The sequence below is a fragment of the Streptomyces sp. NPDC026062 genome (genome assembly GCF_055568375.1).
The window spans coordinates 1-115343 of the sequence record NZ_JBVHOQ010000016.1 but is presented as its reverse complement, the minus strand read 5'-3'; the positions used below and the strand labels follow the sequence as shown (position 1 = coordinate 115343).

The following is a 115343-nucleotide window of genomic DNA, read 5'->3' as shown; positions in this document are numbered from 1 at the left end:
ATGATGCTGCCGCTGCAGAGCGGCGGGCGGCTCATCGGCACCCTCGCGCTGCCCCGGCGGCGCGGCGCCCGTCCGTACACCGACATGGACCGGCTGCTGGCCGCCCAGTTCGCCTCGCAGGCCGCGCTGGCCCTGGTCCTGGCGGACTCCCAGCACGACCGCGAGCAGCTCGCGGTGTACGAGGACCGGGACCGGATCGCCCGCGATCTGCACGATCTCGTCGTCCAGCGGCTCTTCGCCACCGAGATGATGCTGGAATCGACCCGCCGACGGGCCGGCGCCGAGGACACGGACGGACTGCTCGGCCGGGCCGTCGACGAGCTGGACTCCACGATCCAGGAGGTGCGGACGACCATCTTCGCCCTTCAGCAACCGCCCGCCGAGGCCCCCACCACCTTCCGCGGCCGGGTACTGAAGGAGACCAGCGGCGCCGCCGCGGTGCTCGGGTTCCAGCCATCGGTGCACTTCACCGGCGCCGTCGACACGCTCGTGCGGGAACCGGTCGACGGTCAGCTGCTGGCCGCGCTGCGCGGTGCGCTGGCCGCCGCACACCGCAGGCCCGGCGTCTCGGCGATCGAGGTGGAGGTGGACGCGACCGCCGCGCTGCCCGACGGCCGGTCCGCGGTCCGCCTCGCGGTCGCCGACGACGGGCGCGAACCCGACGGTTCGCGGGCGCCGACCGTCATCTGGCAGGCGCCGCTCTGAGGGCGATCCTGGTGCTGGAGTGGGCGACTCCGGCCTCGTGCTTGAGTCTGCGCAGCAGTCCGTCCAGGGCCGCGGTGTCGGCGGCCGTGGCCCGTACCAGGTAGTCGTGCGGGCCCGTCACATGCACCACCTCGGTGATGCCCGGCAGGGTCAGCACCGCGCGCTCGAACACCTCGTTGGTGGTGTCCGTCCGCAGGGTCACGTCGATGAAGACGACGAGTCCGGTCCTGGTGTCGGCGGCGGGGTCGATGATCACGGTGAAGCCCCGGATGACGCCGTCCCGGCGCAGCCGGCGCACCCGGTCGGCCGCCGCGTTGGCGCTGAGCCCGACCCGTGCGCCCAGATCGCGGTACGAGATCCGCGCGTCCTCCTGGAGGACTCCGAGGATTTCCCTGTCCAGACGGTCCATACCGCGATTGTCCCAGCTTCGGGCGGATCGCGACCGCCGAGACGTCGGCCGCCCGTGGCAGGCCGCTGTCGCGGCCCCGTTCGGCGTAGCCCGACGGGCTGACGGCCCGCCCGCGCACTTGACTGACTGCGTGGACACAGCAGCGAAGCAGTCACCGGCCCCGGCCTCCGCCCAGAAGCCCTCCGGCGCGGCCTACCGCAACCTCGTCATGGCCACCATCGGCTTCGGTCTCACCTTCTGGGCCTGGAACCTGATCGCGCCCATGTCCGCGGACTACAAGGACCGGCTGGGGCTGAGCTCGTTCCAGCAGTCCCTGCTGGTCGCCGTGCCGGTGCTCGTCGGCTCGCTGGGCCGTATCCCGGTGGGCGCGCTCACCGACAAGTACGGCGCCCGGCTGATGTTCCCGCTGATCTCGGCGCTCACCATCCTGCCGGTGCTGCTGCTGATCCCGGCGCGGAACTCCTACGGCGCGATGCTGGTCGTGGGCTTCCTGCTGGGGCTGGGCGGTACGACGTTCGCGATCGGCATCCCCCTGGTCAACTCATGGTTCCCGCCGTCCGACCGAGGCCTCGCGCTCGGCGTGTTCGGCATGGGCATGGGCGGCGTCGCGCTGTCCGGGTACTTCACCCCCCGCATCGCCAAGCACGGCGACAACCTGCCGTTCCTCGTGGTCGCCGGCGCGCTCGTGGTGTACGCGGCGCTGGCGGCGGTCCTGGTCAGCGACCGTCCGGACCGTCGGGTGCCGACCGACTCACTGGCCCACCGGCTGGGTTCCGCGGGCCGGCTGCGGGTCACCTGGGAGCTGTCCGCGCTGTACGCGATCGGCTTCGGCGGCATCGTCGCGTTCGGCGTCTACCTGCCGACGTACCTGAAGACCTGGTACGAGCTCTCGCCGACCGACGCCGGCACGAAGGCCGCCGGATTCGCCCTGGTCACGGTCATCTTCCGGCCGATCGGCGGCTGGCTCTCGGACCGCATCCACCCGGCGGTCGTCACCGCCTTCGCACTCGGTCTCGCCGCGCTGACGGCGATCGTCCAGGCCTTCGACCCGGAACTGACGCCCGGCGGCACCATCGCCCTGCTCTGCATGGCGGCCGGTCTCGGCACCGCGAGCGGCAGTGTCTTCGCCCTGGTCTCGCAGGTGACACCGCAGGCGAAGGTGGGCAGTGTCACCGGCATCGTCGGCGCGATGGGCGGGCTCGGCGGCTTCGTACCGCCGCTGGTGATGGGGGCGATCTACAGCTCGAAGGGCTCGTACTCGATCGGCTTCATGCTGCTGTCCGACCTGGCGCTGGCGGGCTGCGTGTACGCGTACGGGCGGATGCGCACCATCCAGCGGGACGCCTGAGGCGGGACCGGACCGGCTTGGTGATCCCGGTCCCGTCCGGGCCGGACCCGAATCCCCGCCCGGTCCCGGTCCCGCCCGGGCCGGGCCGGAATCGCTTCATGGCCCGGATCCCGCCCCCGCCGGACCCGAATCGCCTCGTGATCCCGGTCCCGGTCCCGTCCGGGCCGGGACCTGGAGCGGTTCGGCGTTCTAGGGTTCGCAGGGTGATGCCACTTCTGCCCGTACTCCAGGACGCGGCCGCCCCGGCAGCCGCCCGTGAAGCCGTCCGTTTCGACGAAGTCTCTCTTTCCTACGCACAGTTGGCTGCCGCGGCGGACGCGCTCGCGGCCCGGATCGCCGACGCCGGCCGCGTCGCGGTGTGGGCCACGCCCACCGCGCAGACCGTGGTCGCCGTGGTGGCCGCGCTGCGGGCGGGGGTCCCCGCCGTGCCCCTGAACCCGAAGACGGGTGAACGGGAGCTGGCGCACATCGTGGCCGACAGCGCACCGACGACGGTGCTCGCCTCCGCCTCCGACGTGCTGCCGCCCGCGCTGGCGGCCCTGGAACGGCTCGACGTGACCACGGACGCGGGCTCCGCTCCCACCGGTGCGGCAGCCCCCGAACCGTCCCCCGAGTCCCCCGCCCTGGTCGTGTACACCTCCGGCACCACCGGACCGCCCAAGGGGGCCGTCCTGCCGCGCCGGGCGATCGCCGCCTCGCTGGACGCGCTGGAGGAAGCCTGGCAGTGGACCGGGGACGACGTCCTCGTCCACGCCCTGCCGCTGTTCCACGTGCACGGTCTGATCCTCGGTGTCCTCGGGCCGCTGCGCCGGGGAGGATCGGTGCGCCATCTCGGCCGGTTCTCCAGCGAGGGCGTGGCCCGGGAGCTGGGTTCCGGCGGCACGATGCTGTTCGGTGTGCCGACGATGTACCACCGGCTGGCGGACGTGCTGTCGGCCCCCTCGGCGCCGGACGGTCTCGCGAAGGCGCTCGCGGACGCCCGGCTGCTGGTCTCCGGGTCGGCCGCGCTGCCGGTCCACGACCACGAGCGGATCGCCGCCGCGACCGGCCGTCGGGTCATCGAGCGGTACGGCATGACGGAGACGCTGATGAACACGGGCGTACGGGCCGACGGCGAACCGCGTCCCGGCACGGTCGGCACACCGCTGCCCGGCGTCGAACTCCGTCTGGTGGAGGAGGACGGCACCCCGCTCGCGGACCCCGCGTCCATCGGCGAGATCCAGGTGCGCGGCCCGAATCTGTTCAGCGGGTATCTCAACCGCCCCGACGCCACGGCCGCGGCGCTCACCGCCGACGGCTGGTTCCGAACCGGTGACATGGCCACGCTCGACCCCGACGGGTACGTACGGATCGTCGGCCGCAAGGCCACCGATCTGATCAAGAGCGGCGGTTACAAGATCGGCGCCGGCGAGATCGAGAACGCGCTCCTGGACCACCCGGGCGTCCGCGAGGCCGCCGTCACCGGCGAACCGGACCCGGACCTGGGCGAGCGGATCGTCGCCTGGGTGGTGCCCGCCGACCCCGCCGCCCCGCCCTCGGCCGCGGAGCTCGCGGACCATGTCGCCGCCCAGCTCTCCCCGCACAAGCGCCCGCGCACGGTCCGCTACCTGGACGCGCTGCCGCGCAACGACCTGGGCAAGATCATGAAACGGTCCCTCCATGGCTGACCGGATGGGCGCACGGGCCGCGATCGCGGCCCTCACCACGGAGTTCGAGGAGCTCACCCCCGGCAACAGCGCTCCGCGGGACACCGGGGACGGGCCGCTCGCCTGGGCCGGGTACGCGGACTCCCGGGCCCGTGCCGCCACCCGTACCGGCGAGCAGGAGTCCGTCGTCCACGGCCTCGCCTCGCTCGGCGGCCGGACCTGCGTCCTGGTCTCGTTCGAGTTCGGCTTCCTGGGCGGTTCGCTGGGGCAGCGCACCGGGGACCGGCTGGTGGCCGCCTACGAGGCCGCCCGGACCCGGGGGCTGCCGCTGGTCTCACTGATCGCGACGGGCGGCAGCCGGATGCAGGAGGGCATGGTCGCTCTCACCCAGCTCCAGCGGGTGGCCGGCGCCTCGGCGCGGCTGCGGGCGGCGGGCCCGGCCCAGATCGCGGTCCTGCGCGACCCGACGACGGGCGGCGGCTGGGCCACGCTGGGGGCGGGCGCCGATGTGATCCTGGCGCTGCCGGGCGCCCAGGTCGGGTTCGCCGGTTCCCGGGTCCGGCCCCCGGACGCGGACCCGCGTGCCTACACCGCCGAGGGCCAGCTGGCCGCGGGCCAGGTCGACGCGGTCGTCCCGGTCGCCTCGCTGCCGGACACGGTGGGCCACTGGCTCCGGCTGCTCGCCCGCCGCGACACCCCGCCGGCCCCCGCCCCGGTCCCGGTCGCGTTCGGCACGGCGGGGCTCCCCCGGACCGGCTGGGACGCCGTGCTCCGGGCCCGGTCCTCGGCCAGGCCGCACGCCGAGGCGTATCTGAACGCCTACTTCGGCCTCCGGCTCCCCTTGAGCGGGGACCGCTGCGGCGGCACGGATCCGGGGCTGCTGTGCGGCTTCGGGCTGCACGAGGGAGAGCCGGTCGCGTACGTGGCACAGTGCGGCACGGCGACCCGCCCGGCCGGATACCGCACCGCGGCCCGGGTGATCCGACTGGCCGACCGGCTCGGGGTCCCGGTCCTGACCCTGGTCGACACCCCGGGCGCGGCCAATGACGCCGAGGCGGAGCGGGCCGGTGCGGGCGCGGCCATCGCCGACGCCTTCGCGGCGGTGGCGGCGGCCGGGGTCCCCGTCACGACCCTGGTGATCGGCGAGGGCGGCTCGGGCGGGGCGCTCGCGCTGGCGGCGCCGGGCAACACCCACGTCACCGAGGACAGCTACTTCTCCGTCATCGCCCCCGAGCTCGCCGCGGCGATCCTGAAGCGCGCACCGGACCAGGTGCGCGCCACGGCCGACCAGCTGAGGCTGCGCCCGCAGGATCTGGTGGACCTCGGCGTCGCCCGCTCGGTGGTCCGTTCCGACGTCCGCTCCGACGTCCGTCCCGACAACCGTCCCGACAACCGTCCCGACAACCGTCCCGACGACCGTCCCGACGTCCGTCCCGACGACCGTTCCGACGTCCGTTCCGACGACCGGACGGACCCGCCGGGGCTGTGACACATGTCCGACGCGCAGGAGGGACGAGAGGTGGTTAGCGTGTCAGAGGGGCCATTCACGTCCGAGGAGATGACCGGTCATGGCCGCAGAGCCGAAAGGCACACCTTGCTGGGCCGACGCGACGTTCGGGGACCTCGAAGGGGCGAAGCGCTTCTACGGTGAAGTGCTGGGCTGGACGTACGGCGACTCGCTGTCCGAGTACGGCAACTACACGCAGGCCTACGTGGACGGCAAGGCGGTCGCCGCCCTGATGCCGCCCATGCCCGGCCAGGACGTACCCGCCGCCTGGTGTCTGTACCTCGCGTCGCCGGACGCGGCAGCCACGGTCGCCTCGGTCCGGGAGCACGGCGGCACGGTCCTGGTGGAGCCGATGCAGGTCGGTGAGTTCGGCACGATGGCGCTGGCCGCGGACCCGGGCGGAGCGTCCTTCGGGGTGTGGCAGGCGGGCACCCACAAGGGCTTCGAGGCGCGGACCGTGCCCGGTGCCTACAGCTGGGCGGAGATCTTCACCCGGGAGCCGGAGAAGGCCGACTCCTTCTTCCCGGCGGTCTTCGGGTACGGGGTGCAGCGCATGGTCGACGACGCGGTCGACTTCACGCTGTACGACCTGGGCGCGGACCCCGTCCTCGGCCGGATGAAGATGACGGACGAGTTCCCGCCCGAGGTACCGCCGCATCTGAACGTGTACTTCACCGTCGCGGACTGCGACGCCGCGGTGGAGAAGGCGAAGTCGCTCGGGGCGGTGCTCAGCTTCGGCCCGATGACGATGCCCTTCGGCCGGTTCGCCGCGCTGACCGACCCGCAGGGCGCCGCGTTCTCGCTGATCGACGGCACGACGACCGGGGGCGACATGCCGACGCTCGAGAAGGTGTCCTGACCGGTCGCCCGGACCCGTCCGATCAGGCCTCGGGCCTCGGGCCTCGGGCCGGAAGCCGGACACGGCATCGGGGCAGCCTCGGGTCAGGCCTCGGGGCGGCGCGCGTCGTAGCGCGCGAACCCGGGCCACCGCAGCGCCAGCAGAGCCACCGCGACCACACACGCGATCCCGCCACCGGTCACGGCGAGCCCCGGGGAGGCGAGGTCGGCGACGGAACCGGCCAGGAAGTCGCCGAGCCTCGGTCCTCCCGCCACCACCACGATGAACACGCCCTGGAGCCGGCCCCGCATCCCGTCGGGCACGGCCGCCTGGAGCATGGTGTTGCGGAAGACCATCGACGTGGTGTCGGCGGCGCCCGCGAGGGCCAGGAAGATCAGCCCGAGCCAGAGCTGCCTGGTCAGCCCGAAGACGGCGACGGCGGTGCCCCAGCCGGCAACGGCGAACAGCACCGTGAGCCCCTGCCGCCGGATCCGCCCCAGCCAGCCGGAGAACACTCCGCCCAGCAGCGCGCCCAGCGCCGGGGCGGCGACCAGCAGTCCGGTGGTCTTCGCGTCACCTCCGTACCAGAGCCCGGCGACGACGGGGAACAGCGCGCGCGGCTGTGCGAGCACCATGGCGCACATGTCGGTGAAGAAGGTCATCCGCAGATTGGGCCGGCTCCGCAGGAACCGCAGCCCGTCCATGACGGAGGCCCGCTTCGCCTCCCCGGCCGTCGCCCCGTCCCGTTCCGGCAGCATCGAGGGCAGCCGCCACATCGCGTACAGCGAGGCCGTGAAGGTGACGGCGTCGACACCGTACGCGGCGCGGTACCCCCACCAGCCGACGATGAGCCCGCCGAGCATCGGTCCGACGAGGGCGCCGGTGGTGCTGGTCATCGAGGACAGCGCGTTCGCCGCGGGCAGCTGCTCGGCCGGCAGCAGCCGGGCGATCATCGAGCTGCGGGCGGGTGAGTTGAGCGCGAAGCAGACGGCCTGGAGGGCGACGATCCCGTACAGCGGCGCGACCCGTTCCACCCCGGCCACGGTGACCGCCACCAGTCCCACCGACAGCAGGAACGACCCGAAGGCGCTGACCAGACCGAGCTTGCGCCGGTCCACTCTGTCGGCGACGGCCCCGCCGTACAGTCCGAAGACGGCCAGCGGCACGAGCGAGCAGAATCCGATGAGCCCGACGGAGAAGGCGGAGCCGGTGAGGTCGTACACCTGGAGCGAGACGGCGAGCGACGTCATGCCCTGGCCGATCCAGGAGACCGTGTTCCCGAACCAGAGCCGCCGGTAGTCGGGGGAGCTCCGCAGCGGGGTCAGGTCGGCGAATATCCGGGACCGGGGAGCGGGCTCACCGGCCGCGTCCGCCGGTTCGGTCAGGGATTCGGTCACGGGGAATGGTAGCGACCGGCCCCGAGGAGCGGACCGGGCCGGGTCCCGAAGAGCGGCGGCGGGCCCGTCGACGATTCTCCCGAAGAGCAGCGCCCGGGCCGTCGACGAATCTTCCGAAGACCTGCGTCCGGGCCCGTCGACGAATCTTCCGAAGACCTGCGTCCGGCCGTTGACGGCAAGGTGAAGGGTCCTTAAGGTAATCGCTGACCCCAACGTTTACCCCCTGTCGAGCCGCACAGCTCGGGTAAACGTTTACCTACGCTTACCCATGGCGTCGGACGCGCCATGTGAGGTAAACGTTTACCTGACAAGGTCCATAGTGCGAAGGGAACATGATGCGAGCTGCCGGACGCGTCACACTCAAGACGATCGCCGACTCGTTGGGGGTCTCCGCGAAAACCGTGTCGCGGGCCCTGGCGGGCAAGGACTCGGTCGGTGAGGAGCTGAGAGCGCGGATCCGCTCGGAGGCCGACCGGCTCGGTTACGTACCGAACTCCATGGCCAGGTCACTGGTCTCCGGCGCCGCGATGACTCTCGGCATGGTCATCACCCATCCGGCGAACCCCTTCTACGCGCTCCTGATCAGCGCTGTCGAGGAACGCTGCCGTGCGAACGGCTACTCCTTGCTGCTCATGGTGACCGAGGAGGACCCGGCGACGGAACGGGAAGCGGCCGAGGCGCTCATGCGGTGGGGCGTGGACGGGGCCGTGGTGATCCCCGTCCAGGAGGGTGCGGACCACTGGCGACGCCTTCAGGACTCGGGCGTGCCGATCGTCCTCGTCAACCGTGGACTGGACGGCTTCGCCTGCGACTTCGTCGGTGTCGACCACGAGCGAGGGGCCTACGAAGCCGCCTCCCATCTGCTCGGCACCGGCGCCTCCACCCTGCACCTGATGGAGGAGGACGTGCCGTACTCCTCGGCGGCCGACCGGCGCGCCGGCTTCCACCGCGCACTCACCGAACGGGGCCTGCCCGTACAGGACGACACCGTCACGCTGGTGCCGCCACCGGCACCGGGGCGGCGGGCGACCCCGTGGGAACCGGGCGCCGCCTACCGGCACGCCCAGCAGCTGGCGAGCCGGCTCGAACCGGGTTCGGCTGTGGTGACCGGGAGCGACTACTTCGCGCTCGGCCTCTACCGCGCGCTGGCCGAGAAGGGCATCACCGTACCCGCGCAGGTCGCGGTGATCGGCCATGGCGACCTGCCGTTCGCCGCGTACCTCCAGCCCGCGCTGGCCAGTGTCCGCCCACCGGCGGCCGAGATCGGCGCACGCGCCGCCGACCTGCTGTTCGAGCGTATCCAGGGCTCCACCGGCCCTGTCACCACTCTCTGTCTGCCGCCGCAGCTGAAGGTCCGCACCTCGGCCGGCGGCGACGAACGACAAGAAACGAACTGAAAGGAACATGGCGATGCCGAAAACAGGAACGCCCCTGCGGACCGTCCACGAACAGGCCCAGGAGGTCCCCGTCGCGGCCGATGTCGACGTCCTGGTCGTCGGCGGCGGACCGGCCGGCGTGTGTGCCGCGGTCGCCGCGGCACGGGCGGGTGCGCGGACGTTCCTCGTCGAGCGGCACGGTTTCCTCGGCGGGATGTGGACGGCGGGAATGGTCCTCACGCTCGCCGGTTACAACTCCTGGCTGCGGCCCTACCAGCGTTGTGTGGAGGGCGTTCCCGCGGAGTGGCTCGCCCGCGCCGCGAAGCAGGGCGGTGCCGTCGACGGCGACGGCTGGGTGCTGAACTCCGACCCGGAGGTCATGAAGCGCGTCGCCGACGAGATGCTCGAAGCCGAAGGGGTCGGGCTGCTGCTGCACACCTGGGGCACACGCCCGATCGTCGAGGACGGCGCCGTGCGGGGCGTCTTCGTCGAGAACGTCGACGGCCGTCGCGCCGTCCTCGCCAAGGTCACCGTGGACTGCACGGGCAACGGCGACGTCATGGCCCGTGCCGGGGCCGACTGGGTGAAGGGCGACACCCTCCAGCCGATGACCATGCCGTTCCGGGTGGGCGGCGTGACGCCGGATCCGGACCGCGAGCACGCCGTACCGGTGAGGATCCCCATCGGCCCGGAGGCGACGCTGCTGGAGGAGCCGCTGCTGGGGCAGGTCGCCTCCACCCGCAAGGACATCGACCTGGACGTCGACGCCATGCGCGCCGCGCGGGTCCGGGGCGAACTGCCGCCCTTCGGCGGGCCCTGGTTCGGCGGCATGGAGAAGGACATCGCCTGGGTCAACACCACGCGGGTGGTCGGCGACGCCTCCGACGCCGACGAGCTCACACGTGCGGAGCTCCGGGGCCGCAAGGACTCCGTCGTACTCCTCGACTACCTGCGCGAGCACAGCCCGGCGTTCGCGGACGGCCGGCTGCTGCAGACGAGCACCCAGATCGGCGTACGCGAGACCCGGCGCCTCGTCGGGGCGTACACGCTCACCGGCGACGACGTCCGGGCCGGCGCACGGTTCGACGACGGCATCGCGGTCGGCTGCTGGCCGATCGACGTCCACCCGGCCGAGGGCGAGGTCGGTGTGCACGCCATGTTCGTGCCCCTCCCCTACGAGATTCCGTACCGCAGCCTGCTGCCGCGGGAGACGGACAGCCTGCTCGTGGCCGGACGGTGCATCTCGGTGGACCGCGAGGCTCTCGGATCGGCTCGGGTCGGCGCCACATGCGCGGCGACCGGTCAGGCCGCCGGTGTCGCCGCCGCGCTCGCCGCGAACAGCGGCCAGCAGCCGCGAGAGCTCGACAGCGAGGAACTCCGGCGCACCATCCGGGCGCAGGGCGGTCTCGTCACGTCGCCGGCGTCGTGACACCCCAGGACCACAGACCGTGACATCTCAGGAGCACAGAGTGCGCAGCAACGCAGAGGCGGAAAGCCAGAAGATATCCCCGGAGGCCCGAAAGGTTCTCGTAGCCGCGGGCATCGGTCACTTCATCGAGTGGTACGACGTCGGCACCTACGGGCTGCTGGCCACCTTTCTCGCCGCCAATTTCTTCGTCTCCGGCGATCCGACGGCCGCCCTGCTGGCCACGTTCGCCGTCTCTGCCATCGGATTCGTCCTACGGCCGCTCGGCGGCCTCTTCTTCGGGCCGCTCGGAGACCGCATCGGCCGGCAGCGGACGCTGGTCATCGTCGTCCTGCTCACCTCGGGTGCGACCTTCGCGATGGGCGTGCTGCCCACCTACGACAGCGTGGGCGTGCTCGCCCCCGTCCTGCTGGTGATCGCCAGGATGGTGCAGGGCTTCGGCGCCGGCGGCGAGACGTCCAACGCGGTGGCGCTGCTGTTCGAGCACGCGCCGCGTACCCGCCGCGGGTTCATGACGAGCTGGATGGACGCGATCGGGTTCGTCGCCTCCGTGGCCGGTTCCGGGCTCGTCCTCGTACTGATCAACGTGCTCGGCAACGACGAGATGATGGAGTGGGGCTGGCGCATCCCCTTCCTCATCGCGCTCCCGCTCGGTCTCGTCGGCCTCTACGTCCGGATGAGGCTGGAGGACTCCCCGGCGTTCCGCGAACTGGAGGACTCCGGCGCCGTGTCGGAATCGCCGACGAAGGAGGCGTTCCGCACCGGTTACAAGGCCATGCTGGTCCTGTGCGGTGTCCTGGTCCTCAAGGCGATCGGGCACTGGGCGCTGGTGGCGTTCCTGCCGAGCTACCTCACCAGCGAGCTCGGGTTCAGCACCATGGAGGGCTTCACCGCGACGACCGTCGCCATCGGGGTCACCGCGATCGCCGTGCCGTTCATGGGCGCGCTCTCCGACCGCGTCGGCCGCAAGCCGATGCTCATCGCGGGCAGCGCCGGCTTCGTCGTGCTCACCTGGCCGGCGTTCTACCTGATGTCGCGGGGCAGTGTCGCGGCGGCGATCACCGGCATGCTGATCCTCGGCCTCCTGATCGCCGCCTTCGACGGTGCGTTGAGTGCGGCGATGGCCGAGCAGTTCCCCGCGCGGATCAGGAGCGGGGCGATGGCCATCCCGTACAACCTGGCGGTCTCGGCGTTCGGCGGAACGGTTCCGTACGTCGCCACCTGGCTGATCACCTCCACCGGCAACGAACTCGCGCCTTCCTTCTACGTGATGTTCCTCGCCGCCGTCACTCTGGCCGTCGCGATCACATCGATCAGGGAAACCGCCGTCCGGCGGGTTCGGGACGCGTCGGAGGAGACGGCCGGTCCGGACGCCGGGCAGCGGAGTGCCGAGATGACGCGGCAGCAGTAGGCCGCGGTCAGCGGACCGCTGCTGCCGGGCAACTGGCCGCTGGTGCACGGCAGTTGAATGCCGCGCAACGGGCCGCTGGTGCACGGCAGTTGCATGCCTGGGCGACTGGCCACTGATGCACGGCACCTGACTGCCGGTTACGGCCGATCTGCCGGTGTGACCGGTCGGCTCTCCGTCGTCGTCGGCACCGTTCAGCGCTCGCCGCTCTCCCCGCCACGCCGTGCCTCCTCCCCATGGGCATGGCGTGGCGGGGCCACCGTGCGGCCGATCAGGTGCCCACCTCTCCGCCGCACACCGCGACCGCGACCACGGCCACGGCCACCCGAGAACATCAGAACACCCCAACGAACACCCGAAAGCTTCAACGCCCCACCGAAAGGAACTCCCTGATCATGCCTCAGCTCAATCGCCGCGTGCTCGTCCGGTCCATCGACGACATCAGCATCGAAGAGGTGCCCGCGCCCCGGCCCGGCGCCGACGAACTCCTCGTGCGCAGCACCGTCGTCGGCATCTGCGGATCCGACACCCACGCCGCCCTCGGCCACCACCCCTTCATCGACCTGCCCTACCGGCCCGGTCACGAGGTGGTCGGCGTGGTCGCCGCCGCCGGCGAGGGAGCCGGGGACTTCGCCCCGGGCACGAGGGTGATCGTCGAACCCAACCTCTCCTGCGGCACGTGCCCCCAGTGCCTCTCGGGCCGCTACAACATCTGTCTGCGGTTGCGGGTGTTCGGCTGTCAGACTCCCGGCGGCATGGCCGATCTCTTCACGATCCCCGCCGACCGCGTCCACCGGGTTCCGGAGACGATGTCCGACCGCCAGGCCGCACTCGTCGAACCGCTCGCCACCCCGGTCCACGCGGTCGCCAAGGCAGGTGACCTCACCGGCCGCACCGTCGCGATCCTCGGCGCCGGGCCCATCGGGCTGCTCGTCCTGGCCGTGGCCCGGCGCTCCGGCGCGGCCCGGATCGTGGTCACCGACCTACTGGACACGAAGCGGGAGCGCGCCGAGCGGCTCGGCGCGGACGGCGCGCTCGCGGCCGACGCCACCGGCCTGGTCACCGAGGCACATGCCGTCCTGGGCGGGCCGGCCGACGTGGTCTTCGACTGCGTCGCCCGCGAACAGTCCATGGCGCAGGCCGTCGAACTCGTCGCCAAGGGCGGCCGGATCATCGTCGTCGGTGTCGGGGCCCCCGGCCCCACCCCGATCCGGCTGGACCTCGTCCAGGACCGCGAGATCCGCATCGAGGGCACCCTCATGTACACCGCCGACGACTACCGCACCGCTCTCGGCCTGATCGCCTCGGGCGCCGTCGACACCGATGCGGTCATCACCGCCACCTTCCCGCTGGAGGACGCGGGCAAGGCCTTCGCCGCCGCCCTCGCACCGGAGCACGTCAAGGTGCTGATCACCACGGCCGCGCCGTGACAGGACTCGGGCGCTGACGGCCGCCGGCCCCTCGGCCCTCGGCCCTGCCGCCCACGGTGGCCCTCGGCCCTGCCGCCCTCGGTGGCCGTCCCGCTCTCGTCGCCTTCTCCTCTCTCGGAACCCTTGGCCCTCCGTCCTCGGCGCCTTCCCCCTCTCGGCGCCCTCCGTGGATTCGAGCACCCGAGGACCCGCCGGGACACCGTCCCCCTCCGCAACCCGTGCCCCCTCCTTCCGAAAGGACCCCGCCGTGATCGTCGTCGCCGGTGAGGCACTGATCGACCTGGTGCCCGAGGCCGCCGGAAACGCCTCGGCCCCGCTGTTGCCCGCCCGCGGCGGCGGGCCCTACAACACGGCCATCGCGCTGGCCCGCCTCGGCTCCCCGGTCACCTTCTGCTCACGGATCTCGACGGACGCCTTCGGCACGTCGCTGACCGACCGTCTGCGTGAGGAGAGGGTGTCCCTCGGCCTGGTGCAGCGGGGTCCGGAGCCGACGACGCTGGCCGTCGCCGCCATCGACGCGGGCGGCTCGGCGGCGTACTCCTTCTACTGCCGGGGCACCGCCGACCGTCTCTTCACCCTGCCGGACGCGCTGCCCGCCAAGACCCGGGCGGTGTCGTTCGGCACCTGCTCCCTGGTACTCGAACCGGGGGCGAGCGCCTACGAGGCGCTGATGCACCGGGAGGGGCGGCGCGGGCGCTTCATCGCACTGGACCCCAACATCCGCGCCGGCCTCATCGACGACCCGGACGCCTACCGGGCCCGGTTCCGCCGCTTGCTGCCGGCCGTGTCCATCCTCAAGCTCAGCGAGGAGGACGCGCAATGGCTCGGCCACGACATCGACGGCTGGCTGGCAGCAGGCCCGGCCGCTGTCGTGGTCACCCGGGGCGAGGCGGGCCTGACGGTCCGCACGCGCGGCGGCAGTACGTACTCGGTACCCGGCGAGCCGGTCCGGGTCGTCGACACCATCGGCGCCGGCGACACCGTCAACGCGGCGATTCTGCACTCCCTGTCCGAACGCGGCCTGCTGTCCGCCGACGCCCTCGCCGGGCTGTCCGGGGACGGCTGGCACCAGGTGCTCCGCTTCGCCGCCCGCGCGGCCGCGGCCACCTGCGCACGGGCAGGGGCCGAGCCGCCCTTCGCGTACGAACTCCTGACCCGTCGCCCCCGCGGCACGCGGGCCCCGGCCCGTCCCACGAGCCGGGAGCCCTGATCCGGCCGGGCCCCCACCGGGAGCCTGATCGGCCGGGCCCTCAGCCGATGATCGCGACCGGGGCGTCCCATGCGTCACGGTCGACGGTGATGGTGTAACCGCCGCGGGTCTCCTTGCTGTTGACCATGTACTGGTGGCCCCGGCTGTGGTTGGTGAACTGGGTCGGCTTCCACGGCCAGTCCGTGGTCGTCGTGTTCTTCTTGTCCCACAGCGCGTACCAGAGGTTGCCCGGCAGGTCCGTCTTGTTCGTGGCGGTGGCGATGGCCTTGGCGCTGGAACTGCTGAAGCCGTAGAAGCCGGCGCGGTAGGTGGCGTTGCGCAGAGTCCGGGTGAAGGAGCGCACATACGTCAGGACGGCGTCGTTGCACGCCTTGTCGGTGATGCTGTACGGCTCCATGTCCAGGTAAATGGGGCTGCCGGCCTTCATCCCGAGTGCGGATGCCTTGGCGATCGCGTCCTTGGCGTTGCTCGCGCCGAGGGAGGAGGCCGTGGCGGAGGTGAACCTCTCGCGGTTCGCGCTCTTCTGGCAGGGCGGCTGCGCGCCGACGTAGAGCGGGATGAGCTTCCATCCGGTGGCGCTGACCGACTTCACCCAGGACTTGGTCAGGTTGGGCTGGGCACAGCCGCGGTTCTTTCCGCCGATGTAGACGGCTGCCGCTCCGTAGTACCCCGTGTGCCAGGCCTTCATCGCGCTGAGCGACGGCGCGGTGCAGGCGTCGAACGCCCGGCCGGTGTAGGTCTTCTGCGCCGGCCAGGCGGTGGCCGCCATGGACGTCTGTGCCGCGATCCCCCCGCCCGCGACGACGACAGCCCCCGCTGCCGCCCATGCAACGTAACGGCTCTTTCTGGACAGCCGATGTCTGGACATTCCCCACCCCATTCAGTGCGGCCCCCACGGCCGCATACGACGCAACCACCGACGGCGGCCGACAGGGACCTGTGACAGGGCCCCGTCGCGATCCTCGATCGTGTCGCAGCGCACAGGCACACAGGCGCCGCGGATCAATCGAACCGTGGTGTGGAACTGAAATATAAGTCCGGATTCACCGAACACCCGCCAGATCCGTCTCCCTTCGTTCGTTCACCGGCGAGGTGGCCCGCGCTCACGAGGCTCGGGCGGGTGTACCGGTCACAGGTCGGCCCTGTCGGTTCCTGACACTCACGCGGCCCAGGACCCAAGACCCGCCGCCCGCGACCCACGACACACGGCCTGCGACCAGCGACCAGCGACCAGCGACCAGCGACAGGATTCCCACCAACGGAACAGCTATGTCATCATGCGAAGACATCACATGATGACAAGCATTCCGGCGACAGGAGACCGACCCCGTGCATCCGACAGGCTCCCCCGCTCCCCCACCCTGGCGACAGCGGGCGCTTGTCCCGGTGCTGGTCTCTCTCTGCATGCTGGTCGCGATCATCAGCAGCCTCGGGGCCCCGCTGGTCCCGACGATCGCGGCCGTCGATCACGTGTCGGTCGCCGACGCGCAGTGGTCCCTGACCGTCACCATGCTGGTCGGAGCCGTGGCAACCCCGACGATGGGACGCCTGGGCGACGGCCCCCACCGCAAGAGGGTGATCCTGACCGGCCTCGGCGTGGTGCTCGCGGGGAGTCTGCTGGCGGCGCTTCCCCTGGGGTTCGTCTGGCTCATCACCGGCCGGGCGCTCCAGGGTGTGGGCATGGGCCTGGTGCCGCTGGCGATCGCCACCGCACGCGACTCGGTCCCGCCGCAGCGCGCCCGGTCGGCGCTGTCGACGCTGTCGCTCACCACCGCGGCCGGCGTCGGCATCGGCTACCCGGTCACCGGCATGCTCGCCGAGACCCTCGGCATGTACGCGGGCTTCTGGTTCGCCGTGATCGCGACCTCCCTGGCACTCGTCGCCGCCGTCTTCGTACTCCCGAAGACCCCGCCGCGCCCGGCCCGCCCGATGGACATCCCGGGGGCGCTGCTTCTGGCGTCCGGCATGAGCGGGCTGCTGTTCGCCCTCACGCAGGGGGAGCACTGGGGCTGGGGGTCGCTCCGGCTTCTGGTGCTCGGCGGCGCCTCCGTACTGCTGCTGCTCGGCTGGGTGCTGCACGGACTGCGTACCGAGCACCCGCTGGTGGATCTGCGGCTGGTCCGGGACCGTACGGTTTTCGCCGCGCACCTGACCACCATGATGGGCGGCATAGGCATGTACCTGCTCATCTCGCTCGTGACCCGGTATGTGCAGACGCCGTCGAGCGCCGGATACGGGCTGGGTGCCTCCGTGGTCGTCACCGGGCTGATCCTCATACCGTTCTCGGCGGGAAGCCTGGCGGCCGGCCGGGTCGTACGGATCCTGGTCCGCACCCAGCCGCCCGTCCGCATGCTGCCGGTGAGCTGCCTGCTGTCCCTGGCCGCCCTTCTGATGTTCGCGTTCGCCCATGACGGCCTGTGGGAGATATGCGTGACGATGGCACTGGCCGGGCTCGGCGTGGGGGTGAACTTCGCCGTCACACCCGGGCTCGTTGTGGCGAGTGTCCCCGCGCACGAAACGGGGAGCGCCATGAGTTTCAATCAGGTCGTGAAATACATCGGCTACTCGGCAGGCAGCGCTCTGAGCGCCGTGATCCTCCAGGCCGCCACCACCTCCGGACAGGGTCTTCCCCCCGAGAGCGGCTACCGCACGGGCGCGTTGACGGGCTGTGCGGTCTGGGCCGTCACGGCACTGGTGGCCTACGCACTGGTCCGTACGAGCAGAAGTGGCGCCTCGGCGCGGGTACGGAACGGGCGTCCGGCGGTGGCCGGCGCGGACGCGACCGGCGCGGACCTCGGTCCGGGGACCGGGGTGCAGCGGTGAGCAGCGCAACTCCCGCCCGCCGGCGCGACGCCGTCCGCACCCGCGAGCTTCTGCTGACAGCGGCGAGCGAACTGTTCGGGGAGCGGGGGTTCGACCGCACCACCATCCGGGACATCGGCCGGCGGGCGGGCGTGGACCCGACACTGATCGCCCGCTACTTCGGCAGCAAGACCCTGCTCTACATCGCCGCGCTCCAGGCGGAGGCGGGCGAGGTGGCGTTTGCCGACCTCTTCGAGGACGAACGGCTGCGCGAGGTCATCGACCGCTCCGACCGGCGGGGCCCCGTCCCGGTGCTCCAGGTCGCCGTGCAGCCGCTGAGCGACCCGGCGGCACAGCAGGCCACCCGCGCCGCTCTGCACACCCGGCTCGTCGAGCCCCTCCACGGACGCTTCGTGCGGGAGAACGCGGACCGGCCGAAACTGCGCGCCGAACTGGTGGCGGCCGCGATGACCGGGGTCCTGCTGGGCCGGCACTCCGGAGCCTTCGACGAACTCGCCGCCGCCGACCCCGCCGACCTGATCGAGCTGCTCCGGGACACCCTGCTGAACGAGGAGTAGCACCGCACGGCGCGATGCCCGCACCGGTATCGGCACGGTCACGGGGGCGCCCGCACCGCCACGGTCGCGAGGCCGCACACCTCCACGCGGCCTTCCGTCGCACGCAGAACGCACTCGGGTGCGCGGGGCCGGCGCGATCTGGCGCACCCACAGGTTCGATTGAGACGATCTCGACCGCGGTGGCGTGGCCGGACCGTGCGCATTCCGGCAAGCCCGGGCGCCACACGGGCAGCATCCGTCTCTCGGCCGCCGGCGATCCCGGGACACAACGGCCCCATTGCCTGCGTATGCACGGAGCGGTGCCGCCTCACAACGGCGATAACGCACCGCTCCGCGCCGTTCCACGCTGTCCGGATGCCACCGGACACGGCAGAGCGGACGGTGCGGGAAGAGCTGCGCGGGTAGCCATGCACCTGACGCCGGACTCAGGGCCGGCTCATCGCGCCGAAGCCGCCGCCTGGCGGGCCACCCCTGTTGTCCTGCGCGTCTCCCGGTGCTGTCCCGCGTATCTCCCCCGGCTCCCCTTGCCCGAAGCGGCCGGCCCCCGCCCGTCTGCCACCGGGCGCGCCTTCCGCACCGACGGCCCGCCCGCAACGGCACCACCGCCACGACGACCGGACCGCACCCGCTCGAAGGCACCCGTTCCGTCCACGAACCGCCGAAGTGAGGCCTCATGCGGATCGCCTATCTGCACCAGTGCGAAATTCCCTCGGTTTACGCCAACGGAGTTCACGTGATGCGCATGTGCGACGCCTTCGCGGATGCCGGGCACGACATCACCCTCTACGCCGGAACGGGAGACACGTCCATCGAGGACATCCACGCGTACTACGGCACCCGCAACCGCTTCCCGGTGCGCACCTTCGCCTACCCCCGGCTCCCGGTGGCAGGCCGTTGGCTCCGGGCCTGGCGGGTCCGCCGGGCTGTGCACCGATCCGGGGCCGTCGATCTGGTCTACGGCCGGGACCTGTACGCACTGGTCGCCTCGGCGGGCCTGGCACCGCTCGTCTACGAAACCCACCTCCTCCGGCCCGGCAGGGACCAGCGCCTCGTGGAACGGCTGCTGTTCCGGCTACCGGGCCTGCGCCGCGTGGTCACCGTCACCCGGGCGCTCGCCGAGGACTACCGCCGTACCGTCCCCCGTCTGCGAAGGCCCGGCGGGCCCGAGGTGGTGACCGCATCCGACTGCGCGGATCCACCGTCGGACAGCGGGCCCAGGGCGACGCTGCCGGGCCGGGTGAACGCCCTGAAGGTGGGGTATGTCGGACACCTCTACCCGGGCCGGGGCATCGACGTCATTCTCGCGGTGGCCGCCGCCCTGCCCGATGCCGACTTCCACCTGGTCGGCGGAACGGACGAGGACCTGGCCCACTGGCGGAGCCTGTCCCTCCCGCCCCATGTGTACTTCCACGGTCATCTGCCGCCCGCCCGGCTGCAGCCCTACTACCGCGCGTTCGACATCGTTCTCGCCCCGTACCAGCGGCGCGTCTCCACCGCCGGCGGCAGCGGCGACATCGGCCGCTGGGTCTCACCGATGAAGCTCTTCGAGTACATGTCGCACGAGAAGGCGATCATCGCCTCCGACCTTCCGGTGCTCAGGGAGGTCCTGACGGACGGCGTCAACTGCGTGCTCTGCCCGCCCGACGACGTCGCGGCCTGGGCGGCAGCCGTCAGACGTCTGGCCGACGACCCCGGGCGGCGCGTGTCCTTGGGCCAGGAGGCGGAACGGCAGGCGCGCACCACGTACACCTGGCGTGCCCGCGTGGACCGCGTCCTGCCCGGCCCGGACCGCGGACCCGTTCGCGGAAGCCGTTGATGCGGGCGGCCGTGACCGGTGCGGCCGGCTTCATCGGCTCCCACCTGTGCGCCCATCTGCTCGCCGCCGGAGACACCGTCGTCGGTGTCGACGCGCTCACCGACTACTACGACCCGATGCTCAAGTGGCGCAATCTGTCCGAGGCGCGCCGCTCCCCGGCCTTCTCCTTCCACCCCGTCGATGTGCTGGACCCTCGGCTCGACCCGCTGCTTCGCGACGTGGACGTCGTCTACCACCTGGCCGGGCAACCCGGCGTACGCCCCTCCTGGGGACGGGAATTCGAGCTCTACGTCCGCCGCAACGTGCAGGCCACGCAGCGTCTGCTGGAGGCCGTTCGTGACCGTCCGCTCCGCAAGTTCGTCCACGCGTCCAGTTCGTCGGTCTACGGTGACGCCCACCGCTGCCCGACCCCGGAGACCGCCCTCCCGCGACCGGTGTCACCGTACGGCGTCACCAAACTCGCCGCCGAGCATCTGTGTGAGCTGTACCGCACGACGTACGGCGTGCCCACGGCGTCCTTGCGGCTGTTCACCGTCTACGGTCCGCGCCAGCGCCCCGACATGGCCTTCGCCCGTCTGATCGCCGCCGCATCCGGTGGTCCCCCCTTCCCCCTCTACGGTGACGGTGGGCAGACCCGCGACTTCACCTACGTACAGGATGTCGTCGTGGCCATGCGGAACGCCGCCTGTTCCGGCTTCACCGGGATAGCCAACCTCGGCGGCGGCCGGCCGGTGTCCATGCGACAGGCGATCACCACCGTCGAGCGGGTCGCCGGACCGGTCGCTCTCGACCGGCGCCCCGCCCTGCCCGGCGACGCCCGGCACACCGGCGCCGACATCACCGTCGCCGCGCGCGGGTTCGGGTTCCGGCCCCGTACCCGGCTGGAGGACGGACTGGCGGCGATGGCCGCACTCGCGAGGCCGGGGGCGGTGGGGCCGGGGGACGCGAGTCGGGAGGGTGCGCTGGGCACCGACGCCGGGAAGCCGAGTGTCTGAAGCCGGCCCGCGATCCCTGGCGGGAGCGTTCTCGGCTCGGGAGGACGACGGGGTGAACACGAACGAACCGCCGCCGATGCGGCGGCACGATGACGTCCATATCGCCGAAGAAGGGGCAATGCCTTGTTGATCTGCGGAATCAAGGTGTCACACGACGGCGGCATCGCGGTGATCGACGGAAACCGTCTGCTCTTCAGCGTCGAGTCGGAGAAGATCGGCAACAGCCCGCGCTACAGCCCGCTGGGAGATCTCCGTCGGGTGTCGGACATCCTCGGTTCCGAGGGCCTGGACCCCGAGGACATCGACCGCTTCGTCGTGGACGGATGGAGGACGTCGGTCGCGAATCCCTGGGCCGTGTCCACGCTCAAGGACGGAGTGGCGACCGTCCTGCCCGTGGCGCCCTACGTGGACGGCTCGCTGTCGGACGACCCCGTGCACCGTTACGCGTTCACCGCGCACGACTTCAGCGTCAGGTCTCCGGGATACGTCAGCTACCACCACGTGACGAACCATGTGCTCGGCGCCTACTGTTCCAGCCCCTTCGCCGCGCAGGACCACGACGCCCTCGCGCTCGTGTGGGACGGTGGCACCACGGCCAGGCTGTACGAGGTCGCGCCGAGGCAGGGAGCCGTCAGGCCGGTGTCCGAGCTGCTGCCGTTCCGTGGAAGGCTGTTCGCTCTGTTCGCCGCCGGTCTCGGGCCGTTTCGGGCCGACCCCGAGGAGTCCGGCCCCGACGCCGACTGGCGCTACCGCTCCGTCCCGGGAAAGGCGATGGCCTACGCGGCACTGGGCCGGATCGAGCCGGACGCGCTTCCGGCCATGGACGCGCTCCTCGGCGGCATGAACGAGGCGGCCAGGGAGAGCAGCGCCGCTCTGGGCCGCGAGCTGGCCGGCCGGCGCGCGCGGTTCTTCCCGGGTCTGTCCGACGCCGATCTCATCGCGACCTTCCAGGAGTATCTCGGTCGCGCGCTCGTCTCCGCCCTCACGGCCGTGGTGCGTGACAGGTACCAGGACCGGTCTCCGCGCCTGGTCATGGCCGGCGGCTGCGCACTCAACATCAAATGGAACTCGGCTGTCCGGGCCACCGGGCTCTTCGAGGAGATCTGGATCCCGCCGTTCCCCAATGACTCCGGTGCCGCCATCGGCACCGCCTGCTGCGAGATGGTGAGCAGCACGGAACACCGTTCCCTCGACTGGGACGTCCACAGCGGTCCGCGTGTCGCCCTGGGCAAGGCACTGCCGGAGGGGTGGCGAGTGCAGGACTGCGACGAACGCCGGCTGGCCGAACTGCTGCACACCGACGGGTCCCCCGTCGTTGTCGTCTCGGGCCGGGCCGAGCTCGGCCCGAGGGCACTGGGGAACCGCAGCATCATCGCTCCCGCCACCGACGCCGGCACCAAGGGCCTGCTCAACGCGATGAAGGAGCGGGAGGCGTACCGCCCCGTCGCGCCGGTCTGTCTCGCGCACCGGGCGGGCGAGGTGTTCGACCCGGGCTGCGAGGACCCGTTCATGCTCTTCGAGCACCGTGTGCGGCCTCAGTGGGTGAAGCGCGTCCCGGCGATCATTCACCTCGACGGCACCGCGCGACTGCAGACGGTCAGTCCCACGTCGGACAGCGCCATCGCGCGCATCCTGACCGCTTACGAGGAACTGACCGGCATCCCCGTTCTGTGCAACACCAGCGCCAACCACAACGGGCGCGGCTTCTTCCCGGACGTCGCGTCGGCCGCCGCATGGGGCCGCGCCCGGTACATCTGGTCGGAGGGCCGCCTCTTCACCCGACCGGAGCGGGCTGAGCAGGCGTAGCCGTCCCGGTCACCGACCGGAGCGGGCTGAGCGAGCGCAGCCGTCCCGGTCACCCGCGCTCGGGCACACACGCGTTCACGCGAGGTCCGAGCACGGGGCCGAGCGCCGGACCGGCCGCCACGCCTATGCCGGAGTCGGGCCCGTGCTCTCGTTCCCTCCGGCTCCGGCGAAGGCTTTGAGCGGTTCGCCTCGCACGGATTCGGACACGAAGCCGTCCGGGCCGGCCGGGCGGTCGCCCAGGACCAGGACCCGGTACATCCTGCGCCGGTAGTCGGTGTAGTGGAGATCGGCGGGCTGGAGGTGGGCCACCGCCCGGTTGTCCCAGGCGACGACATCGCCGGGCTGCCAGCGATGCCGCACGGTGTATTCGGGGCGGCTGATGTGGGTGAAGAGCAGGCCGAGGACACTGTCGCTCTCCCAGGGGAGCAGGCCGACGAGGTGGGAGACGGACGCCGGCGGCAGGAACAGCGCCTTCTGCTTCGTCTCCGGGTGCACCCGGACCACCGGGTGCACGGTCAGCAGCGTGTCCTCGACCCGTTTCCGAATGATCTGAAGATCTTCGTCGTCGGAGAACAGCAACCGCACCCCCGCGTGCAGAGCATGCTCGGCCCTCAGGTGGTCGGCCAGTTGCCGCAGGGGCTGGGAAAGGCCCTCGTAGGCGGCGACGAGGTCGGTCCACTGGGTGTCGCCACCCCACTCCGTCGCCACTTCACATCTGAGCACGGAAATAGCCGGCGGATTCACGACTGCCGCGATGTCCACGTGCCAACCGGAGTCCTGGCGTTCCGACTTGCGGGCGAGCCGCTCCTCGAACCTGAGGCCCTGCCGGTCCCCTTTCGCGTCCGGGTCGACGACAAGGATCTCCGGGAATCCTTCCGGGTGTGTGCCGTGCTGCGGGCCGGGGAGGCGGGTCACCTCGCCGAAGCGACGCGCGAAAGCCACATGCTCGGCGTGGTCAAGGTCCTGACCACGAAAGAAGATCACCTTGTGGCGCAGCAGGGCCGCCCGGATCTCCTCCATGGCGCCCGCATCGAGCTCGGCCTCAGCCTTCAGATCCACCCCCCGAATGTCCGCACCGATTCTTCCCGCGACGCGACGTACATCAATTCTGGAAGCCTCTTCGGTCACGGTGCACCCTCCTCGGATTACACTCATGCTTCCCGCCGCCGGTTGCGATTCATCCCTGCGGAGCAAACGAATTCCGGACAGCTTCCCATGCGCTCATGCCGGGCATGATTCCCATAACAGCAAAAAGCATCCCATGCAGGGGCATTACTTGAGGGCTACTTGTCGAAAACGCCCCTCTTGAACGGGCGTCAGGCATCTGTACACTCAAAAATTATGCGCTATCTCTCGATGGGCACTTCGGGATTACAGGTCTCCGCGGTCGGCTTGGGATGCAACGAAATCGGGCGGTCCGTCGGGCTGGACCGGGCACGTCCGATGGTGCGCGCCGCATTGGACGCCGGGATCACCCTGTTCGACACGGCTGATGTCTACGGAAACTCCGAGTCCGTGCTCGGTGAATGCCTTCAGGGGCAACGGGAGCGCGTTGTCCTGGCGACGAAGTTCGGGCATCAGAAAATGGAGATGGGGTACGGACCCGCAGTCGGCGCCAAGGGTGGCCGCACTTACATTCGGCACGCTGTCGAGTCATCCCTCCGGCGCCTCCGTACGGACTACATCGACCTCTACCAGATTCATACACCGGACCCGCACACGCCCATCGAGGAGACACTCGCCGCTCTGACCGAACTGGTCCGGGAAGGCAAGATCCGGCATATCGGAAACTCCAATTTCACGGCCCGCCAGATCACTGAAGCCGCGGAAGCCGCCCGTTCGGGAGGATTCGAGCCTTTCATATCGGCACAGAACCACTGGTCGCTGCTCGACCGCGATATCGAGATCGAAGTCGTCCCGGCCGCACGTCGTTTCGGACTCGGAGTGCTTCCGTACTTCCCGCTGGCGAACGGCTTGCTGACGGGCAAGGTGCGGCGTGGCAGGGCCCTCCCGGAAGGGACCCGCATCGCGGAGAGCGCGTACCAGGTGACCGAGGAGCGACTCGACGTCGTAGAGGCGCTGACCGCCTGGGGCATGAGCCACGGTCGCAGCCTCTTGGAGATCGCGGTCGGCGGCCTCGCCGCGCTCCCGGGCTGCGGTTCGGTGATCGCGGGAGCCACGACGCCGGCACAAGTGAGCGCCAACGCGGCCACCGCGGAGTGGATTCCCTCCGCCCAGGAACTGAGGGAGATCCTGGAGCTGCTGTAGAACCCTGGGCTGCTGAGCCGGTGGGCGCCCCAGGGTTCCACAGCACCCTGGGGCCGCTGAGCCGGTGGGTGCCCAGGGTGCCTTCAGCCGTCGAGGGCTGCGGTGAGGCGGCCGAGGACGTGCCGGATGCCGGGCTGCCTGCCGGCCCCCGAGCGGTGGAGGGCATGGAAGCTCCGGAAAACCGGCACGCGCAACGTATGGATACTCAGGTCCGGTCCGGGGGTCGGCAACGCCATGCGGGGAATGAGGGCGACTCCCGCACTCTCACCCGCCTCAGCCCCAAGGGGCTCTCCGACGTCGAGATCCGGAAGGACGAACGCGCGGGAAGGACGAACGCGCGAAAAGTGCTCAGCGCCACGCGACGTCCGGGCGACGTGGAAGCACACCATGGTCGCGCCGCCCAGGATCGGACATCCCCAAGTGCGGGCGTCTCACCATGCAAGCGGATCATCCGTGGGGCGCACACCACGCACCCCACGGGGGAATGACCGAAACACCAGGTCACAGCCCCACGAAAGCTCACGAACAATCAGAACGCCGCACATCCGCTGCGCCGATTCGAGATGCCGGAGGACGCAAAGACCAAGTTTCCGCAGGTCAGAACGTTTCCGCAGGGTAAGACTGGTGGGGCGGGTGGGACTCGAACCCACGGCCGACGGATTATGAGTCCGCTGCTCTAACCGGCTGAGCTACCGCCCCGTTTCGGCGTGGCGCGTACATGTGTACGCGCCGTCTGCCGCAGCATAGCCGGTCATACGATCTCTCGCTGCGGGTGCCCGGCTACTCGTGACCATGAAGACCGCGCTGCTCGCTGCCCGGTTCCGGTTGGCGCGAAGTTGACGCGAAAGAGTCCCGCGAGCCTCACCCGCACCACGGGTACGGGGCCCCGACCGCCGCCCCACAGGAGGGGCGAAGCGCACGGAACGGGACGGATCCGGACATACGAAAAAGGACCCCGCAGGGTCCTCTTCCGTTCCGCTCCCCCGACTGGACTCGAACCAGTAACCCTCCGGTTAACAGCCGAATGCTCTGCCAATTGAGCTACAGGGGATCGCGCTCCCCCGACTGGACTCGAACCAGTAACCTGCCGGTTAACAGCCGGCTGCTCTGCCAATTGAGCTACAGGGGATTGCTGCGTTTTGCCTCGAACGCACCTCCCTGGCTACTGCCGGGCGGCGCGCGTTCGCTGCGACACATACATTAGCGCAAGCAGGGGGGTGCTTTGCCAATCGGTATCGCCCGGGGTGATCTCGGGCGCCCGCGGGTAGGCGAGCAGCACACGTCGCACGGAGCGAAGGAAGGGTGGCAGCCATGCGGTACCGGCTCACGTTCATCGCCGGAGTGGCCCTCGGTTACGTGCTCGGCACGCGTGCCGGGCGCGAGCGTTACGAGCAGCTGAAGAAGTCCGCACGCCAGTTCGCCCAGAACCCGGCCGTGCGCAACACCTGCGAGACGGCGGCCCAGAGCGGTCGCCAGTTCGCCGGGAAGGCGTACCACGCGGTCGAGGAGAAGGTCGGCGAGAAGGTGCCGGCGTCGGTGGCGGACCGGATGCGCTCGCTGCGCGGGCGCGGGGCGAACGGCGAGGACGACTGGGGGACGACCAACACCTGAGTCCCCGTCTCCACGTCTGCCGCACCGCCGGTCGGGAAACCTCCGGGGGTGCGGCAGAATCTGTGTATGGGCATAGTCGCCGGCTTGGACAGTTCTTCCGCCTTCACGCACATCGTGGTCTGCGATACGGACACGGGTGCCGTACTGCGCCAGGGATACGCCGCACATCCTGTCGACGCGAAGGCCACCGAGGTCGACCCTCAGGCGTGGCTGCTCTCCCTCGGGGAGGCCGCCGGCGGCGGGCTCCTCGAAGGGGTGCAGGCCATCGGTGTGTCGGCGCAGCAGCACGGGCTCGTGCCGCTGGACCGCCAGGGCAATCTCGTGCGCCCCGCGCTGCTCGGCAACGACCGGCGGGCGCAGGTCGCCGCCGCCGATCTGATCGACGGGCTCGGCGGACGGCAGACATGGGCGGAGGCGGTGGGGTCGGTGCCGCAGGCCGCACAGCCCGTGTCGAAGCTGCGCTGGCTGGCGCGGACCGAGCCGGACATGGCGGAGCGGGTCGCCGCCGTGCTCCAGCCGCACGACTGGCTGGTGTGGCAGCTGCTGGGCCGGCCCGCCCGGCGGACCACCGACCGGGGGGCCGCCTCCGGGACGGGTTACTGGTCGGCGGGCAGCGAGTCGTACCGGCCGGATCTGGTGGAGCTCGCGCTGGGGCACCAGGCCGCGCTGCCGGAGGTGCTCGGCCCGTCCGACGCGGCCGGCACGACGCCCGAGGGGCTGCTGATCTCCGCGGGTACGGGCGAGACGATGGCGGCGGCGTTCGGGCTGGGGGTCGCGGTCGGCGACGCGGTGGTTTCGCTGGGGGCCTCGGGTTCGGTGATGGCGGTGCACCACGAGGCGCTGGCCGACCCCACGGGGATGATCACCTCCTTCGCCGACGCCACCGGGATGCACCTGCCGGTGGTCCACACGTCGAACGCGGTACGCGCGCTGCGCGGCACCGCCGAGATGCTGGGGGTGGACGGGCTGGAGGAGCTGTCCGCGCTGGCGCTGAAGTCGACGCCCGGTTCCTCGGGGCTGGTGCTGCTGCCGTATCTGGAGGGCGAGCGCACCCCGCATCTGCCGCACAGCGCCGGGACGCTGAGCGGGCTGCGGCGCGAGTCGATGAAGCCGGAGCACCTGGCGCGGGCCGCGTTCGAGGGGATGCTCTGCTCGCTGGCCGACGCGCTGGACGTACTGCGCGGCCGCGGGGTGGAGGTGCGGCGGGTGTTCCTGCTGGGCGCCGCCGCCGAGCTGCCCGCCGTGCAGGGGCTCGCGCCCGCGCTGCTGGGCACCCAGGTGGTCGTACCGCAGCCGGCGCAGTACGCGGCGCTCGGTGCGGCCCGGCAGGCGGCCTGGGCGCTGGGGGTCTCCCAGGGATCGCTGGACGCCCGCACTCCCCCGCCGTGGCAGGGCGCCTCGGCGCAGGTGCTGGAGCCCGGCGACGAGCTGCCGGTCGGCCAGGCCGTGCGCCAGCAGTACGTGGCGACGCGGGACCAGATCCACCCGGGGGCGTTCGACTCCGCCGCGCGCTGAGGCGATAGCCGTCGGTGACGGGGCCGGGCCCTTCGGAGGTCAGGCCCCGGGCAAATGTGGACCCGGTCTGTTTTTTGACCTGGACTTGAAGAAAAACGTTAGCGGTCCCGGTGAGCGGTGTCCGAAAATAGGTCGACTCCCGACCTCGCCGACTCCGAGAGACACGCGTGCTCATAAAACTCCTGCGGGCCTATCTCGGTCCCTACAAGAAACCGATCGCGCTGCTGGTCGTCTTCCAGCTGCTGCAGACGTGCGCCACTCTCTATCTGCCCACCCTGAACGCGGACATCATTGACAACGGTGTCGTCCAGGGGGACACCGGCTACATCGTCCAGTACGGCGGCGTGATGATCGTCGTCAGCATCGCCCAGGTGGTCTGCAACATCGGGGCCGTGTACATCGGCGCCCGCACCGCTTCCGCGCTCGGCCGCGACGTCCGGGCCTCGGTCTTCGACCGGGTGCAGTCGTTCTCCTCGCGTGAGGTCGGCCGGTTCGGCGCACCCTCGCTGATCACCCGTACGACCAATGACGTGCAGCAGGTCCAGATGCTGGCCCTGATGACGTTCACGCTGATGGTGTCGGCGCCGATCATGTGCGTCGGCGGCATCATCATGGCACTCGGCCAGGACGTCCCGCTGTCCGCGGTGCTGCTCGCGGTGGTCCCGGTCCTCGGTATCGCGGTGAGCTTCATCGTGCGGAAGATGCGCCCGCTGTTCCGGACGATGCAGGAACGGCTCGACACGGTGAACCGGGTGCTGCGCGAGCAGATCACCGGCAACCGCGTCATCCGCGCCTTCGTACGCGACGGCTACGAGGAGAAGCGCTTCCGGGGCGCCAACACCGAGCTGACGGACGTGGCACTGTCCACGGGCCGGCTGATGGCGCTGATGTTCCCGATCGTGATGACGATCGTGAACGTGTCGTCGATCGCCGTCGTCTGGTTCGGCGCGCACCGGATCGAGAGCGGCGGGATGGAGATCGGCGCGCTGACGGCGTTCCTCTCCTATCTGATGCAGATCGTCATGTCGGTGATGATGGCCACCTTCATGTTCATGATGGTGCCGCGTGCGGAGGTCTGCGCCGAGCGCGTCCAGGAGGTCCTGGAGACCGAGTCCAGTGTGGTGCCGCCGGTGGACCCGGTGCGGGAGCTCACCGCCCGGGGGCATCTGGAGGTACGCGGTGCGGACTTCCGCTACCCCGGCGCCGAGGAGCCTGTGCTGCGCTCGGTGGACCTGGTGGCGCGGGCCGGTGAGACGACCGCGATCATCGGGTCGACGGGCAGCGGGAAGTCGACCCTGCTCGGTCTCGTACCCCGGCTGTTCGATGTGACGGACGGCCAGGTGCTGGTCGACGGGACGGACGTACGGACGCTGGATCCGGTGCTGCTGGCGAAGACCGTGAGCCTGGTCCCGCAGAAGCCGTATCTCTTCTCCGGGACGGTCGCGACGAACCTGCGGTACGGGAACCCGGACGCGACGGACGAGGAGCTGTGGCACGCGCTGGAGACCGCGCAGGCCAAGGAGTTCGTCGAGGGGCTGGAACAGGGGCTCGACGCACCGATCGCGCAGGGCGGGACCAATGTCTCCGGCGGGCAGCGGCAGCGCCTTTCGATCGCCCGGACGCTGGTGCAGCGGCCGGAGATCTATCTCTTCGACGACTCCTTCTCGGCCCTGGACTACGCCACGGACGCGGCGCTGCGCACGGCGCTGCTGCGGGAGACGTCCGGCGCGACCGTGGTGATCGTCGCGCAGCGGGTGTCCACCATCCGCGACGCCGACCGGATCCTGGTGCTGGACGAGGGCCGCGTCGTCGGTTCCGGCAGCCATCACGAGCTGATGGAAGGCAATGAGACATACCGGGAGATCGTTCTCTCCCAGCTGACGGAAGCGGAGGCCGCGTAATGGCCGGGCCTGGCGGACGCATGATGGCGGGCAGGGCCCCGACCGAGCGGTCCATGGACTTCAAGGGCTCGTCGAAGCGGCTGCTGAAGCGCTTCGCGGCGGAGAAGGCCACCCTGTACGTGATGCTGGTGGCCGTCGCGCTGAGCGTGGCGCTCTCGGTGGTCGGCCCGAAGATCCTCGGCAAGGCGACCGACCTGGTGTTCGCCGGTGTCGTCGGCCGGGGGATGGAGGCGGGGACGACGAAGGAGCAGGCCGTCGACCGCCTGCGCGGAAGCAACAGCTCGCTGGCCGACATGCTCTCCAAGGTGGACTTCACCCCGGGGCAGGGCATGGACTTCGACGCGATCGGCCGGGTGCTGCTCGTGGCGCTGGCCGTGTACGTCGGCGCCGGGCTGCTGATGCTGGTGTCGACGCGGCTGTCGATCCGGGTGATCAACCGGGTCGTCTTCCGGATGCGCGAGGACATCCAGACGAAGCTGTCGCGGCTGCCGCTGTCGTACTTCGACCAGCAGAAGCGCGGCGAGGTGCTGAGCCGGGCGACGAACGACATCGACAACATCTCGCAGACGATGCAGCAGACCATGGGCCAGCTCATCAACTCCCTGCTGACGATCGTCGGCGTGCTCGTGATGATGTTCTGGATCTCGCCGCTGCTGGCGCTGGTCGCGCTGCTGACGGTCCCGCTGTCGGTGATCGTGGCGACCAAGGTCGGCAAGCGCTCCCAGCCGGAGTTCGTCCAGCAGTGGAAGGTGACGGGCAAGCTCAACGCCCACATCGAGGAGATGTACACCGGGCACACCCTGGTGAAGGTCTTCGGGCGGCAGAACGAGTCGGCGCGGGACTTCGCCGAGCAGAACGACGCGCTGTACGAGGCCGGGTTCAAGGCGCAGTTCAACAGCGGGATCATGCAGCCGCTGATGATGTTCGTGTCGAACCTGAACTATGTGCTGATCGCTGTCGTCGGCGGGCTGCGGGTCGCCTCGGGTGCGCTGTCGATCGGTGGTGTACAGGCCTTCATCCAGTACTCGCGGCAGTTCTCCATGCCACTGACCCAGGTCGCCTCGATGGCGAACCTGGTGCAGTCCGGGGTGGCCTCGGCCGAGCGGATCTTCGAACTGCTGGACGCCGATGAGCAGGGCGCCGACCCGGCGAAGGACGAGGCGGAGTTCCCCGGGGAGCTGCGCGGCAGCGTGTCCCTGGAGAACGTGTCGTTCCGCTACGACCCGGAGAAGCCGCTCATCGAGAACCTGTCGCTGAACGTCGAGCCGGGCCACACGGTCGCGATCGTCGGCCCGACCGGCGCGGGCAAGACGACGCTGGTCAATCTGCTGATGCGGTTCTACGAGGTGACCGGGGGCCGGATCGCGCTCGACGGGGTCGACATCGCGAAGATGTCGCGCGACGACCTGCGCTCGGGGATCGGCATGGTCCTCCAGGACACCTGGCTGTTCGGCGGGACCATCGCGGAGAACATCGCCTACGGCGCCTCGGGCGACGTCACCCGTGAGCAGATCGAGGAGGCGGCGCGGGCGGCCCACGCCGACCGCTTCATCCGCACCCTGCCCGACGGCTACGACACGGTGATCGACGACGAGGGCTCCGGGGTCAGCACCGGCGAGAAGCAGCTGATCACCATCGCGCGGGCGTTCCTGTCCGACCCGGTGATACTCGTGCTCGACGAGGCGACCAGCTCGGTGGACACCCGTACCGAGGTGCTGATCCAGAAGGCGATGGCCGGTCTCGCACACGGCCGTACGAGCTTCGTGATCGCGCACCGGCTCTCCACCATCCGGGACGCCGACGTCATCCTGGTGATGGAGAACGGATCGATCGTCGAGCAGGGCACGCACGACGAGCTGCTGGCGGCCGAGGGGGCGTACGCCCGGCTGTACGCGGCCCAGTTCGCGCAGGCGGTCGCCGAGGTCGACTGAAGCGTGTTTCGAGGTTGCCGGGACCGCGCGTCGGTCCGGGCAGCCTCGGAGCCGGCCGGCGGGCGCGTCAGTCCAGGTAGCCGCGGAGCTGGTCGGCGAAGGCGTGGTCCCGCAGTTTGTTGAGGGTCTTGGACTCGATCTGCCGGATGCGTTCGCGGGTCACGCCGAAGATCCGCCCTATCTCCTCCAGTGTGCGCGGCCGCCCGTCGGCCAGCCCGTAACGCAGCTGCACCACCTTGCGCTCACGCTCGCCGAGGGTCGAGAGCACCGCTTCCAGGTGTTCGCGCAGCAGCAGGAAGGCGGCGGACTCCACGGGCGAGGCGGCGTCCCCGTCCTCGATCAGGTCGCCGAGCGAGACATCGTCCTCCTCGCCGACCGGGGCGTGCAGCGAGATGGGTTCCTGGGCGAGGCGCAGCACCTCGCCGACTCGTTCCGGTGTCAGGTCGAGCTGGGCGGCGACCTCCTCGGGCGTCGGCTCGTAGCCGCGCTCCTGGAGCATCCGGCGCTGGACCCGGACGACCCGGTTGATCAGTTCGACGACGTGGACCGGGACCCGGATGGTCCGTGCCTGGTCGGCGAGGGCGCGGGACATGGCCTGCCGGATCCACCAGGTCGCGTAGGTGGAGAACTTGTAGCCTCGGGCGTAGTCGAACTTCTCCACCGCCCGGATCAGTCCGAGGTTTCCCTCCTGGACCAGGTCGAGCATGGTCAGTCCGCGGCCGACGTAGCGCTTGGCCACCGAGACGACGAGGCGGAGGTTGGCCTCGATGAGGCGCCGCTTGGCCATCCGGCCGATGACGACGAGGCGGTCCAGGTCGACGGCGAGGCGGGTGTCCGGATCCGGGGTGCGGGCCAGGCGCTCCTCGGCGAACAGGCCGGCTTCGACGCCACGGGCGAGCTCCACCTCGTCGGCGGCGGTGAGCAGCGGGATGCGGCCGATCTCGCGCAGGTACTGCCGGAACAGGTCGGACGACGGACCGCCGGTGTCCGGGCGGCTGCGCGGTCCGGGCGGCTCCGGCTCCTCCATGACGGCCTCGGGCGGTCCGGGCGGGTCCGGCGGCGCATCGGGCGGGTCCGGCGGCGCGGCGGGCGGGTTCTGCGCGGCGGGCGGGAGTGTCGGCGGGTCCACAGCGGCCTCGGGATGACGTACGGCCCGGGTTTGCGCGGGGACGGCCGGGACACGCTCGGTTTCGGTCACGGTCCGGGTCTGCACGGGGGCGACCTCCAGGTGATCGCTGCCGGACCGCGGGGATGGAGGACCACCGTTCGGTGGGCCGGTCGCGCTCCGATGACTCAGGCACCGCCATCCAGTGTGGGGTACGACACACAGCTGCCACGAGGGGCGTGCGGGGACTTTCTGAGCGGTTACCCGGGCGGCGCGGCGCCGTCAGAGCGCGTCGGCGCCGTTGTTGCGCAGGGACTGCGCGTACTGCTGAAGGACCCAGACCTCGTTCTGTGCGGCGGCCAGGTGGTCCGGGGCGACATTGCTGCCGAGCCGGGTGAGGCTGCCCTGGACGTCGTCGATCCGGCGGTCGACGGCACGCAGGCGGACCTTGACCAGGTGCTCGCCCGCGTACGCCTCGTCGATGGACTTGCCGTGGAAGACCTCGACCGCGAGCTCGGTGACGAGCTTGCGCACCGTGTCATTGGGTGTCGCGTCGAGCACCTGGACGAGATACTCGCGGGTCTCGGGGACGCCGAGCTCCGCGCCGCCCGCCTCCGCGATGCACTGGCGGACCGCCGCGTACGGCGGGGCGGTGAACTCGTCGACCCCGTAGGCGTCGAAGGCCGGGGAGACCAGGGCAGGCTTCTGCAGGGCGAGCTTGAGCAGCTCGCGCTCGGTGCGGTGGGCCGGGCTGCGGAGGTTGAGCGCGGGGCCCGAAGGGGCGGCGGGCGCCTGGATCTCCTGGCGCCGGGCGCCGCCGCGCGACGCCGGTGCGGGACCCCGGTCGCCCCTGCCGCGGGCCCACTGGGCGAGCTGGTTGACCCGGTGCACGACGTACTCCTGGTCCAGGATGCCGACGAAGCCGGCCAACTGGACGGCGACCTCGCGCTGCACGCTGCCCGTCTTGATCTTCGCGACGACCTGGGCGGCCTCGTCGAGTGCCGCGGCGCGGCCGGCCGGGGTCTCCAGGTCGTAGCGGGCGACGATCTGGCGGAGCGCGAACTCGAAGAGCGGGGTGCGGGGTTCGACCAGGTCGCGGACGGCCTCGTCACCCTTGACGAGGCGCAGATCACACGGGTCCATATTGTCCGGGGCGATCGCGATATAGGTCTCGGCGGCGAACTTCTGATCGTCCTCGAAGGCCCGCAGGGCGGCCTTCTGACCGGCCGCGTCCCCGTCGAAGGTGAAGATCACCCGGGCGCTGCCGTTGTCCATCAGGAGGCGGCGCAGGATCTTGATGTGGTCGCCGCCGAACGCCGTACCGCAGGTGGCGATGGCTGTGGTAACCCCGGCGAGATGGCAGGCCATCACGTCCGTGTAGCCCTCGACGACGACGGCCCGGCTGGACTTCGCGATGTCCTTCTTGGCCAGATCGATGCCGTACAGCACCTGGGACTTCTTGTAGATCGGGGTCTCGGGGGTGTTCAGGTACTTCGGCCCGTTGTCGTCGTCGCGCAGCTTGCGGGCGCCGAAGCCGACGATGTCGCCCGCGGTGTCGCTGATCGGCCACATCAGCCGGCCGCGGAAGCGGTCGATGGGGCCGCGCCTGCCGTCCTGGGAGAGGCCGGAGGTGATCAGCTCCTTGTCGCTGAAGCCCTTGCCGCGCAGATAACGGGTGAGGTGGTCCCAGCCCGCCGGGCTGTAACCCACGCCGAAGTGGGCCGCCGCCGCCTGGTCGAAGCCGCGCTCGGCGAGGAACTTGCGGCCGATCTCGGCCTCGGGGCCGTCCAGCTGCTCGACGTAGAACTGGGCGGCCACCTTGTGCGCCTCGACCAGCCGGATCCGCTCACCGCGCTGGTGGGAGGGGTTGTACCCGCCCTCCTCGTACCGCAGGGTGATGCCGGCCTTCGCGGCCAGCCGCTCGACGACCTCCGCGAACGTCAGGTGGTCGATCTTCTGCACGAAGGCGATCGTGTCGCCGCCCTCCTGGCAGCCGAAGCAGTGGAAAAGACCCTTGCTCGGACTGACCTGGAAGGAGGGGGACTTCTCGTCGTGGAAGGGGCACAGACCCTTGAGGTTGCCACCGCCCGCGTTCCGCAGCTGGAGGTACTCGGAAACGACGGCGTCGATCGGGACCGCGTCCCGGACCGCCTTCACATCGTCGTCATTGATCCTGCCTGCCACGAGTGAAGTCTACGGGTGAGGTGGGACAGGCGGGGCCGGGCCCTTGGGCGGGCGGCAGCGGTGTTCTTGGCCTCGGGGGCCCCGTCTGTTGCCCCGGTCCGGGGCTGGGGTCTTTGTCCTCAATCGCCGGACGGGCTCGGTGCGGGTGCTCCGCGGGGTGCGTTCTGTCCGGTGGGTGGGGGTGGGGTCCCTCCGGGGCGTCTCCTCAGAAATGGCGTGTTCACCCGGGAACGCGAAGGAACCCGGGTCGTACGCCATTCCCTGCGGGGACTCCCCTGCACGCCCCCACCCAGCCCCGTCGCCCGTCTGCACCCCGGTGGGACGACCCCGCAGACAAAGGACACACCGGCCCCGCGACTATTCGCAGACGCACGACCGGACCCCCACCCACCGGGACAGACGCGCACCCCGCAGGGGACCCGCACCCACGGAGCGACCCGCGCACACCAAGCCCGTCCGGCGATTGAGGACGGAACCCCCGAGCCCGGGCCGGGGCAACGGGCAGGATCCCGCCGCTCTCAGATCAGTGAGTCCAGGGGCGCCGACGGGTCGGCCAGCGCGTCCGGGTCGACCGGCTGTCCGGCCTTGATCAGCTCCTGGATGGTCTCCGTGACGTCCCACACATTCACGTTCATCCCGGCGAGCACCTTGCGGTCCTTCAGCCAGAACGCGATGAACTCGCGCTTGCCCGCGTCACCGCGGATCACGACCTGGTCGTAGCTGCCGGGCGGTGCCCAGCCGGAGTATTCGAGGCCGAGGTCGTACTGGTCGGAGAAGAAGTACGGCACCCAGTCGTAGGCGACGTCCTGGCCGAGCATGGCGCGGGCCGCCGCCGGGCCGCTGTTCAGCGCGTTGGCCCAGTGCTCCACCCGCAGCCGGGTGGAGAGCAGCGGATGGGCCACGTTGGCCACGTCTCCGGCCGCGAAGATGTGCGGGTCGCTCGTGCGCAGCGCGGCGTCCACGGCGATGCCGCCGCCCTGGGCGCGCGGGGCGATGTCGAGTCCCGCGGCCTCGGCGAGCGCTGCGCGCGGGGCGGCGCCGATCGCGGCGAGGACGTCGTGGGCGGGGTGTTCCTCGCCGTCGTCGGTACGGACCGCGAGGACCATGCCGTCCTGGCCGATGATCTCGGTGAGGCGGCCGCCGAAGTGGAAGCGGACACCGTGGTCGCTGTGCAGGTCGGTGAAGATCTGGCCGAGCTCGGGGCCGATGACCTTGAGCAGCGGGGTCGCCTCCGGTTCGACGACGGTGACCTCGGCCCCGTATCCGCGGGCCGCCGCCGCGACCTCCAGACCGATCCAGCCGGCGCCCGCGATCACCAGATGGCCGTTGTCGCGGCCGAGCGCGGCCAGCACGTTGCGCAGCCGGTCGGCGTGGGCGAGGCGGCGCAGATGGTGGACGCCCGCCAGGTCCGTGCCGGGGATGTCCAGGCGGCGCGGTTCGGCGCCGGTGGCCAGGAGCAGCTTGTCGTAGTGGATGACGGTGCCGTCGCCGAGCTCCACGGAGCGGGCGTCGCGGTTCAGCGCGGTGACGGGCTGGCCGAGGTGGAGCTCGACGTCGGCGCCCGCGTACCAGGCCGTCTCGTGGACGAAGACACTGTCGCGGGCCTCCTTCCCGGCCAGGTAGCCCTTGGAGAGCGGTGGGCGTTCGTACGGATGGTCCCGCTCATCGCCGATCAGGATGACCCGGCCGCTGAAACCCTCCGACCGGAGCGTTTCCGCTGCCTTCGCTCCGGCCAGTCCTCCGCCGACAATGACGAACGTCCGATGTGCGTCGACCACTTGATGCCTCCTCGGTACTTGCTGCGCGGCGCCAACTGCGAGCGTCCCGCACGCAGCGTGATGGCGAAAGGGGGTGTGACCCGATCAGGTCACGCCCAGTGGTCGTGGGCCGGTGTGCGGGCCGGGGTCCGCACGCCGGGAGCGAGGGTGCGCTCAGCCGTGCGGAGCGGTGAGCCAGTGGTGCAGGGAGCGGGCCGAGGCGTCGGTCAGTGCGGCGATCTGGTCGACCAGGACGCGCTTGCGGGCGCGGTCGTCGGGTGCCGCCTCGTACAGCGCCCGCAACTGTGGTTCCAGCCCCTCGGGGGCGCGGGCGGTGAGCGCCGCCGCCAGTTCCGCGATGACGATCCGCTGGTCGGCGCGGATCGCCTCCTGCTCGGCGCGCTGCATGACGTACCGGTCGGCGACCGCCTTGAGGACCGCGCACTCGTTGCGTGCCTCGCGGGGGACGACGAGTTCGGCTCCGTACCGGGTGAGGCGTCCGGTGCCGTACGTCTGCCGGGTGCTGCTCTCGGCGGCAAGGCAGAACCGCCCGATCAGCTGACTCGTGGCGTCCTTGAGCCGGGCCTGGGCGACGGCCGATCCGTCGTAGCCGTGCGGCCACCAGTCCTGGCCGATGAGGCGGTCCAGGGCGTCGGACAGCTCCTGGGGGTCGGTGTCCGCGGGGACGTACCGTCCGATGGCGACGGCCCAGATGTCGCGCCGCTCCGGCTCGGCTTCGAGGCAGTTGGGGTCGATGTGCCCGGCGTGCAGTCCGTCCTCGAAGTCGTGGACGGAGTACGCCACGTCGTCGGACCAGTCCATCACCTGGGCCTCGAAGCACTTGCGGTCCCCGGGGGCGCCCTCGCGGAACCAGTGGAAGACCGGCAGGTCGTCCTCGTACACCCCGAATTTCGGGGATCCGGGGTCGGTGGGATGGGCTCCCCTCGGCCAGGGGTACTTGGTGGCGGCGTCGAGCGCGGCCCGGGTGAGGTTGAGACCGACGCTGACCAGTTCGCCGGTGCGGGTGTCGGGCACGAAGCGCTTGGGTTCGAGCCTGGTCAGCAGCCGCAGCGACTGGGCGTTCCCCTCGAAGCCGCCGCAGTCGGAGGCGAAGTCGTTGAGCGCCTGTTCGCCGTTGTGCCCGAAGGGCGGGTGGCCCATGTCGTGGGAGAGGCAGGCCGTCTCGACGAGGTCGGGGTCGCAGCCGAGGGCGGCGCCGAGCTCGCGGCCGACCTGGGCGCACTCCAGCGAGTGGGTGAGCCGGGTGCGGGGGCTTGCGTCCCAGAGGTGGCTGCGGGTGCCGGGGGTGACGACCTGGGTCTTCCCGGCGAGCCTGCGCAGGGCCGCGGAGTGCAGTACCCGGGCGCGGTCGCGCTGGAAGGCGGTGCGGCCGGGCCGTTTGTCCGGTTCGGTGTCCCAGCGTTCGGCGTCGGCGGCGTCGTAGGGAACCGTGCCGGGGTCCTGTGTGCCGTACGTGCCGTCCGTGCCGTCCGTGCCGTTCATGGGAACGACAGTAATCGGCCGCGCTGACAGGTGGGCTCAGGCGGTGGCCAGGAAACGTGTGTGCAGTGGCGTTTCGTGCGTCGGCGCGCCGCCTGATCGTGCCTGTTCGTAGCGGTGCAGCAGGAGGCGTGCCATCGCCGGGTGGGCGCCGAGCGGGGCGGCGGCGATCCAGGGCGCCGCCGCCGCGGCGGCCGAGGCGAAGCGTCCGGGGGCGGTGAAGTACGAGGCGACGGCGATGCGCCGGCGGCCCCGGGCGGCCAGCGCGCGCAGGGCTGCGGGCACGGTGGGCGTCGCGGCGGAGGCGTACGCGGGCACGACGGGGACCCCGCCGAGCCGTTCGCTGAGCAGATGCGCGGTGCGGCGGGTATCGGCGGCCGATTCGGGGTCTCTCGAACCGGCTGCGGCCAGGACCACGGCACTGCCGCGGTTCCCGTCGTCCGAGGGGAGCCAGCCGGCCTCGGTGAGCCGACCGTGGAGCGCCTCGACCAGCAGCGGGTGCGGCCCGAGGGGACCTGCGGTGCGGGTGCGCAGGGCGGGGGCTCCGGCGACGGCTTCCGGGATGTCGTGCTTCACGTGGTAGCCGCGGCCCAGCAGCAGCGGTACGAGAACCGCCTCGCCGCTCCCCAGGGCGTCGAGGGTCTGTGGCAGGAGAGGTGCGTTGAGCTCGATGTGACCGATCCGGACGTCGAGCCCCGGCCGCAGTTCCCGTACCCGGTCCAGGAGCTTCGCCACCGTGTGCGGTGCCAGCGGGTCCCGGCTGCCGTGCGCGACAGCGACGAGGGCTGGGGCAGCAGGGGCGGAGGCGGGGACGGCGGGCAGCAGTGGGCTCACCTGGCTGTACGGGTGCTGCTGCGGGGTGCGGTCCATGGGCCGTCGGGTTCCGTTCAGGGAGACGAGGCTGAGCTGGGTGCCGAGCTGTGCGGTGATACGGGTCAGCAGTTGCGCCGTGCTGTCGAGGGGCAGGGGCTCCTTGGGACGTTCCGGTGCCGGCTCCGTCATGGACCGATGGTGCCGGGCGCAGGTTGCCGCGTCGTTGCGCGCCGGTCACGGGCGTTTTCCGCCTTCTCACCGGCAGCCCCCGCCCGCTGTCAGATGCCCCGCCCGGCAGCCCCCGCCCGTTGTCGGACGGCCGTCCCGGGGGCGGTCCGCTGTCAGGTGGTGGCGGGCCGGGCCTGCCCTGCGAACAGCCGCTCGATGACGTCGGCGACGCCGTCCTCCTCGTTGGTCGCGGTGTGCGTCGGCACGGCGGCCAGTACGGCCGGGTGGGCGTTGGCCATGGCGAAACCGGTGCCCGCCCAGGCGAGGACGGTGAGGTCGTTGGGCATGTCACCGAAGGCGATGACCTCGGTGGCGTCGATACCCCGGCCGGCGCAGAGCAGCTCCAGCGCGCCGGCCTTGGTGACCCCTGGCGCGCTGATCTCCAGCAGCCCGCGCCCGCCCGAGTGGGTGAGCTGCACCTCGTCGCCCGCGCCCGGCCGGGCGGCGGCCAGCAGGGTGTCGGCGTCGAGCCGGTCGGACCAGGCGAGCAGTTTGGTCACCGGGGCCTCGGTCAGCCAGAGGTCGGCGAGGGACGGGACGGGGAGTTCGGCGCCGACGTCCTCGGACATGCGGAGCCGGTAGGCGGGTTCGTACAGCACCTGGTTGCCGGTCTCCAGGGCGAAGCCCACCTCGGGAACCGCCGCCGCCAGCGCGGTGGCCACCCGCTGGGCGGTGGTCAGCGGCAGGACGCGGGAGGAGACGACGGTGCGGGTCCCTATGTCGTAGACGAGCGCCCCGTTGCTGCAGACCGCCGTGCCCCCGAGGCCGGAGGCCTCGGCCAGCCGGTCGACGAACCGGGGCGGTCTGGCGGTGACGATGACGATCTCCGCTCCGGCGTCCTCGGCCGTGCGCAGGGCTCGCAGGGTGCGGGACGACAGGGTGCCGTCGTTACGGAGCAGGGTGCCGTCCAGATCGGACGCGATCAGCCGTGGAAGCAACATCGCCCGATGCTATCGACGGTTGCGGCCGGCTACGACGGAGAACCGTTTCGGCCGTCTGTTCGTCAAGCGAGGGGGGACTGTTGGAACGGTAGAGGGGATGGGGCTCCGATGCGGCTGAAGCCACGGGGCGCAGGGGCGGTACGGGACCGGCTGCGGGGCGCGGGGGCGGTGTGGGCGCGGCTGCGGCGGGTCGTCGTGCGGTTGTGGCCGGGGCTGCCCCGGACCCGGCGGGGGCAACGCCTGGCCGTGCAGGGCCTGATGGCCGCCTGTGTGCTGGCGTTGCTGCCGGCCGCCTGGATGTACACGGTCGCCGACTCCCGGGTCAGGACGGCGGGGGACGTGCCCGCGCAGCAGGTCGCGGTGGTGTTCGGGGCGGGGCTGTGGGACGGCAGGCCGTCCCCGTACCTCGCGAACCGGCTGCGGACGGCGGCCGGTCTGTACCGGGACGACAAGGTGAAGGTCGTGCTGGTGACCGGCGACAACAGCCGGGCGGAGTACGACGAGCCGGACGCGATGCGCACGTTCCTGGTCGAGCAGGGGGTGCCGGACGACAGGATCGTCAGCGACTTCGCCGGCTTCGACACCTGGGACTCGTGCGTACGGGCCAAGAAGATCTTCGGGGTCGAGCGGGCCGTGCTGGTGAGTCAGGGCTTCCACATCCGGCGCGCGATCGCGCTGTGCCGGGCGGCGGGAATCGACGCGTACGGCGTCGGGGTCGAGGCCGTACACGATGTGACCTGGTACTACGGCGGCACCCGGGAGGTGTTCGCGGCGGGCAAGGCGGCCCTGGACGCTCTGTTCGAGCCGGATCCGCACTTCCTGGGGCCCAAGGAGCCGGGGGTGGCCAGGGCGCTCGCGGCGGACGAGGGGTGACGGCGGGGCGCGTGCGACGGGCGGGCGCTTCCGCCCGTCCGCGTGTCCCTCCCCCGCGCACCTCACCGCCCGTTGCCGGGCCGGCTGAGGTGGGCGTACCGGCGGTGTAACCGGGAGCGGGCGCCGGTGTAACACCCGGCTCGCAGGCTGGGCGCATGACCAGCACCGCGACTGCCGCCACCGCGACCCACTGCCCGTACTGCGCGCTGCAGTGCGGCATGAACCTGCGCCCGGTCACAGGCGACGCCGTCGTCGCGGTGGAGGAGCGCACCGCCTTCCCCGTGAACCGGGGTGCCCTGTGCGGCAAGGGCCGTTCCGCGCCCGCCGTGCTCTCGTCGGCGGTGCGGCTGACCGGTCCTCTCGTACGCGACAGGGCGAGCGGGCGGCTGGAGCCGGCCGGCTGGGACGAGGCGCTGGCCCGGATCGCCGAAGGGCTGCGGAGCACGCGCGCGGAGCACGGGGCCGACGCGGTGGGGGTGTTCGGCGGCGGCGGGCTGACCAACGAGAAGGCGTACGCGCTCGGGAAGTTCGCCCGGGTGGTGCTCGGCACCTCGCAGATCGACTACAACGGCCGGTTCTGCATGTCCTCGGCCGCCGCCGCCCACCAGCGGGCCTTCGGCCTCGACCGCGGCCTGCCGTTCCCGCTGGAAGACGTCCCGCGCACCGGCTGCGTGATCCTCGTGGGGTCGAACCTCGCCGAGACGATGCCGCCCGCGCTCCGCTATCTGACCGAACTGCGGGAGAACGGCGGCCGGCTGATCGTCATCGATCCGCGCCGCACCAGGACCGCCGAGCAGGTCGACCTCCATCTCGCCCCCCGGCCCGGCACCGATCTGGCGCTCGCGCTCGGCATGCTGCACCTGGTGGTGTCGCAGGGGCGGGTGGACGAGGAGTTCGTGAAGGAGCGCACCAGCGGCTGGGACGAGGCGCGGGCCGGGGCGATGGCCCACTGGCCGGAGCAGGTGGAACGGCTGACCGGTGTGCCGGTTCCCCAACTACGGGCAGCGGTGGAGATGTTCTGCGAGGCGGAGAGCGGCATGGTGCTCACCGCGCGCGGCCCCGAGCAGCAGGCGAAGGGCACGGACACCGTCGGCGCCTGGATCAACTTCGCCCTGGCCACCGGGCGCGCGGGCCGGCCGCTGTCCGGCTACGGCTGTCTGACCGGGCAGGGCAACGGCCAGGGAGGCCGTGAACACGGCCAGAAGGCCGACCAGTTGCCCGGCTACCGCAAGCTCACCGATCCTGCCGCGCGCCGCCATGTCGCCGGGGTGTGGGGGGTCGATCCCGACTCGCTTCCGGGGCCGGGGCGCAGTGCGTACGAGTTGCTGGACGCGCTGGGCACCGAGGTGCGGGCGCTGCTGGTGATGGGGTCGAATCCGGTGGTGTCCGCGCCGCACGCGGGGCGTGTGGAGGAGCGGTTGCGGTCGCTGGACTTCCTCGCGGTCGCCGATGTGGTGCTGTCGGAGACGGCCGCGCTCGCCGATGTGGTGCTGCCGGTGACGCAGTGGGCCGAGGAGACGGGGACCACCACGAATCTGGAGGGCCGGGTGCTGCTGCGCCGGCGTGCGGTCACCGCGCCCGAGGGTGTCCGCAGCGATCTGGACGTGCTGCACGGACTGGCCGGTCTCCTCGGGCACGGGAAGGGGTTCCCGGCCGATCCGGCGGAGGTGTTCGACGAGCTGCGCCGGGCTTCGGCAGGCGGCCCCGCGGACTACGCGGGCATCACGTACGAGCGGATCGCGGCCGAGGACGGGGTCTTCTGGCCGTGTCCGGACACGGCGCACGCCGGCACGCCCCGGCTGTTCCTGGACCGGTTCGCGACGGACGACGGGCGGGCCAGGTTCGTACCCGTGACGCACCGGCCCTCCGCCGAGGAGACGGACGCGGAGTATCCGGTGGTGCTGACCACGGGCCGGGTCGTCGCCCAGTACCAGTCGGGGGCGCAGACCCGCCGGGTGGCGGAGCTGAACGCCGCCGCCCCGGGGCCCTTCGTGGAGCTGCATCCCCGGCTCGCCGAGCGGATCGACGTGGCCGAGGGCGGTCCGGTCGTGGTCACCTCACGGCGCGGGCGGGCGGTGGCGCCGGCCCGGATCACCTCGGCGATCCGGGAGGACACCGTGTTCATGCCGTTCCACTGGGCGGGTGAGGGCCGGGCCAACACGCTGACCAACCCGGCGCTGGACCCGGTGTCGAGGATGCCGGAGTTCAAGGTGTGCGCGGTGCGGGTGGAGGCGCTCCCCACGGCGCGGGACACCCCTCAGAGCGAGGTCACCGGGGCCGTCTCCGCCGACACCCAGCCGAGGTAGCGGGCGCTGCCCCGGAGCACCGGCAGGGCGATGATCTCCGGGGTGTCGTAGTCGTGCGCCTCCTGGAGGTAGGCCGCCAGCTCGTCGTACCGTTCGGCCGTCGTCTTGAAGAACAGCTGCCACTCCTCGGTGGTCTCGATGGCGTTCTGCCACCGGTAGACCGAGGTGACGGGAGCGGAGATCTGCACGCAGGCGGCGAGCCGTGCCTCCACCGCGCCGCGCGCCAGGATCTCGGCCTTCTCCTGACCGTCCGTCGTGGTCAGTACGGTCAGCCATGCGGGCGATGTCACCTTCGGTCTCCTCGGATCGGCAGCGGGTTCCTCCCCCGATTGTCGGGCAGACGGTGCCGGTGCGCAGTCAGCCACCGTACGGATGGGCCGCCTTCGCGTCTCTCAGCGCCCTTCCCCACCACACCAATTGGTCCAGGAGCGTCTTCGCCGCCGCGTCGGGGCCGACCGGGTCCCGGTGTCTTCCCTCGTCGTCGAACAGGGCGCCGGCGTTGTGGAACGAGACGGTGTCGCGGATCGAGACGGCGTGCAGCTCGGCGAAGACCTGCCGCAGGTGCTCGACGGCGCGCAGACCGCCGGACACTCCCCCGTAGGAGACGAAGGCGACGGGCTTGGCCTGCCATTCGGCGTGGTGCCAGTCGATGAGGTTCTTGAGCGGGGCGGGATAGGAGTGGTTGTACTCGGGAGTGATGACGACGAACGCGTCGGCGGCCGCCAGCCGGCCGGCGACCTCCGCGAGCAGGGCCTGGTCCTCGGGCCCGGGACGGTAGGAGAGCGCGGTCGGAAGGCCGAGCCCGGCGACGTCGAGCAGGTCGGTCCCGATGCCCGGGTGGCTGTCGGCGCGGGAGCGGAACCAGTCGGTGACGACGGGCGCGAACCGGCCCTCGCGGTTGCTGGCGACGATGATCGCGACCTTCAGAGGCGCGGTGGCGGACGGAGCGGTGGCGGACGGAGCGGTGGCCGTGGTTCCGGCTGTGGTGAGATCCATGGCAGGAGGCTCGTGCATCAACCGCGCTTGAGGTCAAGCGGCTCCCGTCGGCCCGTCCGTCGCGCGGGTCGGCATACGGTGGACGGCATGACGACTCCAGCAGCCGCACCGCTCCCCTATGCCGAGTTCGACGGACATCCGGCCACCGAGGACGATCTGCGGGCGGCCGCCTTCTTCACCTATGGCCATTTCACGGCCATGCAGGTCAGGGACGGCCGGGTCCGGGGCCTCGCGCTCCACCTGGAGCGGCTGGACTCCGCGAGCCGGGAGCTCTTCGAACTCCCCCTGGACGGCGGCCTGGTGCGCGAGTTCGTACGTCACGCGCTCAAGGGCGCGGGGGCGGTGGACGCCTCGGTGCGGGTGCATGGAATGCGGCCGCCCGGCGCCGCCGCCACGACCGTCATGGTCACGGTGCGCGGACCCGCGCGGATGGACTCCCGGCCGGTCGGCCTGATGTCCGTCCCGTACGCACGCACCGCGCCGCACCTCAAGCGCCCCGGCGACTTCGGCCAGACGTACCACGGGGATCTCGCCCGCCGGGCCGGTTTCGACGACGCGCTGCTGACCCTGCCGGACGGCCGGGTGACCGAGGGCGGGTTCACCAACATCGGCTTCTGGGACGGCACTTCGGTCGTCTGGCCGCAGGCGCCCGCGCTGCTGGGGACCACCATGGCCCTGCTGGAGAAGGAGTTGCCGGGTGCGGGTGCGCCGTCGCGGCGCCAACCGGTGCGCCTGGACGGGCTGGCGGCCTACCGCTCGGCGTTCGTCACCAACTCGCAGGGCATGGCCCCGGTCGCCCGGATCGACGGCACGGCGTTCGCCGTCGACGGGGAGCTGATGAACCGGCTGGCGGCGGCGTACGAGGCCGTGCCCTGGGACACCGTCTGACGCACCGCCCCTGCGGGCCGCCGCGAGGATGGACCATGAAACCCGTACAGAACCCGTACGGAACCCGACCGGAGGACCCCGCCGCGCATGCAGATCCACATCGAGGGCTCACAACTGCCCGGCCGCGACTGCGGCCCCGGAGGCGACTTCGCCGGCCGCGAGAACATCCACGTGGGCGTGCAGCGCAAGGACCGGCCCGGTGAACTTCTCGGGCCGGTCCCGGGCGACGCCCCCACCGCCCGCTGGACCCTGGACTGCGCCGTCAGCGGCGGCCCGGACGGCGTCGAGGTGAGCGGGCCGTATGTGCAGGACCGGCTCGGCGGCCGGTTCGTCCATCTGTCCTGGGGCACGGTCGACGGGGACGGACTGTTCTCCATGTTCCGGCGGGCCAAGCTGATGTTCGCCGACATCGACGCGGACACCCTCGAAGCGGCCGCGCGCTCCGGACACCTCACCGCACGACTGCCGCTCTCCGACCCCGCGGGGCAGCCGCTGTGCGGCCGGGTCAGGCCGCCCGTCATCACCTGGTCCGCCACCGCGCCCGCCTGAACGGACACCTCCCGGCACAGACGAACCGCCCTCACCGGGCCCAGGGGGGGTGGGCCCGGTGAGGGCGGCGGCCGGGGGCGGCTGCGCTCGCCCTCCCGTGGGGGGTGAGCATCGTGTGCCCGGACACACCCGGGTCATGCGTGTGACGTACGCCACTTTCTTCCCGGCGGGCATCACCCGATCGGCACCGGAGGCGGCAGACCGGGGTCCCTGTCCCGCCATCACCGCTGTGACCTGCACACATACGCTCTGGCAAGGAGGCGGCGCCGGTCCGATCAGGTGAAAGCTGACCCGGTGTCAGCGTGCATGGGTGGCGGACCGGCCGTTAGCTCGGGACCAGGACACACCAGCCCCGCGCCATCCCCGCTCGGAGGAACCCCCCATGCGCAGTCCTGCTCGCCTCGTGACCGGCACCGCCGCCGCGGCCCTCGCCGCCGCCGCGCTCGGCCTCAGTGCCGCCGCCCCGTCCGCGTACGGGGACGAAGGGGCGCCCCTGGACATCTCTCCCGCGAGTGCCGCCCCGGGCGCGACCGTCACGGTGAACACCACCGCCTGCGGCGACGACACCGGCGCCACCGGTGACGCGAGCGCCCTGGACGCCTCCCGGTTCGCGCTGGCCCCGGCCACGCTCAAGGAGGTCCTGGCGGGTTCGTTCAAGGTCCCGGGCAATATCGAGCCGGGTCCGTACAGCATCGACGTGGCCTGCGAGAACGGCAGGCAGGCCACCGGCGAGATCGAGGTGAGGGCGGCGGGCACCTCGGCCGGGAACACCGCGGACAGTGCCCCCGTCACCTCGGAGAAGGACGCCGCCGACCGTGCTCCCGGCACCTCGGACGAGGACACCCCCGCCGGTGCCGGTCTGCCCTCGGACCTCTACGACACCGAGGAGTACGACTCCACCGGGCTCGACGAGGCCGAGGCCTCCGGTGCCGCCCTCGTACCGGACGCCCCGCTCCCCGGGCGCTCCGCACCCGCCCCGCGCCCGACCCCCTCCGGACACGAGAGCTCCGCCGGGCACGACAGCTCCGACGGATACGACAGCTCGTCCGGGTACGACAGCTCGTCCGGCGGCTACGAGACCCCTTCCGGCCACCACACCTCGGCCGCGCCCACCGCCCCCACGGGGCATGTGAAGACCGGTGTCGGCGGCAGCGTCGGCCCGGACACCACCCAGATCGCGGCGGGAGCCGGCGTCCTCGCCGCGACCGCCGTAGGCGGAGCCTGGCTCCTGCGTCGCCGGGCGAGCGGCACGCAGGACGGCAGCTGACGGAGACTTCCACCTCTCCGTACCGCCCGGATTCCGTCCCGGTGGCCCCGCGCCACCGGGACGGGACCCATCCCACCCGGGGCCCGGCCCGTCCGGCCCCGTCACCCGTCACCCGTCACCCGGAGGACGACCGTGTCCCAGAAGGCCAAGGGCTGGCTGCTCGTCGTCGCGGCGCTGGCCGGTCTCTGGCTGATCCGGAACGGCGCCGACACCCGGCTGACCCCGCCGGCCCCGGCCTCCGCCGACGCCTTCGCCGCCGGTCCGGGGCTGCTGCCCGGATCGCCGGTCGCCGAGCCGCTCCGGCCGTCGGCGCCCGTCCGCATCAGGATCCCCAGCATCCGGGTGGACGCCCCGATGATGCGGCTCGGGCTCGGGCAGGACGGCAGCCTCGACGTACCGCCGGCCGGGAACACCGACATCGTCGGCTGGTACAAGGACGGCACCCCGCCCGGCGCCAAGGGCACCGCGATCGTCGCCGGTCATGTGGACAACGCCCAGGGCCCGTCCGTCTTCTACGGCCTGGGGTCGATGAAGAAGGGCAGCACGGTCGAGGTCCTGCGGCAGGACGGCCGCACCGCCGTCTTCTCGCTCGACGCGATCGAGGTCTACGAGAGCGACGACTTCCCCGACCGGCGGGTGTACGGGGCCTCGGAGCACGCCTCGCTGCGCCTGATCACCTGTGGCGGCGGCTTCTCCGAGTCGACCGGCTACCGGGGCAACGTGGTGGCGTACGCCCATCTCACCGGCGTGCGCTGAGGAGCCTGTGGCGTTCAGCGCACGCCGCTGACCTGGCTCAGCCCTGCCACTGGTCGAACGCGAGCTTCGCCACCAGCGAGAAGACGACCACCAGCAGCACCCCTCGGACGAACTCGCTGCCCTTGCGCAGCGCCATCCGCGCCCCGAACAGGCCGCCCGCCAGGTTGAACACCGCCATCAGCGCGGCCAGCTGCCACATCACGTTGCCCTGATAGGCGAACATCGCCAGGGCCCCGCCGTTGGTGCAGACATTGACGATCTTGGCGGTGGCGGAGGCCGTCACCAGGTCGAGGTGGAGCACGGCGGTGAGCGCCAGCACGAGGAAGGTGCCGGTGCCCGGCCCGAACAGCCCGTCGTACAGGCCGATACCGCCGCCCACCAGGACGATCGCGGTGACCGTACGGGCCCGGGTGACCCGGGGCGCCGCGCCCTCCCCGGTGGACCTGCCGAACTGGGGCCGCAGCATCACGAACGCGGCGACGGCCAGCAGCACCACCATGATCACCGGACGCAGCACCTCGCTGCTGATCCCGGCTGCGAAGAAGGCACCAGTCATCGATCCGGCGAGTGCCGCGAGACCGATCCGCAGCGCCGTGCCGACCTTCACCGGCGCCTTGCGCGCATAGGTGACGGCGGCGCCCGAGGTGCCGACGATCGCGACCGCCTTGTTCGTACCGAGGATCTGGGCGGCCGGTACGTGCGGCAGTCCGAGCAGCAGCGCGGGCAGCAGCAGGAGTCCGCCGCCGCCCACCACCGCGTCGATCCACCCGGCCGCGGCTGCCGCGAGGCACAGCACGACGAGGGTGGTCAGGGTTATGTCAGGCATGATCGCGACCCTAAGGAAACGGCAGGTGCCGAGTCCAACCGCCGCCGGATTCTTGAGCCGCCTCTGAGCTTGCCGCCGTCGACGGACCCTCCCGCAGAGGCCGCGCGGGCACGGAGCGTGCCACCGGAGGGGCCGCGCGGGCACGGAACCTGCCGCCGACGGACCCTCGCAGCGGGTCCCGCAGCCTCCGGCCCTGCCGCCGGCGGGCCCTCCCGGAGGGGCCCCTCAACCTCCGATCGCACCGCCGACGGCCCCTCACAGACGGTCCGCGCGGGCGCTGAGCGCAAGGTTCCTCCCGGGAAACAGGGGGGATCCGGACGGGTAACACCCCCCGGTCACGCTTCCTGGCATGAGGACACGGACGGAGAACACGGCGCGGGTGGTGGTGATCGGCGCCGGAATGGCGGGCGCACGCCTCGCCGCCAAGATGCCCGATGTCACCGTCATCGGCGAGGAGCCGCACGCCCCCTACAACCGCGTCCTGCTGGCCGAGGTGCTGGCCGGGCGCTATCCGGCGGACGTCATCGCGCTCCCCCCGGCCGAGGTCAGACGCGGGGTGCGGGTGGTGCGGATCGACCGGGCCGACCGGCTGGTGCACTGCGACGACGGAAGCGTCGTGCGCTACGGACGGCTGGTCCTGGCGACCGGGTCCAACCCGGTGCTCCCGCCGCTGCGCGGGCTCGGGAACACGATGCCGGACGGGGTGCACGCCTTCCGCACCCTCGACGACTGCCTGGCGCTGCGCGCCTCGGTGCGGCCGGGGGTGAACGCGGTCGTGATCGGCGGCGGCCTCCTGGGTGTGTCGGCGGCCCGCGCGCTGGCCGAGTGCGGCGCCCAGGTGGTGCTGGCCCAGCAGGGCGAGCACCTCATGGAGCGGCAGCTGGACGCGGAGTCGGCCGGGCTGCTCCGCCGCCATCTGGAGTCCCTGGGCGTCGAGGTGCACACCGAGTGCCGCGTCCGCGGGCTGCGCTGCGCCGACGGTGCCGTGCGGGCGGTGGAGCTCGCCGACGGATACGAGCTGGCGGCCGAGATCACCGTGCTGGCCTGCGGGGTGCGTCCCCGGACGGGCCTCGCGCAGGCAGCCGGTCTGGAGGTCCGCAAGGGCGTCGTCGTCGACGACGAGCTGCGCGCCTCCGATCCGTACATCCATGCCGTGGGCGACTGCGCCGAGCACCGCTCCACCGTGTACGGGCTCGCGGGCCCGGCGCTGGAGCAGGCCGATGTGCTCGCCGAGGTGCTGGCCGGGCGGCCCGCCCGGTACGACGGCACCCGGGCCCTGACCCGGCTGACCCTGAACGGCCCGGACGCCCCCGGTACGGGATCGCTGGATCTCGCCGCCTTCGGCGACTCCAGGCCGCTGCCCGGCGACGACGTGATCCGGCTGGCGGACGCCACCCGGGGCGCGTACCGCACGGTCGTCGTCCGGGGCGACCGGCTGGCGGGCGGAGTGCTGCTCGGCGATCTCGCCTCGGTCGGCACCCTGGCCCGCACCTGGCAGGACGACGCGGCACTCCCCGCCGAAACGTCCCTGCTCCATCTGCTCACCAACGACGGAGGCTACTGAGATGCCGGTGTCCACCATCCCGACCGCCCACACCTCCACCGCGGCGGCCGTGCCGACCATCGTGGTCGTCGGACACGGCATGGTCGGCCAGCGTTTCCTGGAGGCCCTCGCCGACCGGGGGCTGACGGCCACCGCCGGAACCGCCCGGGTCGTCGTCCTGTGCGAGGAGCCGCGCGCCGCCTACGACCGGGTGCAGCTGACCTCGTACTTCTCCGGGAGGACTCCGGAGGACCTGTCGCTGGTCGAGCAGGGTTTCATGGAGCGGCACGGCTTCGAGCTGCGGACCGGCGACCCCGCCGAGTCCCTGGACCGTGAGGCCCGCACGGTGACCGCGCGTTCCGGCGAGACCTTCCGTTACGACACGCTGGTGCTGGCCACCGGCTCCTACCCGTTCGTCCCGCCGGTCCCCGGCAAGGACAGCGAGGGCTGTTTCGTCTACCGCACGATCGAGGACCTGCTCGCGATCGAGGAGTACGCGAAGACGGCGACGACCGGCGCGGTCGTCGGCGGCGGGCTGCTCGGTCTGGAGGCGGCGGGCGCGCTGAAGGGGCTCGGACTCGACACCCACGTGGTGGAGTTCGCGCCCCGGCTGATGCCCGTCCAGGTCGACGAGGGCGGCGGCGCGGCGCTGCTGCGCACCATCGAGAACATGGGGCTCACCGTCCACACGGGCGTCGGCACCCAGGAGGTCACCGCCGGCGAGGACGGCTCGGTGAACGGGATGTCGCTCTCCGACGGCTCCTCGCTCGCCACGGACCTGGTGGTCTTCTCGGCCGGGGTGCGGCCCCGCGACCAGCTGGCCCGGGACTGCGGTCTGGAGGTCGGGCAGCGCGGCGGCATCGTCGTCGACGAGGAGTGCCGCACCTCCGACCCGGCGGTCTTCGCGATCGGCGAGTGCGCGCTGGCGTCGGACGGCCGGGTGTACGGCCTGGTGGCGCCCGGATACGAGATGGCGCAGACGGCCGCGGCGGTGATCGCGGGCAACGAGGCGGCGTTCACCGGCGCCGACCTGTCGACGAAGCTGAAGCTGCTCGGTGTGGACGTGGCGTCCTTCGGTGACGCCCACGGCACCGCCGAGGGCTGCCTCGACGTCGTGTACGCGGACTCCCGCTCCGGTGTCTACAAGAAGCTGGTGATCGGCCGGGACGGCACCCTGCTCGGCGGGGTGCTCGTCGGGGACGCCGACCAGTACGGCACGCTGCGCCCGATGACGGGCACGGTCCTGCCGGTCGCCCCCGAGCAGCTGGTGCTGCCGGCCGGCGCGGGCGGCCCGGTCACCCTCGGCCCCGCCGCGCTGCCCGACGAGGCGGTCATCTGCTCCTGCCACAACGTCACCAAGGGGGCGATCTGCGAGCACACCACACTGCCCGAGGTGAAGAAGTGCACCAAGGCCGGTACCGGTTGCGGCAGTTGCGTCAAGGTCATCGGCCAGCTGCTCCCGAAGAGCCAGGACAAGGGCCTGTGCGGCTGCTTCGCGTACACCCGCAGCGAGCTGTACGAGATCGTCCGCACCCTGGGGATCACCTCGTACGCCGAGCTGCTGGACTCGCACGGCCGTGAGGCCGCGCGCGGTGGCGACGGGTGCGAGGTCTGCAAGCCGACCGTCGGTTCGGTCATCGCCTCGCTGGCGCCGACGGTCGGCGCGAGCGGCTATGTCCTGGACGGCGAGCAGGCGGCTCTCCAGGACACCAACGACCACTTCCTCGCCAATCTCCAGCGCAACGGCTCGTACTCGATCGTGCCGCGCATCCCCGGCGGCGAGATCACCCCGGAGAAGCTGATCGTGATCGGCGAGGTGGCACGGGACTTCGGCCTCTACACCAAGATCACCGGTGGTCAGCGGATCGACCTGTTCGGCGCCCGCGTCGACCAGCTGCCGCTGATCTGGACCCGGCTGGTCGACGCGGGCTTCGAGTCGGGGCACGCGTACGGGAAGTCGCTGCGGACGGTCAAGTCCTGTGTGGGGCAGACCTGGTGCCGCTACGGCGTGCAGGACTCGGTGAGGATGGCCATCGACCTGGAGCTGCGCTACCGGGGCCTGCGCTCACCGCACAAGCTGAAGTCGGCGGTCTCCGGCTGCGCCCGCGAATGCGCCGAGGCGCGCGGCAAGGACTTCGGGATCATCGCCACGGCCCAGGGCTGGAACCTGTACGTGGGCGGCAACGGCGGCGCCACCCCGCGCCACGCGGACCTGCTCGCCCAGGACCTGTCGGACGCCGAACTCGTGCGGCTCATCGACCGGTTCCTGATGTTCTACATCCGCACGGCGGACCGGCTGGAGCGCACCTCGGCCTGGCTGGAGCGGATCGACGGCGGCCTGGAGCACGTACGGGACGTCGTCGTCCATGACTCGCTGGGACTCTGCGACGAGCTGGAGCGGCTGATGGCCGACCATGTCCGCGGCTACCGGGACGAGTGGGCCGAGACCATCAACGACCCGGAGCGGCTGCGCCGCTTCGTGACGTTCGTCAACGCACCCGACGCGCCGGACCCGTCGGTGAAGTTCGTCCCGGAACGCGACCAGGTCAAGCCCGACCTGGACATCCTCGCGGGCCCGGTTCTCGCCATCCGCACTCTTGAAGGGACAGCCTCCTGATGACGACGCAGACGATGACCGGGACGCCGGAGACCACGCGGGACACCCGGGTGATCCGGCTCGCCGCCGGGGACGGCTGGCTGACGGTCTGCGACCGCGCGCTGCTGACGCCCGGCCGCGGGGTCGCGGCGCTCCTCCCGGACGGCAGGCAGGTCGCGCTGTTCGTGGACCGGGCGGGACGTACGTACGCGATCGACAACCGTGATCCGTTCACCGGCGCGTACGTCCTCTCGCGCGGACTGGTCGGTTCGGACGGCGGGCAGCCGTTCGTCGCCTCCCCGCTCCTGAAGCAGCGTTTCGACCTGGCCACGGGGGCCTGCCTGGACGACGACGAGGTCTCGGTGCCGGTCTTCGAGGTCCGCGCGGACTGATCGCATTCCGTTCACCGCGCATTGACGCTGCGTCAACCGCGTCCCTCTACTGTCCTGACGTTCGACCCGCCGGGCCGACCGGACCGGCGGGCCCTCACGTCACCCGTGGAGTGATCGTGGAACGTCGGACCTTCTTGCGCACAGCGGTGATCGGCGGCTCGGCCACCGCGCTCGGCGGCACCCTGTGGCGGGGTGCCGCCTTCGCCGGCCCGGCCCAGCCGGCCACCGGCCCGTACGGCGCGCCGCAGGCGGCCAACAGCGACGGCATCCTGCTGCCGGGCGGCTTCACCAGCAGAATCGTCGCCCGCTCGGGGCAGAGCGTCCCCGGCACCTCGTACGCCTGGCACAGCGCACCCGACGGGGGCGCCACGTTCAGCGACGGCAGCGGCTGGATCTACGTCTCCAACTCCGAGGTCTCCTCGGGCAGCGGCGGCGGGGCGAGCGCGGTGCGCTTCGACTCCTCCGGCACCGTCACCTCCGCCTACCGGATCCTGTCCGGCACGGACAACAACTGCGCGGGCGGCCGCACCCCGTGGAACACCTGGCTGTCCTGCGAGGAGGTCAGCCGCGGTTTCGTCCACGAGACCGACCCCTGGGGCGTGAACGCGGCCGTGCGGCGTCCCGCACTGGGCCGCTTCAAGCACGAGGCGGCGGCCGCCGACCCGGACCACGGATACGTCTACCTCACCGAGGACGAGACGGACGGCCGCTTCTACCGCTTCCGCCCCACCACCTGGGGCGACCTCTCCTCCGGCACCCTTCAGGTCCTGGTCGCGGGCACCGGCACCTCGGGCCCGGTGACCTGGTCGACGGTCCCGGACCCGGACGGCTCACCCACCCTGACCCGCTACCAGGTCTCCGGCGCCAAGGTGTTCAACGGCGGCGAGGGCTGCTTCTACGCGGCGGGGACCTGCTGGTTCACCACGAAGGGCGACAACCGGGTGTGGGCGTACGACGCGAACGCCTCCAGCATCTCCCTCGCCTACGACGACTCGCTGGTCACCGGCGGCAGCGCCCCGCTGACGGGCGTCGACAACGTCACCCGGTCCGCGTCGGGTGACCTGTACGTCGCCGAGGACGGCGGGAACATGGAGATCTGCCTGATCACGCCGGACGACACCGTCGCCCCGTTCCTGCGGATCAACGGCCAGTCCGGCTCGGAGATCACCGGCCCGGCGTTCTCCCCGGACGGCACCCGGCTCTACTTCTCCTCGCAGCGCGGGACGAGCGGAAGCTCGTCCGGCGGCATCACCTACGAGGTCACGGGTCCGTTCCGCCGCTGAGCACCGCTCCCGGCCGTGCGGTGCCCCGAACGGCGCCGCACGGCGTCCTCCCCCGCCGTCAGGCGGGCTGACCGCCGGCTTCGACGGCCGACGGGTCCATCCAGACGACCTCCCAGATGTGGTGGTCCGGGTCCTGGAAGGAGCGGCCGTACATGAAGCCGAGGTCCTGGGTCTCGTTGGCGGGCGATCCGCCGGCGGCGAGCGCGGCGTCCGCCAGCTCGTCCACCTTCTCGCGGCTCTCGGCGCTCAGCGCCAGGATCACCTCGGTGGACTTCGAGGCGTCCGCGATCTCCTTCTTGGTGAAGTCCTTGAACCTCGGCTCCTCCAGGAGCATGGCGAAGATCGTGTCGCTGATGACGAGACAGGCGGTGCGTTCGTCGCTGAACTGGGGGTTGAAGGAGTACCCCAGCTTGCCGAAGAAGCCCTTGGTCGTCTCCAGGTCCTTGACCGGCAGGTTCACGAAAATCATCTGAGGCATGACCGTCTCGCTCTCTCGGGCTGGTTCCCGTGCGCTGTTCTCGAACTGTTCTACGACAGGTAGACGCCGGGTCCGCCGGAAACTCATCGGCGCCGGACGAAAAATCCTTCCCGCGCCGCATCCGCCGGAAAACCTGCCCTGCCGTCTGCGGGAGAGCCCTCGGGACCCGGCGCTCAGGAGACCGCGAGCGGCGCGCCGCCCCGCAGCAGCGAGCCGCCCAGCGGGGTGAGGGTGTGCAGGACCGAGCTGCCGTGGCGCAGGGTGTGGACCAGGCCCGCCTCGCGCAGCACGCTGGCGTGCTGGCTCGCCGAGGCGAGGGAGACACCGGCCCGGCGGGCCAGCTCGCTGGTGGTGCAGCCGTCACCGATGACCTTCAGGACCGTCGACCGGGTGTTCCCGAGCAGCCGGCCGAGCCACGGGCCCGGTTCGGCGAAGACCGGGGCGGTGGCGTGGGTGACCGGATAGACGAGCACCGGCGGGAGCAGCGGGTCGCGGTAGACGACCGGGGTGCCCCGGCAGAAGAAGGACGGCTGGAGCAGCAGGCCCCGGCCGTCCAGGTGCAGTTCGCGGTCGACCGGGTAGTCCGCCTCCAGCACGGGCGCGCGCCAGCGGATCACCGGCGGGAGCGAGGCCAGAAGTTCGTCGGTGCCACCGTCCAGGAGCGCCCGGCCCCGGACCGCGCGGTCGGCCTCTATACGGGCCTGGATGTGCGGCCAGTACGGCTCGACGGCGGCCCGGTGGTAGGCGCGCAGGACCCCGATGAGCCGGCCCAGGGGCTCGGCGCGCCCCTCCCCCAGCGCGTCCGGCGCCACGGGGCGGACCGGGTGCCGGGCCGCGCCTCGGCCGCCCATGGCCCGCTGGGCGCCCAGCAGCGCCAGTTCCGCTCGCAGCCGTTCGGGCGGGGTGTCGCGCAGGGCCTCGATTCCGGTGGCGAAATCCATGGGCTCGGCGACGCCTTCCTGAGAAGGCGTCAGAAAGTCCGGGAAATAGCCGTGCGGTGGAACCAGGGAGGACAGCAGACGCACTTCCCCATTGAGCCTCGGTCGCGCCTCGGAGCGCCATTTCCCGAAGACCGTGGAAGCCCGGCGGTCTCTCAGCCGGTGAAAGCTGAGAATGGTCTCCCATAATGCGTCCGGCCCGGTGGCCATCCGCACCTTGGAAAGGTCCCATCCGGACACATGGATACGCAGCACCGAACCCCCACCCCTTGCACCCGCAATTCCCCCCGCGCAAGGGTATGCGAAGCGTAACTACACGTCACCACGGGGTTTCGGCCAGAGGTGAAACGTCTCGCCCCGACCCACCGTCACCCGAAAAGCTGTACGTCGTCGAGTGCGATTCCGAAGCCACCGGAAGAGCGAGTGAAGGCCGTGGGGGGTTTCGCTCGCTCGGCGGCGGTTGGTGACGGTGCGGCTCCGCCCTCGACGGGGGTAAGCCGGGTGCGGCCCATGGGTGGGGATCCAGGGGCCGCACCCGGGTCCGTTCCGGACGCGTCTCTTTGCGCATTGAACGAAGCAATGCATAACCGCCCCGCAGAAAGCGCTCACATTCCGGCGCGCGCCCCGGGACGGCATGGGGTTCACCCAGAGCTCCGTGAACATGACAAGGCGGCGGCACCCCCGCACAGGGTGCCGCCGCCTCCGGGAATTCCGCGGCCGCCGGCGGACCGATGAGGGTTGTCCGGTCCCTCGGCAGCCCGCGGAATCAGTGGTTCCGGCGCCTCAGCGGCTGTCGCTGCCCCGCGACCCGGCCGCCGCCCTGCCCGCCTCCAGACGGGCCACCGGGATACGGAACGGCGAGCAGGAGACGTAGTCCAGGCCCACCTCGTGGAAGAAGTGCACCGACTCCGGGTCTCCGCCGTGCTCACCGCAGACGCCGAGCTTCAGGTCGGGACGCGTGGCCCTGCCGGCCGCGACAGCGCTGCGCACCAGCGACCCCACGCCGTCCTTGTCGATCGTTTCGAACGGCGACACCCCGAAGATGCCCTTCTCCAGGTACGCGGTGAAGAACGAGGCCTCCACATCGTCACGGGAGAAGCCCCACACCGTCTGGGTCAGGTCGTTGGTGCCGAAGGAGAAGAACTCCGCCGCCTCCGCGATCTGGCCCGCGGTCAGCGCGGCGCGCGGCAGCTCGATCATCGTGCCGATCTTCAGCTTGAGGTTCGTGCCCGTGGCGGCCTGGACCTCGGCGATGACCCGGTCGGCCTCCTCGCGGACGATCTCCAGCTCCTGGACGGTGCCGACGAGCGGGATCATGATCTCCGCGCGCGGGTCGCCCTTGGCGTTCTTGCGCTCGGCCGCAGCCTCGGCGATCGCCCGTACCTGCATGGCGAACAGACCGGGGATGACCAGACCGAGCCGGACCCCGCGCAGACCGAGCATCGGGTTCTGCTCGTGCAGCTTGTGCACGGCCTGAAGCAGTCGCAGGTCGTTCTCGTTGGCGTCCTTGCGGGACTCCGCGAGCGCCACCCGGACCGAGAGCTCGGTGATGTCGGGCAGGAACTCGTGCAGCGGCGGGTCGAGCAGCCGTACGGTGACGGGCAGCCCGTCCATCCCCTCGAACAGCTCGATGAAGTCGGCCTTCTGGAGCGGCAGCAGCTGCTCCAGGGCCGTCTCGCGCTCCTGGTCGGTGTCGGCCAGGATCAGCTTCTCGACCATCTCGCGGCGCTCACCGAGGAACATGTGCTCGGTGCGGCACAGCCCGATGCCCTGGGCGCCGAAGCGGCGGGCCCGCAGCGCGTCCTCGGCGTTGTCCGCGTTGGCCCGCACCCGCAGCCGGCGCACCCGGTCCGCGTACGCCATGATCCGGTGCACGGCGGCCACCAGTTCGTCGGCGTCGTCGGCGCCCGCGTGCATCCGGCCCTCGAAGTACTCGACGACCGGGGACGGTACGACGGGTACCTCACCGAGGTACACCTTGCCGGTCGAGCCGTCGATGGAGACGACGTCCCCCTCCTCGACGACCCGTCCGCCCACCGTCATCCTGCGCCGCTTGGTGTCGACCTCCAGGTCCTCGGCACCACAGACGCAGGTCTTGCCCATGCCCCGGGCGACGACGGCCGCGTGCGAGGTCTTGCCGCCGCGCGAGGTCAGGATGCCCTCGGCGGCGATCATGCCGTCGAGGTCGTCGGGGTTGGTCTCGCGGCGGATGAGGATGACCTTCTCGCCGGAGCGGGACCACTTGACCGCGGTGTACGAGTCGAAGACGGCCTTGCCGACCGCGGCCCCCGGCGACGCGGCGATGCCGCGGCCCAGCCGCTCCGGCCCCTTCCCGTCGGCGGCCGCCGAGTCGTCGAAGCGCGGGAACATCAGCTGCGCCAGCTGTGCGCCGTTGACCCGCTGGAGCGCCTCGGCCTCGTCGATGAGCCCCTGGTCGACGAGCTGGGTGGCGATCCGGAACGCGGCACCGGCGGTGCGCTTGCCGACCCGGGTCTGGAGCATCCACAACTGGCCGCGCTCGATGGTGAACTCGATGTCGCAGAGATCCTTGTAGTGGGTCTCCAGCGTCTCCATGATCTGCATCAGCTGGTCGTACGACTTCTTGTCGATGGTCTCCAGCTCGGCGAGCGGCACGGTGTTGCGGATGCCCGCGACGACGTCCTCGCCCTGCGCGTTCTGCAGGTAGTCGCCGTACACACCCTGGTGGCCGCTCGCGGGGTCGCGGGTGAACGCGACGCCCGTACCGGAGTCGGGGCCGAGGTTGCCGAAGACCATCGAGCAGACGTTGACCGCGGTGCCGAGGTCGCCCGGGATGCGCTCCTGGCGGCGGTAGAGCTTCGCCCGGTCGGTGTTCCACGAGTCGAAGACCGCCTTTATGGCCAGGTCCATCTGCTCGCGAGGGTCCTGCGGGAAGTCGCGTCCGGCGTCCCGGGTGACGATCTTCTTGAACTGCTTGACCAGCTTCTTCAGGTCGGCCGCGTCGAGATCCACGTCGACCGTGACGCCCTTGGCCACCTTCGCGGCCTCCAGCGCCTCCTCGAAGAGGTCGCCTTCGACGCCGAGGACGGTCTTGCCGAACATCTGGATCAGACGGCGGTAGGAGTCCCAGGCGAACCGCTCGTCACCGGACTGGGCGACGAGGCCGACGACGGAGGCGTCGGAGAGGCCGATGTTGAGGACCGTGTCCATCATTCCGGGCATCGAGAACTTGGCACCGGAACGCACGGACACCAGCAACGGGTCGTCGGCCTGCCCGAGCTTCTTGCCCATCCGCGCCTCAAGGGCGTCGAGGTGCGCACTCACCTCGTCGCGCAGCGCGGCCGGCTCCTCGCCGCTGCCGAGGTAGACCTTGCAGGCCTCGGTGGTGATGGTGAAACCCGGAGGGACGGGAAGCCCGAGGTTGGTCATCTCGGCGAGGTTGGCACCCTTCCCGCCGAGAAGGTCCTTCAGTTCCTTGTTGCCCTCGGTGAAGTCGTAGACGAACTTCTGAGGGTCTTCGTTTTCCGACACGAGTCTCGACTCCTCGACGACGCGGTGGCTGCCCTGACGGCGAGGAACATACCCAGATCGAAGGTGTCCCGGTACGTCCACTTGCCCGTCGTACGGCCTCAACCACCCGTCCGCCAGCAGATCGAAAGTGACCCCATGAGTGAGCCGACCCGCCCCGAACCTTCAAGACTTGAACGCATTCCTACGGAGCGTCCTCGAAGGGCGCGAGAAACGTGACAACGAGTAAGGGAAGCGTCGATCGATCAAAGTGGGGGCACCTGGCACCCAGTGCCACCATTTGAGAAGTGCAGTCGATTATTTAGCGCTCATACGAGCGACACCCTTCTCAAGGTGGCGAGAATCACGCCACAGAGGCCGCTCAGATGTCACCATCCGGACGCCTCCCAGGTAGCCCCAGGTGTCCCAGTAATCACTCAGCGGAAGGCAAGGGCGCCTCGCGGGCGCACGCGGCATCACTTCCCGGCCCGATCGGCCGATTCGCGCGGGATAATCCGCTCAGATGAGCAAAGCCTTCGAGGAGGCACCGGGTGCCCCCTCGAAGAGGCCGTGTCAGCCGCCCGACGTGTCCAGTTCCGCGTCCTCGCCGACGCCCGCGCAGTCGTACGGGTCCTTCAGCCAGCCGTCCGGGAGCACCACCCGGTTGTTGCCCGAGGTGCGCCCGCGCGGACCGTCGGCGCCGTCCGGCCACGGCTGGTCCAGCTCCAGCTCGTGCAGCTGGGAGCCGAGCTCCTCCAACGACGAGGTGACCGCCAGCTTCTTGCGCATCTCCGAGCCGACCGCGAAGCCCTTCAGGTACCAGGCCACATGCTTGCGGAAGTCGATCACGCCACGGGTCTCGTCACCGATCCACTCCCCCAGCAGCGTCGCGTGCCGCAGCATGACGTCCGCGACGGTGCGCAGGGTGGGCGCCTGCCGGATCCCCGTGCCCTCGAACGCGCTCACCAGGTCGCCGAAGAGCCAGGGGCGGCCGAGGCAGCCCCGCCCCACGACCACGCCGTCGCAGCCGGTCTCGCGCATCATCCGCAGGGCGTCGTCCGCGCACCAGATGTCGCCGTTGCCGAGGACGGGGATCTCCGGGACGTGCTCCTTGAGCCGGGCGATGGCGTCCCAGTCGGCGGTGCCGCCGTAGTGCTGGGCGGCCGTCCTGCCGTGCAGGGCGACGGCCGTGACGCCTTCCTCGACGGCGATCCGGCCGGCGTCGAGGAAGGTGATGTGGTCGTCGTCGATGCCCTTGCGCATCTTGATGGTGACGGGCAGGTCGCCCGCGTTGGAGACGGCCTGGTTGAGGATGGCACGCAGCAGCGGCCTCTTGTACGGGAGCGCCGAGCCGCCGCCCTTGCGGGTCACCTTGGGGACCGGGCAGCCGAAGTTCAGGTCGATGTGGTCGGCGAGGTCCTCGTCGACGATCATGCGTACGGCCTTGCCGACCGTGACCGGGTCCACTCCGTACAGCTGGATCGAGCGCGGGGTCTCGGTCGCGTCGAAGCGGATGAGCTGCATGGTCTTCTCGTTGCGCTCGACCAGCGCCCGCGTCGTGATCATCTCGCTGACGAACAGCCCCTTGCCGCCCGAGAACTCCCGGCACAGGGTGCGGAAGGGCGCGTTGGTGATGCCGGCCATGGGGGCCAGGACCACCGGCGGCTGCACGGTGTGCGGGCCGATGCGGAGCAGCTGGGGCGTGGGGGCGAGCGTGGTCATTCCCCCATTGTCGCGTACGCCGGGAACTGCTCCGGCGACGGCGGGGACGGGCCGGGACAGGACGGGACGGGCCGGGGGTGTGCACGGGTGCGGGCCGGGTCGTGCGGGTCCGCTGTCAGTGCGCACACGTAGCGTGAGGAGACCGCTACCGGACCGGCGAACAAAGGACATGACGACGGCATGACGACCATGAACTCGACCCGCCCCTCGCTCCGCACCGCTTCGACGGCCTCGGTGACCGGCGCGCCCCCGACCCGCCGCGCTCTGCTCTCGCTCGGCACGGCGGGGGCGGCCGGTGTCCTGCTCCTCTCCGCCGCGGGTCCCTCCCGGGCCGCCGCGCGGGCCCCCGGTCCCGGCGCCGCGACCGTCCGGCTGCGCGCACTGGAACGCGTCCATGGCGCCCGGGTCGGCGCGTTCGCGTACAACCTGGCCACCGGCGCCGCCGTCCGGCACCGGGCCGACGAGCGGTTTCCCGTGCTCTCCACGTTCAAGACGCTCGCCGCGGCGGCCGTGCTGAGGGATCTGGACCGGGACGGCGACGTGCTCGGCCGGCTCGTCCGCTACACGGAGGCGGACTGCGTGGCCGATTCCCCGGTCACCGGCACCGAGGAACACCTGGCGAACGGGCTGACCGTCGCCGGACTCTGCGACGCGGCGATCTGCGACAGCGACAACACGGCGGCCAACCTGCTGCTGCGCGAACTGGGAGGCCCTCGTGCGATCACCCGCTTCAGCCGCTCGATCGGTGACCGGGCGACCCGGCTCGACCGCTGGGAGCCCGAGCTCAATTCGGCCGAGCCCCGGCGGCTCACGGACACCACCACCCCGGCCGCCATCGCGGCCGACTACGCCCGGCTCGTCCTCGGGGACGTACTGGACCCGGGCGACCGCGAGCGGCTGACCGGCTGGCTGCTGAACTGCCGGACCAGCGGGACCCGATTCCGGGCCGGGCTGCCGCCGGAGTGGACGGTGGCGGACAAGACCGGCGGCGGCTCGTACGGCAGCTGCAACGATGTGGGCATCGCCTGGACACCGGACGGAACCCCGGTGGTGCTGGCGGTGCTGACGGCCAAACCCGATGCGGATGCGGCGGGGGACCATCCACTGGTGGCCGCCGCGGCGGAAGTACTGGCAGCGGAAGTCGTTAGTTAGCCGTACTATCCATGCATGCCTGAGCTGAGCCACCGGCGGCGGATGCTCGTCCTGGCGATCTGCTGCATGAGTCTTCTGATCGTCAGCCTCGACAACACCGTCCTCAACGTCGCCCTTCCCGCCATGCGCCACGACCTGCACGCGAGTGTCTCGGGGATGCAGTGGACGATCGACGCGTACACGCTCGTCCTCGCCTCCCTGCTGATGCTCGCGGGTTCCACCGCCGACCGGATCGGCAGGCGCAAGGTCTTCATGGCCGGGCTCGTGCTGTTCACCCTGGGCTCGGCGCTCTGCTCGCTCGCGCCCAGTCTGGAAGCGCTCATCGCGTTCCGGATGGTGCAGGCCGTCGGTGGCTCCATGCTCAACCCGGTGGCGATGTCGATCATCACCAACACCTTCACCGACCCCCGCGAGCGCGCCCGCGCGATCGGTGTCTGGGGCGCTGTCGTCGGCATCTCTCTGGCCGCGGGACCGGTGGTCGGCGGGCTCCTGGTCGATTCGGTCGGCTGGCGGTCGATCTTCTGGATCAATCTCCCGGTCGGTCTCGCCGCGCTCGTGCTGACCTGGCGGTACGTCTCCGAGTCCCGCGCCCCGAAGGCGCGCCGCCCGGATCCGGTGGGCCAGCTGCTGGTGATCACGCTGCTCGGCTCGCTGACGTACGCGATCATCGAGGCGCCGCAGAGCGGCTGGACCTCGGCGGAGATCCTGTTCTTCGCCGCGCTCGCCGCGGCCTCGCTCATCGGCCTCCTGGTGTACGAGGCCCGGCGCACCGACCCACTGATCGATCTGCGGTTCTTCCGCAGTGTCCCCTTCAGCGGGGCCACCGTCATCGCGGTCTGCGCCTTCGCCGCTCTCGGCGGCTTCCTCTTCGTCAACACGCTCTACCTCCAGGACGTGCGGGGCCTGAGCGCACTCGCCGCCGGTCTCCACATGCTGCCGATGGCGGCCGTGGTCTGTGTCCTGTCGCCGTTCTCGGGCCGGCTCGTCGCCAGTCGCGGGCCGCGCGTCCCGCTGCTGATCGCGGGCGTCGCGATGGCGGCGAGCGGGCTGATGTTCGCGGCGTTCGACGCCGAGACCGGCACGGCGTCGATGTTCACCGCCTATGTGCTGTTCGGCCTGGGCTTCGGCGCGGTGAACGCGCCCATCACCAACACCGCCGTCGCCGGAATGCCGCGGGCCCAGGCGGGCGTCGCCGCGGCGGTCGCCTCGACCAGCCGCCAGATCGGCCAGACACTGGGCGTCGCGGTGATCGGCGCGGTCCTCGCGGCGGGGGTGGCCGGCGCCGGATCCTCGTACGGCGGCGGATCGGCGGACGGCTTCGTCGCGGCGAGCAGGACCGCCTGGTGGATCATCACCGGCTGCGGAATGTGCGTCCTGCTCGTCGGCGCGGTGAGCAGCGGGCACTGGGCCCGGGGCACCGCCCGCCGGACCGCGGAACGGCTGGCGGAGCCCTCGGGCACGGCCGCGTCCGGTGCGCCTGCGGGCCGGTCCCCGGCGGCGGACACCAGGACCTGAAGCCGGCCCTCCGCACTCGTGGCCGAGGGCCGGCCCTCGGCCACGACCACCACTGCCTGAACGTGTCCGGCCATCGACGGACGTGGCCGCGGTCATGAGACGCGTCACCGCGGCCACGTCCATGACGGAGGTGCGCCATTCCTCGTTCGTGAAGGCCGGCAGCATGACGTTGCGGTCCGCGACCGGGACGGCGTCGATGTCACACGGCATCCGGCCGTAGGCGCGGTTGTGGGCGAGGATGTCGTACCGGCTGTTCTGTACGGAGGACGACTCAGCGGGCGGCGCTGGCGCTGGGTGTGGCGACGCTCGGTTCACTGTTCCCGGCGCCGGCGCCGGGCTCAGGCATGCGGGACGCGCTGATCGTGACGCTGCTGGTCCGGCTCGCGGCGGTCGCCCTGACGGCCCTGCTGAGCCTTCGGCTGCCGCGCAGGGTGGCGTGAGGGCGGGGCGCGGGTACGGGCGTGGGCCCGGAACACCTGATTGAGGTGTTCCGGGCCCACAGTCGTACGGGTGATGCGAACCGTTCTCCCGGACGCTCCCCGGGAGTTCTCCGCGCGGAGGCGTCAGCTCCGGGCGGGCGCGTCCTGCTCGTCCTGCTCCGGGGTGTCCTGCCCGGCGGCGGGGGTGGCGTCCGGCTGCCCGGTTCCGGCGGCGCGCTCGCGCATCCTGCGCAGCAGCTCCGCCTTCTGCTCGGCGGCCGTCCTCCGGTCGGCGTTGCGCTCGGGTCCGACGCCCTGCTGTTCGGCGCGGGACACCTTCTTGCGCTGTCCGCCGACGCCGAGGAGGTTGTTACGGCTCTTGGCCACGGGGTTCTCCCATTCGTGGTGAAAGTGAGGTCTCGAAAGACCCTGGATCGGTCCGGTGGGCGGCGGGTGGTCGGACCCGCCGCACTCTCACTCGTAGATCTGGAAGAACGCATACATGCCGCCAAGGTACCCGGCTCCATCGGCCGGGGCACCGCCTTTTCCTACCGCCCGGCCTGCTGCGGACGCGAGGACCGACCCGCATCGCCGTCGGACCGGCCGCGACGCGCGGGCCTACGTCGCCGTCGGGTCGGCCGTCGCCTGATGCGCCTCGGCGAGATGTTCCTCGGCCTTGAGCCAGGGCAGGAACTGCACCGCCTTGCTCCAGTCGCAGGTGTCGCAGCTCAGCTGTCGCCGCACCCCCGACTTCCTTACGTGAACGACGTGTTCACGGCCGTGCTGGTCCCATCTGCTGACCTTGCTCGTGGTCATGGACGGCATCGGGCCTCCTGGGGGCGAGTGTGCCCAGTGTGCACGAAACCCCCGGTCCCGTAAGGGGGAACCGGGGGCTTCGTGCTACGGACGGGGCCGTTCAGCAGCCGAGCAGGCGGGCGCCGAGGTACGCCTGGATCTGGTCCAGGGAGACGCGCTCCTGCTTCATGGTGTCGCGCTCGCGCACGGTCACCGCGTTGTCGTCGAGGGTGTCGAAGTCGACGGTGACGCAGAACGGCGTGCCGATCTCGTCCTGGCGGCGGTAGCGGCGGCCGATGGCGCCCGCGTCGTCGAACTCGATGTTCCAGTTCTGCCGCAGGTCGGCCGCGAGGCCCTTGGCCTTCGGCGAGAGCTGCGGGTTGCGGGACAGCGGCAGGACCGCGACCTTGACCGGCGCGAGGCGCGGGTCGAGGCGCATCACGGTGCGCTTCTCCATGACGCCCTTGGCGTTGGGCGCCTCGTCCTCGATGTAGGCGTCCAGCAGGAACGCCAGCATCGCGCGGCCGACACCGGCCGCGGGCTCGATGACGTAGGGGGTCCAGCGCTCGCCGGCCTCCTGGTCGTAGAACTGCAGGTCGGTGCCGGACGCCTCGGAGTGCGCCTTGAGGTCGTAGTCCGTGCGGTTGGCGACGCCCTCCAGCTCGCCCCACTCGCTGCCGCCGAAGCGGAAGCGGTACTCGATGTCAGCGGTGCGCTTGGAGTAGTGGGAGAGCTTCTCCGCCGGGTGCTCGAACCACCGCATGTTCTCCTCGCGGAGGCCGAGGCCGGTGTACCAGTTCCAGCGCTGCTCCATCCAGTACTCCTGCCACTGCTCATCCTCGCCCGGCTTGACGAAGAACTCCATCTCCATCTGCTCGAACTCGCGCGTGCGGAAGATGAAGTTGCCCGGAGTGATCTCGTTCCGGAAGGACTTGCCCATCTGCGCGATGCCGAACGGCGGCTTCTTGCGCGAGGTCTGGAGCACCTGGCCGAAGTTGGTGAAGATGCCCTGGGCGGTCTCGGGGCGCAGGTAGGCGACCGAGCCGGAGTCCTGCGTCGGGCCGAGGTGCGTGGAGAGCAGGCCGGAGAACTGCTTGGGCTCGGTGAAGGTGCCCTTGTTGCCGCAGTTGGGGCAGTTCAGGTCGGCGAGGCCGTTGACCGGCGGCTTGCCGTGCTTCTCCTCGTACGCCTCCTCCAGGTGGTCGGCGCGGTAGCGCTTGTGGCAGGAGGTGCACTCGGTCAGCGGGTCGGAGAACGTGGCGACGTGGCCGGAGGCAACCCAGACCTCGGGGGCCAGGATGACCGACGAGTCGAGTCCGACCACGTCCTCGCGCGAGGTGACCATGTAGCGCCACCACTGGCGCTTGAGGTTCTCCTTGAGCTCGACGCCCAGCGGCCCGTAGTCCCAGGCGGCCCGCTGGCCACCGTAGATCTCACTGCAGGGGTAAACGAAGCCACGGCGCTTGCTCAGGCTGACGATGGAGTCGATCTTGTCGGCGGCCACGGTGCTCTCTTCATTACGACGACGAAATTGGACAAGGGTGACGCGAAGCGCCTCGGTGGGGGGGTGGTGGTCGGGAGACGGGTGCGCGAATGCCTCAGATTACCGGCGGGCACGCCCCTTCGATCAAATCGGTATCGGAGCAGTACGCCGGGCAGGGCGCCGGGCGGCCCGCCGAGCGGCCGCCGCGCAGTCATCTCATCGGTCTTGTTGACAATCGTTTCCACTTTTGTTGAAAATGACTGTCATGAACGTACGCCGCCTCATACCCACGACCGCCGTCGCCGGAGCAGTCGTCCTCGGCCTCACCGCCCTCTCCGCCTGCTCCACGTCCGACGCCGCCGACCACAAGAGCGGCGACAAGCTGAACGTGGTGGCGTCGTTCTATCCGATGCAGTTCCTGGCCGAGCAGATCGGCGGGAGCCATGTCTCCGTCTCCACGCTGACCAAGCCGGGCGTGGAGCCGCACGACCTGGAGCTCAGCCCCAGGGAGGTCGGCGGTCTCAGCGACGCGGACTACATCCTCTACCTCAAGGGCCTCCAGCCGGCCGTCGACGACGCCATCAAGCTCTCCGAGTCCACGCACACCGTCGACGCCGCGGCCCTCACCACGCTGGAGGACCACGGCGCCGAGGTCGGCGGCGAGGAGCACGCCCATGAGCACGAGGGCGACGAGGCCGGCGCCGACCCCCACATCTGGCTGGACCCGGTGAAGTACGCCCAGGTCGCCAAGGGAGTGGGCGCGTCCCTGGCGAAGACCGACCCCGACCACGCCGCGGACTACCGCAAGAACACCGCCGCCCTGGTCACCAGGCTCGACGCCCTCGACACCGCGTACGAGAACGGGCTGAAGACCACCGCGACCAGGACGTTCATCACCACCCACTCCGCCTTCGGGTACCTCGCCGAGCGCTACGGCCTCACCCAGGAGGGCATCGCCGGCATCGACCCCGAGGCCGAGCCCAGCCCCGCCCGGATCAGCGCACTGCACTCGATCGCGAAGAAGGAGAAGGTCACCACCGTCTTCTTCGAGACCCTCGCCAGCGACAAGACGGCGAAGACCGTCGCCCGGGACACCGGCCTGCGGACCGACGTCCTGGACCCGCTGGAGGGAATCACCGGCAAGTCCAAGGGCGACGACTACATCGAGGTCATGGAGTCCAACCTCGCCGCGCTCCAGAAGGCCCTCGGCGCCAAGTGAGCCACCCCACCGACCCGCCCGGCCCGAACCGCGCAGCAGCACCGGAGGCGCTCATGCCCGAGCCCCAGAGCACCACGCCCGAACCCGTGATCGTCGTACGCGACGCCACGGCCACCCTCGGCGCACGCCCCGTGCTGCGCGGCATCGACCTGACCGTGCGCCGCGGCGAGGTCGTCGCCCTGCTCGGCGCCAACGGTTCCGGCAAGTCGACCGCCGTGCGCTCCGTCATCGGCCAGGTCCCGCTCACCGGCGGCACCGTCGAACTCTTCGGCACCCCGCTGCGCCGCTTCCGCGACTGGGCCCGGGTCGGCTACGTACCGCAGCGCACCACCGCGGCCGGCGGCGTACCGGCCACCATCCGCGAGGTCGTCGCCTCCGGGCGGCTGTCCCGGACCAAGCTGGGCCTGCCCCGCAAGGCCGACCGGGCCGCCGTCGACCGCGCCATCGCGCTCGTCGGCCTCGCCGACCGCGCCAGGGACTCGGTGGACGCCCTCTCCGGCGGCCAGCACCAGCGCGTGCTGATCGCCCGCGCGCTCGCCTCCGAACCCGAGCTGCTGATCATGGACGAGCCGATGGCCGGCGTCGACCTGGCCAGCCAGGAGATACTCGCCGAGACCCTGCGCAAGCAGGTCGCGGCGGGCACCACCGTGCTTCTCGTACTGCACGAGCTCGGCCCGCTGGAGCCCCTGATCGACCGGGCGGTCGTGCTGCGCGACGGCTGTGTGATGCATGACGGACCGCCCCCGAAGGCCCTGGGACAGCACGCTTCCCCAAGCTCTCAACTACGTTCGAGCAGAGGAGACCCCATCCCCGGCCGTTGCCATGCACACCCCCACGCGGCCTCCGAGCCCGTCCGGACGGGACTGCTGAGCTGATCATGGAATTCCTCACCCCTCCCTTCATGCAGCGGGCCCTGATCGCCGCCGTCCTGGTGGGCGTCATCGCCCCGGCCGTCGGCATCTACCTGGTACAGCGCCGACAGGCCCTGATGGGCGACGGCATCGGCCACATCGCGATGACCGGCGTCGGCCTCGGCTTCCTGCTCTCCACCAGCCCGGTCTGGATGGCCACGGCCGTCGCCGTCGTGGGCGCGGTCACCATGGAGCTGATCCGCTGGTACGGACGCACCCGGGGCGACATCGCGCTGGCGATGCTCTTCTACGGCGGCATGGCGGGCGGTGTCCTGCTGATCAACCTCTCCGACACCGGCTCCAACGCCAACCTCACCTCGTACCTGTTCGGTTCGCTCTCCACGGTCTCCTCCGAGGACATCACCGCGATCGCCCTGCTGGCGGCGTTCGTGCTGCTGGTGACGGTGGGGCTGCGTCGGCAGCTGTTCGCCGTCAGCCAGGACGAGGAGTTCGCCAGGGTCACCGGGCTGCCCGTGCGCGTACTGAACCTGCTGATCGCGGTCACCGCCGCGGTGACCGTCACCGTCGCGATGCGGGTCGTCGGGCTGCTGCTGGTCAGCGCCCTGATGGTGGTCCCGGTCGCCGCCGCGCAGCAGATCACCCGGTCCTTCAAGGTGACGTTCGTGCTCTCGGTCGTCACCGGGGTCGCGGTGACCCTGGCCGGCACCATCACCTCGTACTACCAGGACGTCCCGCCCGGCGCGACGATCGTGCTGCTGGCCATCGGGGTGTTCATCGCCCTGGCGCTGCTCGCCGCGCCGCTGGCCCGGCTCCGTGCCCGCCGACGCGAAGCGGCGGACGAGCGGTGCACCCTGGAAGTACCGGCCACCCGCCCGGCGGCGGACGACGTTCACGCCTGACCCCGCCACCGGTGCGTACTGGCACAATGGCCCGACGAATGTACGGGCGACACAAGGAGGCTCCTGTGGCGACGGCGCCGATCAGTGGAACGAACGCTGCACCGGTACGCGGCAGGTCGACCCGGCAACGGGCAGCGGTGGCGGCGGCGCTCGACGAGGTGGACGAGTTCCGCAGCGCCCAGGACCTGCACGACGTGCTCAAGCACCGAGGTGACTCCGTCGGACTGACCACGGTCTACCGCACCCTTCAGTCCCTCGCGGACGCCGGCGAGGTCGACGTGCTGCGCACCACCGAGGGCGAGTCCGTCTACCGCCGTTGCTCGACCGGCGACCACCACCACCATCTGGTGTGCCGGATGTGCGGCAAGGCCGTCGAGGTCGAGGGCCCGGCGGTGGAGACATGGGCCGAGACCATCGCGGCGCAGCACGGCTTCGTCAACGTGGCGCACACGGTCGAGGTCTTCGGTACGTGCGTGGAGTGCGCGGACGCCAAGGGATGAGACCCCGGGGGCGGCGCCCCCGGGGTTCCCCCTGGTTCAGCCGGCCGTCGAGGCGCCGGGTTCCGCCTTCTGCGCCGCCTCCACCGCGCCGCCGAAGCGCCGGTCGCGCTGGGCGAACTCCAGACAGGCGCGCCACAGGTCGCGGCGGTCGAAGTCCGGCCACAGCACGTCCTGGAAGACCATCTCGGCGTACGCGCTCTGCCAGATCAGGTAGTTGGACGTGCGCTGCTCGCCGCTGGGGCGGACGAAGAGGTCGACGTCCGGCATGTCCGGGTAGTAGATGTACTTCGCGAAGGTCTTCTCGTTCACCTTCGACGGGTCGAGCTTCCCGGCCGCGACATCCTCGGCGATCCGCTGCGCGGCGTCCGCGATCTCGGCCCGGCCGCCGTAGTTGACGCAGAAGTACAGCGTCATCCTGTCGTTGTCCCTGGTCTGCTCCTGGGCGACCTGGAGTTCCTGGACGACGGACTTCCACAGCTTGGGCATGCGGCCGACCCAGCGGATGCGGATGCCGAGCTCGTCCATCTCGTCGCGACGGCGGCGGATGACGTCCCGGTTGAAGTTCATGAGGAACTTCACCTCCTCCGGGGACCGCTTCCAGTTCTCGGTGGAGAACGCGTACAGCGAGAGGTTCTTGACGCCCATCTCGATGCAGCCCTTGAGCACGTCCATGACGACGCCCTCGCCGACCTTGTGGCCCTCGGTGCGCGGCAGGCCCCGCTCCTTGGCCCAGCGGCCGTTGCCGTCCATCACGACGGCCACGTGCTTGGGCACCAGCTCGCCGGGGATCTTCGGGGGCACGGCACCGGACGGGTGCGGTTCCGGGGCCTTGTAGTCGCGCCGGTTACGGCCGCCGAGCATCCCGCGTACTGCCATGAGCTTCTCAGTCTCCCTGTGTCACTTTTCCACGTACCGCGGCGTGTCACTTTTCCACGTACCGCAGCGAACGCAGCCCGCGCTCCAGATGCCAGTGCAGATAGGCGGACACCAGCCCGCTCCCCTCCCTGACATGACGCGCCTCGCACGCGTCCGCCGTCTCCCAGTCGCCGCAGAGCAGTGCGCTCAGCAGGGTGACGGCCTCCGCCGAGGGTACGACGCTGCCGGGCACCCGGCAGTCGCCGCATATGACGCCGCCCGCCGCGACGGAGAAGAACCGGTTCGGACCGGGCATTCCGCACCGGGCGCAGTCGTCGAAGCTCGGGGCGTAGCCGTTGACCGCGAGGGAGCGCAGCAGGAAGGCGTCGAGGATGAGGTTCGGCTCGTGCTCGCCCCGGGCCAGGGTGCGCAGGCCGCCCACCAGCAGCAGGTACTGCTGGACCGCGGGTTCGCCCTCGTGGTCGGTGAAGCGCTCGGCGGTCTCCAGCATCGCCGTGCCCGCGGTGTAGCGGCCGTAGTCGGTGACGATGCCGCCGCCGTACGGGGCGATGGTCTCGCTCTGGGTGCAGAGCGGCAGCCCGCGCCCGACCAGCTCGCTGCCCCGGGCGAAGAACTGCACGTCCACATGGGAGAACGGCTCCAGCCGGGCCCCGAACTTCGACTTCGTGCGCCGCACGCCTCGCGCGACGGCCCGCACCCGGCCGTGGCCCCGGGTCAGGATCGTGATGATCCGGTCGGCCTCGCCCAGCTTCTGCGTGCGCAGCACCACGCCGTCGTCCCGGAACAAACTCATGGCTCCATTGTCCGGTACGCGGGCGGTGCGGCGGGGCCCGGCCCCGTGGCACCGGTCCGGTCAGCTCGCGTCGCCGGTCGTGCCCGGCACGACGACGGAGAGCGGGAGGGCCGGGACCGGCGTGCGCACCACCGCCGCGAGCGGAGACCGGGACGGGGCAGGACAGGGCGGGACGGGGGTCAGGAGGGCGTGCGCGCCGCCGCCGCGAGCAGCCGGGCGGTGTCCTCGCCGCGCAGCCGCAGCGCGCCGCCGACGGTGGTCAGCACCTCGCGCTCGGCCGGGCCGTACGGGCCGTCGGCGAGCGCGATCCGGGCGCCCTGGAGCAGAATCGACTCGCGCCCGGCGGGGGCGAGATGCGGGGCGAGCGGTTCCAGGGCCTCGTGGAGCTCGATGGCGAGGGCCGCGCCGCACGCCTCGGCCGCGGGGTCGAACGCCGAGCCATGGCCGATGTCCGCGGAAAGGATCTCGACGACGGTGGCGAGCTGCTCCTGCGTGCAGCCGTCGAATCCGGCGCCGCGCACCGTCTCGACCGCCGTCTCCAGGACGGTCCGGGAGGTGCTGCCGCCCGCGGCGAGCACCCCGAGGGTCACGGTGTGGACGGCGTCCCTGAGCATCGCGGAGAACCGGGTGGTGGTGGGGTGGTCGAGCGTGTCGGTGCCGAAGTGGGCGTGGCAGGCGGCGCATTCGACGACCGGGCCCACGGTGCCGCGGCGCAGCAGCGGCACACCGAGGACGGCGAAGCGGCGGCGTCCGGTCAGGCGGCGGTAGTTGCGGTCGCCCCCGCAGCCGGGGCAGAAGAACTCGCCGTCACCGACGGTGTCCCACAGCGTGCGGATGCCGCAGATACGCAGCTTCGTGGCGCTTCGTCCCAGGCTTGACCGCACGTCGCACACCTCCGTAATGCTCCGGCAACATTGCCGTGTTGGACGTGATGTTAACCACATCCGTGAAGCGGCGTCAGCACCTCGACCGCCACGGTGTCCGGAGATGGCCGAACCCCGCCCCCCTGGAGCGGGGGACGGGGTTCACGGACCGTGCGACTTCATGCCCTTTCGGGCGCCGGGGTCAGCGGGTGGCGCGGTTGACCGCGGAGACGACCGCCTTCAGGGAGGCCCGCGTGGTGTTGGCGTCGATGCCGATGCCCCACAGGACCTTTCCGTCGATGGCGCACTCGATGTACGAGGCGGCCTGCGCGCTCGCGCCCTCGCTCATCGTGTGCTCGGTGTAGTCCAGCAGCCGCGCGTCGATGCCGATGGCCTGCAGCGCTTCGAAGAACGCGGAGATCGGGCCGTTGCCGGTGCCGGTCAGCGCGGTGTCCGTGCCGTCCACGGTCGCCTCGACCGTGATGGTGTCCTGGCCGTCCGAGCCGGTCGTGGTCTGGCCCGAGCGGATCTGTACGCGCCCCCAGGCGTTGTCCGGGTTGGGCAGGTACTCGTCCTGGAACGTGGTCCAGATCTGCGTCGGCGTGACCTCGCCGCCCTCGGCGTCGGTCTTGGCCTGAATGATCCGGGAGAACTCGATCTGCATCCGGCGCGGCAGGTCCAGCTTGTGGTCGTTCTTCAGGACATAGGCGATTCCGCCCTTGCCGGACTGCGAGTTGACCCGGATGACGGCCTCGTAGGAGCGGCCGACGTCCTTCGGGTCGATGGGCAGGTACGGCACCGCCCACTCGATGTCGTCGACGGTCTTCCCCTGGGCGGCCGCGTCGGCCTCCATGGCGTCGAAGCCCTTCTTGATGGCGTCCTGGTGGGAGCCGGAGAAGGCGGTGTAGACCAGGTCGCCCGCGTAGGGGTGGCGCGGGTGGACCTCCATCTGGTTGCAGTACTCGCTGGTGCGGCGGATCTCGTCGATCTGCGAGAAGTCGATCTGCGGGTCGACGCCCTGCGAGAACAGGTTCATGCCCAGCGTCACCAGGTCGACGTTGCCGGTGCGCTCGCCCTGGCCGAACAGACAGCCCTCGATCCGGTCGGCGCCGGCCATCAGCGCCAGTTCGGCGGCGGCGACGGCGGTGCCCCGGTCGTTGTGCGGGTGGACGGACAGGCAGACGAACTCGCGGCGTGACAGGTTGCGCGACATCCACTCGAACCGGTCCGCGTGGGTGGAGGGCGTCGAACGCTCCACGGTGGCGGGCAGGTTGAGGATGATCTCGCGGCCCTCCTCGGGCTGCCACACGTCACAGACCGCCTCGCAGACCTCCAGGGCGAAGTCCAGCTCGGTGTCGGTGAAGATCTCGGGGCTGTACTGGTAGCCGAAGATCGTCTCCTCGCCCAGGATCTTCTCGGCGTACTCCATGACCAGCCGGGTGCCGTCCACCGCGATCTGCTTGACCTGCTCCTTCGAGCCGCGGAAGACCACGCGGCGGAAGGTGGGAGCGGTCGCGTTGTACAGGTGGACGGTGGCGCGGTGGGCACCGCGCAGGGATTCGACGGTCCGCTCGATCAGTTCCTCGCGGGCCTGCGTCAGGACGGAGATGGTCACGTCCTCGGGGATCGCGCCCTCTTCGATGATGGAGCGGACGAACGCGAAGTCGGTCTCGCCGGAGGACGGGAAGCCGACCTCGATCTCCTTGTAGCCCATGCGCACCAGCAGGTCGAACATCTCGCGCTTGCGGGCCGGCGACATCGGGTCGATCAGGGCCTGGTTGCCGTCGCGCAGGTCGGTGGAGAGCCAGCGGGGCGCGGTGGTGACGCGCTTCTCGGGCCAGGTGCGGTCGGGGATCTCCACGGCCTCGTACCTGCCGTACTTGTGGACCGGCATCCCGGACGGCTTCTGCAGCCCCGTGGCGTTGGTGATCGGCGTGGGGCGGCCCACGGAGTTCTCGGCGGGGGTCTGCGCGGGGTTCGCTGCGGTCATGGCGTAGGGCTCCTCGGGGTCCGGCAAAGGGACGGCCGACTGTGTCGCTGCAACACCAGACTCCGCGGGGAGGGGGTCGGCCTACGACTACAGGCCCTCGCCGCGGCAGCTAAGAAGAAGCAGCCCGAAACGCATGATGCGACGAGACTAGCCCAGTGACGCCCGAGACGTCGGTGCCGTATCAGTATGCGGGACCGGGTGCCGGTAACGGGTGAACAGTGATGGATCACTCTATTTCGTCAATCCCGGTAGCAACCAGTGACTTTCTGAATACGTACTGCCACAGTCGTGTGTATGCAGCCTCGATCTCAGCACGGGTTCCACCCCGTCTTCTGCACCATCGTGCCGCCCCACGTCCTCGACAAGCTGTCGCAGTCCGACGACCCCGTCCTGGCGGGCCCGGCCCGCCGCACCCTGGAGTCCGACGCCGCCCGGCGCACCCGCCGCCAGGTGACCACCGTCGTCCGGACCGTCGTCACCCCCGCGCCGGAAGGGGACCGCTCCGGCAAACCCGACCGCACGCTCTACGACTGCCGCCAGGGGACGGACCTCCCCGGCACCAAGGTCCGCGCCGAGGGCGAGGACCCCACGTCCGACGCCAGCGTCAACCGCGCGTACGCGGGGCTCGGCGCCACCTTCGAACTGCTGCTCAGCGCGTACGGCCGCCGTTCGATCGACGGCAACGGACTGCCGCTGATCGGTTCCGTGCACTACGACGAGAAGTACAACAACGCCTTCTTCGACGGCGAGCAGATGGTCTTCGGCGACGGCGACGGCGAGATCTTCCTGGACTTCACCGTCGCCATCGACGTGATCGCCCACGAACTGGCGCACGGCCTGACCCAGTACACGGCCAATCTGAACTACTACGGCCAGTCCGGCGCGCTCAACGAGTCGGTGTCGGACGTGTTCGGCTCCCTGGTCAAGCAGTACTCGCTGGGCCAGACCGCCGACCAGGCCGACTGGCTGATCGGCGCGGGCCTGCTCGCGCCCCGTGTCCAGGGGGTGGCGCTGCGCTCGATGAAGGCGCCCGGCACGGCGTACGACGACGACGTGCTCGGCAAGGACCCGCAGCCCGCCTCCATGGACGACTACATCCGCACCGGCGACGACAACGGCGGGGTGCACCTCAACTCCGGTATCCCGAACCGCGCGTTCTACCTGCTGGCCACCGCGCTCGGCGGCAAGTCCTGGGAGCGGGCGGGCCAGCTCTGGTTCGATGTGCTCACAGGTGGTGAACTGGCCGTGGACGCGGACTTCGCCTCCTTCGCCCGGCTGACCGTGGCGGCGGCCCGCAGCCGCTTCGGCGAGGGCGACGAGGTGGAGGCGGTCCTCAAGGCCTGGTCGGAGGTGGGCGTGCCGACCGCGTAGGTCATGGCCCGTCCCGTCGAGGAAGGACACCGCATGCGGATCCAGGTGAGCAGGACCGGCGGCTTCGCCGGTATCGCACGCCACCGCGAGATCGAAACCTCGGGACGGGCCGACGCCCACGACTGGGAGACCCTGGCCGAATCGGCGCTCACCGGCGGCCGGGAGGCTCCCGCGAGGGGTGTTCCGGACGGCTTCAGCTACCGGATCACGGTCGACGGCAGGACCGTGCACTGCGCGGACCCGCGGCTGACCGACGCCCAGCGCGCCCTGGTCTCACGCGTCCTGAAGGAGGGCGCGTGAGACCGGCGGCATACGTCTGAAGGGGCGGCCGGGAAACGGCCCGCTCCGATACCGGGCTCCGCCCCGCTCAGAACCCCAGCTTGCGCAGCTGCTTGGGGCACCACTCCCCACGCCGCGCTCGCGCCCCTCGCCCCCAGGGGGCCTCAGCGGCTTCGCACGGCCGCGCCGGCCTCCGGCCGCCGGACATCGCCCCGCTCAGAACCCCAGCTTGCGCAGCTGCTTGGGGTCGCGCTGCCAGTCCTTGGCGACCTTCACATGCAGGTCGAGGAAGACCGGTGTGCCGAGCAGCGCTTCGATGTGCTTGCGCGACTTCGTGCCGACATCCTTCAGCCGCTTGCCCTTCGGGCCGATGATGATGCCCTTCTGGCTGGGCCGCTCGATGTAGACGTTGGCGTGGATGTCGAGCAGCGGCTTGTCCGCCGGACGGTCCTCGCGCGGCAGCATCTCCTCGACGACGACCGCGATGGAGTGCGGCAGCTCGTCCCGTACGCCTTCGAGCGCGGCCTCGCGGATCAGTTCCGCGACCATGACCATCTCGGGCTCGTCGGTGAGGTCGCCCTCCGGATAGAGCGGCGGGCTCTGCGGGAGCAGCGGGGCGATCAGGTCCGCCAGCAGGCCGACCTGTTCGTCCTTGACGGCCGAGACCGGGATGATCTCCGCCCACTCGAAACCGAGCTCCTCGCCGAGACGCGAGACGGCCAGCAGCTGTTCGGCCAGCTGCTTGGAGTCGACCAGGTCGGACTTGGTGATGATCGCGATCTTGGGCGTCTTCCTGATGCCCGCGAGTTCCTTGACGATGTACTTGTCGCCGGGGCCGAGCTTCTGGTCGGCGGGCAGGCAGAAGCCGATGACGTCGACCTCGGCCCAGGTGGTGCGTACGACGTCGTTGAGACGCTCGCCCAGCAGGGTGCGCGGCTTGTGGAGGCCGGGGGTGTCGACCAGGATCAGCTGCGCGTCCGGCCGGTGCACGATGCCGCGCACGGTGTGCCGGGTCGTCTGGGGCCGGTTGGAGGTGATCGCCACCTTCTGGCCGACCAGAGCGTTCGTAAGGGTGGACTTGCCCGCGTTGGGACGGCCCACGAAGCAGGCGAAGCCGGCCCGGTGGGGGGCGTTGTTCTCAGCCTGCTGCGCAGCAGCTTCTGGGTTAGGTCGAGCGCTCATGGCGCCCATTGTCCCCGATCCCGGCGGCCGCGGGGCACCAAGGAGCCCGCAGCGGCCGCCGGACCCTGCTCTCAGGCCGTTCGGCGGCGGTTCCGGCGTGACCGGATCCACAGCGCCGCACCCCCGGCGAGGGCCGCCAGCAGTACCCCGGCCACCAGCCAGGGCAGTGCGAAGTACGAGACCGAGGCGGACTCGCGGGTGTCGCGGGCGCTCGCGGTCAGCTTGATCTCGCCCCACTCCACCTGCGGCGCGCCCGCCCATTCCTCGGTGAGCCGGACCTCCTGGCGGGGCAGCAGCTCGGACGGGATGCGCTTGAGGTCGCGGTCGAGCAGGGTGCGGCCGAAGAGGCCCTCCGCCTTGAGGGCGACCTTGGGGCTGAGGGTGACGTTGCCGAGGTTGCGGAGCGTGTACGAGATGACGGCCCGGGATCTGCCCGTGCCCGGGACCAGCGGCGCGGTGTGATCTACCTCGACGTCGTCGACGGAGAGCGCGGGCATGGTCGGGCCGTTGACCCGCAGATAGATCCGGGCGCCGACCGCCTTCTGGATGCCGACGGCGACGGCTCCCGCGTCCGTGGGGTCGATGCGCTCGTCGAGAGCGACGAGCGCGCCGGGGTGGTCGCCCGGTTCGGCGCCCTCGGGCACCTTGATCGTCACGGGCACGGTGACCGAGCCGTGCGGTTTCACGGTGACCCGGTCGCGCCCGGCCTTCGCCCAGGCTCCGACGGAGCGCTGCTTCTCCTTCTGTCCCCGGACCGCGAATCCGCCGTCGCGTGCGGTGTTGTAGGCGTCGGCGGCGTACAGGCGGAAGGTCAGCGGCTCACCGGTCTTGTTGGTGACGGTCACCTTGTCGGTGAGGGTGGCGCCGGGGTCGGCGGAGAGGTAGAAGTACGGCCGCGCGCCCGCGTCGGCGGTGGCGGGGAAGACCGACCAGCTGCCGTTGTCGGCGGCGCCGGCCGTGGGCGCGCCGAGCAGGAGCAGGGCGCCGGTCAGGAGGAGTACGGGAAGTTTGCGCACGGTGCGGGCTCCCAGGTGCACGCTCGGGCGGGGTGGGCCGGCCGGGTGCGCGCCCGGCCCACCGGTTGATCCGTGGTGCTCAGGTGAGGGTGAGCGTGAGCACTCCGGTGTACGCGCCGGCGGCGGTGAACTCCGGTACGTCCAGCGACAGCCGGGCGTCGACGGTGAACTCACCGCCGGTGAGGGCGCCGTCCGGGGTGGAGGCCAGCGTGGCCCCCGCACTGCCGACCGTTCCTTCGGACCCGGCCGCGCAGGTGCTCGGGCTGCCGGACTTCGTGGCGCAGGCCGGGCTCCAGCCGAGCGCGGACGCGCTGATCGTCGCCCCTCCCGGACCCGTGAAGTCGGTGACCTTGCCGGTCAGGGACCAGCCCGCGGGACCACCGCGGAAGTCCTGGACCGTCACGGTCCGCAGGGCGCCGGTGGAGGCGCCGCCCTGCCCGAAGTCGACCGCCGACAGCTCGACGGAGTCCCCGTCCTGGGCCATGGTGAGCGTGCCCGGTCTGACGGTGGAGGTCAGCTTCTGGCTGCCGTCCGGGATCTCGCCGCCGCCTGTGGTGACGGTGTAGGCCTGGGGGCCCGCGCCCTTGGCCGGGTCCCAGCTCGCTCCCTCGAACGCGACGATGCCGGTGGTGGCCGGATCGGTGATCTTGGGCCGGAAGGTGAAGGTGCCCGAGTCGGCCGCCTCGGAGGTGATCGTGTCGGCGGTGATCGCGGTGCCGTTCCAGCCGGCCACGGTGACGTCGGCGCCCGGGGTGAACCCGGCGCCGGTGACGGTGACCCGCTCGCCGGGTGCCCCGGAGGACGTGCCGAGCGTGATCGTGCGCTCGTTGACCTGGCCGCCGCCGTCCGTGGCGATGATCGTCTGGGAGACGGGGGCGGGCGGATCGGTGACCGTGCAGGGTGTGTCCAGCTCCATGATGTAGCTGGTGTGGATGTTGTAGTCGCCGGGCGAGAGGGTGATCTCACCGGGCGCCGTGACGGTGAAGGTGCCGGTCATGGAGAACGACGGGAAATCGCCCTTGCCGGGCACCGGTTCGTTCTTCTTCGGGCCCGCCACCGTGACGTCGGCGGACTGCGCACCGCCCACGGTGACCTTGCCGGTCGGCGTCATGATGTCGGCGGGCAGCGCCAGGTCGACGGGGTTGCTCGCGGCCGGTTTGATGACGGTGTACGTCACCGTGACCGTGTCGCCGACCTTCGGGGCCGCGTTGTCGACGGTGATCTCGGCCGATGTCGTTCCGTCGATCGGCGGGATGCCGGCGATGGCGGGCGGGATGCAGTGGGTCGGGAAGTCCACCGCGACCGAGGCCGTCACACTGGCCTGCGCGGGTCCGGCGAACAGGCCTGCCCCGGTGACGACGAGCGCGCCCACACCCAGCGCGGCGGCCCAGCGGCGGCCCCGGTCCGGACGGTCTGAGCGACAGGATCTTCGACTGTCGGATCTTCGGATGGCTGAACGCATGGAGCCCCCTCCTGCGGGATCCGGCGCGGCGGCTCTTCCGCGTCGGCAGGGAGCCATTGATGACGTCGGTCCGGAAGAAGTCAATGGGAGCGAAACGCGCTGACTGATGGGCCATCAGATGATGTCAAGATCCATGCCTCCCGCACCTCCTGTACGAACGCCCCGCACCGTTGGGCGCGGGGCGTTCGTCCGCACGGGAGGTCCGGCGGAGTTCACGAGAGGGGTGGTCCGGCGGGGGTTCAGCCCGCCGTCACGGTGAGCCGCAGCACACCGTCGGGCCCGGCGAGCAGCACGGGCGTGTCGGCCCCGCCCAGGTCCCGTACCGCGGCCCGGTCCTCGTCGGACGGGGTCTGCGCGTCGGAGACGACCGCGGCCGCCTCCAGGGACGTGGCTCCGCTGGCCACGGCCATCGCGACGGCCGTCCGGAGCGCGCTGAGCCGCAGCGACTCCAGCTCCACGGTGCCCGCCACATAGGTACGTCCGGTCTCGTCCCGCACGGCCGCGCCCTCCGGCACACCGTTGCGGGCGCGGGCGCTGCGCGCCAGCGTGACGATCTTGCGGTCCTCGGCGCCGAGGTCGTTGCTCTCAGTCATGTGCCGAGCATACGAAGCAGGGGGACGGACCCGGCACGCGGGCGCCCGTACCCCTCGCCCCGGGCCGTCTCGCACCGGGCCGCCTCACCCCCGCGGGCCGCCTCGCGCCCGGCCCCCTCATGCCCGGACATCGTGCGCCCGGATCTCCCGCGCCCCGGCCCGACGCATCGAACCTGGCCGCCCCTCCGGCGAGGCCAGCCACCGCAGCTTCTCCTCCGTGCCGGTCTCCGGCCACGGGCTGTGCAGCACGACCGCGAGATCCGGACGGGCCGGGATGCGCAGCTGGGTGACCTCCACGGTCAGCGTGCCCACCGCCGGGTGGCCCAGCTCCTTGCGCATCTGCCCGCCCGGCGCGATGTCCCGCCGCGCCCACAGCTCGGCGAACTCGGGGCTGCGCTCCGCGGCCTCGGCCACGATCGCGCGGAAGCCCTCGTCGTCGGGGCAGTCCGAGCACGCGGCCCGGAACTGGGCGACGACCTGGGCGGCGGTCTCGCGCCAGCCCTTGTTCCGTACCCGGTGGACGGGGTCGGTGAAGAAGTCGATCACGCAGTTCTGCGGCCGGTCGGGCCCCATGCCCAGCACCGCCGATGCCGCTTCGTTGTACAGGATGATGTTCCAGTACGCGTCCATGATGTGTGCCGGGAACGGCATCCAGCCGTCGAGCAGCCGCTGGAGCCCGTCGCACATGTCCGTGTGGGCCGGATCGACCTCGGGCGCGGGCGGGTTGAGCCCCGCCAGTACGTAGAGGTGACGGCGTTCGATACTGCTGAGCCGCAGCACCCGGGCCACGGAGTCCAGCACCTGGGGCGACACGGTGATGTCGCGGCCCTGCTCCAGCCACTGGTACCAGGACGCCCCCACCCCCGCGAGAACCGCGACCTCCTCGCGGCGCAGCCCCGGTGTACGCCGCCGCGCCCCGCCGTCCGGGAGACCGGCGTCGGCCGGGCTGACCCTCGCCCGCCTGCTCATCAGGAACTCCCGCAGCTCGCCGAGGCGATGCGCCTTGCCGGCGTCCGCCGCGATCCTGGCCGGTGTGCCCACGTACCCCCCTGGTGTCCGGGTCCGCGCCTGCCTGGTGGTGCGGCCAACAGGATAAGTTCCGGCTCCCCACGGATATTCCGGCGGCCGCAGGCTCATGCCCATGGCGATCGAATCCCCTTCCCCAGCGGCTGTCACCGCTCCCGTCACCGCACCTCCCGCCCCGGACCGGCTGTCCGGCCGGGCTCGGCTGGTGCTCCTCGTCCTGTGCGCCGCGCAGTTCATGGTGTCCCTCGACTTCTCCGTACTGAACGTGGCGCTGCCCGTCCTGGGAGACGACCTCGGCCTGAGCCGGTCCGGCCTCCAGTGGGCGATCACCGCGTTCGCGCTGCCGTCCGGCGGCTTCCTGCTGCTCTTCGGCCGGATCGCGGACCTGTACGGCCGCCGCCGGCTGTTCCTCGCCGGGCTCGCGGTCTTCGGCGCGGCCTCACTGCTGGCCACGCTGGCCTGGAACCCAGCCGCCTTCCTCACCGGGCGGGCCCTCCAGGGGCTCGGCGCGGCAGCCATCGTGCCCACCGGGATGTCCCTGCTCACCACCACGTTCCCGGAGGGGCCGCAGCGGGACCGGGCGCTCGGCATCAGCGGCACCCTGCTCTCCCTCGGCTTCACCGTCGGGATGGTGGCCGGCGGCACCCTCACCGACACCCTCGGCTGGCGCTCCACGATGGGGCTGCTGACGCTGGCCGCGGTGGCCGTCCTCGCGGCGGCGCCCGCGCTGCTCACCGAGTCCCGTACGCCCGACCGGCCCCGGCTGGACGTACCCGGCGCCGTGACCGTCACCGGTGGGCTCCTCGCCCTGATCTACGCCCTGTCCACCGCGGCCGAGCACGGCTTCGGGCGCCTGGACGTGCGGCTCTCGCTGGCCGCCGGGGTCGTCCTGTCGGCCGCCTTCGTGGCCGTCGAGTCGAGGACGCCCGCCCCGCTGGTCTCCCTGCCGATGCTGCGTCGGCGCACGGTGGCCTTCGGCAATCTGGGCGGGCTGCTCACCTTCTCGATGATGAGCACCGTCGTCTTCGTCCTCACCCTGTATCTGCAGGAGGTCCTGGACCTGTCGCCCTTCGGCACCGGGCTGGTCTTCGGGGTGCAGGGCATCGCCTCGGTGGTGGCGGGCGTGTACGCCCCGAAGGTCATCGGCCGGTTCGGCGCCCGGCGCGTTCTGGCCCTCTCCCTGCTGGGCCAGGGGCTGTTCATCGCGGCCCTGCTGGGCCTCGGTACGGGTTCGGGCGTCTGGCTGGCCACGGCAGCGGTCTCGCTCGCCAGCATGTGCCACCTGGGCGCGATCATCGCGTACGGCCTCACCGTCACGTCGGGGGTGCCGAACGAGGAGCAGGGCCTGGCGACGGGGCTGGTCACCACGGTCCAGCAGGTCGGGCTCACGATCGGGATCCCGCTGCTCGGCGTGCTGGCGACGACCCAGGGCTCGCTGTTCGACGGGGTGCGGACCGTGATCGCGGTGGCCGCGGGCCTGCTGGCCGTCGCGTCGGGCGTGGTGGCGGCGGGGCTGCGGCGGCCCTAAGGAGTGCGGGTCCCAGGGGCGGAGGTCTCGCGGGCCGCGGCCTCAGGGGCGGAGGTCTCGCGGGCGGCCGCCTTCTCGTACGCGGCGGTCAGTTCCGCCAGCACGCCGTCCGTACGGGCGGGCGCCCCGGTCAGATGGGTGGCGCGGAGCTCGGCCATGAACCGCTCCCACATCAGGGGGCCGCCGGCGGCCAGCAGTTCGGCCCGGACCGTCAGTTCCGGCGCCGTGTCGAGCCAGCGGGCGCCCCAGGCGCCGAGCTGGGCCATCACCGGGACGAGCTGAACGGCCGCCTCGGTGAGGTGGTAGGCGACCTTCTGGCGGTGGCTCGGGTCGTCGTCACGGGTGAGCAGCCCCGCCTCGACGAGTTTCGCCAGCCGGTTGGCCAGGATGTTCGACGCGATGCCTTCCATGGAGGCGTTGAGCAGCTCACGGAAGTGGGTGAGGCCGCCGAACATGATGTCGCGCAGCACGATCAGGCTCCAGCGGTCCCCGAGAAGCTCGACCGTCATGTTGATCGGGCAGCCGGACCGGCCCGGCGACACGGGCAGCTTTCCGGCGGGAACTGGTTGCAACATGGAAGCAGTCTAGATAGCTTACAAACCGGTTGCAGATCGCAACCGGAAGGGGATCCGATGAAACAGCTGGTCCGCGTCCAGAACTTCTGTGTCTCCCGAGACGGTTACGGCGCCGGGGAGGATCAGACGCTCGACCGCCCGTTCGGCAACGTCGACCCCGGCCGGCTCGTCTCCTGGGCCGGTGCCACCGCCCACTGGCCCAACCGGACCGACCCCGGGGGCTCGCTCGGCCTGGACGACTACTTCACCCGCGACTTCTCCCGCAACATCGGCGCCGAGATCATGGGCCGCAACAAGTTCGGCCCGCAGCGCGGACCGTGGGAGAACCACGACTGGGAGGGGTGGTGGGGCGAGGAGCCCCCGTTCCACACCCCGGTATTCGTCCTCACCCATCACGAACGCCCGTCGATCACGCTCGGGGAGACCACGTTCCACTTCCTGGACGCGTCCCCGAAGGACGCGCTCGCCCGGGCCTTCGAGGCCGCCGAGGGCAAGGACGTACGCATCGGCGGCGGTGTCGCCACCGTCCGGGAGTTCCTCGACGCCGACCTCATCGACTCGCTGCACGTCGCCGTCTCTCCGATCGACATCGGCGCCGGCGAACGGCTGTGGGAGAGCCCCGAGGCGCTGACCGACCGCTTCCACCTGGAGAAGGTCCCCAGCCCGAGCAGCGACGTGGTGCACCACCTGCTCTGGCGGAAGTGACCGGCACGGCCCGGGGGTCGTCCGGCTACGGCCGGTCGAGCCGCAGCCGCTCCGCGCGCGGCAGCTTCGCCACCACCAGGTCGTAGCTGTCCTCGATCAGTTCACGCAGCTTCGCGTCCGGCAGACCGGACACCGTCACGGTGTTCCAGTGCCGCTTGTTCATGTGCCACCCCGGCGCCACGGCCTCGTACTCCTCCCGGAGCCGCACCGCGTCGTCGGGGTCGCACTTGAGGTTCACCGTCAGCGGCCGCGCGTCGAGCGTGCTCAGCGCGAACATCTTGCCGAGCACCTTGAAGACGGACGCCTCCGGACCGAACGGGAACTCCTCGACGCTCTCGTTGAACTCCAGGCAGAACGCCCTCAGCTGCTGCGGTGTCATCCCGTCGCCTCCTCCTCCTCGGGAGCCACCGGCTCCACCAGTACCGTGACGATCTTGTTCCGCCGGCCCGCCGGGGACTCCGCGGTGAGCCGCAGCCGTCGTCCGTCGGGCAGGTGCACCTCCGAGGTGGCGCCCGCGATCGGGACCCGGCCGAGCGCCTTCGCGAGCAGCCCGCCGACGGTCTCCACGTCCTCGTCGTCGTACTCGTCGAGGCCGAACAGCTCGCCGAGGTCGCCGATGTCCAGCCGGGCGGTCACCCGGAAGCAGCCGTTCTCCAGCTCCTGGACCGGCGGCAGCTCGCGGTCGTACTCGTCGGTGATCTCGCCGACGATCTCCTCCAGGATGTCCTCGATGGTGACGATCCCGGCCGTACCGCCGTACTCGTCGATCACGACGGCGACGTGGCTGCGGTCCTGCTGCATCTCCCGGAGCAGGTCACCGGCGTTCTTCGTGTCGGGCACGAAGGCCGCCGGGCGCATCGCCGTGGAGACCAGGTCGGCCTCGGACTCCCGGTTGATGTGCGTCTTGCGGACCAGGTCCTTGAGGTAGACGATCCCGACGATGTCGTCCTCGTTCTCCCCGGTGACGGGGATCCGCGAGAAACCCGAACGCAGCGCCAGGGTCAGCGCCTGCCGGATCGTCTTGTAGCGCTCGATGCAGACCAGGTCGGTGCGGGGCACCATCACCTCGCGCACGAGCGTGTCGCCGAGCTCGAAGACGGAGTGCACCATGCGGCGCTCCTCGTCCTCGATCAGCGACTCCTGCTCGGCGAGGTCGACCATCGCGCGCAGCTCCGCCTCGCTGGCGAACGGGCCCTTGCGGAACCCCTTCCCCGGGGTCAGCGCGTTGCCGATGAGGATCAGCAGCTGCGGGACCGGCCCCATGACCCGGGCCAGCGGAAGCAGGACGTACGCCGCCGCGGTGGCCGTGTTCAGCGGGTGCTGGCGGCCGATGGTGCGCGGCGAGACCCCGATGGCGACGTACGAGACGAGGACCATCGCCCCCATGGCGACGGCCAGCGCCTCCCAGGTCTCCGGGAACTCCTTCAGGCAGGCGTACGTGACCAGCACCCCGGCCGACATCTCACAGGCGACCCGCACCAGCAGGGCGACGTTGAGATAACGCGTCGGATCGGCCGCGACCTGTTCCAGCTTGTCGCTGCCGCGCCGTCCCGAACGGACCGCCTCGGCGGCCCGGAAGCTCGACGTCCGCGCGATACCCGCCTCGGCGCAGGCCGCCAGCCAGCCGACGACGATCAGCAGGACGACCCCGAGGACGAGAGGCAGGCTCACGAGACGGTGGGTGCGGGGGACGGGCCGGTGAGCCCGCGCTCGCCGCGCCAGCCGTCCACGATCGCCGCCTGGAGGCCGAACATCTCGGCCTTCTCGTCGGGCTCCTCGTGGTCGTAGCCGAGCAGGTGCAGTACTCCGTGGACGGTGAGGAGCTGGAGCTCCTCGTCCATCGAGTGCCGCGTCTCGGCGTCCTCGCCCTGCTGCTTGGCGACCTCCGGGCAGAGCACGATGTCACCGAGGAGCCCCTGCGGGGGCTCCTCGTCGTCCTTGGCCGGCGGACGCAGCTCGTCCATCGGGAAGGACATGACATCCGTCGGGCCCGGCAGGTCCATCCACTGGATGTGGAGCTGCTCCATGGCGGCGGAGTCCACCACGATCACCGAGAGCTCGGAGAGCGGGTGGATCCTCATCCGCGCGAGCGCGTAGCGGGCGATGTCGAGGACCGCCTGCTCGTCGACCTCGGTTCCGGACTCGTTGTTGACGTCGATCGACATGGTGCGCTGCTACTGCTTCCCGTTGCGGCGGCCCCGGCCCTTTCCGGCCGGGCCGTCCTGGTCGCCCTGGTTGTCGTACTTCTCGTACGCGTCGACGATACGGCCGACGAGCTTGTGCCGGACGACATCCTGGGAGGTGAGCCGGGAGAAGTGCACGTCGTCGATGCCCTCCAGGATGTCCTGGACCTGACGCAGACCGCTCTTGGTGCCGTTCGGCAGGTCGACCTGGGTGACGTCTCCGGTGACGACGATCTTCGAGTCGAAGCCGAGCCGGGTCAGGAACATCTTCATCTGCTCGGCGCTGGTGTTCTGCGCCTCGTCCAGGATGATGAACGCGTCATTCAGGGTCCGGCCCCTCATGTACGCCAGCGGCGCGACCTCGATCGTGCCGGCCGCCATCAGCCGGGGGATCGAGTCCGGGTCGAGCATGTCGTGCAGCGCGTCGTAGAGCGGGCGCAGATACGGGTCGATCTTGTCGAAGAGCGTGCCGGGCAGGAAGCCGAGCCGCTCACCGGCCTCGACCGCGGGGCGGGTCAGGATGATCCGGCTGACCTGCTTGGACTGCAGGGCCTGGACCGCCTTGGCCATGGCGAGGTAGGTCTTGCCGGTACCGGCGGGGCCGATGCCGAAGACGATCGTGTGCTTGTCGATCGCGTCGACGTACCGCTTCTGGTTCAGCGTCTTGGGGCGGATCGTGCGGCCCCGGCTGGAGAGGATGTTCTGCGTGAGCACCTCGGCCGGGGTCTCCGTGCCGTCGGCCTGCCCGGTGCCGGCGGCCCTGAGCATCGCGATCGAACGTTCCACGGCGTCCTCCGTCATCGGCTGACCGGTGCGGAGCACCAGCACCATCTCGTCGAACAGGCGCTGGATCAGGGCGATGTCCGCCGCGCCGCCCGTCGCAGTTATGTCGTTGCCCCGGACATGGATGTCGGCCGCCGGGAACGCCGCTTCGATCACGCGCAGCAGCGAGTCGCCCGATCCCAGGAGCATCACCATGGGGTGTGCGGCCGGAATGCTGATGTGGGCACGCGCCTGCGGCTGTGTGGGTGTCTGAGTCATGGGCCGGCCCTCGGGCCTGCGCATACCTCCCGTTGCAGGGTTCTCGCTGCTCGAAAACCTCAGGTGTACCAAGCCTACGACTCCGTACTGACAACGCCGAGAGGTTTTCACCGGCGGAAGAACGGCTGCCGGGTCACGGCCGGAATCCGATCGTGGGGACGGCCCGGCGCAGCGGCCAGGGGCGGGCCGCCGCCGGGATCAGATCCTCAAGAAAGGCGTACCGCTGGAGCGCGGCCGGGTGCTGGTCACTGACGGTACGGATCCGCTGCCACCAGGCGGCGATCTCGGCCCATCCCGGGGCGGAGAGCGAGCCGCCGAACTCCTGGACCGAGAGGGCCGCGGTGAGGCCGGCGAAGGCGAGGCGGTCGGCAAGCGGCCAGCTGGCGAGGGTGCCGGTGACGAAACCGGCCACGAAGACGTCGCCCGCGCCGGTCGGATCCAGGGCCTCGACCGCGATCGCGGGGACCTCCGCGGTGGTCCCGGTGGCCGCGTCGACCGCGTACGCGCCCTCGGCGCCGAGGGTGACGACGGCGAGCGGGACCCGTTCGGCGAGGGCGTGGGCGGCGGCTCGGGGGCAGTCGGTGCGGGTGTAGCGCATGGCCTCCTCGGCGTTGGGGAGGAAGGCCTGGCAGTGCTCCAGGTCGGTCAGGCCGTCCAGGTCCCAGCAGCCGGTCTCGTCCCAGCCGACATCGGCGAAGACCACGGCGCCCCGGCGGGCCGCCGTGGCCACCCAGGGTTCGCTGCGGCCGGGGGCGAGCGAGGCGATGGCGGCCCTGGCCGGGGGCGGGCACCAGGGGGAGGCGGGAGCGACGCCGGGGGCGAACGCGGGCGGGGGCGGGGCCTCGTGGCCGTGCGACACCATGGTCCGCTCGCCCTCGTACGCCATCGAGACGGTCACCGGGGAGTGCCAGCCCCGGACGGTGTGCGACAGGGACAGGTCGATGCCCTCGCCCTGTTCGAGGGCGTCCCAGCAGTACTCGCCGTAGTGGTCGTCGCCGAACGCGGCGGCGAGCGAGGTGTGGAGGCCCAGGCGGGCGAGCGCGGTGGCCATGTTGGCGACGCCGCCGGGGCTGGATCCCATGCCCCGGGCCCAGGACTCGGTGCCGCGCACCGGGGCGCTGTCCAGGCCGGTGAAGATGATGTCGAGGAAGACCGTGCCGGTGAGGAAGACATCGCAGCCGGGGTCCTGCGGTGCGCGCAGTCCGTGCAGCGGGTCGATCTCTGGAATGTCAGCGCTCACCTTGCACTCCCCGGTCGTGGCGGTTGCGGCCAGTGTGCCCGATTCCCGGCTGTCGGCGCGGAGTCCGCGCCGACAGGCCCCGGCCGGCCGGGGCGGGGGTGCGGTGCGTCGGGGCGGAGCCTGCGACAGGGCCGGGACGCGTCAGTGGCGGGTCCGGAACGCCCCCGGGGCGGGACTGCACGCATAGAGGCTGACCTGCATAAACATGCGCTAGTACCCGCATAGAAACACGGCAAACGCATATGTGACCTAGATCACAGTGGGGTGACTTTCGGCCGGGCCGGAGCACTTGATACAAATTGGCCCGCGACCACCGTTGGGGATATGCCCGACGAGTGTGCCGAATCCCCGCATTCTCAGTGTTTCTCGCAGGTCTCGCAGGTCTCTCCTTTTTCGCATTTCTCGCCTTGCCCCCCTCTGCCTTCCCGCCTCCTCTGGCATGTCTTCAGGAACGCCCATGTCCTCGCGCCCTCGCGCCGCGTGGCCTCTGGTCGCCGTGTTCACCGCCGGTTACCTCGCCGCCTATCTCCTCCCCACCATCGTGGGACGCCTCTCCGTCCACCTGGGCCTCACCACGGCCCAGGCCGGTCTGGTCGGCAGCGCCCTGCTGCTGAGTTCGGCCTCGGCCGGCTTCTGTCTGGCGGGCCGCGTCGAGACGTACGGGCCGCGGCGACCGGCACGGCTCGGCCTGGCGCTCGCCGTGCTGGGGTACGGCTGCGCGGCGCTCGCGGGTTCCGTGCCGCTGGTGGTCCTGGGCGCCGTGGTCGGCGGATTCGGGTCCGGGACGGCGACCGCCGTGGCCGCGTCGGGCATCGCCGCCCAGCGCGATCCGCACCGCACCTCGTCCCTGGGGCTGCTGAGCGTCTCGGCGACCGCGGGCGCCCTGTATCTGACGATCCCGCACCTGGGCGGCGGCCACCGGCTGCCGTTCGCCTCGATCGCGCTGGTCGCGCTGCTCGTCTGGCCGGCCACCTCCCGGCTCGGCGGCCCGGTCCCGGCCGGACCCGCCGCCCCCGCGTCGGGACGGCTGCCGCACCGCCGCTCGGGCCTGGTGCTGGCGGGCGGCATGCTCGTCTGGTCCATGGCGCAGAACGCGCTGTGGGGGGTCAGCAGCCGCATCGGCGTGGACCAGGTCGGGCTCTCCGAAGTCACCATCGGCGCGGTGTTCGCCGCCGCGCTGGGCGCCGGTCTGCTCGGCGTGATGGGCGCCGGTGTGCTGGGGGCCCGGCTCGGGCGGGCGGTACCGATCGGTCTGGGCACCGTGATCATCGCGGGGAGCATCGTGCTCAGCTCGTCGGCCGGAAGCCTCGGCTCGTTCGCGAGCGGCGAGATCCTCTGGAACACCGTCTACCCGGTGGTCCTGTCCTATCTGATCGGTCTCGCCGCCTCCCTGGACGTGCGCGGCCGCTGGGCGGTGCTCGCCGGCTCGGCCTCGTCGGTCGGCGTGGCCTGCGGTCCGGTGCTCGGAAGCGTGCTGTCCGAGGGGGCGGGCTTCCAGGTCATGGGGCTCGTCCTGGGCGCCGTGACGCTGCTGGTCGCGGTCCCGGTGACGGCGGTGGCCCTGCACACCGGTGGCCGTCCGCTGGTGCCCGGTTCGGTGCGCCGCAGGGGTGGCGCACCGGCCGCCCTGCTCGCGGTCACCACCGGCGCGGTACCCGGCGCCGTACCGAAGCTGGGTGCGCCCGAGCAGGCCGTCACGGAGATAAGCCTGCCCGCGCTGCGCCGCAGGCGCCTGGGCAGGAGTGCGTTCCGGACGGCCGGCCCGTCGGGCGGCGGTCAGTCGAACGCGTACGCCTCGACCTCGGACAGATAGCGCGCCCTGCGCTCCTCGTCGTGGTCGAGGAAGGCCGCCTCGAAGGAGTTGCGGGCCAGGGTGCGCAGCTGTTCGCGCTCCAGTCCGAGCGCCTCGTGGACGGCGTGGAAGGTGTCTCCGACGTATCCGCCGAAGTAGGCCGGGTCGTCGGAGTTCACCGTGCAGAGCAGCCCGGCGTCCATCATGGCCCGCAGCGGGTGCTCCTCCAGGGTGTCGATGGCCCGCAGCCGTACGTTGGACAGCGGGCACAGGGTGAGCGGCACCCGGTCGGCGACCAGCCGCTTCACGAGCTCCGGGTCCTCCATGCAGCGCAGCCCGTGGTCGATGCGCTCCACACCGAGCACGTCGAGCGCCTCGGTGATGTACGCGGGCGGGCCCTCCTCGCCCGCGTGGGCGACCTTGCGCAGGCCGAGCGCTTCGGCCGCGGCGTACACCTCGCGGAACTTGGCGGGCGGGTGGCCGACCTCGGCGGAGTCCAGGCCGACGGCGCTGATCCGGTGCAGGTGCGGTTTCGCGGCCTCCAGCGTCTCCAGCGCCGAATCGGCGGACTGGTCGCGCAGGAAGCACATGATCAGCTGGGTCGAGATGCCGTGCTTCTCCTCGCTGCGCTCCAGCGCCCGGCCGAGTCCCTCGACGACGGTGCCGATCGGCACACCCCGGGCGGTGTGTGCCTGCGGGTCGAAGAAGATCTCCGCGTGGCGCACGCCCTGGGCGGCGGCGCGGCCGAGGTAGGCGTCGGCGAGTTCGGTGAAGTCGTCCTCGGTCCGCAACACCGCCATCAGCGCGTAGTAGAGGTTGAGGAAGCTCTGGAGATCGTCGAAGAGATAGGCGGTGCGCAGCTCCTCGGTGTCCGCGTAGGGCAGCTTCACGCCGTTGCGGGCGGCGAGTGCGAAGGCCAGCTCGGGTTCGAGGGTTCCTTCGATGTGGAGGTGGAGTTCTGCTTTCGGGAGATGCACGGGTTTCTCACTTACGCGGGGAGGTGCTGTGGCGTACTCGGGGTGCGGCTCGGTGCCGGGACCCTCGTGTTCAAGGGTGACGGATCGGTACCGGACCTTCGCGTTCAAGGGTGACGGATCGGTACCAGGGCCCTCGTACTCAGGGGTGACGGCTCGGTACCGGAACCCTCGTCAGGTCCTGGGCGACGGTCAGTCCGCCCTCGAACCCGGCCGTCCTGGCCTGGGTCCCGAAGGCCTCCGGGTCCGGATAGCGCTGCGAGAAGTGCGTGAGCACGAGGTGCCGTACGCCCGCGTCCCGCGCGACCCGGGCCGCCTGTCCGGCGGTCAGATGGCCGTGGTCCTCGGCCAGTTTCTCGTCCTCGTCGAGGAAGGTCGACTCGATGACCAGCATGTCGCAGCCCTCGGCGAGCGCGTACACACCGTCGCAGAGCCGCGTGTCCATGATGAACGCGAACCGCTGTCCGCGCCTGTGCTCGGAGACGTCGTCGAGGGTGACACCGCCGAGGGCGCCTTCGCGCAGGATCCGGCCGACGGCCGGTCCCGCGATGCCGTGCGCGGCGAGTTTCGCGGGCAGCATGCGCCGCCCGTCGGGCTCGGCCAGCCGGTAGCCGTACGACTCGACGGGGTGCGAGAGCTTGTGGCTGCTGAGGGTGTACGTGCCCGTGGTGGCCAGCGGTCCGTCGGCGGCGACCGGGGCCTCGGTCAGCTCGACGGATTCGCGGTAGGCGGTGGCGTACCGCAGGCGTTCGAAGAAGTGCTGTCCGCTCGCCGGGTAGTGCGCGGTGACGGGGTGCGGGACCTGGTCGAGGTTGATCCGCTGAATCACCCCGGCCAGGCCGAGCGAGTGGTCGCCGTGGAAGTGCGTGACGCAGATCCGGTTGATGTCGTGCGCGGCGACCCCGGCCCGCAGCATCTGGCGCTGGGTGCCCTCCCCCGGGTCGAAGAGGATGCCCTCGCCGTCCCAGCGCAGCAGGTAGCCGTTGTGGTTGCGGTGCCGGGTCGGGACCTGGCTGGCAGTGCCGAGGACGACGAGTTCACGTGCGGACACGGTGCGGTGACCGTCTAGCCGGGAGGCCACTGGAGACCGCGGCCGCCCAGGACGTGGGCGTGCGCGTGGAAGACGGTCTGGCCGGCTCCGGCGCCGGTGTTGAACACGACCCGGTACCCGGTCTCGTCGAGCTTCTCGTCGGCGGCGACCTGTCCGGTCTCGCGCAGGACGTCGGCGAGGACCTGCGGCTCGGCGGCGGCCAGGGACGCGGCGTCGGGGTGGTGGACGCGGGGGATGACCAGGACGTGGGTGGGTGCCTGGGGGTTGATGTCGCGGAAGGCGACCGTGGTGTCGGTCTCCCGGACGATCGCGGCCGGGATCTCACCCGAGACGATCTTGCAGAACAGGCAGTCGGGCTGCGGTTCTCCTGCCATGGGGTGTGCTCCTCTGTCTCGGTGGTCCGTTACGGGGCAGCCTAGCGGGGCAGCCGGCCCCGCCGGCGTTCGAGGCACAGGGTCCGGGTGCGGCGGGGGCACCGCCACGGACCCCCGCTCCTCGAACGCCGACGGGGCTCGGAACTCACTCGGGCAGCGCCGGTGCCGTCTTCGCCGGGGTGAGGGTCAGCGACTCCAGTGCGATCCGGATCGCCTCGTCCAGCTGCGGGTCCCGGCCCGCCGCGTGGTCCTGCGGGGTCATGACGACCTCGACGTCGGGATCGACTCCGTGGTTCTCGACGCCCCAGCCGTATCCCTCCAGCCAGAAGGCGTACTTGGGCTGGGTGACCAGCGTGCCGTCGACGAGCCGGTACCGGCTGTCGATGCCGATCACGCCGCCCCAGGTGCGTACGCCGACCACGGGGCCGATGTCCAGCGCCTTGATCGCCGCGTTCACGATGTCGCCGTCCGAGCCGGAGAACTCGTTCGCCACGGCCACCACGGGTCCGCGCGGCGCGTCGCCCGGGTAGCTGGTGGGCCGCATGCCGCGGGGCAGGTCCCAGCCGACGATGCGGCGGGCCAGCTTCTCCACCACCAGCTGCGAGGTGTGGCCGCCGCGGTTCTCCCGTACGTCCACCACCAGTCCCTCGCGGGCGACCTCGGTGCGCAGGTCGCGGTGGATCTGCGCCCAGCCCGAGCCGACCATGTCGGGGACGTGGAGGTAGCCGAGGCGCCCGCCGGACCGCTCGTGCACGTACGCACGCCGGCCGGCGACCCACGCGTGGTAGCGCAGCGCCTCCTCGTCGGCGATCGGCACGACGACGACATGGCGCGGGTCGCCGCCGTCGACCGGCGAGACGGTCAGCTCGACGGCCTTGCCGGCCGAGCCGGTGAGCAGCGGTGCGGGGCCGGTGAGGGGGTCGACGGGGTGTCCGTCGACGGCCACGATCGCGTCGCCGGCACGGACCGCGACGCCGGGGGCGGCGAGCGGGGCGCGGGCGGCGGGGTCGGAGGTCTCGGACGGCAGGATGCGGTCGATGCGCCAGTTCCCGTCGTCCGCGCGCGAGAGGTCGGCGCCGAGCAGGCCCTGACGCCAGGAGTCGTCGCGCCAGCCGGCGGAGGGGGTCACATAGGCGTGCGAGGTGCCGAGTTCGCCCTGGACCTCCCACAGGAGATCCATGAGGTCGTCGTGGGTGGCGACGCGCTCCAGGACGGGCCGGTAGCGGTCCAGGACGCCGTCCCAGTCGATGCCGCCCATGTCGGGGCGCCAGAAGTTGTCCCGCATGATGCGCCCGGCCTCGTCGTACATCTGACGCCATTCGGCGGCCGGGTCGAGGGTGCGGCGGATGCGGGAGAGGTCGACGGTGATGTTGTTGTCGTCACTGTCGTCGTCGGAGCTCCCGGACACCCGGCTGTCGGACGGGACGATCCGCAGCTTGCCGTGGCTGAGCAGGGCGAGGCGCTTGCCGTCGCCGCTGACCGCGAACCGGCTGATGTCGGAGGCCAGTTCCTCGCAGCGCAGCTTCTCCAGGTCGTACCGTTCCAGGACGGTTTCGAGGCGGTGGGCGTCGGGGGTGGGGGCGCTCGTGCCGAGGACCCCGGTCACCGGGTGGCGCAGCCACAGCAGGCCGTCCTTCGCGGCCCTGAGCGAGGAGTAGCTGGCGGCCTCGACGGGCAGCGGCACGATCCGGTCGGCGAGGCCGTCCAGGTCGATGCGGGTGACGGGGAGCGCGGTGGGGTTGTCCTCGCCGTCGCCGCCCTTCTCCTTCTCGGTCGGGCGGCCGTGGAGCTGGGGCCCGAACGGGGAAGGAGTGGTCGCGGCGAGCGTCAGCAGGTGCGGCCGGCAGGTGCCGATGAACGCCAGGTCGAAGACGTGCGAGTCGTAGATCGGGTCGAACGCGCGCTCGGAGAGGAAGGCCAGGTGCTTTCCGTCTGCGGTGAAGGCCGGCGCGAAGTCCCGGAAGCGCAGCGGGGTCGCCTCGGAGACCGACAGATCGGCCAGGTGCGCGAGCTTGAGCTGGCTCAGCGGCTCGGGACCGGGATGCGACCAGGCGAGCCAGGCGGAGTCGGGCGAGAAGGCGAGCCCGGAGGCGTCGCCGTGCTCGCTGCGGTCCACCTCGTGGACCTCGCCGCTCTCCCGTTCGACGATCAGGACGCGCCCGTCGTGGGCGGCGACGGCGAACCGGCTGCCGTCGGGAGCGGGGACCAGGCTCAGGACCCGGCCGATCCGGCCCGCGGCGAGGCGGCGCGGTACGGCGCCGGGTCCGGTACCGGTGGCGGGCGCGCACTCCAGCGCGTCGTCGCCCTCGGCGTCGGTAACCCAGACGACGTGCTGGTCCCCGTCGGCCTGGAAGGTGTGGGGCAGCCTGGCCCGTACGCCGGGTTCGACGGCGAGCGCGCGGGCCGGGCCCTCACGGTGGGTGACCCAGTGGACCGCGCCGCGGGACCCGACGGCGCTGCCCCGGCCGGTGCGGTCGGGGGAGGCGGTGATCAGCTGGCTGCCGGCGTGCACGGGGTGCGGCTGGAGGTCGGCGCGCTGGCCGCCGAGCCGGATGTCGAGGCGGCGGGGGCTGTCGCTCTCCAGGCTGTCCAGGAGCCGGAGTTCACCGGCGGAGGCGTAGGCGACACGGGTGCCGTCGGTGGTGGCGTGCCGGGCGTAGAAGCCGTCGGTCGCGGTGTGCCGGCGCAGGCCGGTGCCGTCGGGGAGGGAGGAGTAGAGCGCGCCGACGCCTTCGTGGTCGGAGAGGAAGGCGATCCGGTCACCGACCCACAGGGGGCACTCGATGTTGCCGTCGAGCTCCTCGTGGACGCGTACGAACTCCGCCGGGTCCCCCTCGGCCGCGATCCAGAGCTTGCCCGCCGTACCGCCCCGGTAGCGCTTCCAGGTGGCGGCCTCGCGCCCCATGGTGGCCGAAAGCAGCAGGACGCGTCCGCCGGGTCCGTACGCGAGGGAGCCGACCGGTCCGTACGGGAGGGTCCGCGCGGGCCCGCCGTCGACCGGGACGGCCCTGGCCCAGGAGCGCCGGAGGGAGACCTGGCCCTGGGTGCTGGTGACCAGCACGTCGCCGTCGGGGGTCCAGCCGCGCACGGTGGTCCGCGCGTCGCCCCAGTGGGTCAGCCGCCGGGAGGGGCCGCCGTCGACAGGGGCGAGGTGCACCTCGGGTGCGCCGTCCCGGGTGGACGTCCAGGCGACGAGGGTGCCGTCGGGAGATATCCGCGGCTGGGTGACGGGGCGGTTGTCGGCGCTGACACGCCAGGCTCGGCCACCGTCGAGCGGCGCGAGCCAGACATCGTCCTCGGCGGTGAAGGCGATCGAGTCGCCCTGGACATGGGGGTACCGGAGGTAGGAAGGCTGTGTCACAACGATCAGCCTAGGCCGCTGCCGTGCCTGGTGGAACGGGGTTGGCCGGAGTGCGCTGTCCGGCGGGCTCACTCGCCCCGGGACTTCACGCCGTCCGGCGGGCTCACTTGCCCTGGGGTTGCGCGGTGACCGTGACGGTCACCGTGACCGTCGGACGGGCCCCTCCGCCGCCGCTGTTACCGGCGCCGGCCGGTGCGGAGGCCGGGGGCGGCGCCGCGCAGTCGCCCAGCAGCGTCGCCCGGAACACGGTCCGGGCGCCGGCCTTCGCGGTCAGGTCACCCCGCACGCAACGGCCTTCGACCGCCTGCCGGACCTGGCCGGTCACCTTGATGTCCTGGCCGTCCTTCGTCCGGCCGTCGCAGTCGACATCCGCGACGCTCCGTGTGGTGGCGGTGGCCGAAACGGCCCGTGCGGACGCCCCGTCCGCCCCGTCACCTTCGACGTTCGCCCGGCAGGTCAGCCACCGCACCCGCACACCTTCGTGCTCCAGGGCGCGGGTGGCGGTGCCGTCCGTGGTCACGGCGATGGACGCGGTGTTCAGCCCGTCCACGGGTTCGCAGGCGGTGAGGCCCACGACGACTGCGGCCGCCAGGCAGATCACGGCCGGAAAGCGGCGGGTCGTACGGCGACCCCATGCCCTTGATGTCCCCATACGGGCAGCTTGCCAGCACTCCTGACGCAGCGGTAGACCGCTTGCGGCCACAACTGCCCCGGTGAAAAAGGGCCACTACGCCCAGCGGCCCGTACGCCCCAGCAGCAACGCTGTGGCGGCCGTACCCGCCGTCGAGGTGCGCAGAACGGTCGGCCCGAGCCGGCAGGTCCGGGCGCCCGCGGCGGCGAAAACCGCCAACTCCTCAGGTGAAACGCCCCCTTCAGGCCCCACGATCAGCACGATCTCGCCCTCTTCGGGCAGGGCGACGGTGGCCAGCGGCTCGCTGTCGTACCCCCGGTCCTCGTGCAGCACGGCCGCGAAGTCCGCTGTGGCCAGAAGCGCGGCCACCTGCTTGGTCGTCAACGCGTCCGCCACTTCGGGGAACCTGACCCGGCGCGACTGCTTACCGGCCTCGCGTGCCGTATTGCGCCACTTCGCCAGGGACTTGAGACCCCGGTCACCCTTCCACTGGGTGATGCAGCGCGCGGCCTGCCAGGGGACGATCGCGTCGACGCCGGTCTCCGTCATCGTCTCGACGGCGACCTCGCCCCGGTCCCCCTTGGGCAGTGCCTGGACGACGGTGATCCGGACAGCGGGCCGGGGTTCCTCGTGGACGGGCTCCAGACCCTCGATCACCAGCCGGTCCTTGCCCTCGGCGGCGCTCACGACCCCTTCGGCCCAGCGGCCGCGCCCGTCGGTCAGGACGACGTCCTCACCGGCGTGCAGGCGTTTCACCGAGACGGCGTGCCGGCCCTCGGGCCCTTCCAGGACGAACCCGGGCCCGTCCGGCAGCTGTTCGACGACGAAGACGGGTGCCGTCACTGTGCGCTCCTCGTGCTCAGCGCCGTCCGCGCGGCGTCCAGTTCCTCGGCGAGCAGCCTCACCAGCCGCCCGGCGGGCAGTTCGCGTGCCATCCGGTGGCCCTGCCCCGCCCACAGTGCCATGCCCTGCGCGTCACCGGCCTTGGCCGCCGCCTTGCGCAGCACGGACGTCAGATGGTGCACCTGCGGGTAGGCGGCGGGGGCGTAGGGTCCGTGCTCGCGCACGAAACGGTTGACCAGACCGCGGGCCGGGCGTCCCGAGAACGCCCGGGTCAGCGTGGTCCGGACGAACAGCGGGTTGGTGAGGGCCTGCTTGTGCAGCAGATGGGCGCCCGATTCGGGGCAGACCAGGAAGGCGGTGCCCAGCTGCGCGGCGTCGGCGCCCGCCGCCAGCACCCCGGCGATCTGGGATCCCCGCATCAGCCCGCCCGCGGCGATGACCGGTATCTGTACGGTCTCGCGGACCTGGGCCACCAGGCAGAGCAGCCCGGTCCCCGCGCCGTCGGTCTGCGGATCGTCACGGAAGGTGGACTGGTGACCGCCCGCCTCGACCCCCTGGGCGCAGACGGCGTCGGCGCCCGCCCACTGGGCGGCCTGGGCCTCCTCGGGCGAGGTGACCGTGACGACGGTGTACGTACCCGCCGCGGCGAACGCGTCGAGGGTGTCGCGGGAGGGGCAGCCGAAGGTGAAGGAGACGACCGGGACCGGGTCCTCCAGCAGGATGGCGACCTTGGCCTCGTAGCCGTCGTCGCCGCCGGTGTCGGTGTCGCCGAGCGGGGTGTCGTACCAGGTGGTCTCGCCCGCGAGCTGATTCCGGTACACCTCGACGGCCGCGGGGTCGGCGAGGTTCGGCTGCGGCATGAACAGGTTGACGCCGAAGGGCTGACCGGTGAGACCGCGCACCTGTTTGATCTCCTGGTACATGCCGTCCGTCGTCTTGTACCCGGCGGCCAGGAAGCCGAGGCCGCCGGCCTCGGAGACGGCCGCGACGAGCTGCGGACACGAGGGTCCGCCCGCCATCGGGGCCTGCACGATCGGATACCGGCAGAGATCGGTCAACGCGGATGACATGACCGCATCGTGTCATGTCCCCCGTGTCCGGTGATGCTCACCCCGCTGCCACATTTTGTCCACAATGCGGTACGGGCCCGGAAACCGGGCCCGTACGACATCACCGAGTGGGTCTAGCGGCCGTTGAACGCGTCCTTCAGGCGTGAGAACAGGCCCTGCTGGCCTGGCTGGAACTGGCCGGTGGGCCGCTCCTCGCCGCGCACCTTCGCCAGCTCGCGCAGGAGGCGCTCCTGCTCCGGGTCCATCTTCGTCGGGGTCATCACCTCGACGTGCACGATCAGGTCGCCGCGGCCGCCGCCCCGCAGGTGCGTGATGCCGCGCCCGTGCAGCGGGACGGACTGGCCGGACTGGGTGCCCGGCCGGATGTCGACCTCCTCCAGTCCGTCGAGCGTCTCCAGCGGCACCTTGGTGCCGAGAGCCGCCGCCGTCATCGGGATGGTGACCGTGCAGTGCAGATCGTCGCCGCGCCGCTGGAACACGGCGTGCGGCAGCTCATGGATCTCGACGTAGAGATCACCGGCCGGGCCGCCGCCGGGGCCGACCTCGCCCTCGCCCGCGAGCTGGATGCGGGTGCCGTTGTCGACACCCGCGGGGATCTTCACGGTGAGCGTGCGCCGCGAGCGGATGCGGCCGTCACCGGCGCACTCCGGGCACGGGGTCGGCACGACCGTACCGAAGCCCTGGCACTGGGGGCAGGGCCGCGAGGTCATGACCTGGCCGAGGAACGACCGGGTGACCTGGGAGACCTCGCCACGGCCGCGGCACATGTCACAGGTCTGGGCGGAGGTGCCGGGCGCGGCACCCTCGCCACTGCACGTCGTACAGACGACGGCCGTGTCGACCTGGATGTCCTTGGTCGTACCGAAGGCCGACTCGGCGAGGTCGATCTCCAGCCGGATCATGGCGTCCTGGCCGCGACGGGTGCGCGAACGGGGTCCGCGCTGCGACGCCGTACCGAAGAACGCGTCCATGATGTCGGAGAAGTTGCCGAAGCCACCCTGTCCGAATCCGCCCGCGCCACCGCCTCCGGAGGCGGACAGCGGGTCGCCGCCGAGGTCGTAGACCTGCTTCTTCTGAGCGTCCGACAACACCTCGTAAGCGGCGTTGATCTCCTTGAACCGCTCCTGGGTCTTCGGATCGGGGTTCACATCCGGGTGCAGCTCGCGGGCGAGCCTCCGGAATGCCTTCTTGATCTCGTCCTGCGAAGCGTCGCGGCGCACGCCGAGTACGGCGTAGTAGTCCGTGGCCACTTACGACTCCGCCAGGATCTGTCCGACGTAACGTGCCACTGCGCGTACCGCTCCCATCGTTCCGGGGTAGTCCATGCGGGTCGGTCCGACCACGCCGAGTTTGGCGACTGCCTCGTCGCCCGAACCGTAGCCGACCGCGACGACGGACGTGGAGTTGAGCCCCTCGTGGGCGTTCTCGTGCCCGATACGTACGGTCATGCCCGAGTCCTTGGCCTCGCCGAGCAGCTTCAGCAGCACGACCTGTTCCTCCAATGCCTCCAGCACCGGCCGGATCATCACAGGGAAGTCGTGCCCGAAGCGGGTCAGGTTGGAGGTGCCGCCGATCATCAGCCGCTCCTCCGTCTCCTCGACGAGGCATTCGAGGAGGACCGAGAGCACGGTGGACACGGTTCCCCGGTCCTCGCACTCGAAGGATTCCGGCAGGTCCTGCACCAGCTGCGGGACGTCAGCGAAACGGCGTCCCACGACCCTGCTGTTGAGCCGGGCCCGCAGATCGGCGAGAGAGGTCTCGCCGAACGGCGCGGGACAGTCGACCAGCCGCTGTTCGACCCGGCCGGTGTCCGTGATCAGCACGAGCATCAGCCGGGCGGGGGCCAGGGAGAGCAGTTCCACATGCCGCACCGTCGAGCGGGTCAGCGAGGGGTACTGCACGACGGCGACCTGCCGGGTCAGCTGCGCGAGCAGCCGTACGGTACGGCCCACGACATCGTCGAGGTCGACCGCGCCGTCGAGGAAATTCTGAATGGCACGGCGCTCCGGCGACGACAGGGGCTTGACGCCCGCGAGCTTGTCGACGAAGAGCCGGTAACCCTTGTCCGTCGGGATGCGTCCCGCGCTGGTGTGCGGCTGGGCGATGAAGCCCTCGTCCTCCAGCACCGCCATGTCATTGCGGACGGTGGCCGGGGAGACCCCCAGCTTGTGCCGCTCCGTGAGCGCCTTGGAGCCGACGGGCTCCTCGGTGCCGACATAGTCCTGGACGATGGCGCGCAGCACTTCGAGTCTGCGTTCGCTGAGCATCGCGCACACCTCCAGCTGTGTACCTCAGTGGTTCTCGGGCCGTTTCCGGGGCTTCTCCTGGCACTCTGTGTGTACGAGTGCCAGCAATCCCCCGGCCAGTGTACGGCGACGGGGTGGCCCCCTAGCAAGGGCGACCGGCCACGCTACCGCGAGACCGCGCAGGTCGTTGCCGATAGCGTCGTCGTATGGATGCCTCTTGGGAAGAGTTCGGCTGGGAGCGGCTCGGACACGGAGCAGGCCGGCGACGCCTTCCGGTGTGGGACGCGACGGTCGCCCTGGTGGCCGGGGCGGACGGGGTGCTGCTCTGCGACACAGGATCGTCACTCTCCGAAGCCGCCGAGGTGCGCCGCCAGACCGAGGCACTGCTGGGCCGGAGGGTGACGCATATCGCACTCAGCCACCCCCATTTCGATCATGTGCTGGGTACGGCGGCCTTCGCAGGGGCACAGGTGTACGGCGCTGCGGGCATGGTGGACGCGCTGCGGAAAGGGGCCGACGAACTGCACGCCGACGCGGTCCGCCAGGGCCTGCCCGAGCACGACGCGGCCGAGTCGGCGGACGTGCTGGTGGCGCCCGGTCACGAGGTGCACGCCGAATGGACGCTCGATCTGGGCGGCGGGCGCGAGGTGCTGCTCGTGAACGCGGGTCCCGCACACAGCGGTCACGATCTGGCGGTGCTGGTGCCCGGCGTCCCCGGCTCGCCGCCGATCGTGTTCTGCGGCGACCTGGTCGAGGAGTCCGGTGAACCGCAGGCGGGCCCGGACGCGTTCCCCGAGCGCTGGCCGGCGGCGCTGGACCGGCTGCTGGAACTGGGCGGCGAGGACGCGCTGTACGTACCGGGGCACGGGGCGGTCGTGGACGCCGCGTTCGTACGGGCCCAGCGCGAAAGCCTCGCTGCTCGGTTCGGCGTGTCGTAGCCCGCTCCCCGCATATCGTCGTCCGATGCGCAGCTACCAGCCGGACCTGACCCCGCCGTGGAAGAAGTCCGCCCCCGCCCCCGAGGTGCCCGCCGATCCCGATCTGGTCGTGGAGGACGCCGTCACCGGCTTCTGCGGTGCGGTGATCCGGTGCGAGAAGACGGCCGAGGGCCCGACGGTGACCCTGGAGGACCGTTTCGGCAAGCACCGGGTCTTCCCGATGACACCGCGCGGATTCCTGCTGGAGGGCCGGGTCGTCACGCTGGTGCGCCCGTCCGCGGGCGGCCCGGCCCGGCCCGCCCGTACGGCCTCCGGCTCGGTGGCCGTGCCCGGCGCGCGGGCGCGGGTGGCGCGGGCGGGGCGGATCTATGTGGAGGGCCGGCACGACGCCGAGCTGGTGGAGCGGGTCTGGGGCGACGACCTGCGGATCGAGGGCGTGGTCGTGGAGTACCTGGAGGGCATCGACGACCTCCCCGCGATCGTGCGCGAGTTCTCACCGGGCCCGGACGCGCGGCTCGGGGTGCTGGTCGACCATCTCGTACCGGGCTCGAAGGAGTCCCGGATCGCGGCACAGATCTCGGACGGGAACGTGCTGGTGGTCGGCCACCCGTACATCGACGTGTGGGAGGCCGTGAAGCCGTCGTCCGTCGGTATTCCTGGCTGGCCGGTGGTGCCGCACGGCCAGGACTGGAAGACGGGTGTGTGCCGGTCGCTGGGGTGGCCGGAAAACACCGGTGCGGCGTGGCAGCACATCCTGTCGCGGGTGCGGTCCTACAAGGACCTGGAGCCGGAGCTGCTGGGGTGTGTGGAGCATCTGATCGACCATGTGACCGTGCCCCCCACCGCTTGAGGCCCCTCCGACGGTTGAGGAGCGGGGGCGGGGCGGAGCAGGGCCGGGGCGGAGCCCCCAGCCCCGTCCCAGCGCCTCAGTCCACCAGGTCCCGCACCACCGCGTCCGCCAGCAGCCGCCCCCGCAGGGTCAGCACGGCCCGGCCCTCCGCGAACGGCCCAGGCTCCAGCCGTCCGTCCGCCACCGCCCGCCCGGCGGCCGCCAGCCCGGCCGGGGCGAGGAGCGAGAGCGGGCAGCCGTCGACGAGCCGCAGCTCCAGCAGGATGCGCTCGACGCGACGGTCCTCGGCGGAGAGGACCTCGCGGCCCGCGCCGGGTGAGCGCCCCTCGGCCAGCGCCTGCGCGTACGCACCCGGGTGCTTCACGTTCCACCAGCGCACACCGCCGACGTGGCTGTGCGCGCCGGGTCCGGCGCCCCACCAGTCGGCGCCGCGCCAGTACAGCTCGTTGTGCAGACAGCGGCCCTCGGGGGTCCGGGCCCAGTTCGACACCTCGTACCAGGAGAAGCCCGCGGCGGCCATCGCCTCGTCCGCGATGAGATAGCGGTCGGCGTGCGCGTCGTCGTCCGTCATCGGGATCTCGCCGCGCTTGATCCGGCGGGCCAGCTGGGTGCCCTCCTCGACGATCAGGGCGTACGCCGACACATGGTCGGGGCCTGCGCCGATCGCCGCGTCGAGGGAGGCGCGCCAGTCGTCGTCGGACTCCCCCGGGGTGCCGTAGATCAGGTCGAGGTTGACGTGGTCGAAGCCGGCCGCCCTGGCCTCGGCGACACAGGCCTCGGGCCGGCCCGGGGTGTGAGTGCGGTCGAGGATCTTCAGGACGTGCTGCCGGGCGCTCTGCATGCCGAAGGAGATCCGGTTGAAGCCGCCTTCGCGCAGCTCGGCCAGGTAGGCGGGGCCGACGGACTCCGGGTTGGCCTCGGTGGTGATCTCGGCATCGTCCGCGAGGCCGAACTCCTCCCGGATCGCGGCCAGCATCCGGACCAGGTCGGCGGCGGCCAGGAGCGTCGGCGTTCCGCCTCCGACGAAGACCGTACGGACCTGCCGGGGGTCGTCGCCGAGGACCTTGCGGGCATGGCGGACCTCGCCGACGAGGTGGGAGGCGTAGTTGTCCCGGGAGGCGAGCGCACCGCCGGAGCCGCGCAGCTCGGTCGCGGTGTAGGTGTTGAAGTCGCAGTAGCCGCAGCGGGTCGCGCAGTACGGCACATGCAGGTAGAAGCCGAGCGGGCGGCCGGCTGCGCCTTCCAGGGCATGGCGGGGCAGCGCCCCGTCGTCGGGCACGGGCTCACCATCGGGCAGTACGGAAGGCATACCGTCCATTGTCGCGCGCCGCCCGGCAACCGGACGCCACGCCCGGGACGGGCTACTGGGCCTGGAGGACGAGCAGGGCCAGATCGTCGTCCGGCGGGCGCTCGGCGAACGCGTGGACGGCGTGCTTGATGCGGTCCGCGATGCCTTCCGCGGTGAGCCCCGCGCAGCCGGAGAGCGCCTGCGCCAGTCCGTCGCCGTCATCGAACATCAGCTGCCCGGAGCGCCGTTCCGTCACCCCGTCCGTGACGCACAGGAGGCTGTCGCCGGGGGCCAGGTCGAAGCTCTGGGTCTCGTACACGGCATCGTCCATGACGCCGAGGAGCAGCTGGGGTTCGGCGGCCGGGCGCACCGTCCCGTCGGGGCGCAGCAGCAGCGGGAGCGGGTGGCCGGCGCTGACCAGGGTGCAGCGCGCGCCACCGCCGGGGAGCGGCACGAGTTCCCCGTACAGCAGGGAGAGGAACCGGGACTGCCCGCTGTCCGCCGAGTGCTGGCCGCCGGCGGCTGCGACCATCAGCGCGGCCGCCTCGGCGGCCTCCATCGCGTCGTCGAGGAGGAGCCGGTTGAGGCGGACCAGGACCTCGTCGGCCTGGAAGCCCTCCCGGGCCAGCAGCCGCAGCCAGGGGCGGGCGAGCCCGGTCACGACGGCAGCTTCGGGGCCGCTGCCCTGGACGTCGCCGAGTACGAAGCACCAGCGGTCGTTGGGGCACGGGAAAATGTCGTAGAAGTCACCGCCGACCACCCCGTCGTCGCTGGGTTCGTAGACCAGGGAACTGGCGACGCCGGGTATGTCGGCGACCTTGCTGGGCAGCAGTCCGCGCTGGAGGATGCGGCTGATGGTGGCCTGCCGGGTGTAGGCGCGGGCGGCGCCGACGGCGAGGCCGACCCTGCGTACGAAGTCCTCGATGAGCGCCGTGACCTCGTCGGGGACGCGGGCGATGCCTCCGCGGCCGAGGTAGACGGCGCCCAGGGTGCGGCCCCCCGAGGTGATCCGGTAGGCGAGGGCGACGCCTTCGGTCCCGTCCGGCTGCCCGCCGTCCTCGGCGCTGCCGGGCCACGGCATCGAGACGGGTCCTGTCCCCACCCGCTCGGGAAGCCGGAGCGGGTCGCCCTCCAGCAGGGTGCGCAGCGGCTGGATGCGGGTCTCGTCGGCGTGCCAGACCTTGGCGAGCCTGGGAACGGCCGCGCGGCCCGCGGTCTCGGGTTCCAGCCAGATCGCGCACCAGTCGGCGAGCCGGGGCACGAGTAACTGTCCGGCGAGCGCCGCCACGATGTCCTCGTCGAGCTGGCCGGTCAGCAGGTCCGAGGCCTCGGCGAGGAACGACAGCGCGCCTCGGCCCGCCCAGTCCGCGTCGTCGCGCAGGGCGCGGCGGGCGGTGGGGGCGAGCAGTTCGGCGGCGCGCAGTCCGTGCTGGAATCCGGCCTCCGGGCGGGCGTCGGGAAAGGGGTTCCAGTCGTCGACGGGGAGCCGGGCCCAGACGGTCTTGAGGCCGGTGCGGTAGGTGATGCCCCAGCGCTCGGCGAGGGTGGCGACGAGTTCCAGACCGCGCCCGTACTCGGCGGGCTCTCCCGGCCCGTCCTCGTCCCCGGGGCCGTTCTCGGGGTGGTCGCTGCGCACGGCGCGGGCCGGGTGGTGGTCGGAGACCTCCAGCACCAGCGCGGAGGCCTCTTCCTCGGTCGCCTCCTCCAGCCGGAAGAGCAGTTCGACGTTGGTCCCGGCGTGCACGACCGCGTTGGTGACCAGTTCGCTGACGACGACCGCCGCGTCGTCGGACAGCCGCTCGCTGAAGCCGACGGCCGCGGGCAGTCCGAGCCCGCTCCACTCGGCGAGCGCCGCCGCGACGAACTGCCGGGCCGCGGAGGGCGCGAGCAGGTTCCCGGGCAGGCTCGTGCGGGCGGTGGGCTGTGTCCCCGTGGACGCGCCAGTGGTTCCGGGACGTTGCACGATGTCCCGCTGCAAGGGAATGGGCCCCACAGGACGGCTCCTGACCTGTTCTCGCTCTGCCTGTTCTCCGTCAGGGCCTGTACCGAGTTGCCCCGTGGAGGAAGGAGCGGCGCCGGGCGCGTGCGCCCGGCGTGCGCCGGAGCGTCCTCGTGGCGGACCCACGTGGGCGTTTCGGCAGGCCGCGAGCGTGCGTGCCCGGCGCCGCGACGCCAGGGGCAACTCGGTACAGGCCCTTTGCGCCGCTGACGACACCGACAGAGTGACAGATCGGCCACTCTCATACGCGTCGAGTTACTGAAGTGAGTGGCAGAACACGGCCCCCGGAACGAGGTCCGGCCCCCGCGCGCGGGACGCGGGGGCCGGGTCGGGGGGCGCAGTGCCTGTTCGGACGTCCGTCGTCCGGCATCCGGCGTGCGCGTCGCGGGACGTGGCGGCCGGGGGCCGGCCGCCGGGGCCGGGAACAGGCCGGACGCCGGACGCCGGGAACAGGCCAGAAGACCGTTACGCCTCCCGGGAGCCCGCGTACATGCCGTCGATCAGGTCCTTGTACACGCGCTCGACGACCGGCCGCTTCAGTTTGAGGCTCGGGGTGACCTCGCCGTGCTCGATGTCGAGGTCGCGCGGAAGGAGCCGGAACTGCTTGATCGTCTGCCAGCGCTGAAGTCCCTCGTTGAGGCGCTTCACATAGCCGTCGATGAGCTCGACGGTCTGCGGGGACGCCACGACGTCCGCGTACGACTTCCCCTCCATGCCGTTCTCGGCGGCCCAGCCGAGGATGGTCGGCTCGTCGAGGGCGATGAGCGCGGTGCAGAAGTTACGGTCCGCGCCGTGCACCAGGATGTTGGAGACGAACGGGCAGACCGCCTTGAACTGGCCCTCGACCTCGGCCGGCGCGATGTACTTGCCGCCGGACGTCTTGATCAGGTCCTTCTTGCGGTCGGTGATCCGCAGATAGCCGTCCACGGACAGTTCTCCGATGTCACCGGTGTGGAACCAGCCGTCGGCCTCCAGCACCTCGGCCGTCTTCTCCGGCAGCCCCTGGTAGCCCTGCATCACGCCGGGGCTGCGCAGAAGGATCTCGCCGTCGTCGGCGATCCGGACCTCGGTGCCGGAAAGCGGCTTGCCGACGGTGCCGGTGCGGTAGGCCTCGCCCGGGTTGACGAAGGAGGCCGCGCTCGTCTCGGTCAGGCCGTAGCCCTCCAGGATGTGGATGCCGGCGCCCGCGAAGAAGAAGCCGATGTCGGGGGCGAGCGCGGCGGAGCCCGAGATACAGGCGCGGAGCCGGCCGCCGAAGGCCTCGCGGATCTTCGCGAAGACGAGGCCGTCGGCCACCTTGTGCTTGGCACCGAGCGCGAAGGGCACGGAGGCGGTGCCGGTGCGCCGGAAATTGTCCTGGGAGACCTTCGCGTACTCGCGGGCGACCCCTGCCGCCCAGAGGAAGATCTTGTACTTGGCTCCGCCGCCGGCGCGGGCCTTGGCCGCGACGCCGTTGTAGACCTTCTCGAAGATCCGGGGGACGGCCGCCATGTAGGTCGGCTGGACGATCGGCAGGTTCTCGATGATCTTGTCGACCCGGCCGTCGACGGCGGTGACGTGCCCCACCTCGATCTGGCCGGAGGTGAGGACCTTGCCGAAGACGTGCGCGAGCGGCAGCCAGAGGTACTGGACGTCGTCCTTGGTGATCAGCCCGGTGGCGATGGTCGCCTTGGCCATGTACGACCAGTTGTCGTGCGGCAGCCGTACGCCCTTGGGACGGCCGGTGGTGCCCGAGGTGTAGATGAGGGTCGCGAGCTGCTCGGAAGTGATCGCGTCGACCCGCTCGGTGATCGCGGCGGGGTTCTTGGCCAGATGCTCGGTGCCCAGGGCCTCCAGTTCGGCCAGTGTGAGCACCCAGCCCTCCGGGTCGCCCTCGGCCGGTCCGGCGCCCTCGGCGTCGATGACGACGACATGGGCGAGGTTCGGCAGCTCGTCGCGGCGCTCCCGGGCCTTGGCCAGCTGCACGGCGTCCTCGGCGATCAGTACCCGGCTCTCGGAGTCGGAGAGGATGAACGCCGACTCCTCCGTGTTGGTCGAGGGGTAGATCGTGGTGGTCGCGGCGCCCGCGCACATGACCCCGAGGTCGACGAGGATCCATTCGACCCGGGTGCTCGCGGCGAGCGCGACGCGCTCCTCCGGCCGCACGCCCAGCGCGATCAGCCCGGCCGCCACCGCGTAGACCCGTTCGGCGGCCTGCGCCCAGCTGAGCGACTTCCACTCGTCGGGCCCCTGACCGGCGGCCGCGGGGACGGGGTAGCGGTAGGCCTCCCCGTCCGGGGTGGCTGCCACCCGGTCGATGAAGAGGGTCGCCACGGAGGGCGGACGGTTCTCGATCATGGTCTGTGTGTCGCTCACGACATCCTCCGGGCCTGCGGCAGTGCTTCACGACGGGCTGCTGGGTTGGGGTGTGCTCTCCGCTTACGTCTGCGTACTTGACGGCGCTTGTTTAACTGGCGAGTAACTACGAAGCCGTGATCAGAGTAAAGCGCCCACGCGCCCCGCGTAAGAGGCAACAGGCCCCCGCTTCATAACGAACGGGCCCCCGCGGCGCAGCGTTCCGCGCTGCGGGGACCCGTTCGCCTACCGGCCGGTGGGAAGCGGCGGGCGAGGCTCTGTGCCGCCTCGCCGCCACGCCTGCCCACTACTTCTTGGCCTTGCCCTCCCCGGCGGACTCGTCGGTCGACAGCACGGAGATGAACGCGTCCTGCGGCACCTCCACATTGCCGACCATCTTCATCCGCTTCTTGCCTTCCTTCTGCTTCTCCAGCAGCTTCCGCTTACGGGAGATGTCACCGCCGTAGCACTTGGCGAGGACGTCCTTGCGGATGGCGCGGACGGTCTCACGGGCGATGACCCGGGAGCCGATGGCCGCCTGGATCGGCACCTCGAAGTTCTGCCTCGGGATGAGCTTCTGCAGCTTGGCGACGAGCCGGACGCCGTACGCGTACGCCTTGTCCTTGTGCGTGACCGCGGAGAACGCGTCGACCTTGTCGCCGTGCAGCAGGATGTCGACCTTGACGAGCTGGGCGGACTGCTCGCCGGTGGGCTCGTAGTCGAGGGAGGCGTAACCCCGCGTCTTGGACTTCAGCTGGTCGAAGAAGTCGAAGACGATCTCGGCGAGCGGCAGGGTGTAGCGGATCTCGACACGGTCCTCGGAGAGGTAGTCCATGCCCAGGAGCGTGCCCCGGCGCTGCTGGCAGAGCTCCATGATCGCGCCGATGAACTCACTGGGCGCCAGGACCGTGGCCCGGACGACCGGCTCGTGCACCTTGTCGATCTTGCCCTCGGGGAACTCGCTCGGGTTGGTGACGGTGTGCTCGGTGCCGTCCTCCATCTCGACGCGGTAGACCACGTTGGGAGCGGTCGCGATGAGGTCGAGACCGAACTCGCGCTCCAGCCGCTCACGGACGACGTCGAGGTGGAGCAGGCCGAGGAAGCCGACCCGGAAACCGAAGCCGAGCGCGGCGGAGGTCTCCGGCTCGTACACCAGCGCGGCGTCGTTGAGCTGGAGCTTGTCCAGGGCCTCGCGCAGGTCCGGGTAGTCCGATCCGTCCAGCGGGTAGAGACCCGAGAACACCATCGGCTTGGGGTCCTTGTAGCCGCCCAGCGCCTCGGTCGCCCCGTTGCTCAGGGAGGTGATCGTGTCACCGACCTTGGACTGCCTGACGTCCTTCACACCGGTGATGATGTAGCCGACCTCACCGACGCCGATGCCGTCGGACGGGGTCATCTCCGGGGAGGAGACACCGATCTCCAGCAGCTCGTGGGTGGCTCCGGTCGACATCATCCGGATGCGCTCGCGCTTGTTCAGCTGGCCGTCGACGACTCGGACGTACGTGACGACACCTCGGTACGCGTCATAGACCGAGTCGAAGATCATCGCGCGGGCCGGGGCGTCGGCCTTGCCGACGGGCGCCGGGACGTCCCTGACCACCCGGTCGAGCAGCGCGTCCACGCCCACGCCGGTCTTCGCGGAGACCTTGAGGACGTCCTCGGGCTGGCAGCCGATGAGGTTGGCCAGCTCCTCGGAGAACTTCTCGGGCTGGGCGGCCGGGAGGTCGATCTTGTTGAGCACCGGGACGATGGTGAGGTCGTTCTCCATCGCCAGATAGAGGTTGGCCAGCGTCTGGGCCTCGATGCCCTGCGCGGCGTCGACCAGCAGGACCGTGCCCTCACAGGCGGCCAGGGACCGGGAGACCTCGTAGGTGAAGTCGACGTGTCCCGGAGTGTCGATCATGTTGAGGACGTGGGTGCTGCCCTGGCCCTCGCCGGTCGTGGGCGCCCAGGGCAGTCGTACCGCCTGGGACTTGATGGTGATGCCACGCTCGCGCTCGATGTCCATCCGGTCGAGGTACTGAGCGCGCATCTGCCGCTGGTCGACCACACCGGTCAGCTGAAGCATCCGGTCGGCAAGGGTCGACTTGCCGTGGTCGATGTGCGCGATGATGCAGAAGTTACGGATCAGCGCCGGGTCGGTACGGCTCGGCTCGGGCACGTGGAGAGGAGTCGCGGGCACGCAGGGTCCTGATTCTTGAGACGCCGAACGCCGTGTCTCGGGTCGATGTCGGGTCGGTCGGATCTGTACGTAGCCTCCATCGTCCCACGCCTGCGGGGTGAAGACCGGTTTGGGCCGGTCGGAGTGCGACTGCTACCGTGGACAGCTGTGCCTCGTGACTCTCGGGCCGCGAGGACACACACCGAAGATCCAACGAACCTGAAAAGGCTCTTTTCGTGGCGAACATCAAGTCCCAGATCAAGCGGAACAAGACGAACGAGAAGGCGCGCCTGCGCAACAAGGCCGTCAAGTCCTCGCTCAAGACCGCGATCCGCAAGGCCCGCGAGGCCGTCGTAGCGGGCGACGTCGAGAAGGCCACTGTGGCCGTTCGCGACGCTTCGCGCGCGCTCGACAAGGCTGTCTCGAAGGGTGTCATCCACAAGAACGCCGCCGCCAACAAGAAGTCGGCGCTGGCCACCAAGGTTGCCACCCTCCAGGGCTGAGCATTCTGATGTGATCGCCGGAACGGACCAAGCGGGCCCTCTCTCCCGTTCCTGACCGGCACCCCGCGCCGCACACCGAACCTGCGTTCGCCACGCGGGTGCGGCGCACCAAGCGCAGAGCGAAGGCCCCGGCCGACCCCCTCCCCAGGGGGACGGCCGGGGCCTTCGGCGTACCGCCGCACCACAGCGACGCCACCCGCCCACACCGCGCCCGGCCCACCCTGGCCGGTCCGCCCCGACCGGATCCGCCCCGGCCCGGATCTTCGGCCGGACCCGGCCCGGGTGGAGGCCGGCCAAGCCCCTCGGCCTCCACCTCGCCGGGGCGTACCGCTACCGCCCTGCCCGCCCCACTCGCGCCGCCCTCGCCACCGCGACCACGGCCTTCTCCAGCGCGTACTCCGGGTCGTCCCCGCCGCCCTTGACCCCCGCGTCCGCGTCAGCGACCGCTCGCAGCGCCACCGACACCCCGTCCGGCGTCCATCCCCGCGTCTGCTGGCGCACCCGGTCGATCTTCCACGGGGGCATGCCCAGCTCACGGGCGAGGTCCGCCGGCCGCCCCCCGCGTGCCGACAAGAGCTTGCCGATCCCCCGTACCCCCTGCGCGAGCGCGCTGGTGATCAGAACAGGGGCCACGCCGGTCGACAACGACCAGCGCAGGGCCTCCAGGGCCTCCGCCGCCCGGCCCTCGACCGCGCGGTCCGCCACCGTGAAGCTCGACGCCTCCGCGCGCCCCGTGTAGTACCGCCCGACGACGGCCTCGTCGATCGTGCCCTCGACGTCCGCGACAAGCTGTGAAGCCGCGCTCGCCAGCTCCCGCAGATCACTGCCGATGGAGTCGACCAGCGCCTGACACGCCTCGGGTGTGGCGGAGCGTCCCAGCGTCCGGAACTCGCCCCGCACGAAGGAGAGGCGCTCGGCGGGCTTGGTGGTCTTCGGGCACGCGACCTCCCGCGCCCCGGCCTTGCGTGCCGCGTCGAGCAGCCCCTTACCCTTGGCGCCGCCCGCGTGCAGCAGCATGAGGATGATCTCCTCGACCGGGTCGTCGAGATACTTCTTGACGTCCTTGACCGTGTCGGCGGAGAGATCCTGCGCGTTGCGCACGATCACGACCTTGCGCTCGGCGAAGAGCGAAGGGCTCGTCAGCTCGGCAAGGGTGCCCGGCTGGAGCTGGTCGGATGTGAGGTCGCGGACGTCCGTGTCGGCGTCGGAGGCGCGGGCCGCCGCCACCACTTGCTGCACGGCGCGGTCCAGGAGCAGGTCCTCCTGCCCCACGGCGAGCGTGAGAGGGGCGAGCGGGTCGTCGGTGGAATTCCTTCTGGTGGCCATCGTCGTCCAGCATCCCACGGGCCACTGACAGTACGGCCGCTGGCAGTACGGCCGCTGGCAGTACAGCCGCTGGCAGTACGGCCGCGGCCGGGTGGGCCGGGACGGCCCGGGCGGCCGAGCCGACGCCGGGGTAGCCATCCCGGCCAGGGTAGCCGGGGTAGCCATCCCGGCCGAGGCAGCCGGGTCGGCCGAGATGGCCGAGCGGGCGGCGAGCCGGCCGGGGCGACCGGGCAGGCGGCGGGACGGCCCGGGCGGCCGAGCCGACGCCGGGTTGGCAGGGGCACTTCGGCACGTACCCGAGAATGGACGGGTGAGCGATGTGAGACATGTGCTGGTGCTGCCCGACCGCGATGCCGCGGAGGAGGCGGCCGGAGAGCTGCCCGACCGGTTCGGGGTCGCCGAGGAACCGCAGCTCGTACGCGACGCGCTGGCCGGTGAGGACGATGCCGAGGACGCCCAGTGGCTGGTCGTCGTCGAGGATCCGGACCGCCGCCTGGACGCTGCGGCACTCGACGCGTTCGCCGCGGAGTACGAGGGCTGGCTGGAGGCCCCGTAGCCGGCGTCACCCCGGCCACCGCTCCGGGCCGGCCGGGTCAGCTCTTCGGAACGATCTGGATGTCCATGTCGATCGAGATGCTGGAACCGACCGCCGCGATGCCACGGGCCAGCATCGTCTGCCAGGTGAGGGTGAAGTCCTCGCGGTGCAGCTCGGTGGTGGCGCGGCAGGCGGCGCGGGTCTCGCCCTCCAGGCCGTTGCCGACGCCGAGGTACTGGGTGTCCAGCGTCACCGTACGGCTCACCCCGTGCAGGGTGAGCGCGCCGCTCACACCCCAGCGGGTACCGCCCCGGTGGACGAAACGGTCGCTGTAGAACTCCAGCGTCGGATAGCGGCCCACATCGAGGAAGTCGCTCGAACGCAGGTGGTCGTCCCGCATCTGGACGTTCGTGTCGATCGACGCCGCGTCGATGATCACGTGCATGGCCGAGTTCTCCATGCGGTCCGCGATCCGGACCGCGCCCGCGAAGTTGTTGAACCGGCCGTGGATACGGGCCATTCCGATGTGCCGGGCCGTGAACCCGATCTGGGAGTGCATCGGCTCGATCTCCCACTCGCCCGGGTCGGGCAGCTGCGGGGGCGTGGCGACCTGGAGGGTCACATCGCCCAGGCCCGAGAGAGCGCCTTCGGAAACCACTGCCGAACCGTGGAACGGGGTGAACCCCTCCGCCGTGACAGCCAGCCGGTACTCCCCCGCCGGCACCGTGGCGAGAACATTGCCGAACGGATCCGTCTCCCCGCCGACGACCTTGCGCCCCGCGGCGTCCGTAACGACGAACTCCGCCTGCTGCACCGCCTCGTTGACCGGGTCGAGCACCCGGCAGCTGAGGACACCCGCAGAGTCCGGTACGGCAAGTCCGGCGAGGGCGTTGCCGTGTACGGCACCCGTCGTACCCCTGTTTCCGAACCAACGGCCGAACATCTGCGCACACTCCCGGGGGCGGTTTCACCTCGGGCCGAAGGACTGGACGTCGTTGTCGGAACAGCGGCCCGCCGACGAGCATGCATTCGATCACCCTTGTGGCGTTCGAGGCAAACAGAGCGGCTCGCGCGGGCTTGGGTGCACGTGTTACCGAAGGTCCGAATTGGTCGTTCCGCTTGCGTGTGTCACCGGTTCGGCACGGAAACGCCAGCCCCTCCCTCGGGCGGCAGCCGGTCGAGGAACACTCCGAAGTGCTCGCGGTAGGCGGCGAGTACCTCCTCATCGCTTCCCAGCCGTGTCTCATGGCGTTCCGTACCCACCGTCGTAAGGAGCCTGCGGCCTTTGAGCGTGATCCGCCCGGTGGCGGTGAAACGCGAGCAGACCGGCGAGCGGGTGAAGCCGGAGTCGGGTGAGGTCCGGTGGTACCAGGCTCCGGCCCGGAAGTCGTCCAGCGCCCGGGGACGCGGGTCCAGACGGAACTGGGGCGCACCGTCCCGCACCACATCGACGTCCCCGTAGTCCTCGCCGCCGTCGCAGCCCTCGCGGCTCGCAACGCCATCGCCGCCGCCCTCGGCGGGGGCCGGCGCGATCCGGAAGGTGCCGCGCGGGTCCACCTGGTCCGTGCGGTCGTCGAGCGCGAGCGGATGCTGGGCATGGTCGCCGAAGCCGGCATCGGCCAGCCAGGGCCCTGTGCCGTCGTCCGTCTCCACCCGCAGCGCCATGTGGTCGTACGGGATTCCGAGCCGTCCCGCTTCGCCGTGGACCCGCGCCTGGAGCAGCGTGACGCGGAAGCCGAGCGCCCGCAGCAGTGCGGCGAAGGCGCCGTTGAGTTCGTAGCAGAACCCGCCCCGGCGGTCCGCCACGATCTTGTCGAGGAGCGCCCCCTCCTCCAGCACGATGTCTTCGCCGAGGTGGATCGAGAGGTTCTCGAAGGGCACGGTGGTGAGGTGGCGCAGCTGCAGCTCGCGCAGCGCCTGGGCATCGGGGCGCGCGGGCCGGGTGGCGCCGATGCGCTCCAGGTAGGCGTCGGCGGTCTGCGGGGGTCGCGGGTCCATGCGGGCAGTCTGACCCGGCGAGCACCGGCCTGCCATAAGACGGTGGTCCTAGGTTCTGTCGTCAAATGATCTTGTGTGGTGGATCATGGTCGGGTGATACGTCGCCATGAACTGTCGGATGCCGAGTGGGAGTTCGTCCGCC

Annotated in this window: 96 protein-coding genes, 3 tRNA genes and 2 pseudogenes (1 of these 101 running past the window's edge); 46 read left to right on the top strand and 55 right to left on the bottom strand. The window is 71.3% G+C overall.

Going from position 1 to position 115343, the window contains the following annotated elements:
* On the top strand, window positions 1–705 hold the end of the coding sequence (locus tag ACZ4LX_RS17015) for a GAF domain-containing protein (protein WP_467642024.1). Its footprint begins 879 nt before the window's first position; 705 of the gene's 1584 nt are visible here — the last part of the coding sequence; the start codon falls outside the window, past its left edge; it ends in the stop codon at window positions 703–705.
* On the opposite strand, the gene ACZ4LX_RS17010 is transcribed toward ACZ4LX_RS17015, so the two are convergent.
* Window positions 683–1114, bottom strand: a complete 432-nt coding sequence (locus ACZ4LX_RS17010) for an Lrp/AsnC family transcriptional regulator (protein WP_467642026.1) — start codon at window positions 1112–1114, stop codon at window positions 683–685. The genes ACZ4LX_RS17015 and ACZ4LX_RS17010 overlap by 23 nt on opposite strands.
* Before the next feature lie 130 nt (window positions 1115–1244).
* Here ACZ4LX_RS17010 and ACZ4LX_RS17005 point away from each other — a divergent pair, with 130 nt between their 5' ends.
* The 4 genes from ACZ4LX_RS17005 to ACZ4LX_RS16990 all read left to right on the top strand — a co-directional run bounded on the left by ACZ4LX_RS17005 (window position 1245) and on the right by ACZ4LX_RS16990 (window position 6474).
* On the top strand, window positions 1245–2462 hold the full coding sequence (locus ACZ4LX_RS17005) for an MFS transporter (RefSeq protein WP_467642028.1): 1218 nt from the start codon (window positions 1245–1247) through the stop codon (window positions 2460–2462).
* Window positions 2463–2668: 206 nt separating this feature from the next.
* Window positions 2669–4129, top strand: coding sequence for an acyl-CoA synthetase (locus ACZ4LX_RS17000; RefSeq protein ID WP_467642208.1), 1461 nt, complete (start codon window positions 2669–2671; stop codon window positions 4127–4129).
* Complete coding sequence (locus ACZ4LX_RS16995; protein ID WP_467642030.1) at window positions 4122–5597, top strand: carboxyl transferase domain-containing protein; 1476 nt, start codon at window positions 4122–4124, stop codon at window positions 5595–5597. Before ACZ4LX_RS17000 ends, ACZ4LX_RS16995 begins: the two co-directional genes overlap by 8 nt.
* 79 nt (window positions 5598–5676) lie before the next feature.
* Window positions 5677–6474 carry a VOC family protein gene (locus tag ACZ4LX_RS16990; protein WP_467642032.1) on the top strand — a complete coding sequence of 266 codons (798 nt, stop codon included), beginning with the start codon at window positions 5677–5679 and terminating at the stop codon, window positions 6472–6474.
* Window positions 6475–6557: 83 nt separating this feature from the next.
* Here the strand turns inward: ACZ4LX_RS16990 and ACZ4LX_RS16985 are convergent, their stop codons facing one another.
* The gene (locus ACZ4LX_RS16985) at window positions 6558–7850 is read right to left on the bottom strand and encodes an MFS transporter (RefSeq protein WP_467642034.1); all 1293 of its coding nucleotides are present in this window, start codon (window positions 7848–7850) and stop codon (window positions 6558–6560) included.
* Window positions 7851–8182: 332 nt separating this feature from the next.
* Here ACZ4LX_RS16985 and ACZ4LX_RS16980 point away from each other — a divergent pair, with 332 nt between their 5' ends.
* From ACZ4LX_RS16980 to ACZ4LX_RS16960, 5 genes are all read left to right on the top strand, one after another.
* On the top strand, window positions 8183–9247 hold the full coding sequence (locus tag ACZ4LX_RS16980) for a LacI family DNA-binding transcriptional regulator (RefSeq protein ID WP_467642036.1): 1065 nt from the start codon (window positions 8183–8185) through the stop codon (window positions 9245–9247).
* 13 nt (window positions 9248–9260) lie between these two features.
* Complete coding sequence (locus ACZ4LX_RS16975) at window positions 9261–10655, top strand: FAD-dependent oxidoreductase (RefSeq protein ID WP_467642038.1); 1395 nt, start codon at window positions 9261–9263, stop codon at window positions 10653–10655.
* Window positions 10656–10695: 40 nt separating this feature from the next.
* Complete coding sequence (locus ACZ4LX_RS16970; RefSeq protein WP_467642040.1) at window positions 10696–12063, top strand: MFS transporter; 1368 nt, start codon at window positions 10696–10698, stop codon at window positions 12061–12063.
* Between the two features lie 392 nt (window positions 12064–12455).
* Complete coding sequence (locus tag ACZ4LX_RS16965; RefSeq protein WP_467642042.1) at window positions 12456–13490, top strand: zinc-dependent alcohol dehydrogenase; 1035 nt, start codon at window positions 12456–12458, stop codon at window positions 13488–13490.
* A gap of 247 nt (window positions 13491–13737) precedes the next feature.
* On the top strand, window positions 13738–14700 hold the full coding sequence (locus tag ACZ4LX_RS16960; protein WP_467642044.1) for a carbohydrate kinase family protein: 963 nt from the start codon (window positions 13738–13740) through the stop codon (window positions 14698–14700).
* Window positions 14701–14740: 40 nt separating this feature from the next.
* On the opposite strand, the gene ACZ4LX_RS16955 is transcribed toward ACZ4LX_RS16960, so the two are convergent.
* Complete coding sequence (locus ACZ4LX_RS16955; protein WP_467642046.1) at window positions 14741–15568, bottom strand: glycoside hydrolase domain-containing protein; 828 nt, start codon at window positions 15566–15568, stop codon at window positions 14741–14743.
* Between the two features lie 461 nt (window positions 15569–16029).
* Between ACZ4LX_RS16955 and ACZ4LX_RS16950 the strand changes: the two genes are divergently transcribed.
* The 5 genes from ACZ4LX_RS16950 to ACZ4LX_RS16930 all read left to right on the top strand — a co-directional run bounded on the left by ACZ4LX_RS16950 (window position 16030) and on the right by ACZ4LX_RS16930 (window position 22697).
* Window positions 16030–17523 carry an MFS transporter gene (locus ACZ4LX_RS16950; protein WP_467642048.1) on the top strand — a complete coding sequence of 498 codons (1494 nt, stop codon included), beginning with the start codon at window positions 16030–16032 and terminating at the stop codon, window positions 17521–17523.
* Window positions 17520–18080, top strand: a complete 561-nt coding sequence (locus ACZ4LX_RS16945; RefSeq protein WP_467642050.1) for a TetR family transcriptional regulator — start codon at window positions 17520–17522, stop codon at window positions 18078–18080. Before ACZ4LX_RS16950 ends, ACZ4LX_RS16945 begins: the two co-directional genes overlap by 4 nt.
* Before the next feature lie 736 nt (window positions 18081–18816).
* Window positions 18817–19896 carry a glycosyltransferase family 4 protein gene (locus ACZ4LX_RS16940; protein ID WP_467642210.1) on the top strand — a complete coding sequence of 360 codons (1080 nt, stop codon included), beginning with the start codon at window positions 18817–18819 and terminating at the stop codon, window positions 19894–19896.
* A complete protein-coding gene (locus tag ACZ4LX_RS16935; RefSeq protein WP_467642052.1) occupies window positions 19896–20891 on the top strand; it encodes an NAD-dependent epimerase/dehydratase family protein in 996 nt (331 codons plus the stop codon). Before ACZ4LX_RS16940 ends, ACZ4LX_RS16935 begins: the two co-directional genes overlap by 1 nt.
* 123 nt (window positions 20892–21014) lie before the next feature.
* Window positions 21015–22697, top strand: a complete 1683-nt coding sequence (locus tag ACZ4LX_RS16930; protein ID WP_467642054.1) for a carbamoyltransferase N-terminal domain-containing protein — start codon at window positions 21015–21017, stop codon at window positions 22695–22697.
* 123 nt (window positions 22698–22820) lie between these two features.
* Here ACZ4LX_RS16930 and ACZ4LX_RS16925 read toward each other — a convergent pair whose 3' ends face one another.
* Window positions 22821–23852 carry a TauD/TfdA dioxygenase family protein gene (locus ACZ4LX_RS16925; protein WP_467642056.1) on the bottom strand — a complete coding sequence of 344 codons (1032 nt, stop codon included), beginning with the start codon at window positions 23850–23852 and terminating at the stop codon, window positions 22821–22823.
* A 186-nt stretch (window positions 23853–24038) separates the two neighbouring features.
* On the opposite strand from ACZ4LX_RS16925, the gene ACZ4LX_RS16920 reads away from it, so the two are divergent.
* A complete protein-coding gene (locus ACZ4LX_RS16920) occupies window positions 24039–24965 on the top strand; it encodes an aldo/keto reductase (RefSeq protein WP_467642058.1) in 927 nt (308 codons plus the stop codon).
* Window positions 24966–25587: 622 nt separating this feature from the next.
* Here the strand turns inward: ACZ4LX_RS16920 and ACZ4LX_RS16915 are convergent.
* The 3 genes from ACZ4LX_RS16915 to ACZ4LX_RS16905 form a co-directional block, all read right to left on the bottom strand.
* Window positions 25588–25664: transfer RNA gene (locus tag ACZ4LX_RS16915), tRNA-Ile, on the bottom strand.
* Window positions 25665–25943: 279 nt separating this feature from the next.
* Window positions 25944–26016, bottom strand: a tRNA-Asn gene (locus ACZ4LX_RS16910).
* A gap of 5 nt (window positions 26017–26021) precedes the next feature.
* A tRNA-Asn gene (locus tag ACZ4LX_RS16905) sits at window positions 26022–26094 on the bottom strand.
* Between the two features lie 182 nt (window positions 26095–26276).
* On the opposite strand from ACZ4LX_RS16905, the gene ACZ4LX_RS16900 reads away from it, so the two are divergent.
* The 4 genes from ACZ4LX_RS16900 to ACZ4LX_RS16885 all read left to right on the top strand — a co-directional run bounded on the left by ACZ4LX_RS16900 (window position 26277) and on the right by ACZ4LX_RS16885 (window position 31923).
* Window positions 26277–26576, top strand: a complete 300-nt coding sequence (locus ACZ4LX_RS16900; RefSeq protein WP_467642212.1) for a YtxH domain-containing protein — start codon at window positions 26277–26279, stop codon at window positions 26574–26576.
* 66 nt (window positions 26577–26642) lie between these two features.
* Window positions 26643–28091, top strand: a complete 1449-nt coding sequence (locus ACZ4LX_RS16895; protein ID WP_467642060.1) for an FGGY family carbohydrate kinase — start codon at window positions 26643–26645, stop codon at window positions 28089–28091.
* A 167-nt stretch (window positions 28092–28258) separates the two neighbouring features.
* Window positions 28259–29992: an ABC transporter ATP-binding protein gene (locus tag ACZ4LX_RS16890; protein WP_467642062.1), complete on the top strand. Its 1734-nt coding sequence runs from the start codon at window positions 28259–28261 to the stop codon at window positions 29990–29992.
* Entirely contained in the window at window positions 29992–31923 is a 1932-nt protein-coding gene (locus ACZ4LX_RS16885; RefSeq protein WP_467642064.1) for an ABC transporter ATP-binding protein, read from the top strand. Before ACZ4LX_RS16890 ends, ACZ4LX_RS16885 begins: the two co-directional genes overlap by 1 nt.
* A 67-nt stretch (window positions 31924–31990) precedes the next feature.
* Here ACZ4LX_RS16885 and ACZ4LX_RS16880 read toward each other — a convergent pair whose 3' ends face one another.
* From ACZ4LX_RS16880 to ACZ4LX_RS16855, 6 genes are all read right to left on the bottom strand, one after another.
* On the bottom strand, window positions 31991–33136 hold the full coding sequence (locus tag ACZ4LX_RS16880) for an RNA polymerase sigma factor (RefSeq protein WP_467642066.1): 1146 nt from the start codon (window positions 33134–33136) through the stop codon (window positions 31991–31993).
* Between the two features lie 174 nt (window positions 33137–33310).
* Window positions 33311–35212 carry a DNA primase gene (gene dnaG, locus ACZ4LX_RS16875; protein WP_467642068.1) on the bottom strand — a complete coding sequence of 634 codons (1902 nt, stop codon included), beginning with the start codon at window positions 35210–35212 and terminating at the stop codon, window positions 33311–33313.
* A gap of 518 nt (window positions 35213–35730) precedes the next feature.
* A complete protein-coding gene (locus ACZ4LX_RS16870) occupies window positions 35731–36990 on the bottom strand; it encodes an NAD(P)/FAD-dependent oxidoreductase (RefSeq protein ID WP_467642070.1) in 1260 nt (419 codons plus the stop codon).
* 153 nt (window positions 36991–37143) lie between these two features.
* A complete protein-coding gene (locus tag ACZ4LX_RS16865; protein WP_467642072.1) occupies window positions 37144–38472 on the bottom strand; it encodes a deoxyguanosinetriphosphate triphosphohydrolase in 1329 nt (442 codons plus the stop codon).
* 36 nt (window positions 38473–38508) lie between these two features.
* Window positions 38509–39471: a sirohydrochlorin chelatase gene (locus ACZ4LX_RS16860; RefSeq protein WP_467642074.1), complete on the bottom strand. Its 963-nt coding sequence runs from the start codon at window positions 39469–39471 to the stop codon at window positions 38509–38511.
* A gap of 152 nt (window positions 39472–39623) precedes the next feature.
* Window positions 39624–40436, bottom strand: a complete 813-nt coding sequence (locus ACZ4LX_RS16855; protein WP_467642214.1) for a Cof-type HAD-IIB family hydrolase — start codon at window positions 40434–40436, stop codon at window positions 39624–39626.
* A 123-nt stretch (window positions 40437–40559) separates the two neighbouring features.
* Here ACZ4LX_RS16855 and ACZ4LX_RS16850 point away from each other — a divergent pair, with 123 nt between their 5' ends.
* Window positions 40560–41324: a SanA/YdcF family protein gene (locus ACZ4LX_RS16850; protein WP_467642076.1), complete on the top strand. Its 765-nt coding sequence runs from the start codon at window positions 40560–40562 to the stop codon at window positions 41322–41324.
* Window positions 41325–41479: 155 nt separating this feature from the next.
* Window positions 41480–43630 carry a molybdopterin oxidoreductase family protein gene (locus ACZ4LX_RS16845; protein ID WP_467642078.1) on the top strand — a complete coding sequence of 717 codons (2151 nt, stop codon included), beginning with the start codon at window positions 41480–41482 and terminating at the stop codon, window positions 43628–43630.
* Here ACZ4LX_RS16845 and cutA read toward each other — a convergent pair.
* On the bottom strand, window positions 43582–43920 hold the full coding sequence (cutA, locus tag ACZ4LX_RS16840; protein ID WP_467642080.1) for a divalent-cation tolerance protein CutA: 339 nt from the start codon (window positions 43918–43920) through the stop codon (window positions 43582–43584). The genes ACZ4LX_RS16845 and cutA overlap by 49 nt on opposite strands.
* A 67-nt stretch (window positions 43921–43987) precedes the next feature.
* A complete protein-coding gene (locus ACZ4LX_RS16835; protein WP_467642082.1) occupies window positions 43988–44626 on the bottom strand; it encodes an NADPH-dependent FMN reductase in 639 nt (212 codons plus the stop codon).
* 87 nt (window positions 44627–44713) lie between these two features.
* Here ACZ4LX_RS16835 and ACZ4LX_RS16830 point away from each other — a divergent pair, with 87 nt between their 5' ends.
* The 4 genes from ACZ4LX_RS16830 to ACZ4LX_RS16815 all read left to right on the top strand — a co-directional run bounded on the left by ACZ4LX_RS16830 (window position 44714) and on the right by ACZ4LX_RS16815 (window position 48086).
* A complete protein-coding gene (locus ACZ4LX_RS16830) occupies window positions 44714–45514 on the top strand; it encodes an aminotransferase class IV family protein (RefSeq protein ID WP_467642084.1) in 801 nt (266 codons plus the stop codon).
* An 87-nt stretch (window positions 45515–45601) separates the two neighbouring features.
* A complete protein-coding gene (locus ACZ4LX_RS16825; protein WP_467642086.1) occupies window positions 45602–46063 on the top strand; it encodes a DUF5990 family protein in 462 nt (153 codons plus the stop codon).
* A gap of 382 nt (window positions 46064–46445) precedes the next feature.
* The gene (locus ACZ4LX_RS16820) at window positions 46446–47330 is read left to right on the top strand and encodes a hypothetical protein (RefSeq protein WP_467642222.1); all 885 of its coding nucleotides are present in this window, start codon (window positions 46446–46448) and stop codon (window positions 47328–47330) included.
* 132 nt (window positions 47331–47462) lie between these two features.
* Complete coding sequence (locus ACZ4LX_RS16815) at window positions 47463–48086, top strand: class F sortase (protein WP_467642088.1); 624 nt, start codon at window positions 47463–47465, stop codon at window positions 48084–48086.
* A gap of 37 nt (window positions 48087–48123) precedes the next feature.
* Here the strand turns inward: ACZ4LX_RS16815 and ACZ4LX_RS16810 are convergent, their stop codons facing one another.
* Window positions 48124–48912 carry a sulfite exporter TauE/SafE family protein gene (locus tag ACZ4LX_RS16810; protein WP_467642089.1) on the bottom strand — a complete coding sequence of 263 codons (789 nt, stop codon included), beginning with the start codon at window positions 48910–48912 and terminating at the stop codon, window positions 48124–48126.
* A 349-nt stretch (window positions 48913–49261) separates the two neighbouring features.
* On the opposite strand from ACZ4LX_RS16810, the gene ACZ4LX_RS16805 reads away from it, so the two are divergent.
* The 4 genes from ACZ4LX_RS16805 (at window position 49262) to ACZ4LX_RS16790 (ending at window position 54726) form a co-directional block, all read left to right on the top strand.
* Window positions 49262–50476 (top strand): NAD(P)/FAD-dependent oxidoreductase, encoded by a 1215-nt coding sequence (locus ACZ4LX_RS16805; protein ID WP_467642091.1) that lies wholly within the window; start codon window positions 49262–49264, stop codon window positions 50474–50476.
* 1 nt (window position 50477) lies between these two features.
* Window positions 50478–53072, top strand: coding sequence for a nitrite reductase large subunit NirB (gene nirB / locus ACZ4LX_RS16800; protein WP_467642093.1), 2595 nt, complete (start codon window positions 50478–50480; stop codon window positions 53070–53072).
* Window positions 53072–53443, top strand: coding sequence for a nitrite reductase small subunit NirD (gene nirD / locus ACZ4LX_RS16795; protein ID WP_467642095.1), 372 nt, complete (start codon window positions 53072–53074; stop codon window positions 53441–53443). Before nirB ends, nirD begins: the two co-directional genes overlap by 1 nt.
* 116 nt (window positions 53444–53559) lie before the next feature.
* The gene (locus ACZ4LX_RS16790; protein WP_467642096.1) at window positions 53560–54726 is read left to right on the top strand and encodes an alkaline phosphatase PhoX; all 1167 of its coding nucleotides are present in this window, start codon (window positions 53560–53562) and stop codon (window positions 54724–54726) included.
* A 58-nt stretch (window positions 54727–54784) separates the two neighbouring features.
* Here ACZ4LX_RS16790 and ACZ4LX_RS16785 read toward each other — a convergent pair whose 3' ends face one another.
* From ACZ4LX_RS16785 to dusB, 4 genes are all read right to left on the bottom strand, one after another.
* Entirely contained in the window at window positions 54785–55204 is a 420-nt protein-coding gene (locus ACZ4LX_RS16785; RefSeq protein WP_467642098.1) for a VOC family protein, read from the bottom strand.
* A 173-nt stretch (window positions 55205–55377) separates the two neighbouring features.
* A complete protein-coding gene (locus tag ACZ4LX_RS16780) occupies window positions 55378–56397 on the bottom strand; it encodes an ArsR/SmtB family transcription factor (protein WP_467642100.1) in 1020 nt (339 codons plus the stop codon).
* 528 nt (window positions 56398–56925) lie between these two features.
* Window positions 56926–59652, bottom strand: a complete 2727-nt coding sequence (gene ppdK / locus ACZ4LX_RS16775) for a pyruvate, phosphate dikinase (RefSeq protein WP_467642102.1) — start codon at window positions 59650–59652, stop codon at window positions 56926–56928.
* 549 nt (window positions 59653–60201) lie between these two features.
* A complete protein-coding gene (gene dusB / locus ACZ4LX_RS16770) occupies window positions 60202–61350 on the bottom strand; it encodes a tRNA dihydrouridine synthase DusB (RefSeq protein WP_467642216.1) in 1149 nt (382 codons plus the stop codon).
* A 189-nt stretch (window positions 61351–61539) separates the two neighbouring features.
* Here dusB and bla point away from each other — a divergent pair, with 189 nt between their 5' ends.
* Together bla and ACZ4LX_RS16760 are read left to right on the top strand one after the other, a co-directional pair.
* Window positions 61540–62502 (top strand): class A beta-lactamase, encoded by a 963-nt coding sequence (gene bla, locus ACZ4LX_RS16765; protein WP_467642218.1) that lies wholly within the window; start codon window positions 61540–61542, stop codon window positions 62500–62502.
* A gap of 15 nt (window positions 62503–62517) precedes the next feature.
* Window positions 62518–64017, top strand: a complete 1500-nt coding sequence (locus ACZ4LX_RS16760) for an MFS transporter (protein WP_467642104.1) — start codon at window positions 62518–62520, stop codon at window positions 64015–64017.
* Window positions 64018–64161: 144 nt separating this feature from the next.
* Here ACZ4LX_RS16760 and ACZ4LX_RS16755 read toward each other — a convergent pair.
* Window positions 64162–64227 (bottom strand): annotated as a pseudogene (locus tag ACZ4LX_RS16755) (hypothetical protein); the annotation flags it as partial.
* Between the two features lie 38 nt (window positions 64228–64265).
* Here ACZ4LX_RS16755 and ACZ4LX_RS16750 point away from each other — a divergent pair.
* Window positions 64266–64457, top strand: a pseudogene (locus ACZ4LX_RS16750) (MFS transporter); the annotation flags it as partial.
* A gap of 123 nt (window positions 64458–64580) precedes the next feature.
* On the opposite strand, the gene ACZ4LX_RS16745 reads toward ACZ4LX_RS16750, so the two are convergent.
* From ACZ4LX_RS16745 to ACZ4LX_RS16735, 3 genes are all read right to left on the bottom strand, one after another.
* Window positions 64581–64823 carry a DUF6243 family protein gene (locus ACZ4LX_RS16745; protein ID WP_467642106.1) on the bottom strand — a complete coding sequence of 81 codons (243 nt, stop codon included), beginning with the start codon at window positions 64821–64823 and terminating at the stop codon, window positions 64581–64583.
* Between the two features lie 231 nt (window positions 64824–65054).
* On the bottom strand, window positions 65055–65261 hold the full coding sequence (locus ACZ4LX_RS16740; protein ID WP_467642107.1) for a hypothetical protein: 207 nt from the start codon (window positions 65259–65261) through the stop codon (window positions 65055–65057).
* 91 nt (window positions 65262–65352) lie between these two features.
* Window positions 65353–66735: a glycine--tRNA ligase gene (locus ACZ4LX_RS16735; RefSeq protein ID WP_467642109.1), complete on the bottom strand. Its 1383-nt coding sequence runs from the start codon at window positions 66733–66735 to the stop codon at window positions 65353–65355.
* A 244-nt stretch (window positions 66736–66979) separates the two neighbouring features.
* Here ACZ4LX_RS16735 and ACZ4LX_RS16730 point away from each other — a divergent pair, with 244 nt between their 5' ends.
* The 4 genes from ACZ4LX_RS16730 (at window position 66980) to ACZ4LX_RS16715 (ending at window position 70204) form a co-directional block, all read left to right on the top strand.
* A complete protein-coding gene (locus tag ACZ4LX_RS16730; RefSeq protein WP_467642111.1) occupies window positions 66980–67933 on the top strand; it encodes a metal ABC transporter substrate-binding protein in 954 nt (317 codons plus the stop codon).
* Window positions 67934–67986: 53 nt separating this feature from the next.
* Entirely contained in the window at window positions 67987–68808 is an 822-nt protein-coding gene (locus ACZ4LX_RS16725) for a metal ABC transporter ATP-binding protein (RefSeq protein ID WP_467642113.1), read from the top strand.
* A 2-nt stretch (window positions 68809–68810) separates the two neighbouring features.
* Window positions 68811–69704, top strand: coding sequence for a metal ABC transporter permease (locus tag ACZ4LX_RS16720; protein ID WP_467642115.1), 894 nt, complete (start codon window positions 68811–68813; stop codon window positions 69702–69704).
* A gap of 65 nt (window positions 69705–69769) precedes the next feature.
* A complete protein-coding gene (locus ACZ4LX_RS16715) occupies window positions 69770–70204 on the top strand; it encodes a Fur family transcriptional regulator (protein WP_467642117.1) in 435 nt (144 codons plus the stop codon).
* Between the two features lie 36 nt (window positions 70205–70240).
* On the opposite strand, the gene ACZ4LX_RS16710 is transcribed toward ACZ4LX_RS16715, so the two are convergent.
* The 4 genes from ACZ4LX_RS16710 to leuA form a co-directional block, all read right to left on the bottom strand.
* Window positions 70241–71080: an isoprenyl transferase gene (locus tag ACZ4LX_RS16710; protein ID WP_467642119.1), complete on the bottom strand. Its 840-nt coding sequence runs from the start codon at window positions 71078–71080 to the stop codon at window positions 70241–70243.
* A 46-nt stretch (window positions 71081–71126) separates the two neighbouring features.
* Complete coding sequence (recO, locus tag ACZ4LX_RS16705) at window positions 71127–71873, bottom strand: DNA repair protein RecO (RefSeq protein ID WP_467642121.1); 747 nt, start codon at window positions 71871–71873, stop codon at window positions 71127–71129.
* A 179-nt stretch (window positions 71874–72052) separates the two neighbouring features.
* Window positions 72053–72766: a TerB family tellurite resistance protein gene (locus ACZ4LX_RS16700; RefSeq protein ID WP_467642124.1), complete on the bottom strand. Its 714-nt coding sequence runs from the start codon at window positions 72764–72766 to the stop codon at window positions 72053–72055.
* 172 nt (window positions 72767–72938) lie between these two features.
* Window positions 72939–74726 (bottom strand): 2-isopropylmalate synthase, encoded by a 1788-nt coding sequence (gene leuA, locus ACZ4LX_RS16695; RefSeq protein WP_467642126.1) that lies wholly within the window; start codon window positions 74724–74726, stop codon window positions 72939–72941.
* A 294-nt stretch (window positions 74727–75020) separates the two neighbouring features.
* Here leuA and ACZ4LX_RS16690 point away from each other — a divergent pair, with 294 nt between their 5' ends.
* A complete protein-coding gene (locus ACZ4LX_RS16690) occupies window positions 75021–76097 on the top strand; it encodes a M4 family metallopeptidase (RefSeq protein ID WP_467642128.1) in 1077 nt (358 codons plus the stop codon).
* A gap of 33 nt (window positions 76098–76130) precedes the next feature.
* On the top strand, window positions 76131–76397 hold the full coding sequence (locus tag ACZ4LX_RS16685) for a protealysin inhibitor emfourin (RefSeq protein WP_467642130.1): 267 nt from the start codon (window positions 76131–76133) through the stop codon (window positions 76395–76397).
* A gap of 195 nt (window positions 76398–76592) precedes the next feature.
* Here ACZ4LX_RS16685 and era read toward each other — a convergent pair whose 3' ends face one another.
* The 5 genes from era to ACZ4LX_RS16660 form a co-directional block, all read right to left on the bottom strand.
* A complete protein-coding gene (era, locus tag ACZ4LX_RS16680) occupies window positions 76593–77567 on the bottom strand; it encodes a GTPase Era (protein WP_467642132.1) in 975 nt (324 codons plus the stop codon).
* Between the two features lie 62 nt (window positions 77568–77629).
* Window positions 77630–78574 carry a WxL protein peptidoglycan domain-containing protein gene (locus tag ACZ4LX_RS16675; protein ID WP_467642134.1) on the bottom strand — a complete coding sequence of 315 codons (945 nt, stop codon included), beginning with the start codon at window positions 78572–78574 and terminating at the stop codon, window positions 77630–77632.
* 79 nt (window positions 78575–78653) lie between these two features.
* Window positions 78654–80036 (bottom strand): WxL domain-containing protein, encoded by a 1383-nt coding sequence (locus ACZ4LX_RS16670; protein WP_467642136.1) that lies wholly within the window; start codon window positions 80034–80036, stop codon window positions 78654–78656.
* A gap of 239 nt (window positions 80037–80275) precedes the next feature.
* A complete protein-coding gene (locus ACZ4LX_RS16665; RefSeq protein WP_467642138.1) occupies window positions 80276–80629 on the bottom strand; it encodes a cytidine deaminase in 354 nt (117 codons plus the stop codon).
* A 117-nt stretch (window positions 80630–80746) separates the two neighbouring features.
* Window positions 80747–81670 (bottom strand): helix-turn-helix transcriptional regulator, encoded by a 924-nt coding sequence (locus tag ACZ4LX_RS16660; RefSeq protein WP_467642140.1) that lies wholly within the window; start codon window positions 81668–81670, stop codon window positions 80747–80749.
* A 100-nt stretch (window positions 81671–81770) separates the two neighbouring features.
* Here ACZ4LX_RS16660 and ACZ4LX_RS16655 point away from each other — a divergent pair, with 100 nt between their 5' ends.
* Complete coding sequence (locus ACZ4LX_RS16655; protein ID WP_467642142.1) at window positions 81771–83183, top strand: MFS transporter; 1413 nt, start codon at window positions 81771–81773, stop codon at window positions 83181–83183.
* Here ACZ4LX_RS16655 and ACZ4LX_RS16650 read toward each other — a convergent pair.
* Window positions 83180–83758 (bottom strand): winged helix-turn-helix transcriptional regulator, encoded by a 579-nt coding sequence (locus ACZ4LX_RS16650; RefSeq protein WP_467642144.1) that lies wholly within the window; start codon window positions 83756–83758, stop codon window positions 83180–83182. The two genes, ACZ4LX_RS16655 and ACZ4LX_RS16650, sit on opposite strands and share 4 nt — an antisense overlap.
* A 57-nt stretch (window positions 83759–83815) precedes the next feature.
* Here ACZ4LX_RS16650 and ACZ4LX_RS16645 point away from each other — a divergent pair, with 57 nt between their 5' ends.
* Window positions 83816–84463, top strand: coding sequence for a dihydrofolate reductase family protein (locus ACZ4LX_RS16645; protein WP_467642146.1), 648 nt, complete (start codon window positions 83816–83818; stop codon window positions 84461–84463).
* A 25-nt stretch (window positions 84464–84488) separates the two neighbouring features.
* Here ACZ4LX_RS16645 and ACZ4LX_RS16640 read toward each other — a convergent pair whose 3' ends face one another.
* The 5 genes from ACZ4LX_RS16640 to ACZ4LX_RS16620 all read right to left on the bottom strand — a co-directional run bounded on the left by ACZ4LX_RS16640 (window position 84489) and on the right by ACZ4LX_RS16620 (window position 88927).
* Window positions 84489–84842, bottom strand: a complete 354-nt coding sequence (locus ACZ4LX_RS16640; RefSeq protein WP_467642148.1) for an MmcQ/YjbR family DNA-binding protein — start codon at window positions 84840–84842, stop codon at window positions 84489–84491.
* Window positions 84839–86134, bottom strand: coding sequence for a hemolysin family protein (locus ACZ4LX_RS16635; protein WP_467642150.1), 1296 nt, complete (start codon window positions 86132–86134; stop codon window positions 84839–84841). The genes ACZ4LX_RS16640 and ACZ4LX_RS16635 overlap by 4 nt, the downstream gene beginning before the upstream one ends.
* Window positions 86131–86628, bottom strand: coding sequence for an rRNA maturation RNase YbeY (ybeY, locus tag ACZ4LX_RS16630; RefSeq protein WP_467642152.1), 498 nt, complete (start codon window positions 86626–86628; stop codon window positions 86131–86133). Before ybeY ends, ACZ4LX_RS16635 begins: the two co-directional genes overlap by 4 nt.
* Window positions 86629–86637: 9 nt before the next feature.
* Entirely contained in the window at window positions 86638–87687 is a 1050-nt protein-coding gene (locus tag ACZ4LX_RS16625) for a PhoH family protein (protein ID WP_467642154.1), read from the bottom strand.
* A gap of 133 nt (window positions 87688–87820) precedes the next feature.
* Window positions 87821–88927, bottom strand: a complete 1107-nt coding sequence (locus ACZ4LX_RS16620; protein WP_467642156.1) for a carbohydrate kinase family protein — start codon at window positions 88925–88927, stop codon at window positions 87821–87823.
* Window positions 88928–89384: 457 nt separating this feature from the next.
* Here ACZ4LX_RS16620 and ACZ4LX_RS16615 point away from each other — a divergent pair, with 457 nt between their 5' ends.
* Window positions 89385–90740 (top strand): MFS transporter, encoded by a 1356-nt coding sequence (locus ACZ4LX_RS16615; RefSeq protein ID WP_467642158.1) that lies wholly within the window; start codon window positions 89385–89387, stop codon window positions 90738–90740.
* On the opposite strand, the gene ACZ4LX_RS16610 is transcribed toward ACZ4LX_RS16615, so the two are convergent.
* From ACZ4LX_RS16610 to hrcA, 9 genes are all read right to left on the bottom strand, one after another.
* Window positions 90704–91696, bottom strand: a complete 993-nt coding sequence (locus tag ACZ4LX_RS16610) for an adenosine deaminase (protein ID WP_467642160.1) — start codon at window positions 91694–91696, stop codon at window positions 90704–90706. The genes ACZ4LX_RS16615 and ACZ4LX_RS16610 overlap by 37 nt on opposite strands.
* 139 nt (window positions 91697–91835) lie before the next feature.
* Window positions 91836–92744, bottom strand: coding sequence for a ribonuclease Z (locus tag ACZ4LX_RS16605; protein ID WP_467642162.1), 909 nt, complete (start codon window positions 92742–92744; stop codon window positions 91836–91838).
* Between the two features lie 14 nt (window positions 92745–92758).
* Complete coding sequence (locus ACZ4LX_RS16600; protein ID WP_467642164.1) at window positions 92759–93118, bottom strand: histidine triad nucleotide-binding protein; 360 nt, start codon at window positions 93116–93118, stop codon at window positions 92759–92761.
* Between the two features lie 145 nt (window positions 93119–93263).
* The gene (locus tag ACZ4LX_RS16595; protein WP_467642166.1) at window positions 93264–96479 is read right to left on the bottom strand and encodes a S41 family peptidase; all 3216 of its coding nucleotides are present in this window, start codon (window positions 96477–96479) and stop codon (window positions 93264–93266) included.
* Between the two features lie 103 nt (window positions 96480–96582).
* A complete protein-coding gene (locus tag ACZ4LX_RS16590) occupies window positions 96583–97131 on the bottom strand; it encodes a hypothetical protein (RefSeq protein ID WP_467642168.1) in 549 nt (182 codons plus the stop codon).
* A gap of 75 nt (window positions 97132–97206) precedes the next feature.
* Window positions 97207–97953 carry a 16S rRNA (uracil(1498)-N(3))-methyltransferase gene (locus ACZ4LX_RS16585; protein WP_467642170.1) on the bottom strand — a complete coding sequence of 249 codons (747 nt, stop codon included), beginning with the start codon at window positions 97951–97953 and terminating at the stop codon, window positions 97207–97209.
* Complete coding sequence (locus ACZ4LX_RS16580) at window positions 97950–99023, bottom strand: nitronate monooxygenase (RefSeq protein ID WP_467642172.1); 1074 nt, start codon at window positions 99021–99023, stop codon at window positions 97950–97952. Before ACZ4LX_RS16580 ends, ACZ4LX_RS16585 begins: the two co-directional genes overlap by 4 nt.
* Before the next feature lie 113 nt (window positions 99024–99136).
* A complete protein-coding gene (dnaJ, locus tag ACZ4LX_RS16575) occupies window positions 99137–100273 on the bottom strand; it encodes a molecular chaperone DnaJ (RefSeq protein WP_467642174.1) in 1137 nt (378 codons plus the stop codon).
* Window positions 100274–101290 (bottom strand): heat-inducible transcriptional repressor HrcA, encoded by a 1017-nt coding sequence (gene hrcA, locus ACZ4LX_RS16570; protein ID WP_467642176.1) that lies wholly within the window; start codon window positions 101288–101290, stop codon window positions 100274–100276.
* A gap of 185 nt (window positions 101291–101475) precedes the next feature.
* Here hrcA and ACZ4LX_RS16565 point away from each other — a divergent pair, with 185 nt between their 5' ends.
* Both ACZ4LX_RS16565 and ACZ4LX_RS16560 read left to right on the top strand, forming a co-directional pair.
* Window positions 101476–102207, top strand: coding sequence for an MBL fold metallo-hydrolase (locus ACZ4LX_RS16565; protein ID WP_467642178.1), 732 nt, complete (start codon window positions 101476–101478; stop codon window positions 102205–102207).
* A gap of 25 nt (window positions 102208–102232) precedes the next feature.
* The gene (locus tag ACZ4LX_RS16560; protein WP_467642179.1) at window positions 102233–103057 is read left to right on the top strand and encodes a DUF3097 domain-containing protein; all 825 of its coding nucleotides are present in this window, start codon (window positions 102233–102235) and stop codon (window positions 103055–103057) included.
* 76 nt (window positions 103058–103133) lie between these two features.
* Here the strand turns inward: ACZ4LX_RS16560 and hemW are convergent, their stop codons facing one another.
* From hemW to lepA, 4 genes are all read right to left on the bottom strand, one after another.
* Complete coding sequence (gene hemW / locus ACZ4LX_RS16555; protein WP_467642180.1) at window positions 103134–104366, bottom strand: radical SAM family heme chaperone HemW; 1233 nt, start codon at window positions 104364–104366, stop codon at window positions 103134–103136.
* Between the two features lie 52 nt (window positions 104367–104418).
* Complete coding sequence (locus tag ACZ4LX_RS16550) at window positions 104419–106323, bottom strand: SpoIIE family protein phosphatase (RefSeq protein WP_467642220.1); 1905 nt, start codon at window positions 106321–106323, stop codon at window positions 104419–104421.
* 486 nt (window positions 106324–106809) lie between these two features.
* Window positions 106810–108699 carry an AMP-dependent synthetase/ligase gene (locus ACZ4LX_RS16545; protein WP_467642182.1) on the bottom strand — a complete coding sequence of 630 codons (1890 nt, stop codon included), beginning with the start codon at window positions 108697–108699 and terminating at the stop codon, window positions 106810–106812.
* Between the two features lie 286 nt (window positions 108700–108985).
* Window positions 108986–110860: a translation elongation factor 4 gene (gene lepA / locus ACZ4LX_RS16540; RefSeq protein ID WP_467642184.1), complete on the bottom strand. Its 1875-nt coding sequence runs from the start codon at window positions 110858–110860 to the stop codon at window positions 108986–108988.
* Window positions 110861–111075: 215 nt separating this feature from the next.
* Here lepA and rpsT point away from each other — a divergent pair, with 215 nt between their 5' ends.
* Window positions 111076–111342, top strand: a complete 267-nt coding sequence (gene rpsT, locus ACZ4LX_RS16535) for a 30S ribosomal protein S20 (RefSeq protein ID WP_266778644.1) — start codon at window positions 111076–111078, stop codon at window positions 111340–111342.
* Window positions 111343–111672: 330 nt separating this feature from the next.
* Here the strand turns inward: rpsT and holA are convergent, their stop codons facing one another.
* Window positions 111673–112668 (bottom strand): DNA polymerase III subunit delta, encoded by a 996-nt coding sequence (gene holA, locus ACZ4LX_RS16530; RefSeq protein WP_467642186.1) that lies wholly within the window; start codon window positions 112666–112668, stop codon window positions 111673–111675.
* 310 nt (window positions 112669–112978) lie between these two features.
* On the opposite strand from holA, the gene ACZ4LX_RS16525 reads away from it, so the two are divergent.
* Complete coding sequence (locus ACZ4LX_RS16525; protein ID WP_467642188.1) at window positions 112979–113224, top strand: hypothetical protein; 246 nt, start codon at window positions 112979–112981, stop codon at window positions 113222–113224.
* Between the two features lie 37 nt (window positions 113225–113261).
* Here ACZ4LX_RS16525 and ACZ4LX_RS16520 read toward each other — a convergent pair whose 3' ends face one another.
* A complete protein-coding gene (locus ACZ4LX_RS16520) occupies window positions 113262–114146 on the bottom strand; it encodes a YceI family protein (protein ID WP_467642190.1) in 885 nt (294 codons plus the stop codon).
* Window positions 114147–114331: 185 nt separating this feature from the next.
* Window positions 114332–115201: an arylamine N-acetyltransferase family protein gene (locus tag ACZ4LX_RS16515; protein ID WP_467642192.1), complete on the bottom strand. Its 870-nt coding sequence runs from the start codon at window positions 115199–115201 to the stop codon at window positions 114332–114334.
* Window positions 115202–115343: the final 142 nt, after the last annotated feature.

What these genes read in the sequence shown, in the direction of transcription:
- ACZ4LX_RS17010 (WP_467642026.1), bottom strand. Translation starts at nt 1,114, where the DNA reads ATGGACCGTCTGGACAGGGAAATCCTCGGAGTCCTCCAGGAGGACGCG.
- ACZ4LX_RS17000 (WP_467642208.1), top strand. Translation starts at nt 2,669, where the DNA reads ATGCCACTTCTGCCCGTACTCCAGGACGCGGCCGCCCCGGCAGCCGCC.
- ACZ4LX_RS16995 (WP_467642030.1), top strand. Translation starts at nt 4,122, where the DNA reads ATGGCTGACCGGATGGGCGCACGGGCCGCGATCGCGGCCCTCACCACG.
- ACZ4LX_RS16990 (WP_467642032.1), top strand. Translation starts at nt 5,677, where the DNA reads ATGGCCGCAGAGCCGAAAGGCACACCTTGCTGGGCCGACGCGACGTTC.
- ACZ4LX_RS16980 (WP_467642036.1), top strand. Translation starts at nt 8,183, where the DNA reads ATGATGCGAGCTGCCGGACGCGTCACACTCAAGACGATCGCCGACTCG.
- ACZ4LX_RS16975 (WP_467642038.1), top strand. Translation starts at nt 9,261, where the DNA reads ATGCCGAAAACAGGAACGCCCCTGCGGACCGTCCACGAACAGGCCCAG.
- ACZ4LX_RS16965 (WP_467642042.1), top strand. Translation starts at nt 12,456, where the DNA reads ATGCCTCAGCTCAATCGCCGCGTGCTCGTCCGGTCCATCGACGACATC.
- ACZ4LX_RS16955 (WP_467642046.1), bottom strand. Translation starts at nt 15,568, where the DNA reads ATGTCCAGACATCGGCTGTCCAGAAAGAGCCGTTACGTTGCATGGGCG.
- ACZ4LX_RS16940 (WP_467642210.1), top strand. Translation starts at nt 18,817, where the DNA reads ATGCGCATGTGCGACGCCTTCGCGGATGCCGGGCACGACATCACCCTC.
- ACZ4LX_RS16935 (WP_467642052.1), top strand. Translation starts at nt 19,896, where the DNA reads ATGCGGGCGGCCGTGACCGGTGCGGCCGGCTTCATCGGCTCCCACCTG.
- ACZ4LX_RS16925 (WP_467642056.1), bottom strand. Translation starts at nt 23,852, where the DNA reads ATGAGTGTAATCCGAGGAGGGTGCACCGTGACCGAAGAGGCTTCCAGA.
- ACZ4LX_RS16920 (WP_467642058.1), top strand. Translation starts at nt 24,039, where the DNA reads ATGCGCTATCTCTCGATGGGCACTTCGGGATTACAGGTCTCCGCGGTC.
- ACZ4LX_RS16900 (WP_467642212.1), top strand. Translation starts at nt 26,277, where the DNA reads ATGCGGTACCGGCTCACGTTCATCGCCGGAGTGGCCCTCGGTTACGTG.
- ACZ4LX_RS16895 (WP_467642060.1), top strand. Translation starts at nt 26,643, where the DNA reads ATGGGCATAGTCGCCGGCTTGGACAGTTCTTCCGCCTTCACGCACATC.
- ACZ4LX_RS16885 (WP_467642064.1), top strand. Translation starts at nt 29,992, where the DNA reads ATGGCCGGGCCTGGCGGACGCATGATGGCGGGCAGGGCCCCGACCGAG.
- ACZ4LX_RS16865 (WP_467642072.1), bottom strand. Translation starts at nt 38,472, where the DNA reads ATGAACGGCACGGACGGCACGGACGGCACGTACGGCACACAGGACCCC.
- ACZ4LX_RS16860 (WP_467642074.1), bottom strand. Translation starts at nt 39,471, where the DNA reads ATGACGGAGCCGGCACCGGAACGTCCCAAGGAGCCCCTGCCCCTCGAC.
- ACZ4LX_RS16850 (WP_467642076.1), top strand. Translation starts at nt 40,560, where the DNA reads ATGCGGCTGAAGCCACGGGGCGCAGGGGCGGTACGGGACCGGCTGCGG.
- ACZ4LX_RS16845 (WP_467642078.1), top strand. Translation starts at nt 41,480, where the DNA reads ATGACCAGCACCGCGACTGCCGCCACCGCGACCCACTGCCCGTACTGC.
- ACZ4LX_RS16835 (WP_467642082.1), bottom strand. Translation starts at nt 44,626, where the DNA reads ATGGATCTCACCACAGCCGGAACCACGGCCACCGCTCCGTCCGCCACC.
- ACZ4LX_RS16830 (WP_467642084.1), top strand. Translation starts at nt 44,714, where the DNA reads ATGACGACTCCAGCAGCCGCACCGCTCCCCTATGCCGAGTTCGACGGA.
- ACZ4LX_RS16825 (WP_467642086.1), top strand. Translation starts at nt 45,602, where the DNA reads ATGCAGATCCACATCGAGGGCTCACAACTGCCCGGCCGCGACTGCGGC.
- ACZ4LX_RS16820 (WP_467642222.1), top strand. Translation starts at nt 46,446, where the DNA reads ATGCGCAGTCCTGCTCGCCTCGTGACCGGCACCGCCGCCGCGGCCCTC.
- ACZ4LX_RS16810 (WP_467642089.1), bottom strand. Translation starts at nt 48,912, where the DNA reads ATGCCTGACATAACCCTGACCACCCTCGTCGTGCTGTGCCTCGCGGCA.
- ACZ4LX_RS16805 (WP_467642091.1), top strand. Translation starts at nt 49,262, where the DNA reads ATGAGGACACGGACGGAGAACACGGCGCGGGTGGTGGTGATCGGCGCC.
- nirB (WP_467642093.1), top strand. Translation starts at nt 50,478, where the DNA reads ATGCCGGTGTCCACCATCCCGACCGCCCACACCTCCACCGCGGCGGCC.
- nirD (WP_467642095.1), top strand. Translation starts at nt 53,072, where the DNA reads ATGACGACGCAGACGATGACCGGGACGCCGGAGACCACGCGGGACACC.
- ACZ4LX_RS16785 (WP_467642098.1), bottom strand. Translation starts at nt 55,204, where the DNA reads ATGCCTCAGATGATTTTCGTGAACCTGCCGGTCAAGGACCTGGAGACG.
- dusB (WP_467642216.1), bottom strand. Translation starts at nt 61,350, where the DNA reads ATGACCACGCTCGCCCCCACGCCCCAGCTGCTCCGCATCGGCCCGCAC.
- bla (WP_467642218.1), top strand. Translation starts at nt 61,540, where the DNA reads ATGAACTCGACCCGCCCCTCGCTCCGCACCGCTTCGACGGCCTCGGTG.
- ACZ4LX_RS16760 (WP_467642104.1), top strand. Translation starts at nt 62,518, where the DNA reads ATGCCTGAGCTGAGCCACCGGCGGCGGATGCTCGTCCTGGCGATCTGC.
- ACZ4LX_RS16740 (WP_467642107.1), bottom strand. Translation starts at nt 65,261, where the DNA reads ATGCCGTCCATGACCACGAGCAAGGTCAGCAGATGGGACCAGCACGGC.
- ACZ4LX_RS16730 (WP_467642111.1), top strand. Translation starts at nt 66,980, where the DNA reads ATGAACGTACGCCGCCTCATACCCACGACCGCCGTCGCCGGAGCAGTC.
- ACZ4LX_RS16725 (WP_467642113.1), top strand. Translation starts at nt 67,987, where the DNA reads ATGCCCGAGCCCCAGAGCACCACGCCCGAACCCGTGATCGTCGTACGC.
- ACZ4LX_RS16720 (WP_467642115.1), top strand. Translation starts at nt 68,811, where the DNA reads ATGGAATTCCTCACCCCTCCCTTCATGCAGCGGGCCCTGATCGCCGCC.
- ACZ4LX_RS16710 (WP_467642119.1), bottom strand. Translation starts at nt 71,080, where the DNA reads ATGGCAGTACGCGGGATGCTCGGCGGCCGTAACCGGCGCGACTACAAG.
- recO (WP_467642121.1), bottom strand. Translation starts at nt 71,873, where the DNA reads ATGAGTTTGTTCCGGGACGACGGCGTGGTGCTGCGCACGCAGAAGCTG.
- leuA (WP_467642126.1), bottom strand. Translation starts at nt 74,726, where the DNA reads ATGACCGCAGCGAACCCCGCGCAGACCCCCGCCGAGAACTCCGTGGGC.
- ACZ4LX_RS16690 (WP_467642128.1), top strand. Translation starts at nt 75,021, where the DNA reads ATGCAGCCTCGATCTCAGCACGGGTTCCACCCCGTCTTCTGCACCATC.
- ACZ4LX_RS16685 (WP_467642130.1), top strand. Translation starts at nt 76,131, where the DNA reads ATGCGGATCCAGGTGAGCAGGACCGGCGGCTTCGCCGGTATCGCACGC.
- era (WP_467642132.1), bottom strand. Translation starts at nt 77,567, where the DNA reads ATGGGCGCCATGAGCGCTCGACCTAACCCAGAAGCTGCTGCGCAGCAG.
- ACZ4LX_RS16670 (WP_467642136.1), bottom strand. Translation starts at nt 80,036, where the DNA reads ATGCGTTCAGCCATCCGAAGATCCGACAGTCGAAGATCCTGTCGCTCA.
- ACZ4LX_RS16665 (WP_467642138.1), bottom strand. Translation starts at nt 80,629, where the DNA reads ATGACTGAGAGCAACGACCTCGGCGCCGAGGACCGCAAGATCGTCACG.
- ACZ4LX_RS16655 (WP_467642142.1), top strand. Translation starts at nt 81,771, where the DNA reads ATGGCGATCGAATCCCCTTCCCCAGCGGCTGTCACCGCTCCCGTCACC.
- ACZ4LX_RS16650 (WP_467642144.1), bottom strand. Translation starts at nt 83,758, where the DNA reads ATGTTGCAACCAGTTCCCGCCGGAAAGCTGCCCGTGTCGCCGGGCCGG.
- ACZ4LX_RS16645 (WP_467642146.1), top strand. Translation starts at nt 83,816, where the DNA reads ATGAAACAGCTGGTCCGCGTCCAGAACTTCTGTGTCTCCCGAGACGGT.
- ACZ4LX_RS16640 (WP_467642148.1), bottom strand. Translation starts at nt 84,842, where the DNA reads ATGACACCGCAGCAGCTGAGGGCGTTCTGCCTGGAGTTCAACGAGAGC.
- ybeY (WP_467642152.1), bottom strand. Translation starts at nt 86,628, where the DNA reads ATGTCGATCGACGTCAACAACGAGTCCGGAACCGAGGTCGACGAGCAG.
- ACZ4LX_RS16625 (WP_467642154.1), bottom strand. Translation starts at nt 87,687, where the DNA reads ATGACTCAGACACCCACACAGCCGCAGGCGCGTGCCCACATCAGCATT.
- ACZ4LX_RS16615 (WP_467642158.1), top strand. Translation starts at nt 89,385, where the DNA reads ATGTCCTCGCGCCCTCGCGCCGCGTGGCCTCTGGTCGCCGTGTTCACC.
- ACZ4LX_RS16600 (WP_467642164.1), bottom strand. Translation starts at nt 93,118, where the DNA reads ATGGCAGGAGAACCGCAGCCCGACTGCCTGTTCTGCAAGATCGTCTCG.
- ACZ4LX_RS16590 (WP_467642168.1), bottom strand. Translation starts at nt 97,131, where the DNA reads ATGGGGACATCAAGGGCATGGGGTCGCCGTACGACCCGCCGCTTTCCG.
- ACZ4LX_RS16580 (WP_467642172.1), bottom strand. Translation starts at nt 99,023, where the DNA reads ATGTCATCCGCGTTGACCGATCTCTGCCGGTATCCGATCGTGCAGGCC.
- hrcA (WP_467642176.1), bottom strand. Translation starts at nt 101,290, where the DNA reads ATGCTCAGCGAACGCAGACTCGAAGTGCTGCGCGCCATCGTCCAGGAC.
- ACZ4LX_RS16565 (WP_467642178.1), top strand. Translation starts at nt 101,476, where the DNA reads ATGGATGCCTCTTGGGAAGAGTTCGGCTGGGAGCGGCTCGGACACGGA.
- ACZ4LX_RS16560 (WP_467642179.1), top strand. Translation starts at nt 102,233, where the DNA reads ATGCGCAGCTACCAGCCGGACCTGACCCCGCCGTGGAAGAAGTCCGCC.
- hemW (WP_467642180.1), bottom strand. Translation starts at nt 104,366, where the DNA reads ATGCCTTCCGTACTGCCCGATGGTGAGCCCGTGCCCGACGACGGGGCG.
- holA (WP_467642186.1), bottom strand. Translation starts at nt 112,668, where the DNA reads ATGGCCACCAGAAGGAATTCCACCGACGACCCGCTCGCCCCTCTCACG.
- ACZ4LX_RS16520 (WP_467642190.1), bottom strand. Translation starts at nt 114,146, where the DNA reads ATGTTCGGCCGTTGGTTCGGAAACAGGGGTACGACGGGTGCCGTACAC.
- ACZ4LX_RS16515 (WP_467642192.1), bottom strand. Translation starts at nt 115,201, where the DNA reads ATGGACCCGCGACCCCCGCAGACCGCCGACGCCTACCTGGAGCGCATC.